Genomic DNA, 112603 nt, shown 5'->3' with positions numbered 1-112603 from the left:
AGCGCGCGCCGGCCTACTGGCGTACGGCTGAGGCGATCGGCGCCGTGATCTGGCTGGCCCTCGCGGTGGGTGCGGTCGTGGCGGCGGTCCTCGTCCCGGAGGGCTTCTGGACCTGGATCCTCTGGCTCGCCGCTGTGGTCTTCGTCCTGGCGCCGGTGCCGGGGCTGACCTTCGTGCCCTCGATCCGGTTCCGGATCCACCGGTGGGAGGTGACCGACATCGCCGTACATGTACGCCACGGGTGGCTCACCGTCGTCGACGAGATCGTGCCGCTCTCCCGGGTGCAGACGGTCGACTCGACCCAGGGGCCGCTGATGCGGCGGTTCGGGCTGCGTACGGTCAAGGTCTCCACCGCCTCCTCGGCGGGCATCGTCCAGATCGCCTGCCTCGACGACGCACTAGCGCTCGAGGTGGTCGCGAAGCTGGTGGCGATCACCGCCGCGACGCCTGAGGACGCGACGTGAGCACACCCGAGGTCCCCGGCGTACCCGAGGTCCCTGACGTTCCTGAGATCCCTGCAGTCCCGGACGCGGAGTGGCAGCGGCTGGCCGGCTGGACCGCGGTCGTCAGCCCGCTCTCGACGCTGCGCCAGGCGATCATCCCGGCCGCTGTCGGTGCCTTCGGTGCCGGCCAGGCGAACGTGTTCATCGGTCTGCTGGTCGCGGCCGGCATCGCGGTGGTCGCAGCTCTGGCCGGTCTGGTCCCGTGGCTGACCACGACCTATCGGGTCACACCGACACACCTGGAGGTGCGCAAGGGTCTGCTCAACCGCACCACCCTGACCGCCCGGCTCGACCGGGTGCGCAGCGTCGACCTGAGCTCGACCCTCATCCATCGCGCCCTCGGGGTCACCAAGGTCAACGTCGGCACCGGGGTCGACGAGGGCCAGATCAAGCTCGACTCGCTGACCAAGGACGCGGCCGCCCGGCTGCGGCGCGAGCTCCTGCACGCGGCCCCCGCGCCATCCGCGTCCGACGTGCCCTCGGCTGAAGGCGCCTCGCCAGAGACCGAGCCCGTCACGGCCTCGCCCGAAGGCGAGATCATCGCGAAGCTCGACTGGTCCTGGATCAGGTACGCCCCGCTCAATCTCAGGAACCTCGCGATCGCGCTGGGTGGTCTGGGCGCAGTCTTCGGTGCGTTCTCCGACCTCATCCCATGGGAGTCCTTCGGCGTCCGGGTCACCAACGGCGAGGTCAACGGCGTCCCGGTCGACGAGTTCGTACGCATGCTGTTCTTCGCCGTGCCGATCGCGATCGTCGGGGCGGCCGCGGTGTGGGCGATCGGGTCGTGCGTGGGCTATGCGGTGCGCTGGTGGGACCTCCAGGTCGTGCGCGAGCAGGGCCGGGAAGGCACCACGCTGCGACGCAGCTTCGGCCTGACCAGCACTCGCGCGACGACGGTGGAAGAGGCGAAGGTACGCGGCGCCACCTCCACCGTCGGCCCGCTGATCGGGCTGGCCGGCGGCGCCGACCTCAACCTGCTGACGACCGGGCTCGACGACAATTTCCCCGCGGTCCTGCCGACGGCCCCGGAGCAGGTCGTCTCCGAGGTCGGCACCGACATCCTCGGCGAGGACGCGTTCTCGGCGGCGCTCACCGGCCACGGGCCGCGGCCGCGCCGGCGCTACTGGTTCCGGGCGGCCGTCGCCACCCTCGTGTGGACGCTCGTCGCGCTCGTCCCGACCGTGCTGATCGGGGTCTTCGGCGACACCTGGATCTGGTGGATCCCGGTCGCCGTGCTGGTGCTCGCCCTCGTCCTCGGGCTGCTCGGTGCCGAGCTGCGCCACCGCCACCTCGGCCACGCGCTCACCGACCGCTATCTGGTGGTCCGCTCGGGCTCCTACACCGCCGTACGCACCGCCCTGCAGACCGACGGCATCATCGGCTGGCGGGTCAGGCAGACCTTCTTCGACCGCCGCATCGGCCTGGCCCAGGTCACCGCGATGACCGCGGCCGGCCACGAGCACGTCGACATCCCGGACGTGCCGCTCGAGACGGCCGTCGCCCTGGCGGCGGCGGCCACGCCGCGTACGGTCACGGAGTTCGTCGAATAACCCGTTCCACTTCGGACGGGCTTCGGTGGATGATCCGGCCATGACTATCCAGATCCGCCATCTGACGTTCGACTGTGCCGACCCTCGCAAGCTCGGGGAGTTCTGGTCGGCGGTGACCGGCTGGCACCTCTTCTACGACGAGGACCCCGAGGTGATCGTCGCCCGCAGCTTCCCGTCGAAGGAGCTGATGTTCCTCTTCATCCCGGTGCCCGAGACGAAATCGGCGAAGAACCGGGTCCACATCGACATCAAGCCGGAGGACACCACTCGCGACGAGCTCGTCGAGCGGGCGCTCTCGCTCGGCGCCACCGTCTTCGGCGACCACCGCAAGGAGGACGGGACCGGCTTCGTCGCGCTCCGCGATCCCGAGGGCAACGAGTTCTGCATCGAGCGCGGCGAGCACGAGATGGCCTCGAGCGGTCCGATGACGATCGGGCTCAAGATCTGAGCTCAGCGGGCGAGCACCCCGACACGCCCGCCCGCACCGGCGGCCCAGCAGGTGCCCTTGGCGCAGTCGACGGTGTGGAAGCGGGTCTGGGCGGCGCCGAACGGCTTCCAGGAGCGGCCGTTGTCGTGGCTGATGTCGCTGCCGTTGGGGCCGACGGCGATCGCGGTGCGGCCGCCGACCCAGGCGACCGCCTCGCGGTATCCGCCCAGGTCAGAGTCGGAGTTGGTCCAGGTGCGGCCACCGTCGGTCGAGTAGGCGGCGCGGTCGACGCCGTCGTCCTCGAGGCCGAAGTCGCCACCGACCGCGATCCCCTGGCGGGGATTGCGGAAGCCGAGCCCGAAGACGCCGGCGGCCTCGCCGGTCGCGATCGTGGAGTCGGCAGCGGACCAGGAGCGGCCACCGTCGTGGGTGGCGTAGATCTTCGCGGCGGCGCCGCCACCACCGATCCAGGCGTCGCGCGCCCCCGCAGTGACCAGGCAGCTCCCGCTGGCCGAGTAGCCGAACTCGCCCGGCGCTTCCAGTCCCTGCGTGTCCGCGATCGTCCAGGTGTCGCCGCCGTCGGAGGTCGTGATGATGCGCCACTCGCCGTCGACCGGGTCGCTCATCGCGATCCCGCGCTTGCCGCCCGGCCAGAAGTCGACGCAGTTGTAGAAGGCGGTCGGCTCCGCGGACCGGAACGTCTCGGTCCAGGTCGCTCCGCCGTCGACGGTCTTGTAGATCCGGCTCGCCTCGCCCTCGCCGATGGAGAGCACCACCGCCTCGCTCGCCGAGCGTGCCTCGACGTCGCGGAAGAGCAGCTCGTCGGCTCCCGGCGGCGAGACCTCGTCCCAGGTCTGGCCGCCATCGGACGTACGGAACACTCCCCCGCCGTCGCCGCCGACCCAGGCGGTCTTCGCGTCGACGGCGTCCAGCGCCCGGAACCCCTGTGTCGTATCGACGTTCACAGACGTCCAGTCGTACGCACCCCCTGACTGCACTGCCTGCGCCGACGGCGCGAGGGTGAGGGTGGTGAGGACGAGAGTGGCCGCCGCTGCGGCTCCGACAACGATGCGCACGAAGGATCACCCTGGCCCTGTGAGGCCGTTCTGTCCACCGATCCCGCAAAACTCGTCCGCCGAATCGGTGGCAATGGCAGGCGAATCTGCAGTTGTGGGCACCGAAAGTCGAGTTTCGTCCTCCACAAGTGCAGATTCGGGGGGCCAGATGTGCGGACTCGGAAATTTTCTTCCGTGACCGGTTGGTAGCGCCTAAAGTGAATCGCCGTGCCGCACACCAGCGGTGCAGATGGGGAGGTTGTCATGAGCAGAACGACACTGACCAGACGCGGAAGGTTCGCGGCTGCGGGACTCGCGGCCGCGGTGGCCGTTGCGATGCCGTACGCAGCAACGCACGCCGCTGAGCCGGATCCGCCCGCGACGACCGCCACCAAGACACCGACGCAGCACCACCAGATCCTCTCGCTGATGCAACGCATGTCGCTGCAGCAGAAGGTCGGCCAGCTCTTCGTGATCGAGGTCTACGGACGCGACGCCAACAACGTCAGCGACACGGCGAAGGCCGGCAACCAGCGGCTCTACGGGGTGGACACCCCGGCGCAAGCGATCGCGAAGTACCAGCCCGGCGGGGTCATCTACTTCACCACCCGCGGCCCCGACAACATCGGCGATGCGACCCAGGTGGCGACGCTCTCCAACGGTCTCCAGCGCGCCGCGCTCCAGCAGCGGCCCAAGATCCCGCTCAACATCGCGGTCGACCAGGAGGGCGGCGCGCTCGTGGCCCGCTTCGGTCCGGCCAGCGGCGCGACCCAGATGCCCGGCCAGATGGCGCTGGGCGCAGGCGGCTCGACCGAGGACGCGGCCCGCTCCGCCGAGGTGATCGGCACCGAGCTGGCCGCCGTCGGGGTCACCCAGGACTACGCGCCCGTCGCCGACGTCAACCTCAACCCCAACAACCCGGTGATCGGAATCCGCTCGGCCGGGGCCGACTCGGCCGCGGTCTCCGACATCGTCGAGGCCGAGGTCGGTGGCTTCGACGACGGTGACCTCTCCTCGATCGCCAAGCACTTCCCGGGCCACGGCGACACCGGCACCGACAGCCACTACGGCCTGCCCGAGGTGACCCACAGCCGCGAGGAGCTCGAGGCGATCGACCTGCCTCCGTTCAAGGCGGCGATCGACGCCGGGATCGACGCGATCATGACGGCCCACGTGACCGTGCCCGCGATCGACCCGAGCGGCGAGCCGGCCACCATGTCCGAGCCGATCCTCACCGGCCTGCTCCGCGAGGAGATGGGCTTCGACGGCCTGATCGTCACCGACGCCCTGGACATGCAGGGCGCGAGCGCGACGTACCCGCCCGACGTCGCCCCGGTCGAGGCCTTCCTCGCCGGCGCCGACCAGCTGCTCATCCCGCCGCAGATGGACACGGCGTACGCCGCGGTCTTCGACGCCGTCAAGGACGGCACCATCTCGCGCCAGCGGCTCGACGAGTCGGTCTACCGGATCCTGGAGCACAAGCTCGAGAACAAGATCTTCGAGAGTCCGTACGTCGATGTGGCCGCCGCTCCGGCGGTCTTCAGCAACCCGGCCCACAAGGCCGACGCCCAAGCGATCTCTGACCGCACCACCACGTTGGTGAAGAACGACGACGACCTGCTGCCGCTGGCACCCGGGGCGAAGAACGTCCTGGTCGCGGGCTGGGGCGTGGACACGACGGCAGGCATCGCGGCCGGGCTCCAGAAGCGCGGAGCGACGACGCAGGTGCTGCAGTCGGGCACCACCCCGACCGATGCCCAGATCAACGCCGCCGTCGAGGCCGCCGCGGGCAAGGATCTGGTGGTCGTGCCGACCAACAACGCCTGGCAGATCAACCCGGCGACCGGCCAGCCGACCCCGGCGTCCGTGGCTCAGACCAAGCTGGTCAAGGCGCTGCTCGCCACCGACGTCCCGGTGATCGTGACCGCGATGCGTAACCCCTACGACGTCACGTCCTTCCCCGAGGCCGCGACTGTGCTCGACACCTACGGCTACACCTCCCACCAGCTCGAGTCGCTGGTGCGGGTGCTCTACGGCGAGGTGAACCCGAGCGGCAAGCTCCCGGTGGAGATCCCGGATCTCTTCCCGCTCGGGCACGGGCTGTCCTACTAGGAACCCCATGAGAGCGGCCCTCCCGGAAACCGGGAGGGCCGCTCTCGTGCTCTGGAGGATCAGGAGCCGTAGAGCGCCCGGATCCCGGCCGCGTCGGAGGCCTGGAACTCCAGGTCCTCCGAGCCACCGTTGCACTGCGGGTAGTGCATGATCGAGGAGGAGTCGTACGGGGTCAGCGCACGCCAGTTGTTGTCCTCGAAGCAGGTCGCCGCCTCCGGGCGGGTGTGCTCATGGCGGAACCCGAGGGCGTGACCGAGCTCGTGCGCGAGGATGTCACCCGGCTCCCAGTTGCCCGACGAGAAGATCGAGTCGTCGATGAGCACGTTGCGCGAGCGCTTCGAGGTCGAGGGGAAGAACGCCCGCGCGATGTACTGCGAGGTGCTGACCGGCTCGACCGAGAAGAGCACGTTGGAGTTACGGGTGTTGCACGAGCCGTCCTGGGCGGGGACGTAGGTGAACTCGACCGCCGAGCTCGCCGCCTCCCACAGGCCTGCACCCTGCTCCATCGCGGTGACGATGCCAGCCTTGTTGGTGCCGAACTTGTTCGAGACACAGTAGGTCAGGTTGAGCGCCTGGGAGGCCGACCACTTGTCGTCCCGGCCGCTGACGGTGTTGACGATGAGGCCGTCCTCCGGGACGTGCTTCGGCGTCGAGACCATCGACTCGTAGAACTTGTGCAGGTCGCCCTGGTTGGACACGACCTCGTCGCCGTTGACGATGTACTGCCCGTCGACGTCGACGTACGTGGACGCCTCGAACTCCTGGTAGCTCGGTGCCTCCTCGGCGAATGCGGGAACCATCGACGCAGTCAGCGCCGCGGCACCCGCAGCCGCGGCGATCATCATGGGAATACGAACTCGCATAGCTCTTCCTCCTGGATTCGTGAACGACCGCCGGCGATTCACGCCGGCGGCCACAGGAGATTCAAGCGTTGCGACTAGGGATGGGCTATAGAAACTTCGGTGAAATAACCATTGAACAGGCAAAACTTTCGAGACGAATTCCTGCGTTTGCCATCGAAAGCGTCACGGAGCGGGCCAGATCACCTTGTCGTTGTCGTCGACGACGGCCTCGGCGAAGGTCGTGTCGAACCAGGAGGCGGCCTGCTCGGGCGTGACCTTCTGACCTGCGTACGCCGTCACGACCCCGGCCAGCGCCGCGACGTTGTCGGGGTCGACCGAGCCGAACCTGCCCGGGAGCGGGTTGTCGGCCGCGACCGCGACCTCGGTGCGCCAGATGGCCGTCTCGTGCTTCTCGTCGGACTCGGCGCCGGCCAGGTCGTTCTGGTAGCCGATGCACTCCTCGACGTGGTCGGCGGCGGCGCAGTAGGTGTAGGCCTTGAAGACGGCCCGCAGGAAGTCCTCGACTGCGGTCGGGTGCTTCTCGGCCCAGGCGGGGTTGACGGAGTAGGCGCCGAGGGAACCGGGCACCTCGAAGTCGGTCGGCTCCCAGACGGTGACGTCCTCGCCGGCCTCCTTGAGCTGGTTGGGCTCGTTGGAGACGAACCCGACCAGCGCGTCGACCTGGCCGCGCGGCAGCACGCCGGGGTCGTAGCCGACCTTGACCTGCTTCACCTTCGCCATGTCGACGCCGGCCTCGGCGAGCATTGCCTGCACGCCGACCGGCACCCAGCCCTTGTGGCCGAGCGTCTTGCCCTCGAGCTGCTTCAGGTCGGTGATCGAGGTGCCGGTCATCAGCACGTCGAGACCCGCGTTGGAGTAGGACGAGACGCCGAGCACCTTCAGGCCGCTGGCGTTGGAGGTCATGATGTCCTGCTCGGAGAGCGGCCCGACCTGCACCTTCCCGGCCGCGATCAGCTTGGCGTTCTGGGAGACGTCGCCCGAGCCCGGCTGGAGCTCGACGTCGAGGCAGAGATCTTTGAAGTAGCCCAGCTGATCTGCGGCGATGGCCTCCATGATCGAAGCCGAGGCCTGCCAGTAGTAGCCCGACATGTAGGTGATCTTGCCGGCCTTCTCGTTCTGTTCGCAGCGCTCGGCCGAGACCGCGCTGCCCTGCGGGTCGGCGGAGTTCTGCGAGGACCCGCAGGCGGTCAGCGCACCGAGCAGGACGACCGCCGACGTGAGGGCAGCGGCGAACGGGCGTACGCGAGACATGAAGGGCTCCTTCAACTGAGGTCAGGACTCGTGCCAGTGGAGCACTCGACGCTCGGCGAGCGTCACGAGCCAGAACAGCAACGACCCGAGCGCCGCGAGGACGAAGATCGCTGCCCACACCGTAGCCAGTCTGTTCTGCGAGCTGGCCACCTGTATCACGCTGCCGAGGCCGTCGGCCGACCCCGCGGCGGAGAGCTCGGCTACGACGGCGCCGATCATCGACAGCGGGAAGACGATCCGCAGGGACGCGAAGACGTACGGCAGCGAGGCCGGCACCCGCAGGTGGCGCAGCACCTCCAGCCGGCTCGCGGCGACCGTGCGGTAGACCTGCAGCACCGGCGCCGGCACCGCGCGGAGCCCGGTCGCCACGTTGATCAGGATCGGGAAGAAGCAGACCAGCGCGGTCAGGACGACCTTCGGCCCCATCCCGAACCCGAGCGCGACCACGAGCAGCGGCGCGATCGCCACCAGCGGCGTCACCGAGAGCACCACGGCCACCGGCATCACCGCACGCCGCACCACTGCGATCTCGCTCACCACGACGGCGAGCGCGAAGGCGGCCACGAACCCGATCCCGAGCCCCACCAGCGCCTCGCTGAGCGTGACCAGGGTGTTGCTCAGGAAGTAGCCAGGGTCCTCGCTCAGCACGCTCGCGATGTCGCCGAGCGGTGCGAAGAGGTAGGGCATCCGCCGCGCGCCCAGCTCCCAGGCGAACCCGAGCACCACGACGAGGAGTACGAACGGGAGCCAGTAGACCGGGCGGAGCAGCCGGGTGCGGCGGCGCAGGCGGCGCGCGGCGAGCTGCTCGGGCGTGGGGACGACCAGATGTGGCCGCTGCCGAGGGGCCGGCTGCGTACCTGAGTCCAGGGTCACGAGACGACCTCTCCGTGGCTGAAGGCGTCTCGCAGGCTGTCCCGGAGAGCGAGCTCGTGGGCGTGGAACTCGGGCGAGGTGAGGAGCTCTTGGTGACGGGGGCGAGGCAGGTCGATGTCGATGACGTCGGTGATCCGGCCCGGTCGCGGAGCCATCACCACGACCTTGTCGGACAGCCTGACCGCCTCGGAGATCGAGTGGGTCACAAAGACGACCGTCGCGCGGGTCTGCTCCCACAGCTCCAGCAGCTGCTCCTGAAGCGCCTCACGGGTGAACTCGTCGAGCGCACCGAAGGGCTCGTCGAGAAGGAGTACGTCGGGGCGCAGCCCGAAGGCGCGTACGATCGCGGTCCGCTGCTTCATGCCGCCCGACAGCTCAGCGGGGAGCTTGTGGAGCGACTCCCCCAGGCCGACCTCGCGCAGCATCGCCTCGAGGTCGGGGCGGCCACGGTCGCTGCGGCGATTCACCTTGTGGGGCAAAGTGACGTTGCCGAGCACGCTCAGCCACGGCAGCAGCGCCGGAGACTGCGGCACGAACCCGAAGGCCTTCGCCTCGGCCGCCTCCCGCGGGGTCAGACCACACACCGTGATCTTCCCGGCGTCGGCCGACTCCTGCCCGCTGATCAGCCGCAACAGCGTCGACTTGCCGCAGCCCGAGGGCCCGATGATGCTCACGAACGTGCCCGGCTCGATGGTCAGATCGATGTCGTCGAGGGCGATCAGCTCGGCGAGATCAGCCTGCTCATAGAGACGACGGACCCCGTGCATCTCGATCGTCGCGCTGCCCACGCCTCAAACGGTAGTCCAATACGTCTTCTGGATAGTCTGACGGGCGTGCGTATCGCCACCTGGAACATCAACTCCATCCGCTCCCGCATCGACCGCGTCGAGGCCTTCGTCGAGCGACACTCGATCGACGTGCTCGCCCTGCAGGAGACCAAGGCCAAGCCCGACCAGATCCCGACGATGGGGCTGGAGGCCCGTGGCTACGAGGTCGCCTCGGTGGGCTACGACCAGTGGAACGGCGTCGCGCTGCTCTCCCGCGTCGGGCTGACCGACATCCAGGTCGGGTTCGAGGGGATGCCGTCTTTCAAGGACATCGCCGAGGCGCGTGCGCTCACCGCGACGTGCGGCGACGTACGGGTGACCTCGGTCTACGTCCCCAACGGCCGCAAGCCGGACGACCCCCACTACGCCTACAAGCTGGAGTGGCTCGCGGCGCTGCAGAAGGCCTCGCAGGCCTGGCACGACGGGCCCTCGGCCATGGTCGGCGACTGGAACGTCTGCCCCTTCGACGAGGACTGCTTCGACCCCAAGCAGTTCGTCGGCAAGACCCACCTCACCCCCGCCGAGCGCGATGCCTTCTTCGCCATCGAGAAGGACTTCAAGGACGTCGTACGCCCCTTCGTGCCCGGTCCGGAGGCCTACACCTACTTCGACTACTACCGGCAGCGCTTCGAGCGCAACCGCGGCCTGCGCATCGACTTCGTCCTCGGCTCCCCCTCGTTCGCGTCGCGGGTGACGGGCGCGTTCGTCGATCTCGACGAGCGCAACCCCGCCATCGGCACTGGCTCCCCCTCCGACCACGCGCCGGTGATCGTCGATCTCGCCGACTGACCCCGATGCCGTGAAACGGGAGGACCGGAGCACGGTCTGGTCCCGTGGAACGGTGTGCGCGATCCTGCTTCTCGCCATCAGCGCCGCGATCGTCTTCCACGCCCACCTTCCGTCGGCGTTCGGCATCGGCAGCCTCGTGGAGACATTCCTGCCCTGGCTCGGTGCCGTGGCAGTGCTGGTCCTGCTCGTCGGGCTGGCGCGACGGTCGGCCGCCGCGGTCATCGCGTTCATCGTGCCCGCCGTGGCCTGGGGCTGGATGTTTCATTCCAAGCTCTCCGACGCTCCCGCCTCGAACCACGATCTGGTCGTCGTCCAGCACAACGTGAGCGACACCAACACGGACATCACCGGGACCGTCCGCGAGATCCTCTCTGCCTCGCCCGACGTCGTGACACTGAACGAGGTGGTTCCCGAGCGGGTCGACGACTACAGCCGGGCGTTCGGAGACGTCCTCCCGCACCACGAGACGTACGGCACCGTCGGGGTCTGGTCAGCACAACCGTTGGAGAACGCGACACCTCTCGATCTGCGCCCGGCGGGCGTGGACGCGTCGTGGAGACGCGGACTGCGGGTGGAGACCAGGCCGGCCGCCGACGCCCCGGTCGTCGCTGTCTATGCCGTGCACCTGCCCTCGATCCGGCTGGGCGTGCGCGGCCTGGACGTCACGGCCCGCAACGGGAGCATCGAGCTTCTTGCCAAGGCCTTGCGAGCCGACGACGCCGATGTCGTGATCGTCGCCGGCGACTTCAACGCGGTCGCGGCTGACCGCGCGCTACGTCCGGTCATCTCCCAGGTCAGCGAACCGCAGGACCGCTTCGGTTTCACCTTCCCGGCAGCCCTCCCGGCCATCCGCATCGACCACGTCTTCGCCCGTGGTGTCGAGGTCGAGGACGTACGACCGCTGGACCGGACCGAGAGCGATCACCTGCCCGTGGTCGCGCTACTTCGGTGGCAGTGACTCGGCCGTGGCGACGCCGCGGCTGACCCAGGCGGCGAGCGCGTCGCCAGCGAGTAGGTCGGCGGCGACGTTGACGTAGCCGGACATCGTCCGGGCGCCCATGATCATCGGCTCGGCGCCTGCCGCGAGGGCGGCCTCGTAGGCCGACTTGCCGGTGCGTACGAGCATGTCGTCGGCGCCGACCGCGCAGGCCATGTTGCCGTTGACCATGAACGCCAGCCCACCGAACATCTTCACCTCGGTGGTGCCGGCGGGCATCAGGTCCCGCACTCGTTCGGCCAGTTCGACGTTGTGGGCCATACCTCCATGGAACCACGAACCGACCGTGCTCATCCGAACAAATTGTCGGTGGTCCCTGCGAGGATCGATGTCATGGAGATCTGGATCCTCGTGCTCGGACTGGTGATCGGTCTTGCCCTGGGTGTCGTGGTCGGCGTGCTGTGGGCGCGGGCGCGGAGCGTGGGGACGGTCGCGGCGGGGATGGTGGACCAGGCCGAGGTGATGCAGGGGCTCGACCGGCTCAGCGACCAGATGCAGCATCTCGACCGGGAACGGGCCCGCTGGCAGGGGCAGTTCGAAACCGAGGTCGGGCGGCTCCAGACCGAGACCCGGTCGCTGTCGACGGCGCTGCGGAAGCCCCAGGTCAGAGGCCGCTGGGGCGAGATGCACCTGCGCCGCGCGGTCGAGCTCGCCGGCCTGGTGGACAAGTGCGACTTCTCCGAGCAGGTCCATCTCGAGGACGGGCGGCTGCGCCCCGACCTGGTGGTGCACCTGTCCGGCAACAAGGAGCTGGTCGTCGACTCCAAGGTCCCCCTGGACGCCTACCTCGACGCGGCCTCCGCGGACAACGAGGACGACTACCGCGCTCACCTGCGCAGACACACCGCCCAGCTGCGTACGCATGTGGACCAGCTCGCCTCGAAGTCCTACTGGCGCTTCCTGGAGGAGTCGCCCGAGTTCGTCGTCCTCTTCGTGCCGGCGGAGTCGTTCCTCTCGGCGGCGCTGGAGACCGAGCCCGGCCTGATCGAGTACGCCGCGGAGCGCCGGGTCGTGCTGGCCTCACCGACGACGCTGATCGCGTTGCTGCGCACGGTGGCGCACGGATGGTCCCACGAGGCGCTCGCCGAGCAGGCCCGGGAGATCCACCGGCTCGGCCGTGACCTGCACCAGCGTCTGTCCACGATGTCGGGCCATCTGGACGGGATCGGGCGCTCCCTCAACACCGCGGTGACCCGCTACAACCAGGCGATCGGATCCCTCGACAATCGGGTCCTGGTCGCCGCCCGTCGTTTCAATGAATTATCGGTAACCGACGATGAACTCGAGACGCCGCGTCCGGTGGAGATACGCGCTGTGGAAAGGCTGAGCAGCGTAAGGGAGGATGATCGGCGCGCCGCCGAAAATGACGGTGTGCCGGGCCCTACCGTGGGTTCGGATACACAGGCTGCATACGAGAGATCGTGACCCCATGAGTCAGCGCACCATCTGGGAGGAAGGACGCGAGTCCGGCCGCCATGTTGTCGCGCTCGGATCCGCCACCTCGCTGACGGTCACCTTCGTCGATCTGCTCATCGACGACCAGATCGGCCTGCTCTTCGACTTCACCTTCGTGGCCATCGCGCTGACGCTCGCGCTGATCGTCAGACCCAGCGACTTCTTCGTGGTCGGCGTGCTTCCGCCGCTGATCATGCTCGGCATCTTCATCCTGCTGGCCGCGACCCAACCCGGGTCGATCGCCGACGCCGGGGACGGCTTCATCCAGGCCGTGGTCAGCGGCCTCGGACATCACGCGATCAGCCTGTTCATCGGCTACGCCCTCTGCCTGGGCTGCCTGGTGATGCGCCGCCGGGTCCTGAAACAACGCATCGAGACCCGCGACGAGGTCGAGCGCGAACGCGCGCTGGCCTCCTGATCAGTCCAGGGCCAGGAACCCGGAAACGTCGCCGGCACCCTCACGGATGACCTCGGGCTCGCCGTCGGACCAGTCGATGACCGTGGTCGGCTCGGCCGGGGTCTCACCGGCCTCGATGACGATGTCGACCTGGTGGTCGAGCGCCTCCTTGACGTTCCACCCGAAGACCTCCGGCTCGGTCTCGCCGGGCAGGATCAGCGTGGAGGAGAGCAGCGGCTCACCGAGCTCCTCGAGCAGCGCCTGCACGACGGCGTGCTCGGGGATGCGTACGCCGACTGTCTTCTTCTTCGGGTGCATCAGCCGTCGCGGGACCTCGGGGGTCGCCGGGAGGATGAACGTGTAGGGCCCCGGGGTCGCGTGCTTGATCGCCCGGAAGGCGCTGTTGTCGATGTGGACCATCGTGCCGAGCTGCGCGAAGTCCTTGCAGATCAACGTGAAGTGGTGGCGGTCGTCTAGACCACGGATCTTGAGGATCCGGTCGCGACCGTCCTTGTTGCCGATTCGCGAGCCGAGCGCGTAGCCGGAGTCGGTCGGGTACGCGATCAGCTGGTCGTCACGCAGGGCATCGACGACCTGGCTGATCAGACGGGACTGCGGGTTGTCAGGGTGTACGTCGAGAAATCGGGCCACCCCTCGACCCTAACGCCCATCACGGGGCGGGGATCAACCCCTTGCGGCAGCCGCCTTGAGATCCTTGCGGAGTTCGGTGGGCAGCGCGAAGATCAGCGACTCCTCGGCGCTCTTGTGCGCCAGGGCGTCGGGGAAGCCACGCTCCTTGAGGAACTCGACGACACCCTCGACCAGCTTCTCGGGAACGCTGGCTCCGGAGGTGACCGAGACGCTGCGTACGCCGTCGAGCCAGGACTCGTCGATCTCGCTGGCGTCGTCGACGCGGTAGGCGGCCTTGGCGCCGGCCTCGAGGGCGACCTCGACCAGGCGGACCGAGTTGGAGGAGTTGCCGGAGCCGACGACGATGACCAGGTCGCTGGCCCCGCCGATCTCCTTGACCGCCTGCTGACGGTTCTGGGTGGCGTAGCAGATGTCGTCACTGGGCGGGTCGAGCAGCTCGGGGAACTTCACCCGGAGCGCGGCGACCGTCTCCATGGTCTCATCGACCGAGAGGGTGGTCTGGGAGAGCCAGACGACCTTGGAGGGGTCGGCGACCTCGATGCTGGGTACGTCGCCGGGGCCCTCGACGAGCGTGGTCGCCTCCGGCGCCTCGCCCATGGTGCCCTCGACCTCCTCGTGACCGGCGTGGCCGATCAGCAGGATGCTGTAGCCTTCGCGCGCGAATCGCTTGGCCTCCAGGTGGACCTTGGTGACCAGGGGGCAGGTCGCGTCGATCGTCTTCAGCTCACGCACGGCGGCGTCGGCGTGGACCGCCGGGGAGACGCCGTGGGCGGAGAAGACGACGGTCGCACCCGAGGGCACCTCGTCGAGCTCGTTGACGAAGATCGCGCCACGGTTGCGCAGGTCATCGACGACGTGCTTGTTGTGCACGATCTCCTTGCGCACGTAGACCGGCGCACCGTAGAGGTCCAGCGCCTCCTCGACGGTGATCACGGCCCGGTCCACACCGGCGCAGTAACCGCGCGGCTCCGCGAGGAGGACAGCCTTCTCGTCGTCGGAGATCAGGCGTGGGGTGCCGAGGTCGATGCTCATGCCCTCAGTCTAGAGACCGTGGCGTGACGATCCGATTTGGCTGGGTCTCGACCCGCAGTCGCGGGTTCGCAAGCTCACCCGCGCGCTCGCTCGACCTCCCTTCGACAAGCTCAGGACATCGCCTCGCGTTTCCCGACGCAAGCGCCGGCAAGGCTCGGATGTCGGTGGCTCTCACTAAGGTGGCTGCCATGGCGTTGGACACCTCCCCCGAGTCGCCCGCTCCGGTGCGGCAGATCGCGAACGCGATCGGCGGCTGGATCGACAAGCTCGGTGCGGTCTGGGTGGAGGGGCAGGTGGCCCAGATGAGCCGGCGGCCTGGGATGCAGACCGTCTTCCTGACCCTGCGGGACTCTGTGGCCGACATCTCGGTGCCGGTGACGTGCACCCGTTTCCTGCTCGACAGCCTCAATCCGCCGCTGGTCGAGGGCGCCTCGGTGATCATCCACGCGAAGCCGTCCTACTACGCCAACCGCGGCACCCTGTCGCTCCAGGCTCGCGACATCCGTCCGGTCGGGCTCGGTGAGCTGCTCGCCCGGCTCGAGCAGCGCCGGCAACTGCTGGCCGCCGAGGGGCTCTTCGCTGCCGAGCTCAAGCGGCCGCTCCCCTTCCTGCCGACCAAGGTCGGGCTGCTCACCGCCGCCAACTCCGCCGCCGAGCGGGATGTGCTCGAGAACGCGAAGCGGCGGTGGCCGCAGGTGCGGTTCGAGGTGGCGTACGCCGCGATGCAGGGGGCGCGCAGCGCAGCCGACGTCGTCGAGAAGCTGCAGCGGCTCGACCGCGACCCCGAGGTCGACGTGATCGTCATCGCCCGCGGCGGCGGTTCGGTCGAGGACCTGCTGCCGTTCTCCGACGAGCACCTGATCCGTGCGGTGCACGCCGCTCGCACCCCGATCGTCTCCGCGATCGGCCACGAGCCCGACTCGCCACTGCTGGACCTGGCCGCCGACGTACGCGCCTCGACGCCGACCGACGCCGCCAAGCTCGTCGTACCCGACGTGGTCGAGGAGCAGCGGATCGTCGCGACCGGACGCGACCGGCTCCGCGGCGGGATCGCCGCCCTGATCCACCGCGAGCAGACGCTCCTGGACGCGTTGCGCTCGCGGCCGGTGCTGGCCGACCCACGCTCGCTGATCGACGCCCGGCGCGACGAGGTCACCTCGCTGCGCGACCGTGCCCGGCGCACCGTCGGGCACGCCCTCGACCGGGCCGCCGACGACATCGGCCACCATCGCGCCCGCGCTCGCGCACTATCGCCCCTGGAGACGCTGAGACGGGGGTACGCCGTCGCCCAGGATGCCGACGGACACGTCCTCACCAGCGTCGCCGACGCCGCCGAGGGCGAGGCGGTCAGCATCCGCCTCGCCGACGGCCGCCTGACAACGACCATCACCTCGATCGAGAAGACTGAGCCCACTAAGGACGTAGCCGATGACTGACGACGACAAGAACCTGTCCTACGAGCAGGCCCGCGAGGAGCTGGTCGAGGTCGTCCGCAAGCTCGAGGCCGGCGGCATCACCCTCGAGGAGTCGCTGGCCCTGTGGGAGCGTGGCGAGAAGCTGGCCACGCTGTGCCAGGAGTGGCTCGACGGCGCCCGGAAGAAGATCGACGCCGCCATCCAGGACTGACGAGACGTCGCTCCCGCCGCCCGAGACGTCACTCAGGTCGGCCGAGAAGTCACTGCGTTGCCACTTCGGCCGACGTAGGTGACGCCTCGACCGACGCGGGCGACGTCTCGCTACTTCAGGGGCTCGGTGGTGATGAGGGCGAGGTAGTCGCGTACGTCGCCGTCCTTGGGGCCCCAGAGCATCAGCGTCTGGCCGTCGACCTCGGCCGAGTAGCCGGTGTCGCCGTCGGAGTCGGACCATTCGGTCCAGGTGTCGGCGACGTCGGTGTCGATGGTGACCTCGTCGCCCTCCTTGGCCTGGGTGTCGACGTTCTTCTGGGCCAGGGCCTGCGCCGAGCGGGCCGAGAGCTCCAGGCCGACGTAAGAGGTCTCGCCCTTGACGAACGACATGGTCCAGGCCGGCTCCTCGCCGCCCTTGTAGGACGGGTCGGTGTTGGCGTACCAGCCCGAGGGCAGCTCGCGCGGGTAGACGACGTCGAGGTCGGCGGCCTCGGCACTGCGTACGGCCTCGGCCCAGTCGGCCTTGTAGGTCTCGTTGGCACCGCTGACCTCGCGCTCGAGGTTGCCACGCCACTGCACGATCAGCACGATCGGGACGACGAGGACGAGCAGGAAGATCATCGACCCGATCAGGGCGCCGAACGTACGCGGGTAGCTGCGCGCCGGGGTCTCCGGCTGCTCGCTTCCCGACTGGTTCGACGGTTGGGCGGGCTGCTGCTGATCGGTGTCGCTCACGCCCTCCATGGTCCCACTCGACCGCGAACGCCGCGAAACCTGGACCAGTCGTTCCGCAGATGAGGACATATAGCGCGAGATTTTTCCGCAGATGCGATACTCCTCCGGTGACCACCTACCGTATCGCCGAAGCCGCCGACCTGCTCGGCGTCAGCGACGACACGGTGCGCCGCTGGATCGACGCGGGACGGATCGAGGCGAGCACGGAGAACGGCCGGGCTGTCATCGACGGCGTCGTCCTGGCCGCGCTGGCCTCCGAGCTGGCCGATGCCCCCAACCCGGACCGGGCGAAGGCGGTCAGCGCCCGCAACCGGATGCTCGGGATCGTCACCAAGACCACCTTGGACACCGTGATGGCCCAGGTGGAGATGGTCTGCGGGCCCTACCGGATCGTCTCGCTGATGAGCGCCGAGGCCGCCATCGAGCTGGGCCTCGAGCCCGGCGTCAGCGCGGTCGCATCCATCAAGTCAACCAACGTCATCGTGGAGCGCCCATGATCATGAACCGTGGAATCGGTGCCGTCGTCGCGGTGGCGGCCGCTCTCGCGCTCGCCGGCTGCGGGAACTCGAGCGCTGGGTCGGAGGACCGGGAGCTGACCGTCTTCGCGGCGGCCTCGCTGACCGACACGTTCACCGAGCTCGCCGAAGAGTTCGAGAAGGACCACCCCGGCGTGAAGGTCACCACCAGCTTCGGCGGCTCCTCAGACCTGGTGGCCCAGATCGAGGACGGCGCCCCGGCGGACGTCTTCGCCTCGGCCGACACCAAGAACATGGACAAGCTGGGCGACCTGGCCGCCGACCCGCAGGACTTCGCCGCCAACACGCTCGAGATCGCCACGCCGCCGGGGAACCCGGCCGGGATCACCGGTTTCCAGGATCTCGCCAAGGCCGGGACAAAGGTCGTGGTCTGCGCGGCCGAGGTCCCCTGCGGCAATGCGACCGCCCAGATGGAGGAGGAGACCGGCGTCGACATCGAGCCGGTCAGCGAGGAGCAGTCGGTCAACGACGTACTCGCCAAGGTCACCTCCGGTGACGCCGACGCCGGGATCGTGTACGTCACCGACGTGACCGCCGCCGGCGACACCGTGACCGGCGTCGAGTTCGAGGAGTCCGACCAGGTCGTGAACACCTACCCGATCAGCGCCCTCGACGGCTCCGACGACGCCGACCTCGCTCAGGAGTTCGTCGACCTGGTGCTGAGCGAGACCGGGCAGAAGGTACTGACCGATGCCGGCTTCAGCCAGCCCTGATCTTCTCGGAACCGCCAGGCGGACGGACCGGCAGAGGGGGGCCGGTCCGTCCGTCGGTATGCCTCGCTGGCTGTGGTTCCCGGCGGCCCTCGCCGCGGCGTTCATCATCGTTCCGCTCGTCGCGATCATCCTCCGCGTCGACCTGGCGAGCTTCCCGGCGCTGATCACCTCGCCGTCCGCGCTGGAGGCGCTCTGGCTCAGCCTGCGCACCGCGGTGGCAAGCACCGCGCTGTGCATCCTCCTCGGCGTACCTCTCTCCACCGTCCTCGCCCGCGCCAGCTTCCGAGGCCAGGGGCTGGTGCGCTCGCTGGTGCTCCTTCCGCTCGTGCTGCCCCCGGTCGTCAGCGGGCTGGCACTGCTCTACACCTTCGGCCGCCGCGGGCTGCTGGGACAGTCGCTGGACCTGGTCGGCATCCAGATCCCGTTCACGACGCTCGCCGTGGTGATGGCGCAGACGTTCGTCGCGCTGCCGTTCCTGGTGATCAGCCTCGAGGGCGCGCTGCGCACCAGCGGCACCCGCTACGAGGCGGTCGCGGCCACGCTCGGCGCCCGCCCGACCACCGTCTTCCGGCGCGTCACCCTCCCCCTGGTCGGCCCTGGCCTGCTCTCTGGGTCGGTCCTGGCCTTCGCTCGCTGCCTGGGCGAGTTCGGCGCCACGATCACCTTCGCCGGCAACCTCCCCGGCGTGACCAGCACGATGCCGCTGCAGGTCTACCTGCTCCGCGTCGACAACCCCGACGCGGCGGTCGCGCTCTCGCTGGTGCTGGTCGTCGTCGCGGTCGCCGTGATCGGCTTCGCCCGCCACGGGAGAGCACTATGAGCTCTCTCCATCTGCGTGCTGTCATCCCCCAGCGCGGCATCGACGTCACCCTCGACGTGGCCGCCGGCGAGACGGTAGCGCTCACCGGCCCCAACGGCGCCGGCAAGTCGAGCATGCTCGGCGTGATCGCCGGACTGCTTCGTCCCGACGAAGGAGAGGTACGCCTCGGCGACCGCATCCTCGACCACACTCCCCCGCACGCCCGCGGGATCGCGCTCCTCGCCCAGGACCCGCTGCTCTTCCCCCACCTTTCGGTGCTGGCCAACGTCGCCTTCGCACCCCGCGCCCGCGGCGTACACCGCCGCCAGGCCAACGAGCTCGCCACCCGCCACCTCACCGAGGTGGGCGCCGAGATGCTCGCCGGGCGCAGACCCACGGAGATCTCCGGCGGCCAGGCCCAGCGCGTGGCGGTGGCCCGGGCCCTGGCCGCGGACCCCGAGCTGCTCCTGCTCGATGAGCCGATGGCATCGCTCGATGTCGACGTACGTCCCGCACTGAGGCAGACGCTGCGCACCGCCCTAGAGGACAGGACCGCCATCATCGTCACCCACGACGCGGCCGACGCCCGTGCGCTCGCCGACCGGGTGGTGGTGATCGAGCATGGTCACATCGTCGAGGACGGCCCCACCGAGCAGGTTCTGAACGACCCGCAGTCGGGTTTCGCTGTGAGGCTTGTCTCTGGATCGATCAAGTGACACCGTGGCCGCTCCACCGCGCCCGGCCGATAGATTGACCCCTATGAACGACACCCAGCCGCTCGGCGTCGCCCCCACCGCTCCTGACCGCAACCTGGCCCTGGAGCTCGTGCGCGTGACGGAGGCAGCGGCGATGGCCGCCGCCCGCTGGGTGGGGCGTGGCGACAAGAACGGCGCCGACGGTGTCGCGGTCAACGCGATGCGAACGATGATCTCCACGGTCGCCATGAACGGCACCGTCGTGATCGGCGAGGGCGAGAAGGACAACGCCCCGATGCTCTACAACGGCGAGAGCGTCGGCGACGGCACCGGCCCCGAGTGCGACGTAGCGGTCGACCCGATCGACGGCACCACCCTGACTGCCAAGGGCATGAGCAACGCCGTCGCGGTGATGGCGGTCGCCCCGCGCGGCAGCATGTATGACCCCAGCGCCGTCTTCTACATGGAGAAGCTGGTCACCGGTCCCGAGGCCGCCGACGTCGTCGACATCCGCCTCCCCGTCGCCGAGAACATCGCCGCGGTCGCCAAGGCGAAGGACACCAAGGCCTCCGACATCACCGTGATCGTGCTCGACCGGCCGCGCCACGACAAGCTGGTCGAGGAGATCCGCGAGACCGGTGCTCGGATCAAGTTCATCGTCGACGGCGACGTCGCCGGCGCCATCTCGGCCGCCCGCGCCGGCTCCGGCGCCGACCTGCTGATGGGCATCGGCGGCACTCCCGAGGGCATCGTCGCCGCGTGCGCGATGAAGGCGCTCGGCGGCACCATCCAGGGCCGGCTGTGGCCCAAGGACGACGAGGAGCGCCAGCGCGCCCTCGACGCCGGCCACAACCTCGACCCCGACTTCGTGCTCCACACCGACGACCTGGTCACCGGCGACGACTGCTTCTTCGTCGCCACCGGCATCACCGACGGCGACCTGATGCGGGGCGTGCAGTACCTCCCCCACGGCGCCATCGTCACCGACTCCCTGGTGATGCGCAGCCGCTCGGGCACGATCCGCAAGGTCACCTCGGAGCACCAGCTCGCCAAGCTCCAGGCGTACAGCGCAATCGACTTCTGATCCTCGCCCGGCGCTTGCGCCGGACCACATGCGCGGCAAGGACCTCCTGGTCCTTGCCGCGCTTCTCGTTGTGCTTCTCGTCGCCGAAGCGACCGTCGGCGGTGCCATTTTGTTGCTATCTTGTGGTGCGACACGAGCATCAATGAGCGTCTCAGGTGTATGTCACTCGGGGAGGCATCAACGTGACGGACCCATTCTTCGCTGCGCTGCACGAGCGTCGCCCGGACGTCGACATCGTGATCCTGCCCCCGGAAGATCCTCCCGAGCCGCTGCCCGAGGCGACGGCTGCTGAGCTGAGCCGCTCGGTGCAGGTGGTCGACGCGACCTTCGCAGCCATCGCCGCACGTGTGCCGGAGCCGACCTCGGACGGGCCGAGGTGGGAGGCGTACAACAGCGAGAACGTACGTCGCTGGGCCCAGCTCGAGGCTCGAGCCGCCGACGGCGACGCGATCCTGGCCGGCCTCGATCAGGCGTTCCGGGACGCGAGGTGGCACTCGACAGTCGCAGTGAAGGCGTTCCATCGATGGACTGCTTCACGAGCGGACGTCCAGGTCGTCGGCACCTGGTCCGAGAGCCATCACGGGCTCGTGGTGACCGTGACCGGCCGGACCCTCCGGCCCCCTGCGAACGTGCGGGAGGCGCTGGTATGACGCTGCACGTCGAACCCGCCAAGGTCCAGTCCACGGCTGCCGCGTGGGATACAGAGAATCTCCATCTCACCGCTGCGGCGAAGCAGATCCACGGTGTCGGTGCAGCTGGTTTCACGCCGAGCGTGGCCAGCCTGGTCGGACAGTTCATCGAGGCGTGGCAGGCGATCGCCACGAAGTCCGCCCGCTCCGCCGAGTCCCAGGCCGACGGGCTGAGGAGCACCGCGATCGGCATCCTCGAGACCGACGCGAAGACCGACATCAACGCATCCTTGGTGCTGAGCACCATCAAGGAGATCCGGTGACCATCACCGTCTCCCTGCCCCCGAGGCCGAGCGAGACGCCCGAGTTCACCGCGGACGGCCAGAAGGTGCAGGAGATCGGGTCCACGCTGCGTACCTCGTCGTCGATCTTCGACGACCACGGCTCGTTCGTCGGCGGAAAGGCCAAGGACTCCGGCCTCCTCGACGGGCAGGCGGCCGCCGCGTACGCACAGGCGCTCAGCCCCATCGGCACGCACGCCGATGCCTGCTCGCTGGCGCTGCGCGCCGCGGCCAACGCCGTCCTCGGCCATGGCGACGACCTGGTCGAACTCAAGAAACGTCATCAGGATCTGAAGGGCGAACGAGAGCGCCTGGCCCGCCAGGTCGACGAGCTCACCGCTCGAGCGAACCCGCTGCCCACCGACGAGGCCGAACTACGGATCCTCAAGTCGGACTGCGACCGCTGCACCGACCAGGTCGAGACGTACGAGTCCGATCTGGTGAAGTGGGCCGAGGACCTCGAGTCCAGCGAGGAGAAGGTCGCGGCCGCACTCCGCGGTGCGATGACCGAGCGGCAGGTCGATCAGAAGTACGCCGGGGCCACCGATCCCGCTGACGCCGCCAGGGACTCGATGCCGTCCGGCAAGGACCCTCAGGCGATCAAGGCCTGGTGGGACGGCCTCACCGACGAGCAACGAGCGGGCATGACCGCCGCGTACCCCGAGATCGTGGGGAACACCGACGGCATCCCGGCGGCTGACCGCAGTGACGCGAACACGATCTCGCTCGACCGTGACCTTGCCGAGCTCGGCGCCATCCCGGAGGACCAGCGCACCGAGGACGAACAGACCCGCTACGACAACGCGAAGGCCGCAGATGTCGCGCGCGACAAGATCGAGAGGTCCAAGGACCCGATGACGGGCGAGAACTACGACGCCCAGGTCTACATCTATGACCCGATGGCGTTTGACGGCGACGGGCGTGTCGCGATGGCAGTCGGCGACCTCGACACGGCGCGCAATGTATCGGTCAGTGTGCCGGGCTTGACCACCGACATGGAGTCGTCCCAGTCGAATGCCGAGGATGTGATCAACCTCCATCAGGCAGCTTCGTTCGAAGGCGGCACCAGCACAGCCACCATGTTCTGGATCGGCTATGACGCGCCCAGCGGAGCCGACTCGGCCGGTGTTGCGGGTGAGGGCATGGCCACCGCCGGCGGAGAGCGGCTCGCCGACACCCTCGACGGCCTCAACGCCATGCGTTCCGACGACTTCCATCTCACCGCCATCGGCCACAGCTACGGCTCGACGACCGTCGCGCACGCGATGACCGACGGCCGCCCTGACGTCGACGACGTCGTCCTGCTGGGCAGCCCCGGAGCCGGCGACGACGCCGACTCCGCCGACGACCTGGGCGTCGGCTCGGGACATGTCTTCGTCGGCACGAACAGCGAAGACCTCGTGGGCCGGCTGGGGCAGACGGGTTGGGTCAGCCCGGCTGCTCTGGGCGCGGGTGTGCTCACCGGCCCCCTCGGTGGCGCCGTCGCCCAGCTGGCCGGTGCCGGCCTCGGCCACAACCCGGCCGAGGACGACTTCGGTGCCGTACGCTTTCAGGCCGAGAGCACCAGCAGGGGGTCGATCCCCAACATCGACGACCACGTCAAGTACTACGACCACGACTCGGAGTCACTCGCCAACATGGCCCACATCGTCAACGGGCAGTACGACGACGTGGTGCGCGCCGGGCAGGTGTACGACCCGTGGTACCGCGACCCGGTCGACCCCGAGAGCGACCGCAGCCCGACCAGCCCGGACACGGACGGCCGATGAGGGCGCGGACCCTGGCCGCCGTGATGGCGACACTGACGATCCTGCTCACCGGAGGATGTGGCGGAGTGAGCGACAAGACCTACTCCGAGCTCGAACAACAGCGAGACGATGTACTCACGTGGGCACGTGAACTGTCGGCCGTTGCCTCGACAACACTTGCCACGTCACCCGAGGACGCAACGGAGGCGTACGACGGCGTGGAGCAGAAGGGGGTTTCGGACAAGTACAAGTCGTACAAGTACGACGTCCAGGCCGACTTCGTCACGGAGCAACAGGACCCGCTCAACGCGCTGCGCGACGAGCTCGAGGAGTTCAGCCCGACGTTCAGCGGGAACTCGCTGCGGCTCTCGCACGGTGACCTGACCGCCCACTTCCAGACCTACCCGAATGCCCCCGGGGCGGTCGGCCTCGTCGTTGAGGGACCCCCGATCGAGATCGACCAGGAAGACATGAGCGACTGGGACGGCTTCGTCGTCGGTGAACCGGTCGACCTGCAATGACGACCCGGTAAAGTTTGCACATGACCACCGCCGCCGAGCCGACCGAGTCCACCGCCTTCCTCCCCGGAGGGGTCGAGCTGGCGTACGACACGTTCGGCAGTCCCAGCGCTGATCCGCTGCTGCTGATCATGGGGCTCGGCGGTCCGATGACCTGGTGGAACACCGAGCTGTGCGAGCAGCTGGCCCGGGCCGGGTTCTACGTGGTCCGCTACGACAACCGCGACATCGGCCACTCCTCGCCGCACCCGTCCGACGAGCGGATCACGCTCGCGAAGCTGGCTCGGGCGTTCGCGGGGCTGCCGACGCAGGCGCCGTACGCGATGGACGACCTCGCCGACGACGCGGCCGCGCTGCTGACCCATCTCGGCATCGACTCCGCGCACGTGTGGGGCGTGTCGATGGGCGGGATGATCGCCCAGACCCTCGCGATCCGCCACCCCGACCGGGTGCGCTCGGTCTGCTCGACGATGTCCACGACCGGCCGTCGCGGCGTCGGCTTCCAGCACCCTACCCTGCTGCCCGCGCTGGTCATCAAGAAGCCCGGCCTGGAGGGCTATATCGAGCGTCAGATCAAGGGCGGCCTCCAGATCGGCTCCCCCGGCTTCCCCGAGCCCGAGGACGAGGTACGCCGGCGGGCGATCGACACCTGGAACCGAGGCGTCAACGGGCCGGCGGTCGCGCGGCAGATGCTCGCCGTCCTCACCCAGCCCGACCGCACCGCGGACCTCGGGCGCATCCAGGTCCCGTTCAGCGTGATCCACGGCCTGACCGACAAGATGGTCCACGTCTCCGGTGGCCGGGCGACCGCCGCGGCCGTCCCCGGCTCGGAGATCACCCTGTTCAAGGGCATGGGCCACGACCTGCCCCGTGCGCTGTGGCCGGCCTTCATCAAGGTCGTACGCCGCACGGCTGACCGAGCCGCCGACCGCACCGTCACCGCGTAGCGGATGCGCGCCACGGTCCCCGAGGGCGAGTCGGGCTCGATGCTCGCGAGGGCGCTCGCGGACGTCGCCGAGCCCATCGAGGACGAGGCGGTGACCGCGAAGCTGCTCGACGCCGCCGCGGAGCAGTTCCGCCAGATCGGGATCAGGCGGACCACCATGGAGGAGGTCGCGAACCGCGCCGGGGTCGCCCGGATCACCGTCTACCGCCGCTTCGCCAACAAGGACGCACTGGTCGAGCAGGTCGTACGCCGCGAGTTCCGGCGCTACTTCGACCAGTTCGTGCTCGACATCGCCGATGCCGCCGACGCCGCTGAGCGGGTGGAGATCGGCTTCGCCAGCGCGATGCGGGCGATCCGAGGCAACCCGCTGATCGGTGGCCTGCTCACCGTCGAGACCGACTCGCTGGTGCACTCGATCGTCGGCGACGGCGGCCGCACGGTGGCCACGATCGCGCGCTTCGTCGCGGGCCAGCTGCGTCGTGAACAGCGGGCCGGCAACGTACCTGCCGACGTCGAGGTCGACCTCGTCGCCGAGCTGATGGTCCGCACCTCGACCTCGTTCCTGGTCACCCCGAGCGAGGTCGTCGACATCGACGACGAGGCGCAGCTGCGCGCGCTCGCCCGGCTCTTCCTGGTCCCCCTGATCGACCCCACGAGCCGCCCGAAATAGCCCCAGATCGCGGCCCGGAGATACCGTGAGCACCATGCACGACCACGGCTCGCTGCCCGCGCTCGGCTGGTCCGAGTTCTTCACCACCTGGAGTCTCCAGCCCGGCTGGCTGCTCGCCGTGGTCATCCTCGCCGCGGGCTATCTCACGCTCCGCAACGCCGCCGGTCCGGCCTCGACGGTCAAGGGCTGGCGGGTGGCGTCGTTCCTGACCGGGCTCGCCCTGATGTACGTCGTGGTCGCCTCGGCCATCAACGGCTACGCGATGGCGCTGGCCTGGATGCACATGGTGCTCCACCTGACGCTGATCATGGTCGTGCCCACGCTCCTGGTGCTCGGGCACCCGCTCACCGTCATCGCCGAGACCGGCCCACGGGCCGAGCGGGCGATGCGCTCGCTCCCGGTCACCATCCTGATCCACCCGGTCACCGGCACCCTGCTCTACTCGGTGGTCATCATCGGCACCCACCTGTCCGGGTTCATGGACTCGATGGCGGAGAGCACGCCGCTGATGGTCGGCGAGCAGGTGCTCTACGTCGTCGCCGGCTTCCTCTTCCTCACCGGCGCGATCGGCGAGGAGAAGGTACGCCCCGACCTGCCCTACCTGGGCCGGATCGCGCTCCTCGTCGTCGGCATGGTGCCGGACACGATCGTGGGGATCGTGATGCTGCAGACCGAGCGCGACCTCTACCCGGTCTACTCCGGCGCCCGGCCCGAGTGGGCGCTCGACGCGGTGAGCGACATCCAGACCGCCGGCGGCCTGATGTGGGCCGGCGGCGACGGCGGCATGATGCTGCTCGCCATCGGCCTGGTCATCGCCGTCGTCTCCTCACCCGAGCGCCGGGCCAAGATGACCGGCCGCTTCCTCGATGGCGTACGCAGCAGCCGGCTCGCCGAGGAGAGCGCCCGCGGAACGACTGAGGGCCCCGCCGAGCCGGGATCCGTGGATCCCGACAGCGACGAGGCCCTCGATGCCTACAACGCGATGCTGGCCAGAATGAACCAGCACCACTGAGTCAGTTGACGCGCAGGCCCGACTCAGTGTCGAAGACGTGGACGTCCTCGGGGTCGGTGGTGACGTAGATCGTGTCGCCCTTGCCGACGTGGTCCTTGGAGGAGACCCGGACGATCAGGGTCGACGGGACACCTTCGACGTCGCTGGTGCCGTAGACGTAGGAGTCGGAGCCCAGCTCCTCGACGACGGTCACCTGCACCGGCAGCCCGCCCTCGCCCTCACCGACGATCCGGAAGCTCTCCGGGCGCACGCCGATGGTGATCTCCTTGGGAAGGTCGGTGGCGCCGACCGGGACGACGTACTCCTCGATCTTGGCGCCGCCGTCGGCGGCGGTGGCCTTGATGAGGTTCATCTGCGGAGAGCCGATGAAGCCGGCGACGAAGAGGTTGACCGGCTTGCGGTAGAGCTCGAGCGGGGTGGCTACCTGCTGCAGCTCACCGTTGTTCATCACCGCGACGCGGTCGCCCATCGTCATGGCCTCGACCTGGTCGTGGGTGACGTAGACGGTGGTGATGCCGAGGTCGGCCTGGAGCTTGGCGATGTCGGTGCGGGTCTGCACGCGCATCTTGGCGTCGAGGTTGGACAGCGGCTCGTCCATGCAGAAGACCTGCGGCTGGCGGACGATCGCGCGGCCCATGGCAACACGCTGGCGCTGACCGCCGGAGAGCGCCTTCGGCTTGCGGTCGAGGTAGTCGGTCAGGCCCAGGGTCTTGGCGGCGTCGGCGACGAGCTTGTCACGCTCGGCCTTCGGGACCTTGGCCATCTTCAGCGAGAACGCCATGTTCTCGGCGACGCTCATGTGCGGGTAGAGCGCGTAGTTCTGGAAGACCATCGCGATGTCGCGGTCCTTGGGGGCCACGTTGGTGACCTCGCGGTCGCCGATCTTGATGGCGCCCGAGTTGACCTCCTCCAGCCCGGCGAGCATGCGCAGGGTGGTGGTCTTACCGCATCCGGACGGGCCGACGAGCACCATGAACTCGCCGTCCTGGATCTCGAGGTCGATGCCCTTGACCGCGGGCTCGTTCGCGCCCGCGTACCAACGCTGCGCCTTCTCAAACGTAACTGTTGCCATGATTCCGTTGTCTCCTTCACCGGCAGGTACGTGCCGGACGATCCGTTGTGAAGTGACCGAGGACACATTTCCTCGGCGGAGACACCATAGCCCAGATCAGTTATCAGCGGGTCAAAGCCCGGCACACAGCTGGTGCGCAACCCTCGTAGGCGTTCAACCTGCGCATCAGGTCGCGGGCGTACGGCTTCGCGTGATCCTCGGCGAAGACGTTGCGGTCCTCCCACGGCCGGTCGTAGCGGTAGAGCTCGTAGGCGTAGTCGGTGCCCTTCCACGACTTGTCCAGGTCGAACCGGACCAGCAGCCCCTGCGAGCCGCGCACCGCGATGTAGGACGGGATGATGTCGATGGTGCCGCCCGAGCCCTTGTCGAGGTCGACCTCGCCGGGATGCGACCTGGCGTAGGTGTGCTCGAAGAAGGCGTACCGCCCACCCGGCAGCCGCGGCCGGCTCAGGGTCTCCGCGAACGAGCTCCCGGAGACGTACGACGGGGTCGGGACGCCCGCGATGTCGAGGAACGTCGGCGCGAGGTCGATGTTGTTGACGAACTGGCTGCGCTTGCCGGGCACCACGTCGGGGCCGACGACGACCAGCGGGACGCGGGTGTCGGAGTCGTACGGAGCACCCTTGCCGCCGTTGAGCTGGTGCTGGCCCAGGTGAAATCCGTTGTCGGAGGTCAGCACGATGTAGGTGTCCTCACCGGCGGCCTCCCGCACCTGGGCGATCATCCGGTCGATCGACTGCACCATCCGGGCGCGGTCGCGGTACTGGCTCAGCGCGGTCTCGTCGCTCAGCGTGACCTTGTTGGTGCGCCAGGCAGGAGCTTGCAACGTACGTCCCCCACGGCCGAGGTAGGTCGGCGCGTTGTCCCAGCGGTCGTCGCCGTAGCCAGCCAGGTCCGTCAGCGTCAGGTCGGCGCACTCGACCCGGCCGCAGTTGCCGCCCGCGGGGTCGCCGGCGGGCGCCTGGTCGGCGAACGCGGGCGGGAACCAGGTGTCCAGGCCCGGGTAGTGGTGGCCGAGGCGTGAGTGGGGCCCGTAGGCGGCGATCTCGAGGAAGTAGGGCTCCTCGTCGTCGCGGTGTTCGTGGATGAAGTCGAGGGCGTAGTCGCGGGTGACGTTGCCGGCGTACCCGGCGTCCTTCACGGCCGTGCTGGCCGAGGTCGGCGGTCGCGGATGGTTGCGCAGCTGCACCGCGCCGTTGCCGTCGAGGAAGGTGCTCTGGTAGCCCCAGCCGCCGTACGCGCCGCCGAGGAGCGCGTTCCAGGAGTCCCAGCCGGGCACCTTGGGCGGCGGGACGCGCTTGCCGTCGGCGCCGAGGGTGGCCTCGTAGGCGTTGATGTACTTGCCCACGAACCCGGTCGTGTAGCCGGCCTCCTGGAGCCCGATGCTGAACTGCTTCTCGAGGTTGCCGTAGCGCTGGAACGCCGCCCAGCCGCCGACCGGGTGCTCCGGGTCGTTCTGGGTGTTGGTGAGCACCTTGGTGTGGTGCGGCGTCTGCCCGGTCAACAGCGCCGCGCGCGAGGGGCAACACAGCGAGTCGATGACGAAGGAGTTCTGGTACGTCGCGCCCTCGGCCGCCATCCTGGTCGCCTCCGGCATCGTGCGGAGCAGCTCCAGGGAGAAGTCGTCCATCAGGATCAGCACCATGTTGGGGCGCTCGTCGGTGGTCGCGGCCAGCTCCGCGGCGTCCTCGACCGGCGCGGCCGACGGGTCGGCCGCGGCAGAGCCGGCGGCGACCGTCTTCGGTCCGAGGACCAGGAGCCCGGCGATCAGGGCCACGACGGCCAGGAGTGCGGCGCCCAGCAGTGCGCTCCACTTCGGCTTCATCCCGAGACTCCTTTGTCTATTATGTAACTACACAATATCTTGTTCAGGTGAGGTTAGTGCCTGAGTTCCAGGCACGACAAAATCGGTCCGCGGAGCGGACCATCCCCCGAGATGTGTTGCTCAGTGCAGCTCGTGCGGCGGCGGCATCCTCAGCTGCCGCGAGCCCTTCGCTTCCTTCAACGGCTTGCGGATGACGGTGACGCCACCCATCAGCGCCAGGCCCTTCACCCGCAGCACCGGACCGCCGGTCGGCTCGATGCCGCGCGGACCGACGTAGCCCCCCATGATCCCGACTCCCTGCATCACGACCTGGACATTGGGGCCGACGGTGATGTTGACCCCGCCCATGATCGCGTTGGCATAGATCACGGTCTCCTGCGCGGAGAACTGCGCCTGACGCATGTCGAGCTCGGCGCCGCCCATCAGGGCGATCACGTTGCCGGTCGCCGGCACCGTCCAGACCCCGCGCCGGTCGACGCCGCTCATGATCGCGACGTAGAGCTGGCTCTCGATCGGGTTGGCGGCGAAGACCGCCGGGCTGTTCCCGGTGGCGGGCTTGGACACCGGGACCGGCGGCGCCGGGGTGCCCACCGCCGGCAGATCGACGGTGATCGGGATCAGGTCGGCGTACGTCTTGGCCTTGAAGGTCGCCTCGAGGCGGTCGTCGAGCTCGTCGATCTCCAGGCGGCCCTCGCCCGCGGCCTCGCGCAGGATGTCGGCCACCTTGTGGCGGTCGGCATCGCTGATCCGGAGGTTCGGATCAGGATTCTGGCCGCGAAATGGCTCGGGGGTCGTTCCCATGGGGCGAATGGTAGTGGGGGTATGGCAGGCGTGCCTCAACACGGTGAAATTTGTTGGCCCCGATGGCATTCACTCGAGACCGAGGTGTTGCCTCAGCGTGCGCTTCGGGGGGCGCGGACCCCGGCGTTTGACGGTCACGTCGCCCAGCACCGCGAGGCCGCGCACCCGCACCACCGGGGAGTCCGCGGTGAGCGCCTCGGGCACCTTCGCGGACGGCTCGTTGAACTCCCCGAGGACGCCGTTGCCCTCGACGATCACGTGCACGTTCGGCGGGACGGTGACCTTCACGCTGCCCAGGACGGAGGTCGCGTTGATGACCACCTCACGAGCTGAGTAGTGCGCCTCGCGCAGATCGATGTTGGCGTCGCCCAGCACCGCGTGGACCGAGAACTGCTGAGGAACCACCCACACGCCCTTGCGCTCGACGTTGCTGAGGAACGCGCTGGCGCTGTCGCTCGCATCGCCCTCGCTGTAGACGACGGGCACCGCGCCGGCGGCCGGCGCAGCAGCGGGCATCACCGGTGCCTGCCCGGCGACCGGCAGGTCCTGCGTGATCGGTTCCAGGTCGGCGTACGTCTTGGCCTTGTAGGTCTCCTCGAGCCGCTCCTCGAGCTCGTCGATCTCCAGGCGACCCTCGCCCGCTGCCTCGCGCAGGATGTCGGCCACCGCGTGGCGGTCGGCATCGCTGACGCGCAGGTCGGCTCGGCGTGGCTGGCCGGGGTGCGGTTCAGGGAGTCCCATGATCCTGAATGCTATCGGCGTAGGTGTCGCGCGTCTCTCAGGTTCAACCCTGAGACCGGGCACTGACCGATTGGTGCGTACCCCAGTAAATAGTGCGTACTCCCGCAGCGCGACGACGTCCTCCAGCATGGATGACGTGTCAGAAACCGATAGAAACTCGACCCCCTCGACCGACATCAGCGTCCTCGGCCTCGGCGCGATGGGCAGCGCCCTGGCGACCGCGTTGCTCGACGCCGACCGTTCCGTGACCGTCTGGAACCGCACGCCTGGCCGTGCCAAGGACGTGGTGGCCCGCGGCGCCGGTGCCGCGGACTCGATCCCCGCGGCGGTGCTGGCCAGCCCCGTCGTCATCGCCTGCCTGCTCGATCACTCCTCCGTCGAGGAGACTCTCGGGCTGGCCGCCGCTGAACTGCGCGGCCGCACCCTGGTCAACGTCACGACCACGACACCGAACGAGGCTCGTGCGCTCGCTGCCTGGGCGGCCGAGCACGGCATCGACTACCTCGACGGCGCCATCATGGCCGTGCCCGCCATGATCGGATCCCGCGCGGGTCAGATCTTCTACAGCGGCTCGCGGGAGGCGTACGACGCCCTCCTGCCGACGCTCGACGTCTGGGCCACGAGCGAGTTCCACGGCGAGGACGCCGGTCGGGCATCGCTGGTGGATCTGGCGATGCTGTCGGGGATGTACCAGATGTTCACGGGCTTCTTCCACGGAGCCGCGATGGTCGCCACCATGGGGATGAGCGCGTCGGACTTCGCCGCCCGGCAGGCCGCGTTCCTCGCCGCCATGACCGAGGAGCTCGCCGGCTACGCAAAGGTCATCGACGGCGGCGACTACACCGTCGCGGGCCAGCAGAGCCTGGAGTTCTCCGACCTCTCGCACATCGTGCGGGCCAGCGAGGAGCAGGGCATCGATCCCGCCCCGATCGCTGCCGTCCAGGCGCTGATCAGCAGGCAGGTCGATGCGGGGTACGGCTCGGAGGGGCTCCCCCGGGTCGTCGAGAGCCTGCGCGCCGAGGGGTAGCCGACGGGTAGTTGCCGCGACAGTGCCCTGGCCGTCGGTTGGCCAGGGCACTGTCGAGTCGGATCAGTCGGCGAGCGGGAGATACACGCGGCTCCCCGCCGCCGCGAACTCCTTCGACTTCTCCAGCATCCCCGCCTCGATCTCCTCGGCGGACGCGCCGTCCTTTCCGCCGAAGCGGTCGCGTACGTCCTGGCTGATCTTCATCGAGCAGAACTTCGGGCCGCACATGGAGCAGAAGTGGGCGGTCTTGGCGTTCTCGGCCGGCAGGGTCTCGTCGTGGAAGCTCTCCGCGGTGACCGGGTCCAGCGAGAGGGCGAACTGGTCACGCCAGCGGAACTCGAACCGAGCCTTGGAGAGCGCGTCGTCGTGGTCGCGGGCGCCGGGGTGACCCTTGGCGATGTCGGCGGCGTGAGCGGCGAGCTTGTAGGTGATCACGCCGGTCTTCACGTCGTCCCTGTCCGGCAGGCCGAGGTGCTCCTTGGGGGTGACGTAGCAGAGCATCGCGGTGCCGTGCATCGCGATCGTGGCCGCGCCGATGGCGCTGGTGATGTGGTCGTAGCCGGGCGCGATGTCGGTCGCGAGCGGGCCCAGCGTGTAGAACGGCGCGCCGTGGCACCACTCCTGCTGCAGGCGTACGTTCTCCTCCACGAGGTTGAGCGGGACGTGGCCGGGGCCCTCGACCATGACCTGTACGTCGTGCTCCCAGGCCCTCTCGGTGAGCTCGGCGAGGGTCCGCAGCTCGGAGAGCTGAGCCTCGTCGTTGGCGTCGGCGGTGGAGCCCGGGCGGAGGCCGTCGCCGAGGGAGAAGGCGACGTCGTACTGCTTGAAGATCTCGCAGAGCTCGTCGAAGTGGGTGTAGAGGAAGCTCTCCTGGTGGTGCGCGAGGCACCAGCCGGCCATGATCGAGCCGCCCCGGCTGACGATGCCGGTGACGCGGTTGGCGGTGAGCGGGACGTAGCGGAGGAGTACGCCGGCGTGGATCGTCATGTAGTCGACGCCCTGCTCGGCCTGCTCGATGACGGTGTCCCGGAACACCTCCCAGGTCAGCTTGTCGGCCTCGCCGTTGACCTTCTCCAGGGCCTGGTAGATCGGGACGGTGCCGATCGGGACGGGTGAGTTGCGCAGGATCCACTCGCGGGTGGTGTGGATGTCGTCGCCGGTGCTCAGGTCCATCACCGTGTCGGCACCCCAGGTGATCGCGTGGGTGAGCTTGTCGACCTCCTCCGCGATGCTGCTGGTGACCGCGGAGTTGCCGATGTTGGCGTTGATCTTCACCAGGAACCGCTTGCCGATGATCATCGGCTCGGACTCGGGGTGGTTGACGTTGTTCGGGATGATCGCCCGGCCCGCCGCGACCTCCTCGCGGACCAGCTCGGGGTCGCAGCTCTCGCGCACCGCGACGTAGGCCATCTCCTTGGTGATGATGCCCTGGCGCGCGTAGTGCATCTGGGTCACGTTCTCGCCCTTGCGCGGCGCTCGGCGCTCGCCCTGCCACTCCTGGCGGGCCTCGCCGCGGCGTACGGCTGCCTTGCCGTTGTCCAGCAGCTCGGTCCGGCGGCCCTCGTAGGTCTCGGTGTCCCCTCGTTCGGTGATCCACTCGTCGCGACGCGGCGGGAGGCCCTGCTCCGGGCTGGAGCCGGGGCCCTCGGTGCAGTAGCGGTCGAAGGTCTCGCCGTTGGTGAGCGCGACCCGGGTCACCGGGACCTTCAGGTCGCCGAGCTCGAGGCGGGTGTGGGCGGGGTGGACGGTCATGCGGTCTCCTTGATGTGGGCGATCGGTCCTCGGCCGCGGCCGAGAGTCCAGTGCTGGCTTCTGGTGAGCTGTCGGGTGACGTACGCAGCCGCTTGCTCCGCCGCTTCGCGCAGCGAGGCGCCGTGGGCGAGGTGGGCCGCCAGGGCCGAGCTGTAGGTGCAGCCGGTGCCGTGGTCGTTGCTCGTGGGGACGGCGGGATGGGTGAGTGGGATCGGCGATTTCCCCGGCTCGGCGAGCCAGTCCGTGCATGTCCCGGTTGCATCCGGGTCGCCTCCGGTGACGATCACGGCCGCCCCGCTGGTCGAGCCGCGAGCGCCAGCGAGCGTGTCGAGACCAACACGGTCCTGTCTGCGCTCGTCAGCGACCGTGTTGGTCTCGACACGCCTCCGCCTAGCGGCTCCGGCGGCTCGACCGGCGAGGTCGGCGGCGAGGTCGGCGGCGAGGTCGGCGGCGAGGTCGGCGGCGAGGTCGGCGGCGACCTCGGCTGGCGAACGGTCGCGGCCGAGCAACGCCCGGGCCTCGTCGAGGTTGGGGGTGACGACGGTGGCGACGGGGAGCAGGTGGTCGAGGTAGGCGCGGCGTACGTCCTCTCCGCCGAGCACCGCGCCGGAGGTGGCGACCAGGACGGGGTCGACGACGAGCGGCCGGTCGGCGCTGAGACGCGCGACGAGCTCGACCGCCGCGGCGCTGCCGAGCATGCCGGTCTTGACCGCCGCGACGGGGAGGTCGTCGAAGACGGCGTGGAGCTGAGCCTCGACGGTGGCGATCGGGATGGCGTGGATGTCGCTGACCCCGGTGGTGTCCTGGGCAGTGACGGCGGTGATCACGCAGGCTCCGTGGACCCCGAGCGCGGCGAAGGTGGCCAGATCGGCCGCCGTACCCGCCGCTCCCCCGGAGTCGGTGCCCGCGACGGTGAGCGCGACCGGCGGGTTCATGACGTCACCGCCGTCGTGCCGAGGGCGGCCAGCAGGTCACGTACGACCTCGGCCGGCTCCTCCGCCCGCATCACCGCGCCCATCACGGCCACCCCATGGGCCCCGGCCGCCACCGCCGCGGCGGCGTTGTCCGGGGTGATCCCGCCCAGGGCGTACGTCGGGAGCGGCAGGTCGCCGAACGCCTCCGGCCCGAGCGGCGGCCCGTAGCCGGGCTTGGACTCGGTCAGCGCGTAGGGACTCAGCATCGCGTAGTCGAACCCCTCCTCGGCGGCGGTGGCGACATCGGTGGCGCTGTGGCAGCTGCGGCCGCGGGGTAGTCCTACGGACGACGTGTTACAGCTCGCGGAGGCGGGCAGGTGCAGGCCCACTGCGGCGGGTAGAGGCGTGTGGGCGGCGATCACGTTCAGGCCGATTCCGGTGAGCAGCTCGGCCAGCTTTGCTCGATGCTCCAGGGGCTCGTCGAGCTCCCGGAGTACGACGTGGGTCAGGCCCGCTTCGGCGCACGCTGCCATCGTCGCGAACAGGCTGCGGCCGAGCGGCAGCTGGGAGCGGTCGGTGAGGACGAGCAGTCGCGGTAGCGCGCTCATGCGATCCGGCCCTCCATCGGCGAGGAGGCCCGGGCGACCGCCTGCCGTGGGATCCGGCCGGCACCGCGGGCGGTGAGCCCGGCCTCGACCGCCAACCGCAGCGCGCGAGCCATCCCGACCGGGTCGTCGGCGCGGGTCACCGCCGTGGCGGCGAGGACCGCGGAGCAGCCGAGCTCCATCGCCAGCGCCGCGTCCGAGGCCGTCCCGACACCGGCATCGAGCACGACCGGCACGGACACCGCGGCGACGACCGCCTCGATCGCGTACGGGTTCAGCAGTCCCAGCCCCGACCCGATCGGCGAGCCGAGCGGCATCACCGCCGCGCAGCCGGCGTCCTCGAGCCGGCGGGCGAGGACGGGGTCGTCGGTGGCGTACGGAAGGACCGTGAAGCCCTTGCGCACGAGCTGCTCGGCCGCCTCGACGAGCTCGACGGCGTCGGGCATCAACGAGGTCTCGTCACCGATCACCTCCAGCTTGACCCAATCCGTCTCCAGCGCCTCGCGGGCGAGCTCGGCGGTCAATACCGCCTCGCGTGCCGAGAGGCAGCCCGCGGTGTTGGGCAGGATCGGCACCTCCGCCGCGCGCAACGTCTCCAGGAGGCCCCCGGACGCCGTCGAGGACGTACGCCGCATCGAGACCGTCACCAGACCGGGCTCGGCAGCGTCGATGACGCCAGGGAGCAGGGCCAGGTTGGGCAGGCCGCCGGTGCCGAGGAAGAGGCGCGAGGAGAGCTCCCGCCCGGCGATCCTGAGCCCATTTTCGGGGATGCTGCTCATCCGCCCTGCACCGCCGTCACGATCTCGACGACGTGACCGTCCTGGAGCTGCCAGCGCGCCCAGTCGTCGCGCGGCACGATCTCCTCGTCCACGGCGACGGCGATGCCGCTCGGCCGCCGGTCGCCGGTACGTGCCTCGAGCAGGTCGGCAACGGTGCCGCTGACCTCCGCCGGCTCGCTGTTCACGGTGATCTTCATCCGTCCTCCTTCATCCGGAACCGGCGCGGATCGACCGCGGGCTCCACTGACCCTGTCTCGATGTGATCGGCCACCAGCTGCGCGATGAGCGGCGCCAGCAGGACCCCGTTGCGGTAGGCACCCGCGGCCAGAACGACCCCCGGCTCGTGGGTCGGACCGACCAGCGGGAGGTTGTCGGCGGTGCCCGGGCGGTCCCGCGACGTCACCTCCACCACGCTTGCGCGGTCGAGCGCCGGCACGACCCGGCGGGCGGAGTCGAGCATCCGCCACACGCCCTCGACGGTCGGCAGCAGCGGACCGTCACGCTCCTCGGTGGTGGCCCCGATGACCACCTCGTCGCTGTCTATCCGCGGCACCACGTAGATCTGCTCGCCGTGCGCCCAGGCCCGCACCGTCCGCTCCACGGGCTCCTGCGTCCGCACGCGCACCACGTCCCCGCGCACCGGGCGGATGAGGGAGGAGTACGGAGCGGGCAGTTGGGCTCCGGTCGCGATGACGGTGACCGTGTTGGTATCGACACCGGCTCGACCAGCGGATTCGTCGAGACCAACACGGTCCCCGACACGTTCGAGCAGGGCCACGACGACCGCACGCGGATCGACCGAATGGTCCTCGGCGAGGAAGGCCCCGCCGGCAATGCGGCCGAGCCCGGGTTCGCGGGCGAGCAGCTCGCGGCGTACGAGCCTCTCGTAGGAGACCCCGGCGAGGTCGAGCACCGCGAGCTGCCGCTCGACCTGCTGGACGTCCCCGGCGTCGACGCCGACCAGCAGGGTCCCGCGGGTGTGCACGGGCACCCCGAGCCGAGCGGCGAAGTCGGGCCAGAGCGCCAGGGACGTCAGGCAGCGCCGGGTCAGCTCCTCCTCGCCGTACCAGGCCTCACCGGCCGGGCTGAGCATGCCGGCCGCGGCGTACGACGCCCCTGAGCCCGGCGCCGGATCGACCACCGTGACCTCGTGCCCACGACGGATCAGCTCGTCGGCAACAGAGAGCCCGACGATCCCGGCACCGAGGATCCGCACCCGCATCAGCCGACGGCTTCCACGAGCTCCTTCGCTGCCTGAAGTGGGTCGGGTTGTCGCCAGAGTCCGCCGATCACGGCGACCCCGTGAGCGCCGGCGGCGCGTACGGCCCCGGCGGACGCCGTCGAGATCCCGCCGATCGCGATCAGCGGGAGGACACCGGCAGCGTCGGAGACCGCGGAGACGCCCAGCGGGTCGGGAAGCCCGGCCTTGGAGGTGGTGGCGAAGACCGGCCCGAAGCCGGCGTAGTCCGCGCCCGCGGCGGCAGCCGCCTCGACGGCGGCACGGTTTCGGCAGGTCGCGCCGACGATCAGCCCCGGAGCGACGGCGTCGGCGATCCGCCGGGCCTCGGCCAGCGGGAGGTCGGAGGCACCGAGGTGGACACCGTGCGCACCGGCCGCGAGCGCCACGTCGAGCCGGTCGTCGACGACCACACAGGCGTCGTACGCCCCCACCCGCTCGATCACGGCCGCCGTCAGCGCGAGCAGCTCCCGGGTGGTCGCGGCCTTGTCGCGGACCTGGAAGCCGGCGACACCGGCCTCGGCGAAGGCGGGCAGCAGGGCGAGGTCATCGCTCGCCGAGACGAGGCAGAAAATACGTGGAAGAAGCACAACCAATCACTTCCTTCGCCGGCATGATCCGGATCAGGTGTAACGGTCGGAGCGGCTCCAGCTCCCTCTCAGCCCGCTGCCGCGGACTCCCGTGTGGACGTCTCCGACCATAGCGCGCATCCCCGAGCGCGCACAGCCCGAGGGCCCGCACAGCGGGATACTTCTAGTAGGTCGAGATCCGCAGCGCCCGCATCTTGGCGTACAGCGTGGTGCGCGAGATCCCGAGCTCGCGGGCGACCGCGGCCTTGTTGCCGTCGTGCTTGATCAGCTCGTGCAGGATGACGTCGCGCTCGGCCTGGTCGAGCGGCCGAACCGTCGCCCGCGGCCCCGGCACGGAGCCGAGCTTCGGCGGCAGGTCGGCGGCGACGATCGCGCCGAACCGGCGCCGGGCGGCGGCATGGGCGAGCACGGCCCGCAGCTCGCGTACGTTGCCCGGCCAGCGGTGCTCGACCAGCATCCGCTCGGCGCCGGGGGTCAGGAAGGCGTCCGGGTTGATCGCGGAGAGCAGCTCGCGGGCCAGGCCGGGGATCTCGTCGCGCCGCGCCGCCAGCGGCAGCTTCTCCTCGACGCGGGAGGCCAGCGCGGCCACCGCCGCGGTGTGCTCGGACAGCTCGGCCAACGGCGCCGAGACCATCACCACGTGAGCACGCGTCGGGCTCTCCAGCGCATCGGCGACGACGCCGAGCAATGCGTCGGAGAGCAGCTCGAGGCCGTCGATGATGACCGTGCCCACTCCGGCCGCCATCCGGCGGCGGAACTGCTTGGCCCAGTTGCCGTCGCCCTCCAGGACCGTCGTGGCGCCGGTGAGCAGCGTGATCGGCGACGACGGCGCGAGCTCCCTGGCCAGAGACGTACGCCCCGACCCCGGAGGTCCAGCCACCAGGATCGTCCCCGGCTCCCGTGCCGCCTCGGTCAGGGCGCTGACCGAGAGCCCGCGTCGTGGCTCGCGGGGCTCGATGCGTACCAGCGCGGCAAGCCGGCGGGTGTCGAGCACCTCGGCATGCACGTGGACCGACTCCCCCGACTCCAGGTTCATGTCCATGACCGTCGCCCCCGGAAGATGTACGTCCTGAAGCAGGATCCGCAGCACGGCGATGTCCGCCCCGGTCAGGCTGTCCTGTGCCGTCTGGTTGGCCACGGTCAGGTTCTCGCCGACCGCGACCAGCGCACCCCGGCACGCCACCACGGCCTCATGGAAGGCCAGGAGCAGCTGCTTGTCGGTGGTGCGGCTGCCGTCCTGGAGACGCCGCTGGATGTCGGTCACCGCGCGCTGCACCACCGGCCGCAGGAGCGGGTTGGCGTCGCTGGCGAGGGAGGTGATGTCGAGGACGCCCTCGATCCGGTGGGTCACCGGGTGCCGGATCGGCATCGCGAAGCAGCTGAAGTCGCGCAGCATCTCGGCGAAGTGCTCCGGGCCGTGCACCAGCACAGGAAGCCTGGTCTCGAGCGCGGTGCCCGGCGCGTTGGTGCCGAGCCGCTCCTCGAGCAGGCTGGCCCCAAGGTCCACCCCGAGGCCGTCGAACGCCCTCGCCACCTGCGCCCGGCCGCACCAGCGGTGCACGATCCGGCAGTCCCGGTCGACCAGCAAGGTGGCGTACGTCGTGCCGTCGAGGTTCTCGGCCAGCTCGTTCAGGACCGGGTCGGCTGCCGCGTAGAGGGATCCGTGCGGGTCGATGTCGACCGGCGAGAGCGAGCCGTGGGCGCGCACCGGGTCGACCCCGGCGAGCCGCGAGCGGTGCCACGACGCGGCGATCCGCTCCGGCGCTGACGGTTCGGGCGTCGACGGGTCATGCGATGACGTCGTGGTCGGCACAGCATCCCCCCATCGAATGTGGCTTACGTCACATTAACCGGCGGTCCTGTCGACCGGAAGCGAACTGTTCAGGTTCTGAACACCCGGCGGCCGGCCGCGCTGGGACTGTGGCAAGGATCCCCCGCTCCCATCCCGGAACACGCTAGGAGTCAGCATGAAGACCAAGGCTGCAGTCGTCTACGAACCCGGCAAGCCGATCGTGATCGAGGAGCTCGACCTCGACAAGCCCCAGGCGGGCGAGGTGCTGATCCGCTACACGCATGCCGGACTGTGCCACTCCGACGTGCACATCGCCCACGGCGACCTCGAGGCCCGGCTGCCGATGGTCCTCGGTCACGAGGGCGCCGGCGTCATCGAGGAGGTCGGCCCCGGCGTCACCCGGGTCAAGGCCGGCGACCGCGTGGTGTGCTCCTTCATCCCCAACTGCGGCACCTGTCGCTACTGCTCCAACGGCCAGCAGTCGATCTGCGACATGGGCGCGACCATCCTCGAGGGCTACCTACCGGGTGAGCGGTTCCCGATCACCGGACCCGCCGGGCAGTACGGCGCGATGTGCATGCTCGGCACCTTCAGCCAGTTCGGCGTCATCCACCAGAACTCGGTGGTCAAGGTCGACGACGACCTCTCGCTCGAGTCCGCCGTGCTGGTCGGCTGCGGCGTACCCACCGGCTTCGGGTCCGCGGTCAACACCGCGGCGGTCAAGGCCGGCGACACCGTCGTGGTCTACGGCATCGGCGGCATCGGCATCAACGCCGTCCAGGGCGCGCGGCTCGCCGGCGCGAAGTACGTCGTCGCCGTCGACCCGCTGGAGAACAAGCGCGAGGCCGCGCTCCAGCTCGGCGCCACCCACGCCTTCGCCGACGCCGCCTCCGCACTGGCCGAGGTCACCAACCTGACCCGCGGCCAGCTCGCCGACTCCGCCATCCTCACCCAGGGCCTGGTCACCGCCGAGAACGTCACCGACGGCTTCGACGCGATCGGCAAGGGCGGGGTCTTGGTCCTCACCGGTCTCAACAAGCTCACCGAGCCGACGATCCAGCTCTCCGGCGCGGTCACCACCCTGTTCCGCAAGACGATCAAGGGCAGCCTGTTCGGCGACTGCAACCCGACGTACGACATCCCGCGGATCCTCGGGCTCTACCAGAAGGGTGACATCAAGCTCGACGAGCTGATCACGCGCACCTACACGCTCGAGCAGGTCAACGAGGGGTACGACGACCTGCTCAACGGCGCCAACATCCGCGGCGTGGTCGTCCACGACCACTCCTGAGGTTGTCGCTTCCCCTGGTCCCGGTCCTGGCATCGGTCCCGGTCTCGGCTCCGGAGCCGACGCCGGGACCGGGGCCCTGGCGGCGTACGATTCTCTTCCGTGGCTGACGTTGAGTTCCGATACTCCGACCTCCTCCCGACCGGCAAGGACGACACTCCTTACCGCTTGATCACGAGCGAGGGGGTGGAAGAGATCGAGGTCGACGGGCGCAAGTTCCTCAAGGTCGACCCCGAGGCGATCCGCCGGCTGACCGCCGAGGCGATGAAGGACATCAACCAGTACCTTCGCCCGGCCCACCTCAAGCAGCTCCGCAAGATCATCGACGACCCCGAGGCCTCGGGCAACGACCGCTTCGTCGCGCTCGACCTGCTCAAGAACGTCAACATCTCCGCCGGCGGGATCCTCCCGATGTGCCAGGACACCGGCACCGCGATCGTGATGGGCAAGAAGTCCGAGGGTGTGCTGACCGGCGCCGACGACGCCGAGACCGTCAGCCGCGGTGTCTTCGACGCCTACACCAAGCTCAACCTGCGCTACTCCCAGCTGGCGCCGCTGACCACGTACGAGGAGAAGAACACCGGCTCCAACCTGCCCGCGCAGGTCGAGATCTACTCGACCACCGAAGGTGAGAACGGCCCGGAGTACAAGTTCCTCTTCATGGCGAAGGGCGGCGGCTCGGCCAACAAGTCGTTCCTGTTCCAGGAGACCAAGGCGATCCTCAACCCCGACCGGATCCTGACCTTCCTCGACGAGAAGATCCGCTCGCTCGGCACGGCCGCCTGCCCGCCGTACCACCTCGCCGTCGTCATCGGCGGGACCTCCGCGGAGTTCGCGCTCAAGACGGCCAAGTACGCCTCCGCCCACTACCTCGACAACCTCCCGACCGAGGGCTCGATGAGCGCCCACGGCTTCCGCGACACGGAGCTGGAGGAGAAGGTCTTCGAGCTGACCCAGTCCTTCGGGATCGGGGCCCAGTTCGGTGGCAAGTACTTCTGCCATGACGTACGCGTCGTCCGGCTCCCCCGCCACGGCGCCTCGTGCCCCGTGGCGATCGCGGTCTCCTGCTCCGCCGACCGCCAGGCGCTGGGCAAGATCACGCGCGACGGGGTGTTCCTCGAGCAGCTCGAGACCGACCCCGCGCAGTACATGCCCGACGCCGGCATGGCCGAGGAGATCGCGGCCGGCGAGGTCGTGGACATCGACCTGAACCAGCCGATGTCGGAGATCCTGGCGACACTGTCGCAGCACCCGGTCAAGACCCGCCTGTCGCTGTCCGGCCCGATGGTCGTGGCGCGCGACATCGCGCACGCCAAGATCAAGGAGCGCCTCGACGCCGGCGAGGAGATGCCGGACTACCTGAAGAACCACCCGGTCTACTACGCCGGGCCCGCCAAGACGCCCGAGGGGATGGCGTCGGGCTCCTTCGGCCCGACCACCGCCGGGCGGATGGACTCCTACGTCGAGCAGTTCCAGGCCGCGGGCGGCTCGATGGTCATGCTCGCCAAGGGCAACCGCTCCAAGGTCGTGGCCGAGGCCTGCGGGACCTACGGCGGCTTCTACCTCGGCTCCATCGGCGGCCCGGCCGCTCGGCTCGCACAGGACTGCATCAAGTCCGTCGAGGTGCTCGAGTACCCCGAGCTCGGCATGGAGGCGGTCTGGAAGATCGAGGTCGAGAACTTCCCGGCCTTCATCGTCGTCGACGGCGAGGGCAACGACTTCTTCACCGATCCTTCCGGCACCACCACCGTCCCCCTCTCCGGGATCAGGGTGCGGTCGAAGGAGCGCTGAGCGGGGGGCCACATCCAATTCGCTGTCGCACTTCGTCTATCGGTCGTAGTATTCCTGCTATGCCCGATAGCGAGAGCACAACAGCGCTCACCGACCTAGCGCTCGACGTACGCGACCTGCGGGTGCGCTACGGCAGCAACGAGGTGCTCAAGGGCGTGACCTTCTCCGCCCGTCGCGGCGAGGTCGTCGCCCTGCTCGGCCCCAACGGCGCCGGCAAGACCACGACCATCGAGGTCCTCGAAGGATTCCGGATGCCGACCTCAGGCGACGTCTCGGTGTTGGGCTCCGACCCGGCACGGGGCGACGAGCGGTGGCGTGCGCGGGTCGGCGTGGTGCTCCAGTCATGGCGGGACCACAGCCGCTGGCGGGTGCGCGACCTGCTCGACTACCACGCGCGGTTCTACGCGCCGTACGCCACCGCTGAGGTTCCTCGCCCGTGGGACGTCGACGAGCTCCTCGCCGTCGTCGGCCTCACCGCCCACGCAGACCAGAGGGTGATGCGACTCTCCGGCGGCCAGCGCCGCCGGGTCGACGTCGCGATCGGCATCGTCGGCCGTCCTGAGCTGGTGTTCCTCGACGAGCCGACGGCCGGCTTCGACCCGCACGCGCGACGAGAGTTCCACGAACTCGTGCACCGGCTCTCCGACTTCGAGAACACGACCGTGCTGCTGACCACCCACGACCTGGCCGAGGCGGAGAAGCTCGCCGACCGGATCCTCGTGCTCGACCGCGGCACGATCATCGCCGACGGCAGTCCCGACAAGCTGGCCCTCGACCTCGCGACCAAGGCGGAGGTCCGCTGGACCGCCGGAGGCGAGCGGCACGTGCACGCGGTCGAGGACCGCGACCCGACCGAGTTCGTACGCCGCCTGCTCGCGACCGACCCCGACGTGACTGAGCTCGAGGTGAAACGGGCCAACCTCGAGGACACCTACCTGGCGCTCGTCCAGCGGGTCGAGAGCGGCCAGGCCGAGGAGCACGAGAAACTGGAGGCGCTGTCATGATCACCACCGGGACGAAAGGTACGCGCGGCGTCGCCGTACGCGCCGGGCTGCACCGCGGGTGGCTGGAGACCAAGTATTCGCTGACCGACGTCGGCGACATCTTCTGGATGCTCCTGTTCCCGGTCGGCTTCACGGTGACGCTGCTGTTCATGCGCGGCAACACCGTGCCCGGCACCGACCTCGCACTGGGTGCGATGGTGCTGCCGAGCCTGATCGGGATGTCGATCGCCTTCGGCGGCCTCGCGGGCCCGGCGATGCAGATCGCCACCGACCGTGAGGACGGCACGCTGCTGCGGGCCAAAGCGACGCCCGACGGGATGCTCGGCTACCTGATCGGCAAGATCTGGTTCTTCGGGCTGACCACGCTGGCCAGCCTGGTGCTGCTCGCGATTCCCGCGCTGACGGTGATCGGCGACCTCCGGATCGACGGCCGCACGGCGCTGCTGCTCCCAGTCATCTTCGTCGTCGGCATGGTCGCGACCGTTCCGATCGGGTCGGCGCTCGGCTCGATCTTCAAGTCGAGCGCCCAATCGATGCTGATCATGCTGGCCTCGATGCTGTTGATCGCGATCTCCGGCATCTTCTACCCGATCACCGCGATGCCCACCTGGCTGCAGTGGGTCGGGCAGATCTTCCCCTTCTACTGGCTCGGGCTCGGCACGCGGTCCGCGATGATGCCTGCGGGGGCGGAGGCCGCGGAGATCGGAGACTCCTGGCGCACGGTCGAGATGTTCGGCGTCCTCGGCGTCTGGGCCGTGGTCGGCCTCGTGCTGGCACCGATCGTGCTCCGCCGGATGGCTCGCCGCCAGACCGGCTCCGCGATCGCTGCCGCGCGCGACAAGGTCATGACCAGGGGCTACTGACCTGTGGCCAACGAATCGGACACCGTCTACAACCGGATCGCGATGCTACGCGCCGAGCGCGGCATCTCCCGTCGGGAGCTCGCCGACGCCCTCGGCGTCCACTACCAGACCGTGGGCTACCTGGAGCGGGGCGAATACAGCCCCTCGTTGCATCTTGCTCTGCGGATCGCCGCCTACTTCGACGTCGCCGTCGACGTCGTCTTCGCCATCGAGCCGTTCAAGCGTCTCGGCGACTGATCCCATTCCTTCCGGAGCAGCCGAAGACCGGACGTCCGCCGACGCTGAGCCTCGGCGATGCGGGGCGACCGGATAGGTTGATGGGCGCCGATCCCCGACGACGAGGAGACCCCCATGCAGTGCCCCATCGACGGTGCCACCCTGGTGATGAGCGAGCGCCAAGGCATCGAGATCGACTACTGCCCGCAGTGCCGTGGTGTGTGGCTGGACCGCGGCGAGATCGACAAGATCATCGAGCGGTCCGTCGGCGCCCCGCAGCCCGGCGGCTACCAGCAGCAGCCCCGCCAGGAGCAGCGCGACGAGCGACGCTATGAGAAGCGGGACTACGAGAAGAAAGAGTACGAGCGGCGCGACTACGACGACGACCGGCGCCACGACAAGCGCCACAGCCACCACCGCGAGTCCTGGCTGGGTGACCTCTTCGGCTGATCCTGCTGGAGGCCACGAACGCGCCTGCACGTCGGATCGGGGGTTCCGCGAGCTCAGCGAGTTCAGCGGGCACCCAGCCTAGGAACCGCTAGACGTCGTTGTCGCGCCGGTTCTCGGGCGGCGCCTCGCTCGGTCCGGACCCCTGCGTGTCCGGGTCGCCGGACTCGGAGTCGGGATAGCCCGCCGTCGAGTCCGCGGGCGCGATCGGCGTGCCGGCCTCGTCCTCGTCGAGATTCTCGGCCTCGGAGACCTGACCGGTCTCCTCGGTGTACTCGGGGTCGTCGGGCCCCTCTGCTGGTAGCGGTTGCTGGCTCATGTCCGGTGCGGTACCCCGTTACCGGGAGAACCACTCCCGCCGGAGCAGCCCGAACACCCACGAGTCCGAGACGTCGCCGTTCACCACGCAGTCCTCGCGCAGCGTCCCCTCCAGCGTGAACCCGAGCTTCTCCAGCACGCGGGCGGAGGCGGCGTTGCGGGTGTCGGCCTCCGCCTGGACCCGGTTCAGGTCGAGGGTGTCGAACGCCCACCCCAGCACTGCGCCCACGGCTTCGGTCGCGAAGCCCTGGCCCCACCCGGCCCGGGCGAGGCAGTAGCCCAGCGACGCGCTGCGGAACTCGGGGTTCCAGGAGTTCAGGGTGCACCAGCCGACGAAGGTGGAGTCGCTCTCGATGACCAGCCGCGCTCCGCTCCCCTCCTCCGCCATCTCACGGCTCCTAGCGATGAACTGCTCGGCACGCGCGCGCTCCGTCCACGGCGGCGAGTCCCAGTAGCGCAAGACGTACGCGTCGCTCTGGAGGGCGAACAGCGGCTCGGCATCGGTGTCGGCGAACGGCCGCAGCCGCAACCGCTCGGTCTTCAGCGTCGGGGTGGGCAGCGGCACCCGGCCATCCTGTCAGCGGCCGGGTGCCCCTAGGAAACGGGTTTCTGCCACCTCCCGCGGCGTCACCCGATGATGCGATCGGCCCGGGCCGACTCCTCCTGGGCCGCCTCGACCGCCTTGGCCGCCTCGCTCTCCGCCTGCTCGATGGCGTCGCGGGGCGAAGGAACCGGCGGCGTACGTCCTGCCTCGTGGCCGTTGTCCGAGACCTTCGCCGACCGCATAGAGGAGGCGTTGTCGGCGAAGGCGCCGGTGACCGTACGCATCGCCTCGGTGAGCTCGCCGGGGATGACCCAGAACGAGTTGCCGTGCGAGGCGAGCGACGGCAGCATCTCGAGGTACTTGTAGGCCAAGACCTTGGCGTCGGCGTCGTTCGCGTGGACCGCCTGGAAGACCCGCTCGAGCGCCGTGGCCTCACCGTCGGCCTCGAGCACCCGAGCCTGCTGGTTGCCCTCCGCCTCCAGGATGGACTTCTGCCGGGTGCCCTCGGCCTCGAGGATCAGCGAGGCCCGCTTGCCCTCCGCGTGCAGGATGGCGGCGCGCTTGTCACGCTCGGCGCGCATCTGCTTCTCCATCGCCTCCTTGATCGAGGCCGGCGGGTCGATCGCCTTGATCTCGACCCGGTTGACCCGGATCCCCCACTTCCCGGTGGCGTCGTCGAGCACCTCACGCAGCCGCGCGTTGATCGTCTCGCGCGAGGTCAGGGTGCTCTCCAGGTCCATCGAGCCGATCAGGTTTCGCAGCGTGGTGACGGTGAGCTGGTCGATCGCCTGCAGGTAGTTGGCGACCTCGTAGGCGGCCGACCGCGGGTCGGTGATCTGGTAGTAGAGCACCGTGTCGATGTTGACCACCAGGTTGTCCTCGGTGATCACCGGCCGGGGGTTGGAGGAGTAGACGGTCTCGCGCACGTCCAGCTTGGTGTTGACCCGGTCCACCAGCGGGATCACGAAGTTGAGCCCCGGCTGCAGGGTGATCCGGTAGCGCCCGAAGCGCTCGATGTTGTAGCGCCTGGCCTGCGGCACGATCCGCACCGTCGAGGCGACCGCCCCCACCACCAGCGCGACCATGACCAGAACGATCAGCAGAAGTTCCATCTCGTACGCCCTCCTCTAGGGGGACAGCGACAGCGGGTCGCGCGGGTGCACGAGCGCAGTCGCGCCTTCGATCTCGAGCACGTCGACCCGGCATCCGACCGGGATGACCAGGTCCTCGTCATAGGGCCGGGCGGTCCATTCCTCGCCCGCGAGCCGGACCAGCCCGTGCGCGTAGCTCACCTCCGCGAGGACGACCGCTTGCCGGCCGACCAGGGCGTCGGTGCCGTCACGCGAGGGCGGCGGCACGGCCAGGTGCCGTCGCGCCACCGGCCGCACCAGCAGCACGCTGCCACCGCCCGCGAGGACGAAGACGAGCAGCTGCACCAGCACCGGCGCGCCGAGGGCCGCGCTGCCCGCGGCAAGCAGCGCCCCGCCGGCGACGAACGCGAACGCCAGCGTCATCGTGAACGCCTCGGCCACTCCGAGCAGCACCGCGACGAGGATCCAGAAGATCGACCACATAAGCCCACCAAGACTCGGTTTCTCCCCAGCGTACTCCCGCTGTGGTGGTCATCACACGGGATCAGTGGGAGTTGTTTTTCCCGTTCATCAGCGGCAGTCCCGCCCACAGCGAGACGAACAGGACCAGCACGGCGATGGCGGCGACGACCCCGGCTCCGAAGGAGAGGACGACGTCGAAGACGAGCAGCACGACCAGCGCCGAGGTGATTGCGAAGCCGGCCAGTCCGGCCCGTGCACAGCCGTGCGAGGCCTTGACCAGCCACGGCCGCTGGCGGCGCCGGAACAGGATCCGGTGGAAGGAGACCGGAGCGATGATGAGGGACGTGGTGATGACCGAGCCGACCAGCACCACGAGGTAGATCGTCTGCTGATGATCGGCCAGATCCGTGAAGCGGGGCGAGAACGGGACCGTCAGCAGGAAACCGGTGAGGATCTGCACACCCGTCTGCAGCACCCGCAGCTCCTGGAGGAGCTCGTTCCAGTTACGGGTGATCCGTTCCTCCGGCCGCTCGTCCGGACCGCCGCCCTCGATCTTTTCGTCGTGAAAGCTGCTCGCGGCCATCAGAACACCGGCCGTCCCCCAGTCACCCCGAGAACGGTGCCGGAGACGTAGGACGCCTCGGCCGGTGATGCCAGGAAGACGAACGCCGGCGCGACCTCGGCCGGCTGGCCGGCGCGCCCCAGCGGCGTGTTGGCCCCGAACTTCTCCACCTTCTCCGGCGCCTGCGTCGCCGGCTGCAGCGGGGTCCAGATCGGCCCAGGCGCCACCGCGTTCACCCGGACACCGTCCGGGCCGAGCTCGGCGGCGAGGTTGACGGTGAAGTTGTTGATGGCCGCCTTGGTGGCCGCGTAGTCGAGCAGGCTGGTCGAGGGCTCGTACGCCTGGATGGAGGCGTTGTTGATGACGCAGCCGTTGCTCTTCTGCAGGTGCGGGACGGCTGCCCGGGTCAGCCAGAGCAGGGCGTACAGGTTGGTCTTGAACGTCCGGTCGATCCGCTCGTCATCCATGTCCATCAGCCCCTTGTCGCGGGCGAACTGGTAGCCGGCGTTGTTGACCAGGATGTCGAGGCCGCCGAGCTCCTGCACGGTGCGTTCGACGACCTCGTCGCACGCCTCACGCTCGCGCAGGTCGATCGGGATGGCCAGCGGCGTACGTCCGGCCTCCTCGACCAGCTTCGAGGTCTCCTGCGCGTCCGGCTCCTCCTCCGGGAGGTAGGTGAAGGCCACGTCGGCCCCCTCACGGGCGTACGCGATGGCGACCGCGCGGCCGATGCCGGAGTCGGCACCGGTGATGAGCGCGACCTTGCCATCGAGGCGGCCGTGGCCCTGGTAGCTGGACTCGCCGTGGTCGGGCAGCGGGTCCATCTCGCCGGTGAGCCCGGGAGGCTCCTGCTGCTGCGCTGGGAACTGGGTGTTGTCATCGCTCATGAAGAGCCCGGTACCCACATCGGACACAATGGAGCCGTGAGCGGGACTGAATCGGTGATCGTCGACGGTGGACTGGCGCTACGGCATCGAGCGGACGGCCACCTGGAGCTGCGGGCCAACGGGATCTTCGTGATGGACACCCGGGAGACATCGACCGAGAAGGCGCTGGCGACGCGTGCCCTCGAGCTGCACCCGGAGCCGAGGCACGTGCTCATCGGCGGCCTCGGGCTCGGCTTCACCCTCGAGGCCGTGCTGACCGACCCGCGGGTCGAGGCGGTCACGGTCGTCGAGATCGAGCCGCGCCTGGTCGAGTGGATGCGGACCGGCCGGATCCCCCACGGCCCCGACCTGCTGAAGGACGAGCGCGTCCACATCGAGGTCGCCGACGTGGCCGTGATCCTGCGGGAGAGCCGGGCCGAGGCGTACGACGTCGTGCTGCTGGACGTCGACAACGGCCCCGGCTACCTGGTCCACGACGCCAACGGAGCGCTCTACGAGGCGCCGGCGTTGGCGGATGCCCGGCGGGCGACGGCCCCGGGTGGCACCGTGGTGGTGTGGTCGGCCGCGAAGGCTCCGGCGCTGCTGGAGGTGATGGCGCAGGTCTTCGACGAGGCCGAGGCGCTCTCCTACCCGGTCGACCTGCAGGGGCACTCCGAGACCTACTGGCTCTATGTGGGCCGGCTCTCTGCCGGCGGGGTCTCGCGAGGGAATGGCACCAACTAGTCAAAGGTTGAATCAGACATGGACGACATGAGCTTTCGCATCGAGCACGACTCCATGGGAGAGGTCCGGGTCCCGAAGGATGCGCTGTGGCGCGCCCAGACCCAGCGGGCCGTGGAGAACTTCCCCATCTCGGGCACGCCCATCGAGCCCGCGCTGATCCATGCGATCGGTCATGTGAAGGCGGCCGCCGCCAAGGCCAACTTCGATCTCGGCGTCCTGCCCGGCGACAAGGCCGAGGCGATCATCGCCGCCGCCGGCGAGGTCTCCGAGGGCCGGCACGACGACGCGTTCCCGATCGACGTCTTCCAGACCGGGTCCGGCACGTCCTCCAACATGAACGCCAACGAGGTGATCGCCTCCCTGACGGCTCGGGCCGGCAGGGACGTACATCCCAACGACCACGTCAACGCCTCCCAGTCCTCCAATGACACCTTCCCGACCGCGATCCACGTCGCGGCCGCCGTCGCCGTCACCGAGCAACTGCTGCCCGCGATCGACGTGCTGGCCGGCTCGCTCGAGGCGAAGGCCGAGGAGTTCTCCGGGCTGGTGAAGTCAGGGCGTACGCACCTGATGGACGCCACGCCGGTCACCCTGGGCCAGGAGTTCGGAGGGTACGCAGCCACCGTCCGCTACGCGGCCGAGCGGCTCGAGTCGGTGCTCCCGCGGGTGCGCGAGCTGGCGCTGGGCGGCACCGCGGTCGGGACCGGCATCAACACACCCGCCGGGTTCCCGCAGGCCGTGATCGCCGACCTCTCCAACCGCACCGGCCAGCCGTTCACCGAGGCCCGCAACCACTTCGAGGCCCAGGGCACCCGTGACTCGCTGGTCGAGCTCTCCGGCGTACTGAAGACGATCGCGGTCGGCCTGATCAAGATCAACAACGACCTGCGCTGGATGTCGTCGGGCCCCACCACCGGCCTGGCCGAGATCCACCTGCCCGACCTCCAGCCGGGCTCCTCGATCATGCCCGGCAAGGTCAACCCGGTCGTGCCGGAGGCCACCTTGATGGTCGCCTTCCAGGTGATCGGTAACGACGCCGCGGTGACCGCCGCCGGCGCCTCGGGCGCCTTCGAGCTCAACGTCGCGATGCCGGTGATGGCCCGCAACGTCCTGGAGTCGATCCGTCTGCTCGCCACCTCGATGACCGTCCTGGCCGAGCGCACCGTCGACGGGATCGTCCCCGTCCCCGAGCGCCTCCGTGCCTACGCCGAGTCCTCCCCCTCGATCGTCACCCCGCTCAACAAGTACATCGGCTACGAGGCCGCCGCCAAGGTCGCCAAGCAGGCCCTCGCCGAGGGCGCCACGATCCGGGAGACCGTCATCGAGCTCGGCTATGTCGCCGACGGCGCGCTCACCGAGGCCCAGCTGGACGAGGCCCTGGACGTCGAGTCGATGACCCACCCCTGAAAGCGCCGAGTCGGCTCGAACTGACCAAAAACCACGCCGAGTCGGCGCGTTCTAACGCGCCGACTCGGCAGTTGCTCAGTACCAGCCGACGGACTGGGAGTGGCTCCAGGCGCCGCAGGGGGAGCCGTAGCGGTCGTTGATGTAGCCGAGGCCCCACTCGATCTGGGTGGCCGGGTTCGTCTCCCAGTCGTCGCCTGCGCTGGCCATCTTGGAGCCCGGCAGGGCCTGCGGGATGCCGTAGGCGCTGGAGGAGGGGTTGGCTGCGGTGTGGTTCCAGCCGGACTCCTTCTCCCAGAGCGGCTCCAGGCAGGAGAACTGGTCCATCCCCCAGCCGAAGTCGCCGAGCATAGACTTGGCGATGTCCTTGGGGTTGCGCAGATCGATCTCGATCTCTTCGACGCCGGCGATGGCCCGTACGTCGTTGCTGGCCGACAATGCGGCCTGCTTGCCGGGGTCGGCGACTTCACGGCGGTCACCGGCCGAACGCGACAGGGAGGTCTCGCCGCCGCGGGCGGCGGACTCGGCCTCGATCGCGGCGCGCTGGGCGTCGCTCAGCTCGGGGATGTCGGCGGCTGCCGACTCGCCCGCGCTGAGCGTCGGGTCGTCGGTGGCGGGGCCGGTGTAGGCCACCCCGCCTGCAACTGCGGCGCCGGTCCCGCCTAGGGCGAGGACGGAGAGGAGGAGGGTTGTCTTGGCGGTCGTACGCGCAGCCTTGTGCGGAACGTCGACAAGCGGATTCGCTGGCGCACCGCGATGTCGCGGGGCACGATGAACTGGCTTGGTCACGGGCTCTCATTCGGGGGCTGAGGCATTGCAGACCCGCAAACAATGCATGAGCGCCAACCCCGTATCAAACCGGACGCACCGTTTGTAGGTCAGAAATGACCGTCCTGAGCATCACTTCCGTAACATGAGTCACAGAAATCACAACGGCCCCAGACCTTACAGGTCTGGGGCCGTTGACGTGACAATGATTACGGAACGACGTTCTCCAGCATCTCGGTGACGAGCGCGGCGATCGGCGAGCGCTCGGAGCGGGTCAGGGTCACGTGGGAGAAGAGCGGGTGGCCCTTCAGCTTCTCGATCACCGCAACCACCCCGTCGTGGCGTCCGACCCGGAGGTTGTCGCGCTGGGCGACGTCGTGGGTGAGCACGACCTTCGAGTTGGCGCCGATGCGGGAGAGCACCGTCAGGAGCACGTTGCGCTCCAGCGACTGCGCCTCGTCGACGATCACGAACGAGTCGTGGAGCGAGCGGCCGCGGATGTGGGTCAGCGGCAACACCTCCAGCATGCCCCGGTCGATGATCTCGTCGATCACGTCCTGCGTGGTCACCGCGGAGAGGGTGTCGAAGACCGCCTGGCCCCACGGCGACATCTTCTCGCCCTCGGTGCCGGGCAGGTAGCCGAGCTCCTGGCCGCCGACGGCGAAGAGCGGGCGGAAGATGAGCACCTTCTTGTGCTGGTTGCGCTCCATGACCGCCTCCAGGCCGGCGCACAGCGCCAGCGCGGACTTCCCGGTGCCGGCCCGGCCACCGAGGGAGACGATGCCGACCTCGGGGTCGAGCAGCATCTCGAGCGCGATCCGCTGCTCCGCGGAGCGGCCGTGGATCCCGAAGACCTCCCGGTCGCCGCGGACGAGGTGCACCTGCTTGTCCGGGCCGACCCGGCCGAGCGCGGTGCCGCGGTCCGACATCAGCACCAGACCGGTGTGGCAGGGCAGGTCGCGGGCCGTGTCGAGGTCGAGGACGCCGTCGTCGTAGAGCTCGTCGAGGTCCGCAGCGGCGACGTCCAGCTCGGCCATTCCGGAGTAGCCCGGGTCGGAGTCGTTGATCCGCTCACCGCGGTAGTCCTCGGCCTTCAGCCCGACCGCGGACGCCTTGATCCGCATCGGCAGGTCCTTGGAGACCAGGGTGACGTCGAGCCCGTCGCCCTTCAGGTTGCGCGCGACCGCGAGGATCCGAGTGTCGTTGTCCCCGAGCCGGAATCCGCTCGGCAGCGAGGACGGGTCGGTGTGGTTGAGCTCGACGCGGATGGTGCCGCCCGTCTCTCCGACCGGGACCGCGGTGTCCAGGCGGCCGTGGGTGATCCGCAGCTCGTCGAGCTGCCGGAGTGCGGAGCGGGCGAAGTAGCCCAGCTCCGGATGGTGCCGCTTTCCCTCCAGCTCGGTGATCACCACCACCGGGAGCACGACCTCGTGCTCGGCGAAGCGCGTCATTGCCTTCGGGTCCGAGAGCAGGACGCTGGTGTCGAGAACGAACGTACGCACTGAAGGCGACTCGCTCTCCGAGGGGGAAGACTCCGACGCCGGTGTCGGAGCGGCCGACGTATCGGCCTCGGTGACATGCTCGTTCGTGGTTCGGTTGGCCACGCGGATCACCTCTCGCGACCGGCTCATACACCCATGAGTCCGGTCATTTCATCACTAATCAGATGGACCGGACGGTGGACCGTCAGTCGGGGTGCCGACCGCCTCACACCCGTCGGGATCGATGAGATCCTGACGCAGGTTCGGTTCGTGACTACTCACGTAACGGGCCTCCAGGTGCGACGGGAATTTGTTCCCCGTCGTTGGTACAACGCTACGACGCCGGACCAACGGTCTGTGGCAACACGAACGATTTTTCTTTGTGAACACCTGGTGACACCACCGAAATGTTCCGTCCAGTGGTCAGGACGGCGGTCACCTTCCGAGGCGACGCTCGCGGTGGGCGTAGGCCCGTAGCGCACGCAGGAAGTCGGTGCGCCGGAAGTCGGGCCAGTAGGCCTCGCAGAAGTAGAACTCCGACTTCGCGCTCTGCCACAGCAGGAACCCGCCCAGGCGCTGCTCCCCCGACGTACGGATCACCAGGTCGGGGTCGGGCTGGCCCTTGGTGTAGAGGTGGTCGGCGATGTGCTCGACGTCGATGATCTGGGCGAGCTCCTCCAGCGAGGTGCCGCGGGTGGCGTGCTCGTTGAGCAGGGCGCGTACGGCATCCGCGATCTCGCGACGGCCGCCGTAGCCGACGGCGACGTTGACCAGCATCCCGTCGACGTCCCGGGTCGCCTCCTCGGCGGCCTTGAGGCGCTGGGACAGCCAGTCGGGCAGGAGGTCGAGCGCGCCGACCGGGTGCAGGCGCCAGCGGCGTACGTCTGCCAGCGAGTCGACCGCGTCGGCGATGATCTCGAGGAGCGGCGCCAGCTCGTCGGCAGGGCGGTTGAGGTTGTCGGTGGAGAGCAGCCACAGAGTGACCACCTCGATGCCGATCTCGTCGCACCAGGTGAGCAGCGGCTCGATGTTGGCCGCGCCGGCGCGGTGGCCGTGGGCGGTCGACTGGCCGACCTCCTTGGCCCAGCGACGGTTGCCGTCGAGCATCACCCCGACGTGCTTGGGCAGCTTGGACGTGTCGAGCTTGCGGAGCATCCGCGCCTCGTAGGCTGGGTACAGAACCCGACGTACGCCTTCCTTCCAGTCTGCCACGTGCAGAAGGGTATCGGCGCCGCGCCCACATCTCCCAGCGGGACGGGGTTCACCTGATCTTCAGGGTGGACCGATAGCCTTGGCCCTTATGAGTGAGATGACGGACGCGATGCGCCTCAAGGTCGGCACGATCACCGACTCGGTCTCCTCGACCGTTCACGAGGCCCTCCCGAAGCTGCGCGGCTGGATCCACCTGGCCAGCGCCCCGCTCACCCTGGCGGCCGGGATCGTGCTGATCGTGCTCGCCCCCGCGGGCGCGCCACGGATCGGCGCGGCGGTGTTCACGATGGCCGCGCTGCTGCTCTTCACCGTCTCCGCGATCTATCACCGCAGCAACGCGATGGGGAAGCTGAGCCCGCGCTCCCACACCATCCTGAAGCGCTGGGACCACGCCAACATCATGCTGATGATCGCGGGCTCCTACACCCCGTTCTCGCTGCTGCTCCTCGACGGCGTCACCCAGGTCGTGCTGCTCTCGGTGGTCTGGACCGGGGCCATCCTGGGCGTCTTCTTCCGGGTCTTCTGGCCCGAGGCGCCGCGCTGGCTGTACGTCCCGAACTACATCGCGCTCGGCTGGGCGGCGATCTTCTTCATCCCGTCCTTCTTCTCCGGCGCCGTCGCCCTGGGCGTCGGGATCGGGATCGCCACCTTCACGATGATCTGTGTCGGCGGCGCGCTCTACACCGCCGGCGGTGTCATCTACGGCTTCAAGCGGCCCAACCCGTGGCCGCAGTGGTTCGGCTTCCACGAGGTCTTCCACACCTTCACCATCCTCGCGTTCATCGTGCACTACACCGGCGTCTCGCTGGCGACGTACTCGCTGCGCTGAGCCTGATCCTGGGCGCGCGCCGCGGCGGCGTGCCGGGCGAGCACCGCGGTGAGGATGCCAGTGACGGCGAAGAGCCCGCCCAGCACCATCCAGCCGCCGGTGCCGTGGTCGATCGCGGTCGCCGTCACCACCAGCGGCGCGAGCATGTGGGCCAGTGCGTAGCCCATCTGGCTCACACCCTGGTAGGCGCCGGCCCGCTGCTGGTCGGCGAGCTCGAAGGCCAGCCCCCAGCTGCCCGCCTCGCCACGCGTCTCGGCGGCCGAGGCCGCCAGCGCGGCGATCAGCAACAGGCACGTGGCGAACACCGGGCCCGCATAGGCCGCCCCCGCGAAGAGGAGGCAGGCGGCGAGCAGCAGGAACCCGGCACCTCGTACGGCCCGGCCCGCCGTGGCGATGTCGTGGGTGCCGCGCGAGGCCCGGACCTGGAAGAGCGCGACGTAGACGGTGTTCACCACCAGGAGCAGCGAGACCAGGACCGTCGGCGCATCGGTGTGGTCGGCCACCCACAGCGGCACGCCGATCGAGGTGACCCCGAAGTGGATCGCCATCACGCCGCTGAGCACGGTCGCGGTCACATAGGTGCGGTCGCGCAGCGGTGAAGGCCCTGGGGTCACCGTTGGTCCGGAGCCGGCGTCCATGCACTCGGACAGGCCGGCGACCCGGCGTCTGAGCCCGATGAGCGGCACCGCCGCGAGCGTGGTGAGCACCCCGACGACCACCATCGTGGTGCGATAGGCAGCCCCGGTGTCGACCACCAGTGCCAGTGCGGCGAGCAGGGTGCCCGCGCCGATCATCACGTTCATGACCACGCGCAGCCGGGCACGTACTGCGACCCGCTCGGGGCCGGTGAACCAGCGCGCGACCAGCGTCGACTGGGCGCTCGACTGGAAGCCTCGCGAGGCCGAGACCCACGTCGCGACCAGCACGAAGGCGACCACGTCGCGGGCCAGGGCGTAGGCGAGCAGGGCGATGCCGTAGCTCGCCATCGCCCACAGCTGCACCCGGTCGGCGCCCCACCTGTCGCTGAGCCGCCCGCCTGCGTACGTCGCCACGACGCCGACCGCTCCGGCGACGGTCAGGCCGATGCCGACGGTCACCGCCGAGAGGCCGACCGTGCGGGTGAAGTAGAGCGCGCTGACGGCGAAGAACATGCCGCGGGCGAGCGAGAGGGCGGCGACCGCGCCGACGAGCGGGCGCTCGACCGGGTCGCTGGGAAGGCGGATCATGGGCCCAGTTGTCGCACCCCGCGCCTGCGCGCGCTAACGATGTAGCGTATTGCTTCATGATCAGGTACGAGCTGGCCGGTCCCGACCTGAGCGAGGTCCGGTTCGCCATCTCGCCGCTCAACGAGCTCACGCTCTCGCTGCGGGCGCTGCGCGACCCCGGCCGGTTCCCGCTCCATCTCCCCTGGCTCCGCACGGTCGCCACCGCGGACCTGGACCGCGAGACCCTGCTGGCGCTGACCAACGAGCGACTCTGGACACCCGACTTCCTCAACCCGCGCCCGCGCAACCCGCTCGCTCGGCTCGAGGACGAGCTCGAGGTGATCGCGGCGACCTCGCCGCAGCGCGTACGTGCCGACCTCGACGCGGTCCACTTCGACGGCGGACCACCGGAGATCCTGAGCGGACGCCCGCAGGTGGTACTGCGCCGCGTCCTCACCGCGCTGCGCGACTACTGGGACGCCTGCTTCGAACCGCACTGGCAGCGGATGCGAGCGGTGCTGGAGGCCGACATCGTCCATCGCGGACGGACGATCGTCCACTCCGGCATGGCGTCGATGTTCGCCGGCATCTCGCCGCGAGTCACCCTCGCCGACGACCTCCTCACGATCCGGCTCACCACGTCGAAGGTCGACTACCGGCGTACGACCGCCGGTGACGGGCTCACCCTGGTGCCCACTCTGTTCAGCCGCAACCCGTCGACGCCGATCTCGCCCGAGGAGCCGCCGGTCATGTTCTACCCGGCGCGCGGCCTCGGCACCCTCTGGACCAGCGACCGGCCGCAGGCGCCGCGGGCGCTGCGCGACCTCATCGGCGAGACCCGCTCCGGCCTCCTCACCCTGCTGGCGGCTCCGGCGTCCTCGACCGAGCTGGCCGTACGTCTCGGGGTGACCCCCACGGCCGTCAACCAGCACCTGCGGGCGATGCGCGCCGCCGGGCTGCTGACCTCGGCCCGCCACGGCCGATCGGTCCTCTACCTCCGCTCCGACCTGGGCGATCGCTTCATCGACGCCGCGAGGTGACCGTCTGGGCCCAAGACAAGGAAGGGGCGCGCGGCCATCCCGGCCACGCGCCCCTTCTCGTCTACGAGAGCCTCACATGTGCAGCGGCTCGACGACCTTGTCGTCGCCGCCCTTGCCGACCCGCGAGTTGCGGTAGCCGTAGAGGAAGTAGATGGCGAAGCCGATCGCCATCCACACCAGGAACCGCAGCCAGGTCTCGACACTCAGGTTGAGCGTCAGGTAGATGCAGATCAACGCGGCCACGATCGGCAGCACCGGGCTGAACGGCACCTTGAAGGAGCGCGGCAGGTCGGGGCGACGCTTGCGCAGGATCGGCACGGCGATGGAGACCAGCGCGAACGCGGTCAGGGTGCCGATGTTGACCATCTCCTCGAGCTGGCCGACCGGGGTGAACGTGGCCACGATCGCGACGAAGACGCCGATGGTGAGGGTGATCCGGACCGGAGTGCCGGTCTTCGGGTTGACGTGGGCGAACTTCACCGGGAACAGACCGTCGCGGCTCATCGCGAAGACGACCCGGATGGCGCCGATCATCAGCGTCATCACGACGGTGGTCAGACCGGCGACGGCGCCTGCCGAGATCAGGGTCGCGAAACCGCCGCGGCCGACGTCGCGGAACGCGGTGGCGAGCGCGGCCTCGGAATCGATCTGGTCGTACTTCACCATGCCGGTGATGACCAGGGCGACGGCGACGTAGAGGATCGTGCAGATCACCAGCGAGCCGATGATGCCGCGGGGCAGGTCGCGCTGGGGGTTGTTGGCCTCCTCCGCGGTCGTGGCGACCACGTCGAAGCCGATGTAGGCGAAGAAGACAACGGATGCGGCCGAGATGATGCCGAGGACGCCGAAGGTCTGCGGCTCGAGGCCGAAGGCCCACTGGATCAGCGGCTGGTGGATGCCCTCACCGCTGATGGATCCGGCGCGCTCGGGGATGAACGGGTCGTAGTTGGAGCCGGAGATGTAGAACATGCCGGCGACGATGACGAACAGGACGATGAAGAGCTTGACCGCGACGAGTGCGAGGTTGACCCGCAGCGACTCCTTGATGCCGATCGTGATGAGGCCGACCAGGACGATCACGAGCAGCAGCGCGGCCAGGTTGGGCTGACCGAAGTCGGCGTTGGCGTCCGGCCCGAACTCCTTGGGCCAGCCGAGGCCGATCTCCTCGAGGAACGTCACCAGGTAGCTGCTCCAGCCCTGCGCGACCACGGACGCACCGAGCACCATCTCCAGGATCAGGTCCCAGCCGATGATCCAGGCGAGCATCTCGCCGAGGGTGGCGTAGGAGAAGGTGTACGCCGACCCCGACACCGGCACGGTCGAGGCGAACTCGGCGTAGCACAGCGCCGCCAGGCCACAGCAGATCGCGGCGATGATGAACGAGAAGACGACACCCGGTCCCGCGTACTCGGCCGCGGCTCTACCGGTCAGCGTGAAGATTCCCGCTCCGATGATGACGCCGATCCCGAAGACGGTCAGGTCGACGGAGGTGAGCCGCCGTTTGAGCTTGAAATCCGGGTGGTCGGCATCGGCGAGGGACTGCTCGATGGACTTTGTTCGCCAAACAGACATGAGGGATAGCAAACCATCTCGATCGGTGGACTCGATAGGTCGGGGGGCAACCCCTATCGGTCACACCTGAAGCTGCTCGCCACCGAGGCGGGACCACCGACGTACGCCGGCCAGGCCGGCCATTCGCACAGCGGCCGCGTGCGGGCGGCCCCTGCATTTCCGTCGGCGACCACCTGGTTCGCGCCCGGCGCGACACCGCGCTCGGCCCACTTCTCCAGGGCCGTGAGCGAGTCGTACGAGGCGGAGTAGGCGACCGGGGCGAAGTTGGCGTGGTTGGCTCCGGGCACCAGGTAGAACCGGGAGGAACCGTCGGTCGCCCGCTTGCCCATCACCCGCTGGACGCGCTGGTAGTAGTCGATCGTGGAGCGGTGGCTGACCAGCTCGTCGGCGGCACCGTGGACCATGATCAGCCTGCCACCGGAGCGGGCGAATGGGCGCAGGTCAGCGTCGTTGACGTCCTGGAGCGCGGTCAGCTCGCTGATCCGGCGCTGCCACTCCCCCGGGTCGGCCGGGTCGATCGCGAAGGGGCTGATCTGCGGGTCGCGAGCGACGAAGTACTTGACCCACTGGTTCCAGAACTGCATGCCGTAGCCGGCGGTCACCGGCATCGGGTCGGCCGGCGCGGTGGTGCCGAAGCCGAGGACCGGCGTCGACATCCGTGCCCCGGACAGCACCGGGAACCCCGGGTAACCCCACTCCCCGCTCGCGACCCGGTAGGGAAGCCGCCAGCTGCTGTCGGCTGCGACGATCGCATCCACCTGCTCGCGGGAGAGGCAGGTGGCGCCGGGCGTCTCGCCGTCGCCGCACAGCAGCGTCTCCGGGTCGAAGTCGCAGCCGGCCTCGTCGGAGATCACTCCGTCCTCGATCCCATCGCCGCCGTCGCAGGCGGCGAGGACCCGCTGCGCGACGAGGTCCTGCTGGGCCTTCGACGGGAACGCGCCGGGCTTGCCGAACTCGTGGGTGATCCGGCCGAAGAAGAGGTCGAGGGTGGCGGCGTTCCAGGCGGGGTAGGCGGAGATGACCCCGTCGAAGTCGCGCGGCCAGCGCTGCGCGACCGCCAGCGCCTCCCGGCCACCGGTCGAGCCGCCGGCGAAGTAGGCCGTGCCGGGCGCGCGCCCGAGGGCCTTCGTGATCACGTACGTGGCGGTGTCGTGCACCTTCTTGAGCGCGTCACCGGAGAAGTTGCGCACCGCCTCGTCGTTCTGACCGAACCATCCGTCCAGGCTGGCGATCGGGTGGCGCGTGGTGTCGGCCTGGTGGCCGGAGTCGCTGGCGTAGGTGGCGTAGCCGCGGCCGAGCGGGGTGCGCTGGTCGACCGGCCCGAAGGGCACGTTCTGGGCGAGGTTGGGGACGGTGCCGTTGTAGCCACCACCGCCGAACATCATCGTCCGCCCGTTCCACCCCTGCGGCAGTGCCAGGCCCATCCGGATGTCCGGGGCGGCGGGGTCGACCGGGTGGATCGCGATGTCGGCGCGGCAGTAGGCCGGGAGAGCGGTCGGACCGGTCCCGGAGGCCGGCATCGACGTCGTCGCGGTGACCTCGGCACCGGTGGTCGGCAGGCCGATGCGGTGGGCGGGGATCCTCAGCCCGACCAGCGACGAGCAGTCGGCGGTGCCCGTCGACGGCGCGGCGCTCGCGGGCACCTGGCCGACGACCAGGGCCGCGGCGGCGAGGGCGAGCGACGAGCCGGCGGTCAGGAATCTGCGTACGAGACGGGTGGGGGGCATTCCCCAAGGATCGCGAGACGGTGTGACGCGCGCCATGTGGTCGCCGCACACAACTCCGGCGCTGGAAATGTGGGCGGTCGCGAGCCGGGCGCTGGCGGGCCAGCATGGGGATGAGCCACACAGTGAGCGGGCTCAGTGTGTCCCGAACCCCTATGGCGTACGTCTCACCACTTCCCTAGCGTCGCCCCTGTGACGAGCACCACACCGACCCCGAGGTGCGCACTACGGACCGAGGGTCTCACCAAGGACTTCCGCGGCTTCCGCGCGGTCAGCTCCGTCGACCTGGAGGTCGCCGAGGGCACCGTACACGCGCTCGTCGGCCCCAACGGCGCCGGCAAGACGACCCTGTTCAACCTGCTGACCGGGTTCCTCAAGCCCACCAGTGGGCGGATCACGGTCTTCGGTGACGACGTCACCGGGATGGCACCGGAGCGGATCACCCGCCATGGGGTGGCCCGCTCCTTCCAGATCACCAGCCTCTTCGAGAACCTCACCCCGCGCGAGCACGTCGAGATCGCGCTCCAGGGGCTGACCAACCAGGGACTGAAGTTCTGGCGCTCGGAGAAGCTGCTGAGCCGGCGCGGCGAGGAGGTCGACCGGCTGCTGGCCGAGGTCGGCCTGACCGAGCTGGCCGACAAGCCCACCGGGCTGATGGCGTACGGACAGAAGCGGGCGCTCGAGCTCGCTCTCGTCCTCGCCGTCGAGCCCCGGCTGCTGCTGCTCGACGAGCCGACGGCGGGGATGGGCATCGAGGATGTCGACCGCACCATCGAGCTCGTCCGGCGCATCGCCGAGGGCCGCACGGTCGTCTTCGTCGACCACAACATGCACGTCGTCGCCCACCTCGCCGACCGGGTCACGGTTCTGCAGCAGGGCTCGGTTCTCGCTGAGGGGCCTTACGACGAGGTGCGCGCCGACCCCCGCGTCATCACCGCCTACCTCGGAGAGGCCCACAGTGCTTGAGATCGAGAACCTGAGCGCGTGGTACGGCGAGGCCCAGGCCCTGCGCGAGGCCACCCTGAGCGTCGCAGAGGGCGAGGTCGTCACCCTCGTGGGCCGCAACGGCGCCGGCAAGACCACGCTCGTACGCTGCCTGATGGGCCTCCACAAGCACCTGACCGGATCGATCCGGCTCGACGGCCGCGAGATCACCTCGCTGCCCGCGCACAAGCGGGCCCGCGCCGGGCTCGGCTGGGTGCAGGACGACCGCGGCATCTTCGCCAACCTGAGCGTCGAGGAGAACCTCCTGCTGCCTCCGAAGGTCTCCGAGTCCGCCTGGACGTTGGAGCAGGTCTACGACGCCTTCCCGGCTCTCGGCAGCCGCCGGCGAGCGGGCGGGACGACGCTCTCGGGCGGTGAGCAGCAGATGCTCGCCGTCGCCCGGGTGCTCCGCACCGGCGCCCGCCTGCTCCTGCTCGACGAGCCCTCCGAAGGGCTCGCCCCGGTCATCGTCGCCCAGATCGGCGACATCGTGCGGACCGCGAAGCAGTCCGGGATCGGCGTACTCCTGATCGAGCAGAACGTACGTTTCGCCGCCACCGTCGCCGACCGCCACTACCTGCTCGCCCAGGGCCGCCTGGTCGAGAGCCTCGACAACGCCGAGTTCGTCGAACGTCAGGACGAGCTCCTCGAACACCTCGGGATCTGACCCCAAGCAGATATCGCAGTCCCCCAACCCCACGAGGAGAGACACGATGAACAAGCAACGCTTTGTTGCCAGCGCGTCCGTGCTGATGTCCGGTGTCCTGGTCACCGCAGGCTGCGGAGCCGGCGGGCCGAGCGCGAGCGGAGGCGACTTCACCGACGACAAGGTGGTCCTCGCCCTGCTCAACGACGCCTCCGGTGTCTACAAGGACGTCTCCGGCCCCAACTCGAAGATCGCGATCCAGATGGCGATCGACGACTACCAGGAGAAGTACGGCGAGGAAGCCGTCGTCGAGGACATCGAGGTGACCTCGGCCGACCACCAGAACGAGCCGGACATCGCCAACACCAAGGCCCAGGAGCTCTACGACCGCGAGGGCGCCGACGTGATCCTGGACGTGCCGACCTCGTCGGCGGCGCTGGCCGTCGCGACCCAGGCGAAGAACAAGAAGAAGCTCTACATGAACATCGGCGCCGGGACCACCGAGCTCACCGGCGCGCAGTGCAACAAGTACACCTTCCACTACGCCTACGACACCTGGATGTTGGCCAACGGCACCGGCACCGTCGTGACCGAGGAGGGCGACAAGAACTGGCAGCTGATCTACCCCGACTACGCCTTCGGCCAGGACATGGTGAAGTCGTTCACCGGCGCCATCGAGGCCGGCGGAGGTGAGGTCGCGGGCACGATCGCGACGCCGTTCCCGAACGACAACTTCGCGACGTACATCACCAAGGCGGGAGCCGCGAAACCGCAGGTCATCGGCACCATGCACGCCGGTGGCGACCTGATCAACCTGGTCAAGCAGTACAACGAGTCCGGGCTCAAGGACCAGGGCATCGACCTGGCTGTCGGGCTGATGTTCATCTCCGACATCCACTCGCTCGGCGTGGAGGCGTTCGAGGGCACGATCTTCACCGACGCCTGGTACTGGAACCTCGACGACGAGTCCCGCGAGTGGGCCGACCGCTTCATGGAGGAGACCGGCGACCGGCCGACGTACGCCCACGCGGGCAACTACTCGGCAGCGCTGCAGTATCTCGAGGCGGTCCAGGCGGCCGGCACCGACGACGCCGACAAGGTCGTCGAGGAGCTCGAGGGCAAGAAGGTCGAGGACATGTTCCTGCGCAACGGCGAGATCCGCGCCGAGGACCACCGGGTCATCCACGACGTCTACCTGGCTCGGGTCAAGGGGCCGGACGACGTCAAGGAGGACTGGGACTACGAGGAGATCATCAAGACCATCCCGGCCGAGGAGGCGTTCCGCCCGGCAGCCGAGTCCGGCTGCTCGATGTAGGCCCGAGGTCTAGAGGGATAGGTATGAACGCGGTTCTGCAGTACACCGTCCAAGGGCTCGCGGCCGGCAGCTTCTACGCGCTGGCCGCGCTCGGCCTGGCGGTCATCTTCGGGGTGCTGGGCGTGGTCAACTTCGCCCACGGCGCCTTCTACATGCTGGGGGCGGTCGCCGCCGCGGTGCTCCTGGACACCGTCGGGATGAGCCTGTGGCTGGCGCTGATCGTGGTGCCGCTGCTGATGCTGGTCTTCGGGATGCTGGTCGAGCGGCTGCTCGTGCAGTGGCTGCTGCCGCTCGACCCGCTCTACAACCTGCTGCTCACCTTCGGGCTGACCCTGCTGCTGGTCGACCTCGTCAAGCGCCGCTACGGCGTGAGCGGCCTGCCCTACGAACGCCCCGAGGTGCTGTCCGGCCGGGTGCAGGTGGGTGGCGTCGGGCTGCCGGTCTACCAGCTCTTCGTGATCGGTGTCGCGCTGCTCGTCTGCCTCGGCGTCTGGCTGCTGATGACGCGTACGCGGGTGGGCATGATCGTCCGGGCCGCGACCGAGCGGCCCGAGCTCGCCGGCGCGCTCGGGATCAACGTCGGACGCTGGGTGACGCCGGTGTTCGGCTTCGGGGTCGCGCTCGCCGGTCTCGCCGGGGTGCTGGCGGCACCGTTCCGGGCGATCACCGCCGAGATGGGCAGCGACTTCATCATCATCCTGTTCGCGGTCGTGGTGATCGGCGGGCTCGGCTCGATCGTGGGCGCCGTCGTCGGCGGGTTCCTGGTCGGGCTCGTGGAGGCCTTCGGGCAGGCGTACGCACCGACGTTCGCGCAGGTGCTCATCTTCGTGCTGATGGCCGTGGTCGTCCTGGCCCGGCCTGCCGGGCTCTTCGGCCGAGAGGAGGCGACGGCATGACCTCGATCGCGACAGCCGGTGCGAGCGTCACCGAGCAGCATGCGGCGATCGCGGGCGCACGCCCGTGGCAGCGACTGGTCCTGCTGGCGGTGGGGCTGGTGGTAGCGCTGGCGCTGCCGTGGTTCGTCTATCCGCCGGTGGCGATGGACATCGCCGCGTGGGCGCTCTTCGCGGTGGCCCTCGACCTGCTGCTGGGCTACTGCGGGCTGCTCTCGTTCGGGCACGCCGCGTTCTGGGGCGGATCCGCCTATGCCACGGGACTGATCGCCATCCACCTCGGCGTGCCGTTCCCGGTGGCGGTCCTCGGCGGCGCCCTCTTCGCGATGCTCTTGGCGGTGCCGATCGGCTACCTGTCGGTGAAGCGGTCGGGGATCTACTTCGCGATGGTCACCCTCGCCTTCGCGCAGATGCTCTTCTTCATCGCCAACCAGGCCTCCTCGCTCACCGGTGGGGAGAACGGGCTCCAAGGCGTGCCGCGGTCGTTCTTCGGGATCGAGGCCGTCGAGACCGACTCGTTCTTCTTCTACTACGCGGCGCTGCCGATCATCCTGCTCGGGATGTGGGCGGCCTGGCGGATCGTCCACTCCCCCTTCGGGCGGGTGCTGGTCGCGATCCGCGACAACGCGCCGCGGGCTCGGGCGCTGGGCTACGACGTCGAGCGCTACAAGTTGATCGTCTTCGTGCTCTCGGCCGGGCTCTCCGGGCTGGCCGGCGGCGTCTTCGCCGTCTCGCACGGCTTCGTCGCCCTGCCCGAGCTGCACTGGGCGACCTCCGGCGAGGTCGTCCTGATGACCGTGCTCGGCGGGATCGGGACGCTGTGGGGCGGCGTCATCGGCGCCGGCCTGATCGTGATGCTCGCCGACTATCTCGCTTCGTCCGGGTTCGACGGGATCGGGATCGTCACCGGCGGCGTGTTCGTGACCGTGGTGCTGCTCTTCCGGCGTGGGATCTGGGGCACCGCCCGTCATCTCTGGCTGACCAGGCGGCGTTCCTAGGCCGTTCTAGGCGACGAGCTGATGGAGCCGGAGCGCCAGCTGCACCTCGAGCTGGCGCTCCGGCTCCTGCCAGCCCTTGCCCAGCAGCCGGGTGACCCGCTCCAGCCGCTGGGTGACGGTGTTGACGTGCACGTGCAGCGCGCCGGCGGTGCGGGTGAGGTTGCGGTCGGCGGCGAAGTAGGCCCGCAGGGTCTCGACCAGCTTCGACCCCTTCGCGGTGTCGTAGTCGATCACCGGCCCGAGCCGCGAGGTGACGTACGCCGCCGGGTGGCCGTCGGAGCCGAGCAGCAGCCCCACGAAGCCGAGGTCGTCGGCGGTGACCACCTGGCCCTCGCGCCCGAGGGTCATCGCGGCGGCCAGGCAGCGGCGGGCCTCGTCGTAGCCCCGCACCACGGCGTCGGGACTGCTCAGCGGTCCGGGCACCGGTCCGGCGGCGCCGACCGTCACCGGGGCGCCGGCGGACAGCCGCAGCCCCTCGACCACCAGTTCGCCCGCGGCGCGGGCGTCGCAGTCGGGAAAGATCAGCACGACCTGACCCTGCCGCACCGCCGCGAACCCGTCGTGGGTGGCAGCGACGAACGTCGCCGCCTGACCGACCCGGGCCCGGTCGCCGGGGACGTTCGCGACGACCACGGCATAGGAACGGGACAGGTCGGCCTGCAGCAATCGGCCGCGCTCGCGCAGCGTCTCCGGGTCAGGAGTGGTACCGGAGAGGAGCTCGTCGAGGAGCTCTCCGCGTACGCGTCCCTCGGCCTCGGCGACGCTACGGCGGAAGAGCAGCAGCAGTGCGGTCACCAGCGCCGCGCGCTCCAGGATCCGCTGGTCGCCGTCCTCCAGATCACCGTCCTCGCGGTCGGCCTCGCGTGGGCCGAGGAGCATCGAGCCGAGCTGCTCGGCGCCGGCGAGGACCGGGGTGGCATAGATGTCGCCGCTGCCGGCGGTGCGGCTCAGGTCGAGGCTGCGCCTGGTCACGGCCGCCTCGTAGTCGGAAACGGGCTGGTCGGGGGCGCTGGTGGCGATGGTCTCGCCGCTCAGGTCCAGCACCACGACCCGGGCGCCGAGGACCTCGGCGACGCTGCGTACGACATCGTCGACTCCGCCGCCCTCGACGACGATCCGGGTGAGCCGGTCGTGGGCGTCGGCGGCCCGCTCGACCGTCTCGTTGCGCGTCTGCAGCTTGCGGGTGGTCACCTCGAGCTCGGCGACCGCGGCGCGGGTCTCCTCCAGCAGCCGGGCCTTGTCCACCGCGATCGCGGCATGGGCCGCCAGGGAGACGAGCAGCGCGCTCGCCTCGGCCCCGAAAGGACGTACGGTCCTGTTGGCGGCGAAGAGGACGCCGATGACCTGGGTGCCGAGCAGGAGAGGTACGCCGATGATCGCGCGGATGCCCTCGCCGCTGACCGCGCCGTCGATGTCGGGGGCGTGCCGGAACCGCTCGTCGGGGATGTAGTCGGCGGTCGAGTAGGGCTTCATGGTCTGGGCGACGAGGCCACCGAGCCCGATGCCGTAGGGGATCCGGGTCGAGCGGAAGGCCGCGGTCAGGATCCCCTCGGTGACCCGCATGTACTCGCCACGACGCTCGTCGTTGAGGGTCAGGTAGGCGACGTCACTGTTCAGCAGCTGCCTCGCCCGGGTCACGATCGCCTGCAGCACCGCCTCCAGGTTGGTCAGCATCGCCAGGTCGTTGGCCGACTCGAACAGCGCCCCCAGCTCGCCCTCGCGCCGGCGACGCGCCTCCAGGGTCGCCCTGACCTGCAGCGCGAGCCTCTTGGCGTAGTCGATCCGCTCCTGCTCCTCGGGGCTCGCCCCAGCCGCCCGCGCGGCCTGCGACGGTCCCTCGAAGTCGGCCTCCGCGGCATCCCCGGCCAGCAGCTCCAGGAACGCGACCACATCGACCGTCATGTGACCGAAGTTACACTTCTACGCGCGCACCGACATAGGGGATCGCCACATAGTTGCCCCGGATCAGGTATGGGACTTCGCCAGGTCCACCACGGAGGTGACGGGGCGCTCGCAGACGAACCCCCGACAGACGTACGCCGCCGCCTTCCCGTCCACGGGAGTGCGGCTGCTAAGCAGCGGGATGTCGTCGCGGGCCTCGTCGGCGACGACCACGACCGCTCCCGGCTTGCGCCGCGCGGCGTCCTCGAGGGCGTCGCGGTCGGGACCCGGCGGACCGACGACCGCGATCTCGAGTGGGCCCTCAGCCATCGTCGCCGCGGCCGCCAGCGACCAGCCGGCGAACCGGGGCGCCTTGGTCATCAGGTTGCTCGTGGCCGCAAGCGCCTCTTCGGCGGCAGTGCGATAGCGGCCCTCTCCGGTGAGCGCGTGGGCGGTGACGAGCGCATGGACCATCGCGCTGGTGCCGCTGGGGCTGGCGTTGTCGGAGGGGTCCCGGGGCCGGGTGACCAGCGCCTCCGCGTCGTCGGCGGTGTCGTAGAAGCCGCCGTCCTCGGCGCGGAAGTGGGTCAGTGCGGTGTCGAGCAGCGCTGTCGCCCGGTCGAGCCAGGTGCTGTCGCCGGTCGCCTGGGTCAGCGCCAGGAATCCCGATGCGACGCAGCCGTAGTCCTCCAGCACTCCCGCGTGCGCGCCGGCCGCGCCGTCGCGGCTGACGCGGAGGAGGCGGACGTCCTGAGTGTGAACCCGCCACAGCAGCTCCGCCGCGGTGACCGCCGCGTCGAGATACCGCCGCTCCCCCAGCAGCAGACCGGCGTCGACCAGCCCACCGATCGCCAGCCCGTTCCAGGCCGCGACAACCTTGTCGTCGCGCGCCGGGCGTACCCGCTCCGCACGCGCCGCCAGGAGGCGGGTCTTGACCGACTCGAGCCGCTCGGTGTCGTCGGGCCGATGCCGCAGCTGCAGGGTCGAGGCACCTTCCTCGAAGGTGCCGGCCTCGGTCACCTCGAAGACCTCCGCGGCCCAGGCCCCGTCCTCGGCGCCGAGGACATCGACGAGCTCGCCCGGGGTCCAGACGTAGAACTTCCCCTCGACCCCTTCGCTGTCGGCGTCGAGCGCGGAGGCGAACCCACCCTCGGCGGTGCCGAGCTCGCGGATCATCCAGTCGGCGCTCTCCCGGGCGACCCGGTCGCCGAGCTCGGTGCCGAGGCGGGCGTAGAGGCCGATCAGCTGCGCGTTGTCGTAGAGCATCTTCTCGAAGTGCGGAACGACCCAGCCGCGGTCGACGGCATAGCGTGCGAACCCGCCCCCGACCTGGTCGTAGATCCCGCCGCCGGCCATCGCTGCCACGGTCCGGGAAAGCATGTGCGAGACCCGTGAGTCCGCCCCGAGCGACCCGGCCGCCCGCCGCAGGAACTCCAGCACCATCGACGGCGGGAACTTCGGGGCACCCCCGAACCCGCCCGCCATCGGATCGAACTCCTTGGCCAGCGTCTCCACCGCGGCATCGACGTCGACCTGCCAGTCGCCGGCAGCCCCGGCTGTCCCGGAGATGTTGGCCAGATGCTGACGTACGTTCTCCGCCACCGCCCCGATCTCCGAGCGCCGCTGCGTCCACGCCTCCGAGAGCGCCTGCAGCACCTGCGTGAACGCCGGCTGCCCATGGCGCGGCATGTCCGGGAAGTAGGTGCCGGCGAAGAACGGGTTGCCGTCGTGGTCGAGCACCACCGTCATCGGCCACCCGCCCGACCCCGTCATCGCCGTCGTCGCCGCCATGTAGACCGCATCCACATCCGGCCGCTCCTCCCTGTCGACCTTGACGTTGACGAAGTGCTCGTTCATGTACGCAGCCGTCGTCTCGTCCTCGAACGACTCGTGCGCCATCACGTGGCACCAATGACACGCGGCGTAGCCGACCGACAGCAGCACCGGCACGTCGCGCTCGCGCGCTACGGCGAATGCCTCGGGCGACCACTCCCACCAGTCGACGGGATTGTCCTTGTGCTGCTGGAGATACGGGCTCGTCGCGGCGCCAAGTCGGTTCATGCCTCCATGATCCCGCAGGCCCAAGCGGGACTCAGTCTTCGAGCGGGCCCAGGGAGGGCCCGGCGACGAACCGGGCCGACGGATCGGCGAGCACCTCCAGCTCCAGTACGACCAGCTCGTTGCGGTCCGGCCGAAGCACTGGGCCCGGCACGAAAAGGGTGTGCTGCGGCCCGCGCCGCCAATAGCGCCCCAGGCAGAAGCCGTTGACCCAGGCGATGCCCTTGCCCCAGGCAATGGTGTCGAGGAAGAGGTCGACGTGGGGCTCGGCCGAGAAGTCTGCGCGCCACGCGGTGGGCCCGACCCCGGAGCCACCGCCGTCTGGTGGGCTGGTCTCCCACAGGCGCGGCACTCGGTCGAGGTCGATGGCCAGGACCTCCCAGTTCGTGAGCGGCACCCCGTCGAGCAGAGCCGGCCCGACCAAGCCCTTGTGCTCACCGATGCGGGCGCCGTAGTTGACCCGGCCCTGGTCCTCGACGACCAACTCCAGTCCGCCGCGCCCGCGCGGCAGCGCGATCGCCCGCTCGCTGTGCTCCCGCTCGAGGATGCCGACCGGAGCGCCGTCGAGGAAGACGGCGGCTCGGTCACGGACCTCGCCGAGGGTGAGGACGCCCGGGCTGTCGCCCGGCAGCTCGGTCCGGTAGACGGCCAGGCGAGTGTCTGTCTCCAGCTCGTCCAGCACCGGCGGCGACTCCCAGCTGCTCCAGGAGCCCCAGCGCGCGGGGTCGTCGAGCAGCCGGACCGGCTCGCCCAACGCCACCGTCTGCTCGGGGGCGAGACCGGCTGCGCCGGGGATCTCAGCCGGCACCGGGGCATAGCGGGCGATGACGTCGCGGAACGCGAAGTACTTCGCGGTCGGGTTCCCGGCCTCGTCCAGGGGAGCGTCGTAGTCGTACGAGGTCACCGTCGGCCGGTAGATCCCCTTGTCGTTGGCCCCGCTGGTGAGGCCGAAGTTCGTGCCGCCGTGGAACATGTACACGTTGACCGAGGCTCCTGCGGCGAGGAGGGCATCGAGCTCCTCGGCGGCCTGCTCGACGGGGGTGGTGTGGTGCCGGCCTCCCCAGTGGTCGAACCAGCCGTCCCAGAACTCCATGCACATCAACGGCCCGGTCGGCTGGTGGTCGCGGAGGGTGCGCAAGCGGTTCACGCTGTCCGAGCCGAAGGAGCTGGTACGCAGCACCCCGTCGATTCCGCCGGCGGTGAGCATGGCATCGACAGGCTGGTCCACGGTGACCAGCGGCACATCGATGCCAGCTCCACGGGTCATCTCCACGAGTGCCCGCAGGTAGCTCCGGTCGTCACCGTAGGCGCCGTACTCGTTCTCCACCTGGACCAGCAGCACGGGTCCGCCCAGGTCGACCTGGTGCGGGCGCACGAGCGCCAGGACCTGCTGGAGGTACTTCTCGACCTCGTCGAGGAAGCGCGGCTCGTGGCGGCGGATCCCGACGCCCGGCTCCCGGAACAGCCAGGGCGGCAGCCCGCCGTTGTCCCACTCCGCACAGATGAACGGCCCCGGACGCACGATCGCGTGCAGGCCAGCCTCCCCCACCAGGCGCAGGAACCGCGGCAGGTCGAGGATGCCGTCGGTGTCGAAGACGCCCGGGCGGGGGCTGTGGGCGTTCCATGGCACGTACGTCTCGATGGTGTTGAGGCCCATCAGCCTGGCCTTCTCGATCCGGTCCGCCCAGTGGTCGGGGTGGACCCGGAAGTAGTGCAGCGCGCCGGAGAGGATCCGGAACGGCTCACCGTCGAGGAGGAAGTCGGACTCGCCGATCGTGAACTCGGGCATGCCTACCTCTCGCGAGGACCGACAGCCGCCGCTCCGCGAGGTGCGGCGGCTGTCGGTCCTGTCAGTCGTGGGTCAGTTGACGCTGAAGCCCTGCTCGTCGCCGTACTTCACGAGCGCCTCCTGCCAGGCTCCCAGGCCGTCCTCGAGGGCGGAGTGGGTCTGGTAGGACTTGCCGACGGTGTCGCCGTAGATCGTGTCGGCGTACAGCTGGTACGGCAGGTACTCCCAGCCCTCGACCACCTGGGTGGCCGCTTCTGTGAGCACCTGGTTGACCTGCTGGCCACCGAAGTACTCGAGCTCCTTGTCGACGAACGCCGGGTCCTGCAGGTCCGCGACCGTGGCCGGGAAGCCACCGCTCTCCAGGAACGGCTCGACGCCCTCCTCGTGGTTGAGCCAGCGCACGAACGCCGCCGCCAGCGCGGGGTTCTCACTCTGGTCCAGCACCGACTGGGTGCTGCCGCCGTTCTCGGAGGTCACCGGCTGCCCGTCGTACGTCGGCATCGGCGCGGCCCGCCACTTGCCCGCACCGTCGGGTACGGACTGCTCGAACACGCCGGGCGCCCAGGCGCCGAGACCGATGGACGCGATGGTCCCGTCACCCAGCGCCTTGTACCACTCCTCGGTCCAGCCGGGGATGGTGCAGACCAGCTCGTCCTCGATGAGCTGGTTCCACACGCCCGTCCACTTCTGCGTGCCCTCGTCCTGCAGATCGATCGTGACGCTCTCGCCGTCGGACTGGAACGGTGTGCCACCGGCCTGCCAGATCATGCTCGTCGTGAACCCGGCGTCACCGCTGTCGTTGGTGATGCACTGCGACGGGTTCGCCTTCTTGATGGTCCGGGCGGCCTCGACGTACTCGTCCCACGTGGTCGGCACCTCGAGCTTGTGCTCGTCGAAGACCTGCTGGTTGTAGAAGAGCGCCATCGGGCCGGAGTCCTGCGGCAGCCCGTAGAGGCCCTCGCCGGCATGCACAGAGGCCCAGGTCGACGGCGTGTAGTCCGACTCGAACTCGTCGAAGCCGTACTGGCCCAGATCGACCAGGTCGCCGGGCAACGCGAACTGCGGCAGCGCCTTGTACTCGACCTGCGCCACGTCGGGGCCGCCGGAGCCGGCCTTGATCGCATTCTGCAGCTTCGTGTAGTGGTCGTTGCCGGTGCCGGCGTTGACCAGCTTCACGTCGACCTTCGGGTACTGGTCCTCGAATGCCGCCACCTGGGCCTCGGCGGACGGGGTCCACGTCCAGTAGGTGATGGTGCCACCTTCCTCGAGGGCGGCGTCGAGGTCTGCGGCCGTGGCTTCGCCTCCGCCTCCGCCGCCGCCCCCGTCGCCCGAGCCGCAGCCGGCGAGCACGGAGGCGGCTGTGAGGGCTGCCGCGACGAGGGCGATCCGGCGGGATCTGCGCCCATTGATGATCAACATGGCGTTCCTTTCATTTCACTGTTTGACGCTTCCCGCGCTCAAGCCGGACTGCCAGAACCGCTGGAGGAGGAGGAAGGCGATGACGAGCGGGGCGATGGTCAGCAGGGAGCCTGTGACCACCAGGTTGTAGACAGGCTGGGCGTTCGCGCCCGTCGCCTGAGCGCTCCACTGGGTGAGGCCCACGGTGAGCGGATAGAGCTTCGGCTCGCTGAGCATGATCAGCGGCAGGAAGTAGTTGTTCCACGTCGAGACAACGGCGAACAGCAGCACCGTGACGATGCCGGGAGCGAGCAGGCGCAGAGAGACCGTGAAGAAGATCCGAATCTCGCCGGCGCCGTCGATGCGCGCCGCCTCGAGCAGCTCATCCGGTACGGCGTCCGCGGCGTAGACCCACATCAGGTACAGGCCGAACGGGCTGATCAGCGAGGGGATGATGATCGCCCACACCGTGTTGGTGAGCCCCATGTTCGAGAACATCAGGAACGTCGGCACGGCCAGCGCGGTGCCGGGCACGGCCACCGCGCCGATGATGACGGCGAAGACCGCCCTGCGTCCGGGGAAGCGGTACTTGGCCAGGCCGTAGCCGGCCGCGGTGGCCAGCAGAGTCGCGCCGCCTGCACCCACCACGACGTAGAGAAGGGTGTTCGCCAGCCAGCGCAGGAAGATGCCGTCGCGGTAGGTCAGCGTGTCGCGTACGTTGCTGAAGAACGCGAACTCGTCGCCGACCCACAGCCCCGGGCTCGAGAACAGATCCGCCTGTGTCTTGGTGGCACTCAGGATCAGCCACGCCAGCGGCACCAGCGTGTAGACGAGGAACAGCGCCATCAGCACTGTCAGCAGCGGCGAACGTCGCGGCGCCAGCGGCGACGTGCTCACCCGGCTCGTCATTTCATCGCCTCTCGTGAGCCGCGGAGCTGGACGGCGTACGCGATCACCGCGGTCAGCAGGCCCATCACGATCGCGACCGTCGCCGAGTAGTTGTACTGCTGCCCGCCGAAGGACAGGTTGTAGGCGTAGAGGTTCGGTGTGTAGTAGGTCGTGATGATGTTGGGCTCCAGCGTGCGCAGGATGTTCGGCTCGTTGAAGAGCTGGAAGGTCCCGATGATGGAGAAGATCGTGGCGATCAGGATGGCCCCGCGCAGGGCCGGGATCTTGATCGAGAGCACGGTCCGCAGCGCCCCGGCGCCGTCGAGCGCGGCGGCCTCGTAGATCTCGCCGGGCACGGTGCGCAACGCGGAGTAGAAGATCAGCATGTTGTAGCCCACGAACTCCCAGGTCACGATGTTGGCGATCGAGGCGAGCATCCAGTTCTGGCTGAGCGGCGCGATCGAGGTTCCGAACAGGTCGTTGAAGTCGGCGGCCAGCCCGAAGTTGGTGCCGTACATGAAGCCCCACATCAGAACGGCCACGACGCCGGGAACGGCGTAGGGCAGGAAGATGAAGAGCCGGAAGAAGCTCGTGCCGTAGAGCCGGGCGCTGTCGATGGCCAGCGAGGCCACCAGGGCGAGGCCGAGCATGATCGGTACCTGGACGACGAAGAACAGCAGGACCCGCAACGAGCCGTCCCAGAACTTGTCGTCGGTGAACACGTCGACGTAGTTGTCCAGACCGACGAACTCCGTGGTGCCGAAGAACGCCTGCGCACGGAAGAGGCTGAGGTAGGCGGCGTAGGCGATCGGCGCCAGGAAGGTCAGCGCGAAGACCGCCAGGAACGGGCCGACGAAGATCCACCCCTTCTTATCGGTGCGCGACCACCGGCGACCGGGCACGGGCGGTCGCCCACCACCGCGGATCTCCCGGCTTCTCTCCAGCTGGGTCACGGTCCCACCTCCCTTCACCGCCTTTCGGTGGCGGCCTGTTAACGTCAACAGGTACAGTGACGCACGACACATGTTGACGTCAACAGGTTGGCGGAAGGATTATTCGGTCCATGGGGACAGACAGCACCGCCGGAGCACCAGTTCCACGGCGAGGGGCCTCACAGGCCGACGTTGCCCGGATCGCCGGAGTCTCGGGGCAGACGGTCTCGCGAGTCGCGAACGGCGCCCGCTATGTAGACGCGGCCACCCGGGAGCGGGTGCTGTCCGCGATGCGCGAGGTCGGCTATCGGCCCAACCGGGCCGCCCGGGCGCTGCGCAGCGGACGGTTCCAGAGCATCGGTGTGATCGCGTTCGAGCTCTCCAGCGTCGGCACCACCCACACCCTCGACGCGGTCGCGACCGCCGCCACCGAGACCGGGTACGCCATCAACCTGCTGCCGGTGCTGGACGCCACCCAGGACGCCGTACGAGCGGCCTTCGACCAGCTCGGCGAGCAGGCGGTGGACGGCATCATCATCCTGGTCGAGACGCACCGGCTCGACGGCGTCGCCGTGCCGGATGGACTGCCGGTCGTGGTGGTCGACTCCAGCGCGGAGTACGACTACCCGATCGTCGACAACGACCAGACCCACGGAGCACGGTTGGCCACCGAGCACCTGCTCGACCTCGGGCACGAGACCGTCTGGCACGTCGCCGGGCCCGAGCTGTCCTACTCCGCGCGGCGCCGCCGGGCGTCGTGGCAGGCGACGCTCGAGACCCACGGCCGAGTGGTGCCGCCGGTGGTGTCGGGCGACTGGTCGACCGGCGCCGGCTACGAGGCCGGCCTCCGGCTGGCCGACAACGAGGAGGTGACCGCGGTGTTCACCGCGAACGACCAGATGGCCCTGGGACTCCTGAGAGCCCTGCACGAGCGCGGTCGCCGGGTCCCCGACGACGTCAGCGTCGTCGGCTTCGACGACATGGAGGAGGCGGCGTACTTCTGGCCGCCACTGACCACCGTCCACCAGTCGTTCGACGAGGTCGGCCGGGGCGCAGTCGATGCCCTGATCCGGGAGATCCAGTCCGGCGAGCACGAGCACCAGGAGGTCCTCGTGCCGGCCCGGCTGGTGGTCCGGGCCAGCACAGCCCCGCCCCGCAGGACGACCGGATGAGCCGGCGACGCCACCGGTGGGTGCGGTGGCCCGAGTCGCTCGCGGTCGAGAGCGCTCGCGGACCGCTCGGCTTCGGGGCCGACTACAACCCCGACCAGTGGAGCCGGGAGGTGTGGGACGAGGACGTCCGGCTGATGCGTCAGGCCGGGGTGAACATCGTCTCCCTCGGGATCTTCTCCTGGGCGCGCCTGCAGCCGACCCAGAACACCTGGGACTTCGCGTGGCTCGACGAGGTCATGGATCTCCTGCACGCCCACGGCATCGCCGTGGACCTCGCCACCGCGACCGCCTCGCCGCCGCCCTGGTTGGCCGCCCGGCACCCGGAGATCCTTCCTGTCACGCGCGCCGGCGAGACCATGTGGCCGGGCGCTCGGCAGCACTGGCGGCCGACGTCACCGGTGTTCCGACAGCACGCCCTGGCGGTCGTCGAGGCGATGGCGAGCCGGTACGCCGACCACCCGGCGCTCGCCGCTTGGCACGTCTCCAACGAGCTCGGTTGCCACAACCTCTACGACTACTCCGACGACGCCGCGGCGGCGTTCCGCACCTGGCTGTCGCAGAGGTACGGCGACCTCGACGGGCTCAACCACGCCTGGGGCACCGCGTTCTGGTCGCAGCGCTACAGCGACTGGCGCGAGGTGCTGCCGCCGCGGCTGGCGCCCACCATCCCCAACCCGACACACCAGCTCGACTTCAAGAGATTCTCCTCCGACGCCCTCAAGGGCTACCTGCGCGCCGAGCGGGAGATCCTCGACCGGCTGACCCCCGACGTACCGGTGACCACGAACTTCATGGTGATGGGCCACTTCAACGGCATCGACTACGCCGACTGGGCGTCCGAGGTCGACTTCGTCTCCAACGACCACTACACGCTCGTCGACGACAGCGCCCGCGACGAGCTGTCGTTCTCGGCCAACCTGACCGGCGGCATCGCCGGCGGTGAGCCGTGGTTCCTGATGGAGCACTCGACCAGCGCGGTCAACTGGCGCGCGATCAACCCGCCCAAGGCGGAGGGCGCGCTGGTGCGGGACTCGCTCACCCACGTGGCACACGGTGCGGACGCCGTCTGCTTCTTCCAGTGGCGGCAGTCCCTGGCCGGCGCGGAGAAGTACCACTCGGCGATGGTGCCCCATGCCGGTGAGGACAGCGAGGTCTACCGGACGGTGGTCCGACTGGGCGGTCACCTCGAGCGGCTCGCCTCCGTCGTCGGGTCGCGACGCCTGCAGGCCCGGGCCGCGATCCTCTTCGACATCGAGTCGTCGTGGACCCTCGACCTGGAAGCCAACCCGAGCTCCTCGGTGAGCCATCGGGCGGAGGCGCTCGACTGGTACGTCGCGTTCCTCGCGCTCGGTGTCCGGGCTGACGTCCTGCCCGTCGGCGCGCCGCTCGACGGATACGACGTGGTGGTGGCGCCGGTGTTGCACGTGATGCCGGCCGCGACGGCCGACCTGCTGAGGGAGTTCGTCGACCGCGGTGGCCACCTGGTCACGACGTACTTCTCCGGCGTCGTGGACGAGAACAACCACGTGTGGCCGGGCGGCTACCCGGGTGCACTGCGCGACCTGCTCGGCATCCGCATCGAGGAGTTCGGGCCGCTCCTGGACGGCGTCGAGGTCGTTCTCGACGACGGCAGCACCGGGACCCGGTGGACCGACCGGATCACCGCGACGGCTCCCAGCACGCAGGTGCTCGCGACGTACAAGACCGGCCTGCAGGCGGGCCGCCCGGCAGTGACCCGGCGGGCCCTGGCTCGCGGATCGGCCACGTACGTCTCCACCCGGTTGGGTGCGGATGGTCTCGAGCCGCTGCTGGCCCGACTGCTCGAGGCCGCCGGGGTGGACAGCGAGGTGCCCGAGGGGCTTCGCGGCCGGGTGGAGCTCGCCATCCGCGCAGACGGCGAGAGGGAGTACTGGTTCCTGGTCAACCGGACCGACGACGTGGTCGACCTCGGCGAGCTGGGCGATCTCGGCGATCTCGGCGAGCCGATGTTCTCCTCGGGTGCCGATCGCGGCGTCGCCGAGCTGGCGGGCTCCGGGGTGGCCGTGTTCACCCGTACCGCCCGATGACCAGCGAGACCCGCGCCGCACGCGGCGTGCACCTCCGGCGCGGCGACACGAGCCTGGTTCTCCGACTGGATCCGACCGAGCTCCCGTGCATCCTCCACTGGGGACCGGACCTCGGCGAGACCGCGGTCGAGCACCTTCCCGACCTTCTCCGCTCGCTGGAGATGCCGAGCCTCGACGGGGCGATCTACCAGCACTCGTGGGCATCCGTACTGCCGCAGCAGACCAGCGGCTGGGTGGGTCGTCCGGGGCTGCTGGGCAGCCGCGCCGGCCAGGCCTGGGCGCTCACCTTCGACGTGGTGGACCACACGGTCACCGAGTCAACCGACTGCACCCGGCTCACCAGCGTCGCGCTGGACAGGCCGGCCGGTGTGGAGGTGACCACCGAGATCGAGCTGTTCGGGAACGGTCTGCTGCGCCTGCGTGCCTGCGTGCGGAACCTGGCGGCGACGCCGTACGAGGTGACGCTGCTCGAGCCGGCTCTGCCGGTGCCGGCCGAGGCCGACGAGCTCCTGGACATGGCAGGGCGGCACGCCCACGAGCGCACCCCGCAGCGCCACGCGTACACCCAGGGACAGCACGTCCGCGAGGCCTGGGGCGGTCGTCCCGGCCACGACTCGGCCACCGTGCTGTGTGCCGGCCGGTCCGGGTTCGGCTTCCGTGCCGGTCGGGTCTGGGGTGTTCACCTCGGCTGGAGCGGCAACCAGGTGCTGTGCGCCGAGAACTCCTTCACCGGCTGGAAGCTGCTGCGCGGAGGCGAGCTGCTCATGCCCGGCGAGATCGTGCTGGGCCACGACGAGACCTATGCCTCGCCCTGGCTCTACGCCTCCTGGGGCGAGGGGCTCGATGCCTTCTCTGGCCGCTTCCACGAGCACCTGAGGGCGCGGGACTCGCACCCACGGCGCGCGCGACCCGTACTCCTCAACACCTGGGAGGCGGTCTACTTCGACATGGACCCGCAGAAGCTCGTCGAGCTCGCCGAGCGTGCTGCCGACCTGGGCGTCGAGCGGTACGTCCTCGATGACGGCTGGTTCAAGGGGCGGCGCGACGCCACCAGCTCCCTGGGTGACTGGGTCGTGGACGAGGACGTGTTCCCCGACGGGCTCACCCAGCTGGTGAAGACCGTGCACAACCTGGGCATGGAGTTCGGCCTGTGGTTCGAGCCCGAGATGGTCAACCTCGACTCCGACGTGGCACGGGAGCATCCCGAGTGGATCCTCGGCACCCACGCTGGTCCTGGCATCAGTTCGCGCGACCAGCATGTCCTCGACCTCACCAATGAGGACGCCTGGGACCACGTGTTCGGTCAGATCTCGGCGCTGGTGGAGCGCTACGGCATCGCCTACATCAAGTGGGACCACAACCGTGCCCTGACCGGCGCGGGTCGCGGCCGGGACCGCCACCCCGGCGTCCACCTGCAGACCCTTGCTGCCTACCGCATGATGGACGCACTCCGTACGCGGCACCCCGGGCTCGAGATCGAGTCCTGCTGCGGCGGCGGCGGGCGCCTCGACCTGGGAGTCCTCGAGCGGACAGACCGAGCCTGGGTGTCCGACTGCATCGACGCGCACGAAGGGCACCGTCTGGTCCGGTGGACCGGGCTGACCCTCCCGCCCGAGCTGATGGGCACCCACGTGGGATCGAGCACCGACCACACCACCGGACGCCAGCACACCCTGCGCTTCCGCGCCGGCACCGCGGTGTGGGGACACCTCGGCATCGAGTGGGACCTCACCACCATGACGGACGAGGAGCGCGAGGAGCTTCGGGCCTGGATCGCCCTGCACAAGCGGTTCCGTGGACTGCTCCACTCTGGCCGCGTCGTGCGGGCGGACACCGTGCACGACGGCCTCCAGCTGGACGGCGTGGTGGCTCCTGACGGGCGCGAGGCGCTGTTCCGTCTGTCGGCGCTCGACCTCACCCTGGGCCAGCCGGCCGGCCGCATCCGGTTCCCCGGCCTGACCCCGGAGACGGCGTACCGGGTGACACCGGTGCCTCTTGCGGTGTCACCCAAGAACCGCCCACGACCCGCGTGGTACGACGGCGGCGCGGTGATGAGCGGCCGACTGCTCGACGAGGTCGGCATCGTCGCGCCCCTGCTGGAGGCCGACGACCTGGTCATCGTGCACCTGGTCGCGGAGGTGGCAACCCCTCTGCCGCGACGGGGCTGATCCCCGGCCGCGACACCCGGGATTCGTCGCTCGTTCGCGCCCTGTTGGTCTGGCCAAGCTCCACATGACGTACGGGTCCGATTGGCTGACTCACGCCTTACCGCTCGGGCTGGCATGCCAGCCATCGCCAGCAACAGGACCCCCACATGAACCAGATCAAGTTGGTCGTCGCCGGCGCAGTGGCCACCCTGGGCGCGATCGCCTTCAGCGGACACTTCGCGGACCCCGCACCGTCCGCCACCGACAAGGCGACCGCCGCGGCCGGCAGCAACAACACCCTTCGGATCGGTGTCGACAGCACCGAACCCGTCTACTACCAGAGCGGCGGCGCGACCAAGGGCTTCGACTACGAGATGGCGCACAGTGTCGCCGAAGGCATGGGCGTCGAGCCTGAGTTCGTGGCGATGGACTTCAACGAGCTCTTCCCGGCCCTGCGAGCGGGAAAGATCGACATGATCGGGGCCCAGGTCACGAGCACCTCAGAGCTCGAGAGGGAGTTCGACTTCAGCGCGCCGTACTTCTCGACGTACGTTGCCTTCCTCACCCCCAAGGGATCGACCATCCAGACGCGCGGTGACGTCAACGGGAAGAAGATCGCGGTCGTCGACGGAGCCATCCAAGGGTCCTACCTCGAAGAGAAGTACCAGGACGTCGAGATCGTCAGGGCCCCCAACGTGGGCGCTGCCATCGGGTTGATCGAGCGAGGCGAAGCGGACGCGTTGTTCCATGGAGCTCCGTACGCTCAGTCGATCATCAAAGGCGCACCCATCACCCTGGAAGAGCCGATCGTCTACCCGGTCAAGGACGCCCCGATCGGATTCGTGATGCGCTCCGGCGACCAACGTAAGGGACAGATCGACGAGGTCCTGAAGGACATGGTCCTCGACGGCGAGTGGCTGAGGATCAAGACCGCCTACTTCGAGGCAGACCCGCTCTCCGACGTGTTCCGCAACAAGGGATCCTGAACCCTGACCTCGGCGATCTCCGACCGCCGCTGCGTCCACGCCTCTGAGAGCGCCTGCAGCACCCACGTGAACGTTCACTCTCAACAGACACGGTCGCGCGAATCCGGTCGGCACTACGGGCTTCACGGGCGATATGTTCAGTAACCATTTACTCCTGCGTTAAGTGTTGCTACTTTCTGGGGAATCGGTGGCGGAGCGCCGCCCCGCCAGAGAGGGGAACTACCGCGATGAGGCTTCACCCAGATGCAGAGAGGTTCCTTGAACTAACGGCCGAGGCTCCTCCGCTCGACACCCTGACCGTCGAGCAGAACCGTGAGGACCTCGAGAAGGCGGTCGAGCTGACCGGCGATGCCGTGCCGATGGAGCGCGTCGAGGACGCGGAGATCAACGGCGTGCCGGTCCGCGTGTACGTGCCGTTCGACGCTGCGGAACCTCAGCCGTGCGTGGTCTACTTCCATGGTGGCGGCTGGACGATCGGCACGCTGGACCTTGCCGACACCACGGTGCGGGAGATCGCGGCCGAAGCTGGCGCCATCGGCATCAGCGTGGACTACCGACTCGCGCCCGAGCACCCCTTCCCCGCGGCTATCGAGGACGCCCTCGCCGTCGTGACCGCTGTCCTTCGAGGGGAGACCGACTTCAACATCGACCCCGAGAAGGTCGCAGTAGCTGGTGACAGCGCCGGCGGAAACATCAGTGCAGTGGTGGCACAAGAACTCCGCGGCCACACGCCCGCGCTGGTTCACCAGGGTCTGATCTATCCCGTCACCGATCTGTCAGAGATGGACACTGCCAGCTATCGCGAGTTCAGCGAGGGGTACTTCCTTCGCGCCAGGGACCTTGTGTGGTTCTTCGACCAGTACATCAGCCCCGACCAGCGTGAGGATGTCCGTGCGTCACCGGCCCGCAACGGGGATCTCACCGGGCTGCCGACGACGACCCTGATCGTCGCCGAATGCGATCCGCTACGGGATGAGGGAGAGGCGTACGGTCGCGCCCTGGCGGAACAAGGAAACGAGGTGTCGACAGTGAGGTTCCTCGGCCAGACGCATCCTTTCGTCTACCTCGGCGGTGTCGTCAACGACGCCCACGTAGCGCGCCGATTCCTAGGTCAACAATTGGGGGCGTCGTTCACGCGGTAAAGCCCATCGATTGCTGACTCGGCGGCAGGACCTCGTCAGATGCTTGGCTGCGGTTCCGATAGATCTTTGGGGCGCTTAGGACGCATCATCGAGTGCGACGTCAGCCGGCCGCATCCGCAATCGGTCGAGCAACGTGTCGAGCAAGGCGACCTCGGCCTGCGTGAAGTCGCGGAACAAGTGGTTGACGTTGGATTGCTGGTGCAGCACGGCTTCGTCCAGCTTGACCCGACCCGCCTTCGTCACCTCGGCCAAGGTCACCCTACGGTCCCGGGGGGACGGAACTCTGGTGACGTAGCCGGCCGCGTCCATGCGGTCGATGAGTTTGGTGATGCCTCCGGTCGTGAGGGCGGTCTGGGTTGCCAGATCGCCCATCGTCAGCTGCCCACCGTCAGAGCGGGCGAGGCGGAGCAGCACCTCGAACCAGGTGTGCGGGAGCCCGCACTGCGCCTGCAGCTGCCGGCCCATCCACCGCTCTGACCGACTGCTCGCCTCGATGAGCCGTCCAAAGGTCGTCAGCAAGGGGTCGTCGATGGGAGAAGCGGCGTCTGACGTCCGGGGCGGCATAGATCAACCATACCCGAATGACTGGACCGGAAGACTCTTCCATCCATATATCTTCCTTGTCATTAATTGACTAGCAAGATATTTCCTCTACGCTGGAGACAGGCCAGCCACCACAGAGGCGGGCGCCCACATCAAGGAGTGAACCCATGCGAGTTGCGATCATCGGTAGCGGCAACGTCGGCCGGGCGATGAGCCAGGCAGTTGTCAAGGCAGGACACCAGGTGGCACTGAGTGCTGCCGACCGCGAGAACGCGGCGGCCGCCGCAGCCGAGGTAGGGGCCGACGCGGCCGAGAACAACGTGGCCGCAGTGGCCGGTGCGGACGTGGTCATCCTCGCCGTGCCAGGCAACGTGGCGGCAGAGGTCGCCCAGGAGATTGCCTCCGCTGCTGCAGGCAAGACCGTGATCGACTCGACAAACCCTCTGAACGAGACCTTCACCGACCTGGATATCGAAGAGACATCAGCGGCCCAGGAACTCCAGCGCCACCTGCCTGATGCTTCCGTGGTCAAGGCGTTCAACACGATCTTCGCCGGACGGCACGGCGATCCGCAGGAGGAAGGCGTGCCTCTCGATGCGTACTACGCCGGTGACGATGTTGGCGCGAAGCAGGTCGTGGCACAGCTGGCCGAGTCCCTGGGTTACCGGCCGGTCGACGTCGGAGGGCTGCGAATGGCAAGGTCGCTCGAGGAGATGGCCTTCCTGAACATCACACTGAACGCGACCAACAGCCTGCCATGGCAGAGCGGCTGGAAGCTGCTAGGACCCGTAGAGGCCTGACTGGCGACCCACATCGGCTCGAGTACCTCACGACCCGGCAGGCTGCGGCAACAGGCAGCCGAGTGCCGGGTCGTGAGGCGGTCCGTCTCGAAGTTTCGTCAGGAGTGCCGGCAGGTACAACGGTCCGCCACCACTCCCCCGTAGCTTGGGTCGTGGCTAGATCTCCCGCGGATCCACCGCTGAGGCCAACGGCACGAGCGCTTCCGCACAATGACGATATGCGAGGCACAGCGGCACCCGCAGCACGGCATTGTTGGACGACTGCGCCTTCACCTTCTCGACCAGCTCCGGCATTTCTCCGAGCGCCTGCAGAGCCGGCTCCAGCGGCAGTTCGGCCATGACGACGGCCAAGGAACGCCGCGCCTCCGCCGGGTCGAGAACCGCCTTGGGTCCGTCTCCGGCTGCGGCCTGAAGGATCGACCGCGTGTTGGTGACGGCGCCCAGGATCGCTTGAGACTGCACGACGACGTCTTCCACGTCGTCAGCGCCGTGGGAGGTCGTGGACAGCGAGTCGAGAATGGTGTCGAGATCCTGGAGGTGCTGCAACAGGTGCTTCGAGCACGCTCTGATGTCGCTCATCGATGCCATTAGGTGCTCCTGGGTCTAGAGATGAGTGGGTGTGGAGTTCTCGAAGAACGACAGGTAATCGACCATGTCGATGTCATCGCGGGAAAGACTCGCGGCGTTCTCAGAGAAGAGAGCAGCCGCGGCGTCCATCGACCACGCCGCCAGCAGAAGCAGCCTTCCCGACTCGGCGCGGTTGCTGCGGATCGCTGCCGGCGTGAAGTCCACTCGCTCCAGATAGTCGAGCGCAACGAGCAGGAGCTTGCCAGCCATCAATCGCTGCTTCGCGCCTCTCAACGTGACAGACAGCACCGAGATCCACGGCCACGCATCAGGAGTGGCCGGGTCGAGCAACACCTTGTCGGCGTTCCAGGTCAGCTTCATCACGTCAACGAGCCACTGCCCCTTGTTTGCGAATCGCTCGCCTTCGGACTTGAGCTTCTCCTTGAGCATCCGGATCTCTTCCGGCTGACCCTGGCCCTCCATGAACAAGATGCCGGCACTCGCAACGGCGCTCAGCGGGTTGAGGTCCGGGCATCCAGCCGCGCCGAAGCGCCGGTCGGAGGTATCGAAGGGAGGAGTACGTGCCGGCTCCTCCGCCCGCTGCCAGTAGTCTCCGAAAACCTTCAACCTGTTCGCCTCCCGACTCATGTCGGCTGCGACCTCGAGGATCAGCGTGGCGTTGAAGCGCATGTGCTCACGGTGATACAGAGCGATGTTGTGCCGGGCATTGTGCGCCGAAGCCTCCGGGGTCATGAGGCTGTGGTCGTGCGGTTCCATGACGAACTCCTTACGACATTGATTGATGGGACGCAGCGCGAAGGCGCTCAGCCCCGCTTCGAGCTGACGATCGCGGTGACCTCGATCTCCACGAGCATCTCGGGAACAGCGAGGGATGAGACCTCGATGAACGTGTGAGGCGGGCGCGGAGCGCCCTCCAGCTCTTCACCTTGGACCTCGAAGTAGGTCCAGATATTCGAGCGGTCGGTGACATAGGCCGTCATCCGAACTACGTCGGCCAGGGTTGCGTCGTGCGCGGCGAGCACAGACTTGATCTTCTGGAAGGCCACGTGGGTCTGTGCGCGGAAGTCCCCGTCGCCCAGGATCGTCACCGTCTGCGGGTCGGTCGCCTCCGGATCCTCCGAAGAGACGCCGGAGAGGAAGAGGAACGTGGTTCCGGCGCTTTCCACGACGGCGACGTCGCTGAACAGGTCACGCGCCCAGCCTGCGTTGTGATTGACGTTCGTCTTCGAGACAGCGACTGCGTTCATGACGGGTTGTCCTCTCGGGGTGGTCATCGGATCTCCGACGTTAACTGCAATCGATTGCAGCGTCAAGGGTGATGATTGGGCCGCATTCCATGCGCGAACCGGGTGAGTCGCCCGGCAGGTCGGACTCAAGCAGAGGCATCTGACTGCAATCGGTTTCTACCGAACGCGCGCAACCGGCCATGTCGTACGTCTAGTACGGATTGGCCACGAACAGCTCTTGGGCGGGGAAGCGTGTCAGGACCTCGACTCCGTAGTCGGTGACAACCACTTCCTCTTCGATCCGCGCGGCCGATATTCCGTCCGACGCCGGACAATAGGTTTCCAACGCAAACACCATGCCCGCCTGCAGCTCGACAGGGTCACGCATCGAGTTCAAGCGCGAGATGATCGGGCGCTCGTGGAGCCCCAGCCCGAGACCATGCGCAAATTGCAGGCCAAAGGCCGCCAGCTCGTTCTCGAAGCCGAACTCCTCAGCCTTCGGTAGCACCGCAGCCACCTCGTCGGAACCCACACCCGGACGGATCACATCCAACGTGCGGTCCATCCACTCGCGCGCCCGCGCATACGCGTCGCGCTGACTCGGCGTTGCCCAACCGACTCCGAAGGTGCGGTAGTAGCAGGTCCGGTATCCGTTGAAGGAGTGGATGATGTCGAAGAACGCCTGGTCCCCCGGACGGATGATGCGGTCGGTGAAGTTGTGAGGATGCGGGTTGCAGCGCTCGCCGGAGATCGCGTTCACCGCCTCGACCTGGTCACTGCCGTACTCGTAGAGCCGCTTGTTTGCCAGGGCCACGATCTCGTTCTCCCGAACACCCGGCTTGAGGACATCGACAATGTCTTGGTAGACCCCGTCGACCATGGCGGCCGCTTGGTTCAGCAGCATGATCTCGTCCGGACTCTTGATGACTCGCGCGTCGAGCATGCGCTGTTGAGCATCCACGACAGCAAGCCCCTGACGCTGGAGCTCGAACATGAAAGGCGGCTCGACGATATCGACGCCCAGCGGAGCATCCGCGACGCCGGCTGCGCGCAACAGCGAAACGATCTCGCTGACCGCCTCGCGCATGAGGCCGCCACCCTCAGGGTCGACCGCTCCTCGGAAACCGAGGAAGCCTGCACGATAGTTCTGCTCCGGCAGCCAGTCCGAGTGGAGCTTGTGGTGCCGTACGGCTGAGCCGAAGTCCCACAGGATCGGGTCCTGGTCTCGGATGAGCAGAGCGTAGCGGATCATCTTGTCGCCCAAGGCACCACCGATCCAGGTCTGGGTGGTGTAGCGGATGTTGTAGAAGTCGAACAGCAAGAAGGCGCCACACTCGCTTTCCTCGAGTGCTGCCTTTGCCCGACCCAGGCGGTAACGACGCAGCCGGTCGAAGTCGACTCGGTGCTCGTAGTCCACCGCGGTCTGGCCCGGGGCGCCGATCGGCTGCTGGCCCAGGGGACGCTGGCTCGGCCGTTCGAAGCCGCGCTCGGCGCTGGTGCGGCGATCGTCAGGCTTCATCTGCTACAGCCCGTCGCTCACGTCAGCGTTCTCGGACTCGAGAACGAGCCCAGAGCCGCGCGCAGCCGTGAGGATCAGCGAAGCAAAGTCCTGCTCGACGTTTCCTCCCCCGGCTTCCTGCGCTACGAGGTTGCGCACCACAGAGGCAACCGGCATCACGACACCCAGATCCTGGGCCGCGTCCAGGCCCAGGTCGAAGTCCTTTTGCAGAAGGACGTTCGTGAAGGTGGGCGTGAAGTCGAGATTGACCAGAGCTGGAGTCTTGTACTGCGTGAACACCGAGCCCATGACCGAGTCGTTCATGAACTCCAGGAAGTCCTGGCGCCGTACTCCCGCCTTCTCGGCAAGGACCGTGATCTCCGACAGCGACTGGATCACAACGCCGAGAAGGACGTTGTGCGCGATCTTGACGATCCGGGCGACCTCTCCGTCGCCGACGTACGTCACGCGACGACCCCACGTTTCCAGAAGCGGACGTGCGGCCTCGAAGACATCGCGCGGGCCTGATGCGACTACCGTCAGCTTGCCCGCCGCGATCACCTTCGGGTTACCCGACACGGGCGTCGCCAGGAATCCTGTTCCCCGGCCCTCCGAGGCCGCCCGGACTTCCTCGCTGACCTCCACGGACACGGTGGAAGCATCGGCGATGATCTTGGGCGCATGAGCGCCGGCGGTCAGCAAGCCATCGTCCTCAAGCATCACGTGCCGCAGATCATCGGGTCCGGACACCATGCTGAAGACGATCTCCCGGTCGGCCAGGTCGACCGGCCGATCCACCACCTTCGCCCCGAACTCGGTCAGCGGATCCGCCTTCGCGCGAGTGCGGTTGTAGACGGCAACGTCATAGCCGGCTTCCAGCAGCCGCTTGGCCAACTGGTAGCCCATGCGTCCAGTGCCGATCCAGCCAACCGTGGGTTTCATGGTCATTCGAGTTACCTCCATGTGGATTGTGCAATCGATTGCAATCGTAAGCACCAGACGAGACCGATAGCAAGGCCCTGGTTTCGCTCCCACGCCGGTCCAATGTGGCAGCGACCGTCGACTCGTGCCAACAATCGATTGCAACAGGTGCCGCATTCGACTAGCGTGCCCAGCTAGTTGCCGGTGCCTCGCATGGGGGCCTGAAGCCAAGGAGACGACATGGGATCCAAGCAGTTGCTGCGTGGCGCGACCGTCCTGACGATGGATGAGACGCTCGGGGAGATAGACGCGGACGTCTTGATCGAGGGCGACACGATTCTGGAGGTCGGCCGTCACCTCGAGGCGTGTGACGCCGTCACGCGCGATCTCCACGGATCAGTCATCCTTCCCGGCCTGGTCGACGCGCACGCCCACCTATGGCAAGGCGCCGTGCGCGGCGTGGCGGCCGGGTGCTGGGGTCGCGAGTACTTCGGCCTCGTGCACCCGTTGTCCGGCAGGCTTCGTCCCGAGGACATGTACGCGGCCACGCTCGGCAGCACCGTCGAGATGCTGCTCTCAGGCACGACCACCGTCTTCGACTTCTGCCATGCCACGAACTCCGAGGATCACGCGCGCTCCTCGCTGCAAGGGCTCGATGAGTCGGGCATTCGCGGCATCTTCGGGTTCTGCTTCCGGCACCGGCCGGAGGCGAATGTCGAGGGCTTCGTAACGCTCGAGGAACGCCGCGGGGTTCTGCAAGCCCTCGCGTCCGAGTGGAAAGACCACTCTCGTGTATCGCTCGGCGTCGCTCTGAACAACATCGACCATGTCTCGCTCGACGTGCACGTCGCCGAGGTCGCTGCCGCTCGCGATCTCGGACTGGTCTCCTCCCTGCACTCGAACCTGCCGGGCCAGATCTCCGATTCCGCCCATCGGCAACTCCTCGGGGAGGACATGCTGTGGGTTCACGCCGGTTGCGCGACGACCGAGGAGCTGCGCCTTCTCCACGAGCACGGCGGGTCCATCATCGTCACCCCCGAGGTGGAGGCCGCAGCCATGGGAATCACCTCGGTCATGGGTCGGGCAGCCCGCGAAAGCGTAAACCTTGCCCTCGGCACCGACGTCCCCGCGATGATGAACGGCAACCTGTTCGAGCAGATGCGAATCGGGCGGGCACTGTCACGCGTCGACGATGTCTCCTTCGAGAGGTCGCAGAACCGGACCGGCGCCCGCACACCTACCTGTCCTTCCTTCGACTCTCGCGAGATCCTCCAGATGGCAACGATCGACGGGGCGCGCGCAGTGGGGCTGGCAGACCAGATCGGGAGCATCACGCCCGGCAAGAAGGCAGACCTGCTGGTCGTATCCACGGAGCCTTTCGGACTGGGCGCCGGAACTGCCGCAGACCACGTCGTACTGCAGGCGACGGCCCGCCATCTGACCGATGTCTACGTCGGGGGCAGACTTGTCGTGCAGAACGGGCGCCACCAGTGGGTCGAGACCCCAGGGCTCAGGCGCGGCCTCGACGAGGCTCGGGATTGGGTGCTCGGTCGATCTCCCGAGTCCGACTGGCCCGAGATCGACATGGATACCCGTGCGCGTTACGAAGCCGGCCAGGGCAAGGCAGACTGACCCGGCCTCAGGCTCAGGAGCGGGGCGGCGCGGTGGATTCGCGGTCGACCAAGGACACCGGCAGCACCACTGTCTGTTGGTCCAGCGAACCGCCGTCGATCCATTCCAGAATGAGCTGTGCGGCTCGTCTACCCATCAGCTCGGTCGGCACACGGACCGTTGTCAGCGGCGGCGAGAAGTCCTCTGCGAAGGGCATGTCGTTGAAGCCGACGATGGATACATCCGCGGGGCAGCGAAGGCCCCGTGCGCGCAGGGCGCGGAGGGCGCCGAGTGCAATCAAGTCGTTGCCAGCGAGCACCGCGGTTGGTGGCGTCCCGCGCCCGAGGACGACGTTCATCCCCTCTTCGCCGGCACGAGCCGTGAGTGACTCCACCCGCTCGACGGTGGCGTCGAGCTCAGGGTGCCTGAGGCAGGCTGCTGCGAAGGCATCAGCCCGCTTCGAGGTCGTCGAGAAGTTCGCCGGCCCAGCGAGGTGCAGGATGTGCCGGTGTCCTAGCCCGACAAGGTGTTCAACAGCTAGATCGATCCCGGCCCCGTCGTCCCCCCTGACGAGGGGGTAAGGCACCGCCCCGGCGTCACGGTTGAGGAGGACGACCTTGGTCCCGGCCTTGTGAAGCTCCGAGAGGACGGTTTCGTCTCTCTGCCCAGAAGCCACGATCAAGCCGTCGACCCGGCGGTCGATCAGGTGGCTGAGAGCCGTACGCTCCATCGCCTTGTCGCCGTCGGTGTTGACGAGAAGAGAGGTGTACCCCCTGGGGCTCACGACATTCTCGATGCCACGCACCATCGGCGGAAAGAAGGGGTTGGTGATGTCCGGGAGGACGACACCGATCGTCATCGAGCTGTTCGTCCGGAGACCGCGCGCAAGGGCGTTCGGCGCATAGCCGACCTGTCGGGCTGCCCGCTCCACCTTGTCGATGGTCGCGGGGCTGACCTGGTGCTTCTTCCGCTCGTTCAGGGCACGCGAGACGGTCGCCTTGTGAACCTTCGCGAGCTTGGCGACGTCATCGATCGTGGCGCGGCGTAGCGGCTCGACCTCGTTTGACCTGTCTGAATACTTCATCCGGCCGACGCTCCCAGTTGTGACTCGGCGCACCGAGTGTCCTGACATCGTGCAATCGTTCCGCACTTGTTGCGGGGACCCCGCCATAGTAGGTACTGGCTCCGTCAGCGACCAAGACCACAGCAATTGACCGGCGGTTCGCCCCAGCCGATCGTGATCGTTGTTCGTTGACGGCCCAGTGCCATCACGATAGCGTGCAATCGATTGCACTTGCCGACGAATCGAGGCTCGATGTATTTGAAGCGCCATCTTGATGTCAAAGCACGAGTGACAGGCGCGGCCGTACTGGTCGCCGTCACGCTAGCTATCACTGCGGTCCTGATCCCTCAGAGCGCGCGAGCGAACGAAGCAGCCGAATCCCCAGCCGAATCCGCAGCCGACTCCCCGGGACGCTGCTCGTTGCCGTTGCGGCCAGGGGTCAATCGGATTCCTCTCGTCTCGGGTGGGATTGCCCGGCCGTTCGAGCTGTACGTCCCCAAGGCGTACGACGGGCACACGCGCATTCCAGTGGTGATCGACGGACACGGCAGCACGAGCAACGGCCTCGAGCACTTCGCGGTGAGCGGGATGCCGGCTATCGCCGAAGAAGAGGGGTTCGCTGTCGCTGCGCCAACTGCCGCCGTTCCGTTCCCGGACCGTCCAGGCGGGTACATCTGGAACTTCCCTGGCGTGCCGCTCTTCGGCAGCAATCAACCTGCGCCGCCCGGTACACCTGACGACGACCTCATGGTCCTCGACATGATCGCCCAGGTGAAGCGGGTGCTCTGCACCGACTCACGACGCGTGTACGCGACCGGCTTCTCCGCCGGTGGTCGGATGGCCTCTCGTCTGGCTTGTGATCACGCGGACACGGTTGCCGCCATCGGTGCGGTCAGCGGTCTACGTGCAGGCTCCGAGCCCGATGTCACGGACTGTCACCCGTCCCGGCCGGTCCCGATCATCACCTTTCACGGCACCGACGATCCCATCTGGAGCTACCGGGCCACACCTAGTCGTTACGGCATCCCGGCAGCGGTGAGCCAATGGGCGGCCATCGACAGATGTCACCAGCCGCCCACGGTCACATCTGTGACACCTACGGTCGATCTCCAGAGCTACGCCCACTGCGCCAAGGGAAGCGAGATCGCCTTCTACACGCTCAAGGGCGCCGGCCACCGCTGGCCGGGTAGCAGTTTCCCTCTGCCCGACTCACAGTTCGGCCCCGCGGACAACTCGGTCGACGCCAGCAGACTGACCTGGGAGTTCTTCTCACGTCACGCACTGCCGGCATCGTGTGTGGTCCAAGACGGATGTCCGCCGCGCGGGAACGGCTCGCCCTCCGCAACAAGGCCCTGACCCCGGCCTGAGGCCTCGCGGCCGGCTGCAGGACCGTTGGGTCCTGCAGCCGGCCAACGCGCCTCGGCGCGCGGTCAAAGACCTAGGAGCGAGGCGATCCGCTCGGCCGCTGCCATGCCCTGGTCACGGCCCGCGTGCGCTGCCGGCACCCGCGTCGCAGGGTCCAGGGGATTTCCTCCGATCGCCCGGATCGAGGCATCGTCCGGCTCGAGGAGCGCAGTGGCAACGTTCGGCATCGCATCGAGCTCGGCTTCGATGCTTCCGCCTCCCCAAAGTCCACCAGGAAACGGTGCGATCACAAGGCAGGCATCGCAACCTTCGGCGAGCGTCGCATGCGTGGTCGACTCGATTCCTCCATCCATGTAGCGCCGACCTGCGATCGTCACAGGAGGCCACGCCCCAGGCATGGCACAGCTCGCCGCGACAGCATGGCTCAACGGGATCCCGTCCTGCTGTGTCCACGTCTTCAGCCGTCCGCTGTGGATGTCGACAGAGGTGAGAATGAGCTCCTGTTCCGGCCACTCAGATCGCGGAAGACGCGCCTCGATGATCGAGAGCCGCTCGTGCTCGCTCGTGGCCGCGCTGGAAACGGCATAATCTCCGATCCGGCGCATCGCCATGGCCGGGTCGTTCGCCCCCTCGGTGATGCGCGTCCAGTGGTCCTTTTCCTCCTGCAAGGCGTACGGGACGAACTTCTCGGGCACGGTTTCACGTATCTGAGCGTCGAACAGGTCCTCCAGCGGGATGCCGCTGGCGAGCTGGGGGCCGACGACAGAGCCCGCCGAGGTGCCGACGATCCGGTCAGCCGTGGTGACGTCGACTCCCTGCGCGGCTAGTCCCGCCAGGATGCCTGTCTCCCATGCGATGCCGGCAACGCCTCCGCCTCCGAGCACAAGTGCCAGTGTCATGTTCTGTCTCTGCTTTCTACTGTTGACATGCGGTCGTTCGAAAATGGGATGGGTGCCCGCTCCCGGTCACCCGGCGAGATCGCGATCCCGTGTCTCGGTGGTGATGAGGATCAGCGCAGCGCTGACAGCAGCAAGCGCCATGAGGAACAGCGCCATCGGCCAGACACCGCCCTGGTCGCCGCCGTCGAGAGTGGCCAGGATCGTTGGAGCGAAGCCGCCGCCGAGGGCAGCAAGCTGAAAGCTGAGCGAGGCGCCGGTGTATCGGCTCCCGGTGGTGAACTGCTCAGCCAGGAATCCGGCCATCGGACCGAACATCGCGTTCTGACACACGTTGAAGAGCAGGAAGGCCACGAAGACGCTCGTCGCCGAACCAGAGCCCAGGACGATGAACATCGGGTACGCCAGCACGACGATCCCGAGGGCACCGCCGAGCATCACGGGCCGGCGTCCGACCCTGTCGGACAGCTTGGCGTAGGCGAGCACCAGAAAGATCGCGACGAACGAGCCGCCGGCGAGACCGAGCAGCGCATCGGTCCTCGAGGTTCCGTGCTGCACGGCGTACCCGATCCCGAAGGTCGTGATGGTCGCCTGCATCGCGAAGCTGGTGACGCACGCACCGGCAGCGACCAGGACCGTCTGCGGTGTCTTGAGCACCTCGATGATCGGCAGCGCCGCCGCCTTGTCCTTACGATCCTGCTCGACTGCGGCACGGAAGATGGGGCTCTCGGTGATGCGAAGCCTGACGAACAGACCAACGACGAGCATGACGGCGGACAGCAGGAACGGGACCCGCCAACCCCAGGACAGGAACTGGTCATCCGGCAGCTGTGCCGCCACCATCATCGCCAACGTGCCGAGTACGCCACCTGCCGGTGCACCGGCATTGGTGAAGGACGCGTAGAAGCCCCGGCGCCGCGGTTCCGCATGCTCGAGGGCCATCAGGGCCGCTCCACCCCATTCGCCGCCGATCGCGACGCCTTGGCACACCCGAAGAGTGACGAGGATGATCGCTCCCCACGACCCGATCGCCGAGGCCGGCGGGATCAGCCCGATGAGCATCGACCCCAGCCCCATGATGGTCATCGATAGGACGAGCATCTTCTTGCGGCCCAGACGATCACCGAAGTGTCCGAAGACGATCCCTCCGATCGGTCGAGCCAAGTACCCAACAGCGAAGGAGGCCAAGGACGCGATCGTCGCCGCGGCGACCGACAGGTCGGGGAAGAACACAGGCCCGAAGACCAGCGCGGCAGCGGTCCCGTAGAGGAGATAGTCGTAGTACTCGATGGTCGTGCCGAGAAAGCTCGAGACGACCACGCGGCGCGCCTCTCGACTCTTGGCCACCGAGGACGGTGCCGGCTGGTCGGATGGTGTTCGTTTCACATCGGTGTCTCTGGCCATGGGGTTCTCCTCGAAGAAGCTCGGTCGATTGATCTGGATCGGATCGCTTACGCGAAGCGGTCATGGATGAACGGCGGCTGCAGAGGCCGGCGTCCTGCGCCACGCCGTTGTGGACAACCCGATGTCGTCAGCGGCCGAGCCGAGACTGTGACGTACGCCATGCGGGTGAAAACCATGTTCGCTGCCCGATGACCATGAGCACCAATGCCTATTCGTCGCGGCGATATAGCCAACCGGGCATCGCAGAGACGCCGTGTTCGGCCCTTCTCCGCACCGCACCCGGCGCCCCGGGCGACGGCTCGAGCGGACCCCGATCTCTCGCCACTCGCAGCAGCGCCTCGGAGTATGCTCTGGTCATGTCGTCCGGACGTCTGCTCGACGGCAGACTCAAGATCCGCCATCTGATCTTGACGAAGAAGATCGCCGAAGCCGGAAGCGTCGTCGGAGCTGCCGAGCTGCTGCACGTGACGCAGCCGGTTGTGACCCGCGGGCTGCGGGAGATCGAGGAGATTCTCGGCGTCGCGCTGTTCGAGAGACTGCCGCGCGGCGTGCAGCCGACGGTGTACGGCGAGGCGTTCCTCGCGCACGCAGGAGCGATCCTGGCCCAGCTCGGCGCGGCCGAGGACCGGATCGAGCGACTCCGGCGCGGAGATCTGGGGACGATCACCGTCGGTGCTCACTTTGCTGGGTCGAAGCTCCTTCCCCTTGCGGTCGCCGGGTTGAAGAAGGAGCACCCGCAGGTGATGGTGACCGTGAAGGAGGCCATCCCAGAGATCTTGGAACGACAGCTTCTCAGCGGCGAGCTGGACCTGATCGTCGGTCGCCTGCCGCGCAAGTCGTCGGATCGCGTCCGCCGGATCAAGCTCCACGAGGAGCCGTTTCGAATCGTTGCCCGGCACGGACATCCGATTCACGCTCATCCCGATCCACAGCTCGCCGACACCGCGCGGTTCCCGTGGATCCTGCCGCCCGATCAGACAAGGCTGCGCACCGAGCTCGAGCGTGTCTTCGCCGACCAGGGAGTGGCCTTTCCCAGCGACCTGGTGGAGTGCACGTCGATCGTCACGCTGCGCGACCTGCTGCACGCGAGCGACATGATCACGGCCGTCCCGATGTTCGTTGCCAAACAGGACCCGGCCCTTCGGTCTATACCCACGGATCTCAGCAGCATCCGCAGGTCGGTCGGTGTCATGCTCGATGCCGAGCGCCCGCTCGCTCCTGCCGCAGCGCTCCTCATCCGGCACCTGACCGATGAAGCGACTGCGATGGCGGCAGAGTCGGGCGAGCAGGACTGACAGCAGCAGCACCGGGTGCCAGGGCATCAGATTGCAGCCCTGGCACTCGGTGGCTTCCTACGGCATCACAGCAGGATGGACAGCGGGTTCTCGATCCTCTTCACGAAAGCGGCCAACCACTCCGCGGCGAGCGCTCCATCGAGCACGCGGTGGTCCGCCGACAGTGTCACGGTCATCACGCTGCCGACGCCCAGCTCACCGTCGTCCGTGACGATCGGACGCTTCGTCGCCGCACCCACGGCAAGGATTCCTGCGTGGGGCGGGTTGATGATGGCAGCGAACTCCTCGGTGCCGTACATGCCGAGGTTCGAGACCGCGAAGACCCCGCCTTCGAGCTCGTGCTGCTTGACCCGACCCTCTCGTGCACGATCCGCCAGGTCCTTCACCTTCGCACTCAACCCACCGAGCGAGAGGCTGTCGGCCCCGCGCACAACGGGGGTGACCAGGCCGTTCGGCACCGACACTGCGACTGCCAGATCGACCGCTTCGAACCGACGAGTGGCGTCGTCGGTCCAGATCGCGTTCGCTTCCGGCACGTCCTTGAACGCGTACGCGACCGCCTTGAGCACGAAGTCGTTGACCGAGATCTTCACACCCGCGCCGTCGTTGATCTGTGCCCGCAGCGCCAGCAGCTCATCGACGCGCGTGTCTGCGACCAGATAGAAGTGCGGGACGGTCGACTTGCTCTCGGTCAGCCGTCGCGCGATGGCTCGACGCATGCCGGTGTGCGGTAGGTCGGTGAAGGACGCTTCGGGCTCAGCCGGGCGAGGCGTGGACGAGGTGGACGACGCGGATGACACAGCGTCCGGTTCCTGCGTAGCTGCCGTGGCCTCCTTCTCGACGTACACCTCCAAGTCACGGCGGGTGATCCTGCCCCTCGGACCGGTCCCCGGGATCGCTCGCACCTCGATGCCGCGCTCGGCGGCGAGACGCCGGACGAGCGGGGTAGCGAAGATGCGGCCCTCGCGGGGCTCGGCGGCGGCCCGGGTGCGGTCGGTGGCCTGCGCGGCAGGCTCCGCAGTCACCTCGGTCTGAGCCGGCCCCTCGCTCGCCTCGGGCGGGGCGGGCTCAGTCGCCGCCGCAGCAGGAGCGGGCTCTGCGGCCGGTTCGCCACCAGCCTCGCTGAGCGCGACGTCGAGAGCTTCACCCTGCGCAGCGATCACGGCGATGGGTGATCCCACGGCGATCCAGTCGCCCGCGGCGACCAGCGTCCCGGCGAACACACCGGTGACTTCTGACTCGTACTCGACGACGGCCTTCTCGGTCTCGATCTCGACGATCGTCTGGCCGGCGTCGACAGCGTCTCCGGGCTCGACGAGCCAGGCCTGAACAGCAGCCGACTCGCCGCCGGCAGCCAGTTGTGGCATGCGGATCACGGTGGCCATCAGGCGCCTCCCCACTCCGCGCGCATGCGCTCCAGGGCGACGACGACCTCTTCGGTCTTCGCGATTGCGGCGCGCTCGAGCACCTTGGAGATCGACGGCGACGCTTCGCCGCCGGTGACACGCTCGATGGGGTGGTCGAGCCAGTCGAAGAAGCGCCGTTGCAGCTCATCCGCGAGCCAGCCGCCGTACGACGTGCCGCGGGCGCCCTGCTCCACGATCAACACTCGGTTTGTCTTGCGGATGCTATCGCCGACCGTGTCCCAGTCGAACGAGGCACGGTCGAGCCACCGCAGGTCGATCAGGTCTGCATCGATGCCGGTCTGCTCGATCGCCTCGAGCGAGTGCTGAACCATCGTGAGATAGGTGAGCACGGTGACGTCGGAGCCCGTCCGACGCACGGCGGCTGAACCTGGCGGGATGATGTAGTCGGCGTCGTCTTCGGGCAAGCGGTCGGCCTGCCCGTAGAGGTCGACATGCTCGATGACGAGCACCGGATCCTCGAGCGCCAGGGCGGCGTTGAGGAGGCCTCGGTAGTCGGATGCATTCGAGGCGGCGACGATGCGCCAGCCGGCCGCCGTGGCGAAGATGCCCGCCGGATCCATCAGGTGCTGCGATCCGTAGCCGGATCCCATGGCGACCTTGGTGCGCAGCACCAGCGGCATGCGATTGTTGTCGCCGAACATGTGTCGAACCTTGCCGACCTGATTGAACACCTGGTCGGCGGCAACCCACATGAAGTCCGGGTACATGAACTCCACGACCGGGCGGAACCGGCCGTCGAGGGCAACGCCGCCCGCCAGACCGAAGAACCCGTTCTCGCTGATCGGCGTGCCGATCACACGGTCCTCGCCGTACTTCTTCGTGAGTCCCTTGGTCGCGCCGTTGGTGCCACCGTTCAGCCGGTGTACGTCCTCCCCCAGCACGATGATGCGCTCGTCCTGCTCCATCCGACGGTCCAGAGTGCCCGCCACGGCATCAACGAACTTCACCTTCTGCCACGGCCCGTCGTAGCAGGCCGGATCGAGCTCGGTCCAGCCTGCAAGCTCGGAACCGTCGGAGCGGATGCCGTTGTCGACGACCGCCGGGTCAGGCCACAGAGCGGGTTTGATGCGGCGCTTGCCTTGGTCATCAGGGTCGGGTTCCACGAGTTCCCGCACCGCGGCGGCGAGCGCGGCCTGAGCCTGCTCGCGTACGCCGGCGACACTCTTCTCGTCGATCAGGTCGAGCTTGCCGAGCTCGGTCGCCATGCGGTCGAGCGGGTCGCGTGCCCTCCACTCGGCCTCCTCGGCCTTGCTCCGATAGCCGAAGGCGCTACCCGGGAACGGTCCGTTCTGGTGGAAGAAGCGGTACACCTCCGCCTCGATGATCGCGGGCCCCTCACCGGCGCGCATGCCCTCGGCAGCCTCCTGCATCGCCAGGTGCACGGCTAGCGGATCCATACCGTCCACCCGCCACGATGGGATGGCGAAACCTTGGCCTCGCACCGAGAAACGCGAGTCGGCGCTGGCCTCGTCAGCGTGCGTCGAGACCGCGTAGAAGTTGTTCTCGATGAAGTAGGCGACCGGCAGCTTCCACGCCGCGGCGAGGTTGAACGACTCCAGGGCCGAGCCTATCTGGGCAGCACCGTCGCCGAAGTAGTTGATCGTGAGGTCCGTCGTGCCGCTGTGCTTCTGCGCCCAGGCGTTGCCTGTCGCGAAAGGCGTGCCTCCAGCGACGATCGCGTTCGTGCCGAGCGCTCCGGCCTCGAGCCACTGCAGGTGCATCGAGCCGCCGCGGCCACCAGAGAAGCCCTGCGCGAGCCCGAGGATCTCTGCGAGCGTCCGCTGCAGCACGGCCTGCAGCTCGGGCGACACCAGCTCGTCGAGATCGAGCGTGCCTTGGGACACGTGTCCGATCACCTTCGCCAGGAACTGGTGGTGCCCACGGTGCGAGCCGTTCACGGCGTCACTGGAGCGAAGGCCCACGATCGAGCCGACTGCGCCACCCTCCTGACCGATGCTTGAGTGAGCCGGCCCATGCAGCAGACCCTCCCCCGCGAGCTCCAGCGCCGACTCCTCGAAGGCACGAACCAGATGCAGCTGACCCAGCATCGTGCGCAACAGCGATGGATCGGCAGCCTTCCAGTCGGCCGCAGTCGTCTCCAGCTGGATCCAATCGACTCCGGTCTGCAGTCGTTTCCGTCTCGGCACCTGGCCACCTCCGTATCTGGGCTTCTTAGCGAGCGACCCTAAGCCTCAAATCGGATCCAATACAAGCCCTAAGCGCGCTTCATGCCTGGACTTTTCGCCTCAGAACTCACAGAATGGCTCCAATCTGGCTATCTAGTGCATGTGAAGGAGGCAGGCCCAGATGCCCATCCCTGGAATCCGCGGAACCGACCACATCGGGTTCACGGTGCCGGACATTGACGCTGCGGAGCGCTTTCTGGTCGACGTCCTGGGCGCCGTACGGATCTACACGTTGGGCGCCAAACGCGCCGACGACGACTGGATGACGCGGCAGCTCGGTGTCCACCCGCGTTCTGTCATCAGCGAGATCCGGTTCTACCGGCTCGGGAACGGCTCGAACTTCGAGGTGTTCCAGTACGACGCCGCAGACGAACAGGCGGCGCAACCCCGCAACAGCGACATCGGCGGGCACCACCTGGCGTTCTACGTCGAAGACATGGACAGCGCCGTCTCGTACTTGCGTACGCGAGGTGTCGAGGTGATGGGCGAGCCGGTGCAATCAGGCGGCGCGTCGGCGGGCCAACACTGGGTCTACTTCCGCGCGCCCTGGGGGATGCAGTTCGAGTTGGTCAGCTTTCCTACCGGCAAGGCGTACGAGACCACAGCCGCCCTTCAAGACACTTCGGGTGCGATGTTGTGGCATCCGGCCCATCCGGCAGAGTGAATCGCATGACCATCGACCCAACGGGAGCCACGGACGCTCACGCGGCAAGTTCGACGCCCGACACCAATCTCGGTCACGGCGCAGCGGGAGCGCGCGTCGCTGACCGTCTTCGTGAAGCGATCATCGACGGCGCGTTCCCGCCCGGAACCCGGATCCGCCAGGAGGACATCGCCAGCCAGTACGCCGCGAGCCGGGCGCCCGTGCGCGAGGCCCTGCGCATCCTGGAATCCGAGGGGCTCATCACCCGGGTCGCGAACGCCGGAGCCTGGGTCTCGCGGCTCAACCTCGCAGAGTGCGAGGAGCTGTACCGGGTCCGCGAGCGGCTCGAACCGTTGCTGTTGAGCATGAACGTCCCGCTGCTAACCGACGTCGACATCACAAACCTGAGCGACCTCGCCCACCAGATGGAACGTGCCGCCGACGTCGAGGAGTTCCTGGCACTCGACCGCACCTTCCACATGACCACCTACGCAGCGGCCGAGACCACCATGCTGCGAACGACCGTCGTACGGCTATGGAATCGAACCCACCACTATCGACGCGCGTTCACCGGCGCGGTGCGGGCCGATGACGAGGACACCGCAGTGCACCTGGACCACCACATGCTCGTCGCCGCGATCAGGCGGCGCGACACCGACGAAGCCGAAGAGGTGCTCCATCGCCATATCCGCCGTACGCGGATGGGGCTCGAGCGTCACCCCGAGATCTTCGAGAACTGACCACTTTCCACCGGAACAACCGCGGCACCCCTACCAAGGAGAACAGGTATGTCGATATCAACTGTCAATCCCACCACCGGCGAGACCGTGCAGGAGTTCGAGCCACACGGTGCTGACGAGGTCGAGCGGCGCATCGCCGAAACTCACGCCGCGGCACAGGCGCTACGTGGCACCACCTATGCCGAACGCGCGCAGTGGATGCACACCGCGGCGGCCCTGCTCGAAGCCGATGTCGACAATGGCGCCCGAGTTCTGACGCTGGAGATGGGCAAGCCGCTCGCGCAGGCACGCGCCGAGGTTCTCAAGTGTGTGAAGGCCATGCGCTTCTACGCGGACAACGCCGAGCACTTCCTCGCCGATGAACCGCTGGCCGACCCGTCGGTCGTGGGCGCATCGTCGGCGCACACGCGTTACCAGCCACTGGGTGTGGTCCTGGCTGTGATGCCGTGGAACTACCCGTTCTGGCAGGTCATCCGATTCGCGGCGCCTGCCCTGATGGCCGGCAACGCGGGACTGCTCAAGCACGCTTCCAACGTTCCGCAGTCGGCCATGTATCTGGATGACCTTTTCGACAAGGCGGGCTTTCCCACCGGCTCGTTCCGCGCTCTCCTGATCGGTTCACGCGAGGTCGAGCCCGTCATCGTCGACGACCGGATCAAGGCCGTCACGCTGACCGGCTCGGAACCGGCCGGCCGCGCGGTCGCCGCGACGGCAGGCCGAGAGATCAAGAAGGTCGTACTGGAGCTCGGCGGGTCCGACCCGTTCATCGTGATGCCGAGCGCCGACCTGGAGGCGGCTGCCGCGACGGCGGTCAACGCGCGGACACTGAACAACGGTCAGTCGTGCATCGCGGCCAAACGGTTCATCGTGCACGCCGACGTCTACGACGCGTTTGCGCGGATCTTCGTCGAGAAGATGGCCAGCCTGAAGCTGGGCGATCCGTTCGACGAGTCCGTCCAGATCGGCCCGCTCGCCACCTCGAACGGACGCGACGAGATCGCCGAGCTCGTGGACGATGCGGTCGCGCGCGGCGCCCGGGTGCTGACGGGCGGGCGAGCGCCCGAGCGCCCCGGCTGGTTCTACGAGCCCACCGTCATCGACCAGCTGCCCGACGAAGCCCGCCTCGTACGTGAAGAGGCGTTCGGTCCCGTGGCGTCGCTGTACCGCGTCGCCGACCGTGAGGAAGCGGTGCGCATCGCGAACCAGACGACGTTCGGACTTTCGAGCGCCGTGTGGACCGCCGACGCCGCCGAGCAGGACTGGTTCATCGATGCTCTCGAGGCGGGCGCGGTGTTCGTCAATGGCATGACGGTGTCCTACCCCGAGCTGCCATTCGGTGGCATCAAGGACTCGGGCTTCGGTCGCGAGCTCGCGGCGGTCGGCATCCGCGAGTTCACCAACCTCAAGACGGTGTGGAAAGCCTGACCGACCGACCCGCATGACGACGCGCGGATGAGCGCCGGATCCACAAAGCGGATCCGGCGCTCATCGGGTGCCGGTCAATCCAGTTGATCGATCGATCGCAAGACATCCACAGCCGAAGCCGGCGTGCTGCGGACGGAGCGAGGAGAAACAACGGGCGAATGCCCGCTCTCATCATGTCGCTGCGCAACGAACCAGATCCCGCGCGCGGGAACGTCGCCTCGGTTGGCGTACATGTGTGGGCGTTCGGAGTCGAAGCACAGCGAGTCGCCTGCGGAAAGGGTGATCTCGTCGAACTCGAGCTGCAGGACGAGCGCACCCTCGAGGAGGTAGGCGTACTCGATCCCGGCGTGCCGCATCAGCTTGCCCTCGATCGAGCTGCTTCCACCGGGCTCGTAGGTGACCAGGATCGGTTCAGCGGGGCCGCCCGGTTCGGAGGCGAGCCGCTCCCAGCGAACCCCGTTCTCCATCTCGATGGCGGGGTTGTCGGTCGCACGCTGCACCTCCCGACCGAACGAAGACGAGCCGTTGATACCCGGGAGCTGTTCGGCGTTGGTCTCGCGGCCGACCAGCCCGTCGAGGGAGACGCCTAGATGGTTGGCCATGGCGTAGAGAGTGGCGACGGAGGGCTGCGTCTTGCCCATCTCGACCTGCGACACCAGGCTGGCCGATACTCCGACGGCGTTGGCGAGCGAGCGCAGTGATAATCCGCGCTGCTGTCGTGCTTCACGTAGCCGCGTACCGAGACCGTCCGGCATTGCTCCATCCTCTCAGTTTGCGGCGACCATCGGCACACCCTTGGTCGGCGTCGCATTCTATCCGTGGTCCAGTGTGCCGATGGGTCGCCTCGAAGACTCCGCGCGCCTCGGAGTCACACCGCTGCAATGGCGTCGATCTCGATCGTCGCACCGTTGTACAGGGAGTGGACGCCGATGACCGTGCTGGCCGAGGGTTCCGGGATCTGCACGATCGAGTCGCGCGTGCGGCGCCAGACAGCGAGCTTCTCCTGGTCCAGGTGGGTGATGTAGACGTTGACGCGGACCAGGTCCTCGTAGGAGGCACCGCCCGCCTTCAGGGCACGCTCCAGCTCCGCGTAGGTCAGTTCGATCGCCCGCTCGAAACTCTCCGGGACGGACCCGTCCTCCTCGAACCCGACCTGACCGGAGATGAACAGCAGTTCGCCGGCCTTGACCCTGACACTGTCCGAAATACCGGGCACGACCGGGGCGGGTGTGTGAGTGAGTCGCTCATGAGGCATGTTCGTGGATCTCCTTCGATGTTCAGTGTTTTGTCGTGGCCGGCTAAGACAGTTCGTCGTCTTCGATGCGACCGTAGATGGCGTGATAGGGGAAGACCTTCTCTCGCAGCAGCGCCTCATCGTCGATCGCGAACCACCGTCGGCCGTGGTAGACCAACGGCAAGGCGTCTGTTTCCGCAGAGCCGTCGCGTGACGCCGCCTCCAACACCTCGACCACGATGAGCACCGACCCGTGTACGTCGATTCGGTTCACGACGCGTCCGCGAAGCCAAGCGTTGGCACCCGGGTAGTACGGCTCACCGGTCGGAAGCCGGCTCGATCCGACCTCGTCGCCGAACCGCACAGACCCGCTCGTGGCGCAGAGCTTTGCGAGGTCGACGTTGTCCGACGCCACCATGTGCGCCACAACGGTCTCCGCACGCTGGATGGTGGGTGTGCTGGACGCCATGGCTGAGGCGGAGAACACCAGCGTCGGCGGATCGACAGATACCGAGAAAAGGGAACTCACCGTCATCGCGACCGGTCCGTCTCCGGCGTCCGCCGTCACGATGGCGACGCCGGCGGGATGGAGTCTGAACGCGCGCTTGAACTCGTCGGCCGAAACTCTCGGTTCTGATGCCACGGTCATGATCACAACTTCCCCTCATCGATCCGTCACACGACGGGCAGAACGAAACGGGCGTCTTCCTCACGTCCGAAGAGCGCCTTGCCGAATGCCTCGTAGCCGCTGATGCTCAATGTGTGCCCGTGTCGGGCGGCGGTCGCCTGGTTGCGCCACACTCGCTGGATCAGAGCGGTGTCGGCGAAGCCTGCCGATCCGTGTGCGGTGACGAGGTCGTTGATCAGGTTGGTGATGCACTCGACGATCCAGCCGGCCTTTGCGCGCATCTCGATGCGCTCGGCGTACGGCGCGTAGTAGTCCCGCGCCGCCGCGTCATAGATCTCATCGGCCACCTGGGCGGCTACCAGCTCGGCTGCATTGAGCTGCACAGCAGCTTTGGCGATCGCGATCTGGAACGCCGCCGAGTCCGCCTGCTTCTCGTACCCGGTGTAGGCGATGGCCTTGGTCTCCGCCTTGGCGATCACATAGTCGAGCGCGGCACGCCCCATCCCGAGGTGCGGGCCGACGAGCTTCATGAAGAGCGACGGAACGAACACCGTCTGATAGGTCTGTTCGGCGTTGTCCCCCACGTATCCGCCCTCGACGGCGGCAGCCAGGGGAAGAATCCTGTGCTCGGGAACGAAGATGTCCTCGGCGACCTGCATGACGCTGCCCGTCGCCTTCATCCCGGCGACGTACCAGTTGTCCTGCACGCTCAGTTCGGAGGTCGGGACGAGCGCCAGTCCAGCGTCGACGACCTGGCCCTGCTCGTTCTTGAGCGGGATGCCGAGCAGCGACCAGGTCGCATGCTGGCTGCCGGTGCCGTACCCCCAACGTCCGGTCACGCGATATCCGCCGTCGACTCGCTCTGACTCCGAGGTCGTCGCGAGAACGATCGAGATGAACGAGTCGAGCCCGCCCTCGGCGCCCCAGACGTCCTTCTGCGCCCGCTCGTCCATGAGGCTCAGCACCCACGCCCCCGAATCGAGAATCCCGGTGACCCAGGAGATCGCTCCGTCACCGCGGGCAATCGCGCGCGCCACGGCGTGACACTCCCGCGTGTTCGCTGCAAGGCCGCCGAACTTCGTCGGCGCCGAGATACCGAACGCCCCGGTCGCGGCGACTGCTTGGAACACATCCTCGGGGATCCTGCGGAGCTCTTCCCCTTCCTGCGCACGCTCCATGAGCATCGGGCGCAGCTCGTCGATGCGGTCGATGATGGCCGCGATCTCCGGCCGGATGTCTGGCTCTGCCATGTGAAGACTCCTCAAATGCGAGTACGCCGATCCTGCTGTGTTGTGTGCCACAGCGTGACAGAGCAATTCGAAGTCTGTCAAGCATTACTGAACACCGCCATCCCAACATTTACGTTGAACCGCCGAGGACCTGACCTCCGAAACAACGGTTATCACCAGGCCTGAGCGGCTTCCGGCCCGGATGACCCACCCAAATGCCGCGCAGCTCCTTTCACACCTTCAAACGTTTCTGTTAAGTTACACTGCACACTCGGCCGTCATGCATGGCGCCGGCCCACGTCAGGAGGAACCAATGAAGGTGACCGGGACCACCGGGACCAATGCTGTCGATTGGGAAGAGCGGGTCGACATGGCCCGGCTTCGTGATGAGCGGCTGGCTCGGCTGCATGCGGAGCTCGAGCGCTCCTCGCTCGGGGCGGTGCTGGCCTTCGACTTCTCGAACATCCGCTACATGAGCGGGACTCACATCGGAACCTGGGCGATGGACAAGCTGATCCGCTTCGCTCTCGTGACGCGCAGGACCGATCCGATCGTGTGGGACTTCGGCTCCGCGGCCAAGCATCATGCGCTGTACAACCCTTGGCTCGACGTCACCACCGCCGAGGCCGACGCCGATCCCCATGCGCCGCACGAGGGTGCGAAACGACCTCGCATGGAGAGCGGTGCCCGAGCGGGCATCTCGACGCTACGGGGCGCCTTCCCACCCGATGCCGACCTCGCCGGCGACGTGGCGAAGAAGATCAAGCGCGAGCTCGAGAAGTTCGGCCTGGCGAACGAGCCGCTGGGTGTCGACGTCGTCGAACTTCCCATCCTCTTCGCCTTGCAGCGCGAAGGCATCGACGTCGTCGACGGCCAGCAGGTGTTCATGGAGGCGCGCCGGATCAAGACGAACGACGAGATTCGTCTGCTGACCCAGGCCGCGTCCATGGTGGACGCCGCCTACGAAGAGCTCCACCGGTTCCTGCGCCCCGGTATCCGGGAGAACGAGGCTGTCGGCCTGGTGGCGAAGACGCTCTACGACCTCGGCTCCGAGTACGTCGAAGGCGTCAACGCGATCTCCGGTGAACGCTGCGCTCCCCACCCCCACGTGTTCTCCGATCGGCTGATCCGGCCCGGCGATCCGGCGTTCTTCGATATCCTCCACAGCTTCAACGGCTATCGAACGTGCTACTACCGCACCTTCGCCGTCGGGTCGGCATCGCAGGCTCAGCACGACGCCTATGCCCGCGCACGCGAATACATGGATCGAGCGATCGCCCTGGTGAAGCCCGGCGCCACGACCGCCGACGTCGTCTCCGTCTGGCCCAAGGCGGAGGAGTTCGGGTTCCCCGACGAGATGGCCGCCTTCGCGCTCCAGTACGGGCACGGTGTCGGTCTCTCCATCTGGGAGAAGCCGATCTTCTCGCGCCTGACCTCCTTCGACCACCCGGAGATCCTCGAGGAGGGCATGGTCTTCGCACTCGAGACCTACTGGCCATCGGCTGACGGTTGGGGCGCGGCACGCATCGAGGAAGAGGTCGTCGTCACCGCCGACGGCTGCGAGGTCATCACCAAGTTCCCCGCCGAGGAACTGATCGTCGCGGGCCGGCAGTACTTCACGATCGACGGGCCGCTGAACCTGAACCGCGACGCGCAGTCCCACCGCAACACGACCTGGGGACGCGGCGAAGCATGAGCACCATCGGATTCCTGGGCGCAGGGTCCATGGGCTCTGCCATGGTGATGCGCCTCGTCGGCGCCGGCCACGATGTCTTGGTCTGGAACAGATCGAGCGGTCCGCTCGATCCGCTGGCCGAAGCGGGTGCGCGCGTCGTACACGAGCCCGCGGAAGCACTCGCCTGCGACGTCTCCTTCTCCATGTTGGCCAACGACGAAGCCATCGACACCGTGCTCTCCTCCGATCAGGTCGAGGCGGCACGAGGTCGGATCCATGTCTCGATGGCATCGATCAGCCCTGCCATGTCAGATGCTCTTCAGAAGCGCTTCCTGAGCGTCGGCGCGACGTTCGTCGCCGCGCCCGTGCTCGGGCGACCGAACGTCGCGGCGGCCGGGGAGCTGAACATCCTCGCCGCCGGCCCACCTGATGCCCTCGACACGATCGAGCCTCAGCTGCTGGCCATGGGGAAGCGGGTCTGGCGACTCGGGGACCAGCCCTCCGTCGCCAATGCGGTGAAGGTCGTCGTCAACTACAACATCGTTCACGCCCTCCAGGCGATCGCAGAGTCAGTCACGATGACCGAACGTCTGGGCGTGGACCCGGAGCAGATCACCGAACTGCTGGCCAGCACCTTGTTCAGCGGGGTCGTATACGACGGGTACGGCAAGCTCATTGCGCGAAGGGACTACTCACCGCCGGGATTCCGGATGGAGCTGGGCCGAAAGGACCTCGGGCTCGCCCAACGCGTCGCAGAGTCGGTCGGCTTCCGGCCCGCCACCCTGCCCGCACTTGTCGAGGTCTTCGATGAAGCCGTCGCCGACGCAGAGCTCAAGAACTACGACTGGAGTGCGATCGCTGAAGTGAGCAGGCGCAGTCAGGCGTGAACCGCCGTGGCATTCGGAGGGTGAAATGACGCGAGACCGATCAGGTGAGCCGGACGTCGATGACGAGAGCTTTCAGCCGGTCGAAGCGATGGTCGCGATGGCAATGGCATGGGGTGTCTCGGCCGAGGTCTTGTTCGGAGATCCAGACACGTAGTCCCCTCGGCGTCGGCGCGTGCTTGTTCGCCGACTCCTCCTGTTCGGGCAGACCGTCCCGCCAACCTTGGGATCGAGCAGGCGCCCTCAGGGCCTCGAACCGCAGCCCTGACGCCCTCACGTTTCATACAAAGAGAGTGATTCGCCACCGGGTCCGGACGGCCAGATTGAGATCGTCCGTTTTTACTTCCCGGCCGACATCGATCCCACGTGAGCGGCCGGCAGGCCCGAGGAGCGCTCCGTCATGACCGAACAGACCCCACCGACCGAGGAGACCACCTGGCAGGCGCCTGAACCGCCGCCCAGCGGTTTGGCGACCGGCTTCATCGTGTTCGCCGGTGTGATGATGATCGTGGCCGGCGGCTTCCAGGCCTTCGCCGGCCTGGTCGCACTCTTCGAGAACGATTTCTACGTCAAGACCCCCAACTACCTGCTCGAGCTCGACGCCACCGGCTGGGGCTGGATCCACCTGCTGCTGGGACTGCTCGTGGTGTTGGCGGGCTTCGCTGTGCTCAACGGCATGGTCTGGGGTCGAACGATCGGGGTCGTCCTGGCCACGCTGAGTGCCTTCGCCAACTTCGCGTTCATCCCCTACTCCCCGTTCTGGGCGATGCTGATCATCGCGGTCGACGTCTTCGTCATCTGGGCGCTGACGGTGCACGGTCGCGACATCACCCGCTGACCTGGACATCGGTTCGTCCGCTTCGGGTGATGTCTCGGGCCGACCCGCCAGCCAGCCTTGGGCGTGGCCTCGTTCGAAGCCACTCCCACGACCACCGAAGGAATGCCATGTCAGAGATGACCGCATCCGACACCCCCGTCCTCGACCTGCTCGCCAACATGACGGCCGAATCCGTGGAGGCATCGAACCTCGACGTACAGGCCATCGCGCTCGTCCGACTCGCGGCGCTCGTCGCGAGCGACGCTCCGGCCGTCTCGTACGCCTTGAACCTCGCGATCGCAGATGAGGTCGGTCTCGACGCCGAGGATGTCCGCGGTGTGCTCGCGGCGATCGCACCCATCGTCGGTACGTCGCGGGTCGCAGCTGCGACGAGCCGCATCGTCCTGGCGATCGGAGTCGGGATCGAACAGGCATCGGCGCAGATGGCCGACGACGAACTGAGCTGACACACCACCATGTCGAACGAAGCGCCCACCACGCGCGAGCTCCGAGAGCCCACCGACGAACCCGTGGCCACCACCGCGGACCGACCATCACGGGGCCGCTCGATCGCGGCGGTGATCTGCCTGGTTCTGGCCGGGTTGTTGACCACGCCGGCTGCGGTGGCCTACTGGGGGCAGCGCACATTGAACGACGCCGAGCGGTACGTCGAGACCGTCGGTCCTCTGGTCGAGTCGCCCGAGGTGCAGGACGTGATCGCGACCCGGGTCACCGGGGCGATCCAGCAACAGGTCGACGTCGAGGCGATCCTCAACACCGCGTTCGCCGGCGTGATCGACGACAGACCGCGCCTGGAGCAGCTCGTGGGGCCCCTCGCCGCGGCCATCAACAGCCTGGTGGAGCGCGAGGTCCGTGCGTTCATCGCCTCCGACGAGTTCGCCGACATCTGGGTCCTGGCCAACACCAGAGCCCAGCAGACCCTCCAGCGAATCCTGAACGGCGACGACTCCGGTGCCGTGTCGCTCCAGGGCGATGAGGTCGTGCTCGACGTCGACGAGGTCATCGAACGGGTCAAGGAACGACTCGTCGCCCGGGGTCTGACCATCGTCGAGAACGTGCCCATCCCCGAGACCGACCGTCAGATCGTACTGATGGACGCACCCCAGCTCAGGCAGGTGCGCACGATCTACGCGTTCTCGAACCCGGTGGCCCAGTGGCTCCTTCCCGTGGTCGGAGTCCTGTTCCTGGCCGCCTTGGTGCTGGCCCGCCGCCGCCCGAGGATGGCGGTGTGGATCGGGGCGGTCGTGGCGGCCAACGCCCTGCTGCTGGCGTGGGTGCTGTCCATCGGGCAGCAGATGTTCGTCAACGCGCTTTCCGGCACCGATTTCGGGCCGGCGAGCCGGGTCTTCTTCGACACCCTGCTCACCTACCTCGAACGCGGCCAGGAGGTGGTCCTGTGGCTCGGTCTGGTGATCGTGGTCGCCGGCTGGTTCGCCGGCTCCAACAGGTCCGGCACCACCGCACGTACAACCGTTGGCGGGGGTCTCGAGAACCTCGGCGCTCGCTTGGGGGACGGCCCCGTCGGCGGAGCGGGCCGCTGGGTCGCCGCCAACGTGGCCTGGCTGCGAGTCGCCGTGGTGGCGCTGGGTGCCGTGGTCCTGCTCTGGGGCAACAACGTCTCGATGGACCGACTCTGGTGGTCTCTGGCCCTGGTGATCGGCCTGCTGGTCGTTCTCCAGGTTCTGGTCGGAGCCGGCCGGCCCAGGGAGACAACCGCCTCCCCGGGCTCCGCCCCGGTGCGCTCCGCCTCGGTGACCTAGGGCAACGGGTGACCTCGCTCGGTCACCCGTTGCCCAGCGCCCGTTCGATGACGTCGACCACCTTGGGCCGCAGGTCGCTCGCCGCGATCACCTCGTCCACCGAGCCGACCTCGACGGCCCGGTGGATGTCGTGGACGCCGTCGAACTCGGCGGCGACCTCGGCGATCTTGTCCGCCCGCAGCTGAGCACGGAGCTCGGCCAGCTCGACGACGAGCGCCCCGCGTTCACCGTCCTCGGCGTGGTCGATGCGCTCCTCGAGCGCGGCGACCCGTGGGTCCGCCGCCGCCCGCTTGGAGACCTCCGCTGCGAACACGACGGCCGCCGCGGGCGCGCCACCGAGGACCGAGGCGTACGAACCCTCGATGGCGAGCACCGTCATCGACGGGTTCAGGTGCTTGGAGAACACCACGAACGCGCCGCCGTGGTAGCGGGAGATCACGCAGAAGACGATCGGGCCCTGGAAGTTGACGACCGCGCGGCCGATCTCGGCGCCGTACTCGAGCTGCAGGTTGCGCATCGACTCCGGGGAACCGTCGAAGCCGGACAGGTTGGCGAGCACCACCAGCGGCCGGTTGCCCGATGCCGCGTTGATCGCGCGCGCGACCTTCTTCGAGGACCGCGGGAACAGGGTGCCCGCGGTGTAGGTGTCCGGACCGTCGGTGGGAGGGAAGCCGGCGCGCGGCACCGGCTTGGACTCGATGCCGACCAGGCTGACCGGGTAGCCGCCGATCCGGGTGTCGACGACCACGGCGGTGTCGGCGTCGGCCATGCCGGCCCACCGCTCGAGCATCTCGTGGTCGGCGTCGGCCAACGCCCGCATCACCGTGCGGATGTCGAAGGGTCGCTTGCGGTCGGGGTTGTGCTCGGCCGAGAAGATCTCGCCGACGCTTGCGAAGTCACCCGCGTGGGGGAACGACGACACGTCGCGGTCGATCGGGTCGGCTGTTGGTGCGCGGCGCGGCCCGGTCTCGCCGGGAACCACGTAGCTGTGCTCGTAGTGAGCCATGAGTACCCGGAAGGCACCGGCCAGGTCGGGCACCCAGTACTGCGCCTGACCGTTCGGGCCCATGACCCGGTCGTAGCCGCCGATGCCGTGGTTGTCCTCGGCTGATACACCGCCGGAGAAGTCGAGCGACTGCTTTCCGGTGAGCACCATGGCACTGTCCGGGGTCATCACGAGGATGCCCTTGGTGTGCATCAGCATCGTCGCTTCGGCATTCCAGTACGGCTGGGCACCGACGTTGATCCCGGCGACGACGATGTTGATCTCGCCGCCGTCCTGGGTGAAGTGAACGATGCGGCGCAGCGCGGCGGCCACCCAGTCCATGTTCTCGGTGCCGCTCTCCATCGAGATCCGGGCGCCGGCCGACACCGCGAACCACTCGACCGGGATCTGCATCCTCTCGGCGAGATCGATGGCTGCGATCACCCGGGCGCACTCGGGCTCCGAGAGCGCGCCGAGCGACTTGAGCGGGTCACCGCAGAGCACGACTCGGCTGATGCCCTCAGGGTAGAGAGAGCTCGGGGTGGTCACGACAGCGACGATGATGCCGGCGCTGTTGAGCCCGGGATCACGGTCGACGGGTACGAGCACGCCGTCGGCGTCGAGGTCGTGCTCGACGACCGTGCCGCTCCCGGCCAGGGCGCGCTGGAGCTCATAGGGGTAGACGAGGCCGCGGCGTCGGGCGCGCAGCACCTTGGCGGCGTACTCGTCCAGCGGGGCGAGCGGCTCGGTGGGCGGTTCGATGACGTCGGCCACGACGCCCGCGCCTGGTTTGGCGTGGAAGCGGATGGCCAGCGGGGTCGGGGCCTCACCGTCCCGCCCGGCCACGCGGCCCTGCGCGAGCACCTCCTCGATCCCGGCGCCCTCGCTGAGCGGGGTGATCTTGCTCTGGAGCGCGGTGATCTGGTCGAGATCCGCCTCGACCACCGGCCACACCGTCACCCACACGTGGTTGACGTCGAGCTTGGTGCCCTCGCGGCCTCGGGCGGTGCGTACGCGGCGGATCGCCTCGAGGCAGTTCTCCACG

110 protein-coding genes and 1 riboswitch (2 of these 111 only partly in view) are annotated in these 112603 nt (G+C 68.5%); of the genes, 55 read left to right on the top strand and 55 right to left on the bottom strand.

Annotated features, from left to right (window positions below; all coding sequences use genetic code 11):
* The 3 genes in view from ABTW65_RS17920 to ABTW65_RS17910 are tightly spaced (at most 40 nt apart) and all read left to right on the top strand, a layout consistent with a single transcriptional unit that may run on beyond the window.
* A protein-coding gene (locus ABTW65_RS17920) for a PH domain-containing protein (protein WP_350662450.1) crosses the window boundary here: on the top strand, positions 1-464 show its 3' portion. It extends 55 nt beyond the left edge of the window; 464 of the gene's 519 nt are visible here — the last part of the coding sequence; the start codon falls outside the window, past its left edge; it ends in the stop codon at positions 462-464.
* Positions 461-2053: a PH domain-containing protein gene (locus ABTW65_RS17915; protein ID WP_350662448.1), complete on the top strand. Its 1593-nt coding sequence runs from the start codon at positions 461-463 to the stop codon at positions 2051-2053. The genes ABTW65_RS17920 and ABTW65_RS17915 overlap by 4 nt, the downstream gene beginning before the upstream one ends.
* Positions 2054-2093: 40 nt before the next feature.
* Entirely contained in the window at positions 2094-2501 is a 408-nt protein-coding gene (locus tag ABTW65_RS17910; RefSeq protein ID WP_350662446.1) for a VOC family protein, read from the top strand.
* Between the two features lie 2 nt (positions 2502-2503).
* Here ABTW65_RS17910 and ABTW65_RS17905 read toward each other — a convergent pair whose 3' ends face one another.
* On the bottom strand, positions 2504-3556 hold the full coding sequence (locus ABTW65_RS17905; protein WP_350662444.1) for a WD40/YVTN/BNR-like repeat-containing protein: 1053 nt from the start codon (positions 3554-3556) through the stop codon (positions 2504-2506).
* Positions 3557-3799: 243 nt separating this feature from the next.
* On the opposite strand from ABTW65_RS17905, the gene ABTW65_RS17900 reads away from it, so the two are divergent.
* Positions 3800-5647, top strand: coding sequence for a glycoside hydrolase family 3 protein (locus tag ABTW65_RS17900; protein WP_350662442.1), 1848 nt, complete (start codon positions 3800-3802; stop codon positions 5645-5647).
* Positions 5648-5706: 59 nt separating this feature from the next.
* On the opposite strand, the gene ABTW65_RS17895 is transcribed toward ABTW65_RS17900, so the two are convergent.
* From ABTW65_RS17895 to ABTW65_RS17880, 4 genes are all read right to left on the bottom strand, one after another.
* On the bottom strand, positions 5707-6510 hold the full coding sequence (locus ABTW65_RS17895; protein WP_350662439.1) for a M57 family metalloprotease: 804 nt from the start codon (positions 6508-6510) through the stop codon (positions 5707-5709).
* A gap of 162 nt (positions 6511-6672) precedes the next feature.
* A complete protein-coding gene (locus ABTW65_RS17890) occupies positions 6673-7761 on the bottom strand; it encodes an ABC transporter substrate-binding protein (RefSeq protein ID WP_350662437.1) in 1089 nt (362 codons plus the stop codon).
* A gap of 21 nt (positions 7762-7782) precedes the next feature.
* The gene (locus tag ABTW65_RS17885; protein ID WP_350662435.1) at positions 7783-8634 is read right to left on the bottom strand and encodes an ABC transporter permease; all 852 of its coding nucleotides are present in this window, start codon (positions 8632-8634) and stop codon (positions 7783-7785) included.
* Positions 8631-9422, bottom strand: coding sequence for an ABC transporter ATP-binding protein (locus ABTW65_RS17880; protein ID WP_350662433.1), 792 nt, complete (start codon positions 9420-9422; stop codon positions 8631-8633). Before ABTW65_RS17880 ends, ABTW65_RS17885 begins: the two co-directional genes overlap by 4 nt.
* A 45-nt stretch (positions 9423-9467) precedes the next feature.
* Here ABTW65_RS17880 and ABTW65_RS17875 point away from each other — a divergent pair, with 45 nt between their 5' ends.
* Together ABTW65_RS17875 and ABTW65_RS17870 are read left to right on the top strand one after the other, a co-directional pair.
* On the top strand, positions 9468-10250 hold the full coding sequence (locus ABTW65_RS17875; protein WP_350662431.1) for an exodeoxyribonuclease III: 783 nt from the start codon (positions 9468-9470) through the stop codon (positions 10248-10250).
* A gap of 52 nt (positions 10251-10302) precedes the next feature.
* Positions 10303-11208, top strand: coding sequence for an endonuclease/exonuclease/phosphatase family protein (locus ABTW65_RS17870; RefSeq protein ID WP_350662429.1), 906 nt, complete (start codon positions 10303-10305; stop codon positions 11206-11208).
* Here the strand turns inward: ABTW65_RS17870 and ABTW65_RS17865 are convergent.
* Complete coding sequence (locus ABTW65_RS17865; RefSeq protein WP_350662427.1) at positions 11191-11541, bottom strand: TfoX/Sxy family protein; 351 nt, start codon at positions 11539-11541, stop codon at positions 11191-11193. The genes ABTW65_RS17870 and ABTW65_RS17865 overlap by 18 nt on opposite strands.
* Before the next feature lie 39 nt (positions 11542-11580).
* On the opposite strand from ABTW65_RS17865, the gene ABTW65_RS17860 reads away from it, so the two are divergent.
* Both ABTW65_RS17860 and ABTW65_RS17855 read left to right on the top strand, forming a co-directional pair.
* Positions 11581-12672, top strand: a complete 1092-nt coding sequence (locus ABTW65_RS17860) for a DNA recombination protein RmuC (RefSeq protein WP_350662425.1) — start codon at positions 11581-11583, stop codon at positions 12670-12672.
* Positions 12673-12676: 4 nt separating this feature from the next.
* Positions 12677-13120: a DUF6542 domain-containing protein gene (locus ABTW65_RS17855; RefSeq protein WP_350662423.1), complete on the top strand. Its 444-nt coding sequence runs from the start codon at positions 12677-12679 to the stop codon at positions 13118-13120.
* Here ABTW65_RS17855 and ABTW65_RS17850 read toward each other — a convergent pair whose 3' ends face one another.
* Both ABTW65_RS17850 and ABTW65_RS17845 read right to left on the bottom strand, forming a co-directional pair.
* The gene (locus ABTW65_RS17850; RefSeq protein ID WP_350662421.1) at positions 13121-13750 is read right to left on the bottom strand and encodes an L-threonylcarbamoyladenylate synthase; all 630 of its coding nucleotides are present in this window, start codon (positions 13748-13750) and stop codon (positions 13121-13123) included.
* Between the two features lie 33 nt (positions 13751-13783).
* Complete coding sequence (locus ABTW65_RS17845; RefSeq protein WP_350662419.1) at positions 13784-14782, bottom strand: 4-hydroxy-3-methylbut-2-enyl diphosphate reductase; 999 nt, start codon at positions 14780-14782, stop codon at positions 13784-13786.
* Between the two features lie 188 nt (positions 14783-14970).
* Here ABTW65_RS17845 and xseA point away from each other — a divergent pair, with 188 nt between their 5' ends.
* A complete protein-coding gene (gene xseA, locus ABTW65_RS17840) occupies positions 14971-16218 on the top strand; it encodes an exodeoxyribonuclease VII large subunit (RefSeq protein WP_350662417.1) in 1248 nt (415 codons plus the stop codon).
* Entirely contained in the window at positions 16211-16408 is a 198-nt protein-coding gene (locus ABTW65_RS17835) for an exodeoxyribonuclease VII small subunit (RefSeq protein ID WP_350662415.1), read from the top strand. The genes xseA and ABTW65_RS17835 overlap by 8 nt, the downstream gene beginning before the upstream one ends.
* Positions 16409-16518: 110 nt before the next feature.
* Here the strand turns inward: ABTW65_RS17835 and ABTW65_RS17830 are convergent, their stop codons facing one another.
* A complete protein-coding gene (locus ABTW65_RS17830) occupies positions 16519-17142 on the bottom strand; it encodes a DUF4245 family protein (protein WP_350662413.1) in 624 nt (207 codons plus the stop codon).
* Between the two features lie 107 nt (positions 17143-17249).
* On the opposite strand from ABTW65_RS17830, the gene ABTW65_RS17825 reads away from it, so the two are divergent.
* The 12 genes from ABTW65_RS17825 (at position 17250) to ABTW65_RS17770 (ending at position 26833) form a co-directional block, all read left to right on the top strand.
* Positions 17250-17639, top strand: a complete 390-nt coding sequence (locus ABTW65_RS17825; protein WP_350662410.1) for a TOBE domain-containing protein — start codon at positions 17250-17252, stop codon at positions 17637-17639.
* Positions 17640-17641: 2 nt separating this feature from the next.
* Positions 17642-18391 carry a molybdate ABC transporter substrate-binding protein gene (gene modA / locus ABTW65_RS17820; protein WP_350662408.1) on the top strand — a complete coding sequence of 250 codons (750 nt, stop codon included), beginning with the start codon at positions 17642-17644 and terminating at the stop codon, positions 18389-18391.
* Between the two features lie 58 nt (positions 18392-18449).
* Positions 18450-19211: an ABC transporter permease gene (locus tag ABTW65_RS17815; RefSeq protein WP_350662406.1), complete on the top strand. Its 762-nt coding sequence runs from the start codon at positions 18450-18452 to the stop codon at positions 19209-19211.
* On the top strand, positions 19208-19906 hold the full coding sequence (locus tag ABTW65_RS17810; RefSeq protein WP_350662404.1) for an ATP-binding cassette domain-containing protein: 699 nt from the start codon (positions 19208-19210) through the stop codon (positions 19904-19906). Before ABTW65_RS17815 ends, ABTW65_RS17810 begins: the two co-directional genes overlap by 4 nt.
* A gap of 43 nt (positions 19907-19949) precedes the next feature.
* Positions 19950-20969: a class II fructose-bisphosphatase gene (gene glpX / locus ABTW65_RS17805; protein ID WP_350662402.1), complete on the top strand. Its 1020-nt coding sequence runs from the start codon at positions 19950-19952 to the stop codon at positions 20967-20969.
* A 182-nt stretch (positions 20970-21151) separates the two neighbouring features.
* Complete coding sequence (locus tag ABTW65_RS17800; RefSeq protein WP_350662400.1) at positions 21152-21619, top strand: hypothetical protein; 468 nt, start codon at positions 21152-21154, stop codon at positions 21617-21619.
* A complete protein-coding gene (locus ABTW65_RS17795; RefSeq protein ID WP_350662398.1) occupies positions 21616-21921 on the top strand; it encodes a hypothetical protein in 306 nt (101 codons plus the stop codon). Before ABTW65_RS17800 ends, ABTW65_RS17795 begins: the two co-directional genes overlap by 4 nt.
* On the top strand, positions 21918-23708 hold the full coding sequence (locus tag ABTW65_RS17790; protein WP_350662396.1) for an alpha/beta hydrolase: 1791 nt from the start codon (positions 21918-21920) through the stop codon (positions 23706-23708). Before ABTW65_RS17795 ends, ABTW65_RS17790 begins: the two co-directional genes overlap by 4 nt.
* Positions 23705-24208 (top strand): hypothetical protein, encoded by a 504-nt coding sequence (locus ABTW65_RS17785; protein ID WP_350662395.1) that lies wholly within the window; start codon positions 23705-23707, stop codon positions 24206-24208. The genes ABTW65_RS17790 and ABTW65_RS17785 overlap by 4 nt, the downstream gene beginning before the upstream one ends.
* A gap of 20 nt (positions 24209-24228) precedes the next feature.
* Entirely contained in the window at positions 24229-25152 is a 924-nt protein-coding gene (locus ABTW65_RS17780; RefSeq protein ID WP_350662393.1) for an alpha/beta fold hydrolase, read from the top strand.
* A gap of 3 nt (positions 25153-25155) precedes the next feature.
* Positions 25156-25821 (top strand): TetR/AcrR family transcriptional regulator, encoded by a 666-nt coding sequence (locus tag ABTW65_RS17775; protein ID WP_350662391.1) that lies wholly within the window; start codon positions 25156-25158, stop codon positions 25819-25821.
* Positions 25822-25855: 34 nt separating this feature from the next.
* On the top strand, positions 25856-26833 hold the full coding sequence (locus ABTW65_RS17770; protein WP_350662584.1) for a cytochrome c oxidase assembly protein: 978 nt from the start codon (positions 25856-25858) through the stop codon (positions 26831-26833).
* A gap of 1 nt (position 26834) precedes the next feature.
* On the opposite strand, the gene ABTW65_RS17765 is transcribed toward ABTW65_RS17770, so the two are convergent.
* The 4 genes from ABTW65_RS17765 to ABTW65_RS17750 all read right to left on the bottom strand — a co-directional run bounded on the left by ABTW65_RS17765 (position 26835) and on the right by ABTW65_RS17750 (position 31272).
* Positions 26835-27905 (bottom strand): ABC transporter ATP-binding protein, encoded by a 1071-nt coding sequence (locus ABTW65_RS17765; protein ID WP_350662389.1) that lies wholly within the window; start codon positions 27903-27905, stop codon positions 26835-26837.
* A gap of 103 nt (positions 27906-28008) precedes the next feature.
* Complete coding sequence (locus ABTW65_RS17760; protein ID WP_350662387.1) at positions 28009-29730, bottom strand: sulfatase-like hydrolase/transferase; 1722 nt, start codon at positions 29728-29730, stop codon at positions 28009-28011.
* A 120-nt stretch (positions 29731-29850) separates the two neighbouring features.
* A complete protein-coding gene (locus tag ABTW65_RS17755) occupies positions 29851-30531 on the bottom strand; it encodes a DUF1707 SHOCT-like domain-containing protein (protein WP_350662384.1) in 681 nt (226 codons plus the stop codon).
* A 69-nt stretch (positions 30532-30600) separates the two neighbouring features.
* The gene (locus tag ABTW65_RS17750; protein WP_350662382.1) at positions 30601-31272 is read right to left on the bottom strand and encodes a DUF1707 SHOCT-like domain-containing protein; all 672 of its coding nucleotides are present in this window, start codon (positions 31270-31272) and stop codon (positions 30601-30603) included.
* Positions 31273-31399: 127 nt separating this feature from the next.
* Here ABTW65_RS17750 and ABTW65_RS17745 point away from each other — a divergent pair, with 127 nt between their 5' ends.
* A complete protein-coding gene (locus tag ABTW65_RS17745; RefSeq protein ID WP_350662380.1) occupies positions 31400-32299 on the top strand; it encodes an NAD(P)-dependent oxidoreductase in 900 nt (299 codons plus the stop codon).
* A 63-nt stretch (positions 32300-32362) separates the two neighbouring features.
* Here ABTW65_RS17745 and thiC read toward each other — a convergent pair whose 3' ends face one another.
* The 8 genes from thiC to ABTW65_RS17705 all read right to left on the bottom strand — a co-directional run bounded on the left by thiC (position 32363) and on the right by ABTW65_RS17705 (position 39989).
* Positions 32363-34051 carry a phosphomethylpyrimidine synthase ThiC gene (thiC, locus tag ABTW65_RS17740; RefSeq protein WP_350662378.1) on the bottom strand — a complete coding sequence of 563 codons (1689 nt, stop codon included), beginning with the start codon at positions 34049-34051 and terminating at the stop codon, positions 32363-32365.
* Complete coding sequence (gene thiD, locus ABTW65_RS17735; protein WP_350662376.1) at positions 34048-34986, bottom strand: bifunctional hydroxymethylpyrimidine kinase/phosphomethylpyrimidine kinase; 939 nt, start codon at positions 34984-34986, stop codon at positions 34048-34050. The genes thiC and thiD overlap by 4 nt, the downstream gene beginning before the upstream one ends.
* Entirely contained in the window at positions 34983-35573 is a 591-nt protein-coding gene (locus ABTW65_RS17730) for a thiamine phosphate synthase (protein ID WP_350662374.1), read from the bottom strand. The genes thiD and ABTW65_RS17730 overlap by 4 nt, the downstream gene beginning before the upstream one ends.
* Positions 35570-36349 (bottom strand): thiazole synthase, encoded by a 780-nt coding sequence (locus ABTW65_RS17725; protein ID WP_350662372.1) that lies wholly within the window; start codon positions 36347-36349, stop codon positions 35570-35572. The genes ABTW65_RS17730 and ABTW65_RS17725 overlap by 4 nt, the downstream gene beginning before the upstream one ends.
* Positions 36346-36546: a sulfur carrier protein ThiS gene (thiS, locus tag ABTW65_RS17720; protein WP_350662369.1), complete on the bottom strand. Its 201-nt coding sequence runs from the start codon at positions 36544-36546 to the stop codon at positions 36346-36348. Before thiS ends, ABTW65_RS17725 begins: the two co-directional genes overlap by 4 nt.
* Positions 36543-37571 carry an FAD-dependent oxidoreductase gene (locus tag ABTW65_RS17715; RefSeq protein WP_350662367.1) on the bottom strand — a complete coding sequence of 343 codons (1029 nt, stop codon included), beginning with the start codon at positions 37569-37571 and terminating at the stop codon, positions 36543-36545. Before ABTW65_RS17715 ends, thiS begins: the two co-directional genes overlap by 4 nt.
* Positions 37571-38176: a thiamine phosphate synthase gene (thiE, locus tag ABTW65_RS17710; RefSeq protein WP_350662365.1), complete on the bottom strand. Its 606-nt coding sequence runs from the start codon at positions 38174-38176 to the stop codon at positions 37571-37573. Before thiE ends, ABTW65_RS17715 begins: the two co-directional genes overlap by 1 nt.
* Positions 38170-38279, bottom strand: a riboswitch (TPP riboswitch). It overlaps the preceding gene by 7 nt.
* Before the next feature lie 60 nt (positions 38280-38339).
* On the bottom strand, positions 38340-39989 hold the full coding sequence (locus ABTW65_RS17705; protein ID WP_350662363.1) for a sigma-54-dependent Fis family transcriptional regulator: 1650 nt from the start codon (positions 39987-39989) through the stop codon (positions 38340-38342).
* 154 nt (positions 39990-40143) lie between these two features.
* Between ABTW65_RS17705 and ABTW65_RS17700 the strand changes: the two genes are divergently transcribed.
* From ABTW65_RS17700 to ABTW65_RS17675, 6 genes are all read left to right on the top strand, one after another.
* The gene (locus ABTW65_RS17700) at positions 40144-41259 is read left to right on the top strand and encodes a Zn-dependent alcohol dehydrogenase (RefSeq protein ID WP_350662361.1); all 1116 of its coding nucleotides are present in this window, start codon (positions 40144-40146) and stop codon (positions 41257-41259) included.
* A 99-nt stretch (positions 41260-41358) separates the two neighbouring features.
* Positions 41359-43047, top strand: a complete 1689-nt coding sequence (locus ABTW65_RS17695) for a fumarate hydratase (protein WP_350662359.1) — start codon at positions 41359-41361, stop codon at positions 43045-43047.
* 59 nt (positions 43048-43106) lie between these two features.
* Complete coding sequence (locus ABTW65_RS17690; protein ID WP_350662357.1) at positions 43107-44051, top strand: ABC transporter ATP-binding protein; 945 nt, start codon at positions 43107-43109, stop codon at positions 44049-44051.
* A complete protein-coding gene (locus tag ABTW65_RS17685; RefSeq protein ID WP_350662355.1) occupies positions 44048-44914 on the top strand; it encodes an ABC transporter permease in 867 nt (288 codons plus the stop codon). Before ABTW65_RS17690 ends, ABTW65_RS17685 begins: the two co-directional genes overlap by 4 nt.
* 3 nt (positions 44915-44917) lie before the next feature.
* The gene (locus ABTW65_RS17680; RefSeq protein WP_292648302.1) at positions 44918-45151 is read left to right on the top strand and encodes a helix-turn-helix transcriptional regulator; all 234 of its coding nucleotides are present in this window, start codon (positions 44918-44920) and stop codon (positions 45149-45151) included.
* Between the two features lie 114 nt (positions 45152-45265).
* Positions 45266-45580 (top strand): TFIIB-type zinc ribbon-containing protein, encoded by a 315-nt coding sequence (locus ABTW65_RS17675; protein WP_350662353.1) that lies wholly within the window; start codon positions 45266-45268, stop codon positions 45578-45580.
* Positions 45581-45668: 88 nt separating this feature from the next.
* Here the strand turns inward: ABTW65_RS17675 and ABTW65_RS17670 are convergent, their stop codons facing one another.
* The 6 genes from ABTW65_RS17670 to ABTW65_RS17645 form a co-directional block, all read right to left on the bottom strand.
* A complete protein-coding gene (locus ABTW65_RS17670) occupies positions 45669-45896 on the bottom strand; it encodes a hypothetical protein (protein WP_350662351.1) in 228 nt (75 codons plus the stop codon).
* An 18-nt stretch (positions 45897-45914) separates the two neighbouring features.
* Positions 45915-46460, bottom strand: a complete 546-nt coding sequence (locus ABTW65_RS17665; protein WP_350662349.1) for a GNAT family N-acetyltransferase — start codon at positions 46458-46460, stop codon at positions 45915-45917.
* A 62-nt stretch (positions 46461-46522) separates the two neighbouring features.
* On the bottom strand, positions 46523-47551 hold the full coding sequence (locus ABTW65_RS17660; RefSeq protein ID WP_350662346.1) for an SPFH domain-containing protein: 1029 nt from the start codon (positions 47549-47551) through the stop codon (positions 46523-46525).
* 15 nt (positions 47552-47566) lie between these two features.
* A complete protein-coding gene (locus ABTW65_RS17655; RefSeq protein ID WP_350662345.1) occupies positions 47567-48013 on the bottom strand; it encodes an NfeD family protein in 447 nt (148 codons plus the stop codon).
* Positions 48014-48074: 61 nt separating this feature from the next.
* Positions 48075-48575, bottom strand: a complete 501-nt coding sequence (locus ABTW65_RS17650) for a DUF6328 family protein (RefSeq protein WP_350662343.1) — start codon at positions 48573-48575, stop codon at positions 48075-48077.
* Positions 48575-49441 carry a glucose 1-dehydrogenase gene (locus tag ABTW65_RS17645; RefSeq protein ID WP_350662341.1) on the bottom strand — a complete coding sequence of 289 codons (867 nt, stop codon included), beginning with the start codon at positions 49439-49441 and terminating at the stop codon, positions 48575-48577. The genes ABTW65_RS17650 and ABTW65_RS17645 overlap by 1 nt, the downstream gene beginning before the upstream one ends.
* Before the next feature lie 36 nt (positions 49442-49477).
* Here ABTW65_RS17645 and ABTW65_RS17640 point away from each other — a divergent pair, with 36 nt between their 5' ends.
* Together ABTW65_RS17640 and ABTW65_RS17635 are read left to right on the top strand one after the other, a co-directional pair.
* The gene (locus ABTW65_RS17640; RefSeq protein ID WP_350662339.1) at positions 49478-50164 is read left to right on the top strand and encodes a spermidine synthase; all 687 of its coding nucleotides are present in this window, start codon (positions 49478-49480) and stop codon (positions 50162-50164) included.
* An 18-nt stretch (positions 50165-50182) separates the two neighbouring features.
* Entirely contained in the window at positions 50183-51571 is a 1389-nt protein-coding gene (locus ABTW65_RS17635) for a class II fumarate hydratase (protein ID WP_350662337.1), read from the top strand.
* 75 nt (positions 51572-51646) lie between these two features.
* Here ABTW65_RS17635 and ABTW65_RS17630 read toward each other — a convergent pair whose 3' ends face one another.
* The 3 genes from ABTW65_RS17630 to ABTW65_RS17620 all read right to left on the bottom strand — a co-directional run bounded on the left by ABTW65_RS17630 (position 51647) and on the right by ABTW65_RS17620 (position 55029).
* Positions 51647-52357 carry an aggregation-promoting factor C-terminal-like domain-containing protein gene (locus ABTW65_RS17630; RefSeq protein ID WP_350662335.1) on the bottom strand — a complete coding sequence of 237 codons (711 nt, stop codon included), beginning with the start codon at positions 52355-52357 and terminating at the stop codon, positions 51647-51649.
* Positions 52358-52545: 188 nt separating this feature from the next.
* Positions 52546-53967, bottom strand: coding sequence for an RNA 5'-3' helicase PhoH2 (gene phoH2, locus ABTW65_RS17625; protein WP_502890609.1), 1422 nt, complete (start codon positions 53965-53967; stop codon positions 52546-52548).
* Between the two features lie 285 nt (positions 53968-54252).
* Positions 54253-55029 carry an isoprenyl transferase gene (locus ABTW65_RS17620; protein WP_141803327.1) on the bottom strand — a complete coding sequence of 259 codons (777 nt, stop codon included), beginning with the start codon at positions 55027-55029 and terminating at the stop codon, positions 54253-54255.
* An 88-nt stretch (positions 55030-55117) separates the two neighbouring features.
* Here ABTW65_RS17620 and trhA point away from each other — a divergent pair, with 88 nt between their 5' ends.
* Positions 55118-55858: a PAQR family membrane homeostasis protein TrhA gene (gene trhA, locus ABTW65_RS17615; protein ID WP_350662331.1), complete on the top strand. Its 741-nt coding sequence runs from the start codon at positions 55118-55120 to the stop codon at positions 55856-55858.
* On the opposite strand, the gene ABTW65_RS17610 is transcribed toward trhA, so the two are convergent.
* The gene (locus ABTW65_RS17610) at positions 55819-57084 is read right to left on the bottom strand and encodes an MFS transporter (protein WP_350662329.1); all 1266 of its coding nucleotides are present in this window, start codon (positions 57082-57084) and stop codon (positions 55819-55821) included. The genes trhA and ABTW65_RS17610 overlap by 40 nt on opposite strands.
* Before the next feature lie 56 nt (positions 57085-57140).
* Between ABTW65_RS17610 and ABTW65_RS17605 the strand changes: the two genes are divergently transcribed.
* Positions 57141-58103, top strand: a complete 963-nt coding sequence (locus ABTW65_RS17605) for an ArsR/SmtB family transcription factor (RefSeq protein WP_350662327.1) — start codon at positions 57141-57143, stop codon at positions 58101-58103.
* 72 nt (positions 58104-58175) lie between these two features.
* Here ABTW65_RS17605 and ABTW65_RS17600 read toward each other — a convergent pair whose 3' ends face one another.
* Together ABTW65_RS17600 and ABTW65_RS17595 are read right to left on the bottom strand one after the other, a co-directional pair.
* Positions 58176-59675 (bottom strand): amino acid permease, encoded by a 1500-nt coding sequence (locus ABTW65_RS17600; protein WP_350662325.1) that lies wholly within the window; start codon positions 59673-59675, stop codon positions 58176-58178.
* Positions 59676-59728: 53 nt separating this feature from the next.
* Complete coding sequence (locus tag ABTW65_RS17595) at positions 59729-61402, bottom strand: tannase/feruloyl esterase family alpha/beta hydrolase (RefSeq protein WP_350662323.1); 1674 nt, start codon at positions 61400-61402, stop codon at positions 59729-59731.
* Between the two features lie 189 nt (positions 61403-61591).
* On the opposite strand from ABTW65_RS17595, the gene ABTW65_RS17590 reads away from it, so the two are divergent.
* Genes ABTW65_RS17590 through ABTW65_RS17570 form a run of 5 tightly spaced genes read left to right on the top strand, consistent with a single transcriptional unit; the run spans position 61592 to position 66235 of the window.
* On the top strand, positions 61592-62365 hold the full coding sequence (locus tag ABTW65_RS17590; protein ID WP_350662321.1) for an ABC transporter ATP-binding protein: 774 nt from the start codon (positions 61592-61594) through the stop codon (positions 62363-62365).
* Positions 62358-63050 (top strand): ABC transporter ATP-binding protein, encoded by a 693-nt coding sequence (locus ABTW65_RS17585; RefSeq protein ID WP_350662319.1) that lies wholly within the window; start codon positions 62358-62360, stop codon positions 63048-63050. Before ABTW65_RS17590 ends, ABTW65_RS17585 begins: the two co-directional genes overlap by 8 nt.
* A 46-nt stretch (positions 63051-63096) precedes the next feature.
* Entirely contained in the window at positions 63097-64344 is a 1248-nt protein-coding gene (locus ABTW65_RS17580; RefSeq protein WP_350662317.1) for an ABC transporter substrate-binding protein, read from the top strand.
* Between the two features lie 23 nt (positions 64345-64367).
* The gene (locus ABTW65_RS17575; protein WP_350662315.1) at positions 64368-65240 is read left to right on the top strand and encodes a branched-chain amino acid ABC transporter permease; all 873 of its coding nucleotides are present in this window, start codon (positions 64368-64370) and stop codon (positions 65238-65240) included.
* Complete coding sequence (locus ABTW65_RS17570) at positions 65237-66235, top strand: branched-chain amino acid ABC transporter permease (protein WP_350662314.1); 999 nt, start codon at positions 65237-65239, stop codon at positions 66233-66235. Before ABTW65_RS17575 ends, ABTW65_RS17570 begins: the two co-directional genes overlap by 4 nt.
* A 6-nt stretch (positions 66236-66241) precedes the next feature.
* Here the strand turns inward: ABTW65_RS17570 and ABTW65_RS17565 are convergent, their stop codons facing one another.
* The 6 genes from ABTW65_RS17565 to ABTW65_RS17540 all read right to left on the bottom strand — a co-directional run bounded on the left by ABTW65_RS17565 (position 66242) and on the right by ABTW65_RS17540 (position 75202).
* Positions 66242-68137, bottom strand: coding sequence for a helix-turn-helix domain-containing protein (locus ABTW65_RS17565; RefSeq protein WP_350662311.1), 1896 nt, complete (start codon positions 68135-68137; stop codon positions 66242-66244).
* 63 nt (positions 68138-68200) lie between these two features.
* On the bottom strand, positions 68201-70177 hold the full coding sequence (locus tag ABTW65_RS17560) for a thioredoxin domain-containing protein (protein WP_350662309.1): 1977 nt from the start codon (positions 70175-70177) through the stop codon (positions 68201-68203).
* A gap of 31 nt (positions 70178-70208) precedes the next feature.
* The gene (locus ABTW65_RS17555; protein WP_350662307.1) at positions 70209-71963 is read right to left on the bottom strand and encodes a glycoside hydrolase family 35 protein; all 1755 of its coding nucleotides are present in this window, start codon (positions 71961-71963) and stop codon (positions 70209-70211) included.
* 72 nt (positions 71964-72035) lie between these two features.
* A complete protein-coding gene (locus ABTW65_RS17550; protein ID WP_350662305.1) occupies positions 72036-73382 on the bottom strand; it encodes an ABC transporter substrate-binding protein in 1347 nt (448 codons plus the stop codon).
* A gap of 15 nt (positions 73383-73397) precedes the next feature.
* Positions 73398-74270, bottom strand: a complete 873-nt coding sequence (locus ABTW65_RS17545) for a carbohydrate ABC transporter permease (protein WP_350662303.1) — start codon at positions 74268-74270, stop codon at positions 73398-73400.
* A complete protein-coding gene (locus ABTW65_RS17540) occupies positions 74267-75202 on the bottom strand; it encodes a carbohydrate ABC transporter permease (RefSeq protein WP_350662301.1) in 936 nt (311 codons plus the stop codon). Before ABTW65_RS17540 ends, ABTW65_RS17545 begins: the two co-directional genes overlap by 4 nt.
* 110 nt (positions 75203-75312) lie before the next feature.
* Between ABTW65_RS17540 and ABTW65_RS17535 the strand changes: the two genes are divergently transcribed.
* The 5 genes from ABTW65_RS17535 (at position 75313) to ABTW65_RS17515 (ending at position 82694) form a co-directional block, all read left to right on the top strand.
* A complete protein-coding gene (locus tag ABTW65_RS17535) occupies positions 75313-76353 on the top strand; it encodes a LacI family DNA-binding transcriptional regulator (RefSeq protein WP_350662299.1) in 1041 nt (346 codons plus the stop codon).
* Positions 76350-78419: a beta-galactosidase gene (locus tag ABTW65_RS17530; RefSeq protein WP_350662297.1), complete on the top strand. Its 2070-nt coding sequence runs from the start codon at positions 76350-76352 to the stop codon at positions 78417-78419. The genes ABTW65_RS17535 and ABTW65_RS17530 overlap by 4 nt, the downstream gene beginning before the upstream one ends.
* The gene (locus ABTW65_RS17525) at positions 78416-80587 is read left to right on the top strand and encodes an alpha-galactosidase (protein WP_350662295.1); all 2172 of its coding nucleotides are present in this window, start codon (positions 78416-78418) and stop codon (positions 80585-80587) included. Before ABTW65_RS17530 ends, ABTW65_RS17525 begins: the two co-directional genes overlap by 4 nt.
* 146 nt (positions 80588-80733) lie before the next feature.
* Positions 80734-81552 carry a substrate-binding periplasmic protein gene (locus ABTW65_RS17520; protein ID WP_350662292.1) on the top strand — a complete coding sequence of 273 codons (819 nt, stop codon included), beginning with the start codon at positions 80734-80736 and terminating at the stop codon, positions 81550-81552.
* Between the two features lie 227 nt (positions 81553-81779).
* Positions 81780-82694 carry an alpha/beta hydrolase gene (locus ABTW65_RS17515; protein WP_350662290.1) on the top strand — a complete coding sequence of 305 codons (915 nt, stop codon included), beginning with the start codon at positions 81780-81782 and terminating at the stop codon, positions 82692-82694.
* A gap of 75 nt (positions 82695-82769) precedes the next feature.
* On the opposite strand, the gene ABTW65_RS17510 is transcribed toward ABTW65_RS17515, so the two are convergent.
* Positions 82770-83258 carry a MarR family winged helix-turn-helix transcriptional regulator gene (locus ABTW65_RS17510; protein ID WP_350662288.1) on the bottom strand — a complete coding sequence of 163 codons (489 nt, stop codon included), beginning with the start codon at positions 83256-83258 and terminating at the stop codon, positions 82770-82772.
* Positions 83259-83404: 146 nt separating this feature from the next.
* Between ABTW65_RS17510 and ABTW65_RS17505 the strand changes: the two genes are divergently transcribed.
* Entirely contained in the window at positions 83405-84037 is a 633-nt protein-coding gene (locus tag ABTW65_RS17505) for an NADPH-dependent F420 reductase (protein WP_502890605.1), read from the top strand.
* Between the two features lie 156 nt (positions 84038-84193).
* Here the strand turns inward: ABTW65_RS17505 and ABTW65_RS17500 are convergent, their stop codons facing one another.
* From ABTW65_RS17500 to ABTW65_RS17480, 5 genes are all read right to left on the bottom strand, one after another.
* Entirely contained in the window at positions 84194-84625 is a 432-nt protein-coding gene (locus ABTW65_RS17500; RefSeq protein ID WP_350662286.1) for a hypothetical protein, read from the bottom strand.
* Between the two features lie 15 nt (positions 84626-84640).
* A complete protein-coding gene (locus ABTW65_RS17495; RefSeq protein WP_350662284.1) occupies positions 84641-85381 on the bottom strand; it encodes a hypothetical protein in 741 nt (246 codons plus the stop codon).
* Between the two features lie 47 nt (positions 85382-85428).
* Positions 85429-85872 carry a RidA family protein gene (locus ABTW65_RS17490; protein WP_350662281.1) on the bottom strand — a complete coding sequence of 148 codons (444 nt, stop codon included), beginning with the start codon at positions 85870-85872 and terminating at the stop codon, positions 85429-85431.
* Between the two features lie 190 nt (positions 85873-86062).
* Entirely contained in the window at positions 86063-87370 is a 1308-nt protein-coding gene (locus ABTW65_RS17485; protein ID WP_350662279.1) for a M24 family metallopeptidase, read from the bottom strand.
* Between the two features lie 3 nt (positions 87371-87373).
* Positions 87374-88297: an NAD(P)-dependent oxidoreductase gene (locus ABTW65_RS17480; protein ID WP_350662277.1), complete on the bottom strand. Its 924-nt coding sequence runs from the start codon at positions 88295-88297 to the stop codon at positions 87374-87376.
* 213 nt (positions 88298-88510) lie between these two features.
* Between ABTW65_RS17480 and ABTW65_RS17475 the strand changes: the two genes are divergently transcribed.
* The gene (locus ABTW65_RS17475; protein WP_350662275.1) at positions 88511-89902 is read left to right on the top strand and encodes an amidohydrolase family protein; all 1392 of its coding nucleotides are present in this window, start codon (positions 88511-88513) and stop codon (positions 89900-89902) included.
* Between the two features lie 13 nt (positions 89903-89915).
* On the opposite strand, the gene ABTW65_RS17470 is transcribed toward ABTW65_RS17475, so the two are convergent.
* Positions 89916-90965, bottom strand: a complete 1050-nt coding sequence (locus ABTW65_RS17470; RefSeq protein ID WP_350662273.1) for a LacI family DNA-binding transcriptional regulator — start codon at positions 90963-90965, stop codon at positions 89916-89918.
* A 231-nt stretch (positions 90966-91196) separates the two neighbouring features.
* Between ABTW65_RS17470 and ABTW65_RS17465 the strand changes: the two genes are divergently transcribed.
* The gene (locus ABTW65_RS17465) at positions 91197-92300 is read left to right on the top strand and encodes a CE1 family esterase (RefSeq protein WP_350662271.1); all 1104 of its coding nucleotides are present in this window, start codon (positions 91197-91199) and stop codon (positions 92298-92300) included.
* Between the two features lie 74 nt (positions 92301-92374).
* Here the strand turns inward: ABTW65_RS17465 and ABTW65_RS17460 are convergent, their stop codons facing one another.
* Together ABTW65_RS17460 and ABTW65_RS17455 are read right to left on the bottom strand one after the other, a co-directional pair.
* A complete protein-coding gene (locus tag ABTW65_RS17460) occupies positions 92375-93208 on the bottom strand; it encodes a patatin-like phospholipase family protein (protein ID WP_350662270.1) in 834 nt (277 codons plus the stop codon).
* Between the two features lie 66 nt (positions 93209-93274).
* Positions 93275-94609, bottom strand: coding sequence for an MFS transporter (locus ABTW65_RS17455; protein ID WP_350662268.1), 1335 nt, complete (start codon positions 94607-94609; stop codon positions 93275-93277).
* Between the two features lie 188 nt (positions 94610-94797).
* Between ABTW65_RS17455 and ABTW65_RS17450 the strand changes: the two genes are divergently transcribed.
* Positions 94798-95904 carry a LysR substrate-binding domain-containing protein gene (locus ABTW65_RS17450; RefSeq protein ID WP_350662266.1) on the top strand — a complete coding sequence of 369 codons (1107 nt, stop codon included), beginning with the start codon at positions 94798-94800 and terminating at the stop codon, positions 95902-95904.
* Positions 95905-95969: 65 nt separating this feature from the next.
* On the opposite strand, the gene ABTW65_RS17445 is transcribed toward ABTW65_RS17450, so the two are convergent.
* Together ABTW65_RS17445 and ABTW65_RS17440 are read right to left on the bottom strand one after the other, a co-directional pair.
* Positions 95970-97289: a pyruvate dehydrogenase complex dihydrolipoamide acetyltransferase gene (locus tag ABTW65_RS17445; RefSeq protein WP_350662263.1), complete on the bottom strand. Its 1320-nt coding sequence runs from the start codon at positions 97287-97289 to the stop codon at positions 95970-95972.
* Positions 97289-99478, bottom strand: a complete 2190-nt coding sequence (locus ABTW65_RS17440) for an alpha-ketoacid dehydrogenase subunit alpha/beta (RefSeq protein WP_350662261.1) — start codon at positions 99476-99478, stop codon at positions 97289-97291. Before ABTW65_RS17440 ends, ABTW65_RS17445 begins: the two co-directional genes overlap by 1 nt.
* A gap of 160 nt (positions 99479-99638) precedes the next feature.
* Here ABTW65_RS17440 and ABTW65_RS17435 point away from each other — a divergent pair, with 160 nt between their 5' ends.
* The 3 genes from ABTW65_RS17435 to ABTW65_RS17425 are packed head-to-tail and all read left to right on the top strand — an operon-like array spanning position 99639 to position 102325.
* Positions 99639-100181, top strand: a complete 543-nt coding sequence (locus ABTW65_RS17435) for a VOC family protein (RefSeq protein ID WP_350662259.1) — start codon at positions 99639-99641, stop codon at positions 100179-100181.
* 5 nt (positions 100182-100186) lie between these two features.
* Entirely contained in the window at positions 100187-100900 is a 714-nt protein-coding gene (locus ABTW65_RS17430) for a GntR family transcriptional regulator (protein WP_350662258.1), read from the top strand.
* 48 nt (positions 100901-100948) lie between these two features.
* Entirely contained in the window at positions 100949-102325 is a 1377-nt protein-coding gene (locus ABTW65_RS17425; protein ID WP_350662257.1) for an NADP-dependent succinic semialdehyde dehydrogenase, read from the top strand.
* A gap of 74 nt (positions 102326-102399) precedes the next feature.
* Here ABTW65_RS17425 and ABTW65_RS17420 read toward each other — a convergent pair whose 3' ends face one another.
* The 4 genes from ABTW65_RS17420 to ABTW65_RS17405 all read right to left on the bottom strand — a co-directional run bounded on the left by ABTW65_RS17420 (position 102400) and on the right by ABTW65_RS17405 (position 105437).
* Positions 102400-103080, bottom strand: a complete 681-nt coding sequence (locus ABTW65_RS17420; RefSeq protein ID WP_350662256.1) for a helix-turn-helix domain-containing protein — start codon at positions 103078-103080, stop codon at positions 102400-102402.
* A gap of 113 nt (positions 103081-103193) precedes the next feature.
* Complete coding sequence (locus ABTW65_RS17415; RefSeq protein WP_350662255.1) at positions 103194-103580, bottom strand: RidA family protein; 387 nt, start codon at positions 103578-103580, stop codon at positions 103194-103196.
* A gap of 43 nt (positions 103581-103623) precedes the next feature.
* Positions 103624-104208, bottom strand: a complete 585-nt coding sequence (locus tag ABTW65_RS17410; RefSeq protein ID WP_350662580.1) for a flavin reductase family protein — start codon at positions 104206-104208, stop codon at positions 103624-103626.
* Between the two features lie 26 nt (positions 104209-104234).
* The gene (locus ABTW65_RS17405; RefSeq protein ID WP_350662254.1) at positions 104235-105437 is read right to left on the bottom strand and encodes an acyl-CoA dehydrogenase family protein; all 1203 of its coding nucleotides are present in this window, start codon (positions 105435-105437) and stop codon (positions 104235-104237) included.
* 292 nt (positions 105438-105729) lie between these two features.
* Between ABTW65_RS17405 and ABTW65_RS17400 the strand changes: the two genes are divergently transcribed.
* The 5 genes from ABTW65_RS17400 to ABTW65_RS17380 all read left to right on the top strand — a co-directional run bounded on the left by ABTW65_RS17400 (position 105730) and on the right by ABTW65_RS17380 (position 110573).
* Complete coding sequence (locus tag ABTW65_RS17400) at positions 105730-107112, top strand: M24 family metallopeptidase (RefSeq protein ID WP_350662253.1); 1383 nt, start codon at positions 105730-105732, stop codon at positions 107110-107112.
* The gene (locus ABTW65_RS17395) at positions 107109-107978 is read left to right on the top strand and encodes an NAD(P)-dependent oxidoreductase (RefSeq protein ID WP_350662251.1); all 870 of its coding nucleotides are present in this window, start codon (positions 107109-107111) and stop codon (positions 107976-107978) included. The genes ABTW65_RS17400 and ABTW65_RS17395 overlap by 4 nt, the downstream gene beginning before the upstream one ends.
* Before the next feature lie 397 nt (positions 107979-108375).
* On the top strand, positions 108376-108813 hold the full coding sequence (locus tag ABTW65_RS17390; protein WP_350662249.1) for a DUF7144 family membrane protein: 438 nt from the start codon (positions 108376-108378) through the stop codon (positions 108811-108813).
* 107 nt (positions 108814-108920) lie between these two features.
* The gene (locus tag ABTW65_RS17385) at positions 108921-109259 is read left to right on the top strand and encodes a carboxymuconolactone decarboxylase family protein (protein ID WP_350662247.1); all 339 of its coding nucleotides are present in this window, start codon (positions 108921-108923) and stop codon (positions 109257-109259) included.
* 9 nt (positions 109260-109268) lie between these two features.
* Positions 109269-110573 carry a hypothetical protein gene (locus ABTW65_RS17380; RefSeq protein ID WP_350662245.1) on the top strand — a complete coding sequence of 435 codons (1305 nt, stop codon included), beginning with the start codon at positions 109269-109271 and terminating at the stop codon, positions 110571-110573.
* Positions 110574-110595: 22 nt separating this feature from the next.
* Here ABTW65_RS17380 and ABTW65_RS17375 read toward each other — a convergent pair whose 3' ends face one another.
* Positions 110596-112603: the end of an ATP-binding protein gene (locus ABTW65_RS17375; RefSeq protein WP_350662243.1), read on the bottom strand. 3512 nt of this gene lie beyond the right edge of the window; only the last 2008 of its 5520 coding nucleotides appear in the window; the start codon falls outside the window, past its right edge; the stop codon is at positions 110596-110598.

The organism is Nocardioides sp. NPDC127503 (genome assembly GCF_040302165.1).
Classification (GTDB): Bacteria; Actinomycetota; Actinomycetes; order Propionibacteriales; family Nocardioidaceae; genus Nocardioides.
Note: the sequence above shows the minus strand (reverse complement) of the source record. Positions and strands in the feature narration are given on the sequence as shown.

Coding starts and splice junctions, on each gene's coding strand:
- ABTW65_RS17745 (WP_350662380.1), top strand. CDS start 31,400: ATGGATGACGTGTCAGAAACCGATAGAAACTCGACCCCCTCGACCGAC.
- ABTW65_RS17430 (WP_350662258.1), top strand. CDS start 100,187: ATGACCATCGACCCAACGGGAGCCACGGACGCTCACGCGGCAAGTTCG.
- ABTW65_RS17895 (WP_350662439.1), bottom strand. CDS start 6,510: ATGCGAGTTCGTATTCCCATGATGATCGCCGCGGCTGCGGGTGCCGCG.
- ABTW65_RS17470 (WP_350662273.1), bottom strand. CDS start 90,965: ATGAAGTATTCAGACAGGTCAAACGAGGTCGAGCCGCTACGCCGCGCC.
- ABTW65_RS17715 (WP_350662367.1), bottom strand. CDS start 37,571: ATGCGGGTGCGGATCCTCGGTGCCGGGATCGTCGGGCTCTCTGTTGCC.
- ABTW65_RS17600 (WP_350662325.1), bottom strand. CDS start 59,675: ATGTCTGTTTGGCGAACAAAGTCCATCGAGCAGTCCCTCGCCGATGCC.
- ABTW65_RS17650 (WP_350662343.1), bottom strand. CDS start 48,575: ATGGCCGCGAGCAGCTTTCACGACGAAAAGATCGAGGGCGGCGGTCCG.
- ABTW65_RS17395 (WP_350662251.1), top strand. CDS start 107,109: ATGAGCACCATCGGATTCCTGGGCGCAGGGTCCATGGGCTCTGCCATG.
- ABTW65_RS17560 (WP_350662309.1), bottom strand. CDS start 70,177: ATGAACCGACTTGGCGCCGCGACGAGCCCGTATCTCCAGCAGCACAAG.
- thiC (WP_350662378.1), bottom strand. CDS start 34,051: ATGACCGTCCACCCCGCCCACACCCGCCTCGAGCTCGGCGACCTGAAG.
- ABTW65_RS17495 (WP_350662284.1), bottom strand. CDS start 85,381: ATGGAACCGCACGACCACAGCCTCATGACCCCGGAGGCTTCGGCGCAC.
- ABTW65_RS17865 (WP_350662427.1), bottom strand. CDS start 11,541: ATGAGCACGGTCGGTTCGTGGTTCCATGGAGGTATGGCCCACAACGTC.
- ABTW65_RS17385 (WP_350662247.1), top strand. CDS start 108,921: ATGTCAGAGATGACCGCATCCGACACCCCCGTCCTCGACCTGCTCGCC.
- ABTW65_RS17755 (WP_350662384.1), bottom strand. CDS start 30,531: ATGGGAACGACCCCCGAGCCATTTCGCGGCCAGAATCCTGATCCGAAC.
- ABTW65_RS17405 (WP_350662254.1), bottom strand. CDS start 105,437: ATGGCAGAGCCAGACATCCGGCCGGAGATCGCGGCCATCATCGACCGC.
- ABTW65_RS17775 (WP_350662391.1), top strand. CDS start 25,156: ATGCGCGCCACGGTCCCCGAGGGCGAGTCGGGCTCGATGCTCGCGAGG.
- ABTW65_RS17605 (WP_350662327.1), top strand. CDS start 57,141: ATGATCAGGTACGAGCTGGCCGGTCCCGACCTGAGCGAGGTCCGGTTC.
- ABTW65_RS17785 (WP_350662395.1), top strand. CDS start 23,705: ATGAGGGCGCGGACCCTGGCCGCCGTGATGGCGACACTGACGATCCTG.
- phoH2 (WP_502890609.1), bottom strand. CDS start 53,967: ATGAGCCGGTCGCGAGAGGTGATCCGCGTGGCCAACCGAACCACGAAC.
- ABTW65_RS17505 (WP_502890605.1), top strand. CDS start 83,405: ATGCGAGTTGCGATCATCGGTAGCGGCAACGTCGGCCGGGCGATGAGC.
- thiD (WP_350662376.1), bottom strand. CDS start 34,986: ATGAACCCGCCGGTCGCGCTCACCGTCGCGGGCACCGACTCCGGGGGA.
- ABTW65_RS17645 (WP_350662341.1), bottom strand. CDS start 49,441: ATGAGCGATGACAACACCCAGTTCCCAGCGCAGCAGCAGGAGCCTCCC.
- ABTW65_RS17575 (WP_350662315.1), top strand. CDS start 64,368: ATGAACGCGGTTCTGCAGTACACCGTCCAAGGGCTCGCGGCCGGCAGC.
- ABTW65_RS17845 (WP_350662419.1), bottom strand. CDS start 14,782: ATGAGCATCGACCTCGGCACCCCACGCCTGATCTCCGACGACGAGAAG.
- ABTW65_RS17550 (WP_350662305.1), bottom strand. CDS start 73,382: ATGTTGATCATCAATGGGCGCAGATCCCGCCGGATCGCCCTCGTCGCG.
- ABTW65_RS17855 (WP_350662423.1), top strand. CDS start 12,677: ATGAGTCAGCGCACCATCTGGGAGGAAGGACGCGAGTCCGGCCGCCAT.
- ABTW65_RS17700 (WP_350662361.1), top strand. CDS start 40,144: ATGAAGACCAAGGCTGCAGTCGTCTACGAACCCGGCAAGCCGATCGTG.
- ABTW65_RS17460 (WP_350662270.1), bottom strand. CDS start 93,208: ATGACACTGGCACTTGTGCTCGGAGGCGGAGGCGTTGCCGGCATCGCA.
- ABTW65_RS17760 (WP_350662387.1), bottom strand. CDS start 29,730: ATGAAGCCGAAGTGGAGCGCACTGCTGGGCGCCGCACTCCTGGCCGTC.
- ABTW65_RS17510 (WP_350662288.1), bottom strand. CDS start 83,258: ATGCCGCCCCGGACGTCAGACGCCGCTTCTCCCATCGACGACCCCTTG.
- ABTW65_RS17750 (WP_350662382.1), bottom strand. CDS start 31,272: ATGGGACTCCCTGAACCGCACCCCGGCCAGCCACGCCGAGCCGACCTG.
- ABTW65_RS17475 (WP_350662275.1), top strand. CDS start 88,511: ATGGGATCCAAGCAGTTGCTGCGTGGCGCGACCGTCCTGACGATGGAT.
- trhA (WP_350662331.1), top strand. CDS start 55,118: ATGAGTGAGATGACGGACGCGATGCGCCTCAAGGTCGGCACGATCACC.
- thiS (WP_350662369.1), bottom strand. CDS start 36,546: ATGAAGATCACCGTGAACAGCGAGCCGGCGGAGGTCAGCGGCACCGTT.
- ABTW65_RS17555 (WP_350662307.1), bottom strand. CDS start 71,963: ATGCCCGAGTTCACGATCGGCGAGTCCGACTTCCTCCTCGACGGTGAG.
- ABTW65_RS17380 (WP_350662245.1), top strand. CDS start 109,269: ATGTCGAACGAAGCGCCCACCACGCGCGAGCTCCGAGAGCCCACCGAC.
- ABTW65_RS17480 (WP_350662277.1), bottom strand. CDS start 88,297: ATGACCATGAAACCCACGGTTGGCTGGATCGGCACTGGACGCATGGGC.
- ABTW65_RS17520 (WP_350662292.1), top strand. CDS start 80,734: ATGAACCAGATCAAGTTGGTCGTCGCCGGCGCAGTGGCCACCCTGGGC.
- ABTW65_RS17515 (WP_350662290.1), top strand. CDS start 81,780: ATGAGGCTTCACCCAGATGCAGAGAGGTTCCTTGAACTAACGGCCGAG.
- ABTW65_RS17565 (WP_350662311.1), bottom strand. CDS start 68,137: ATGACGGTCGATGTGGTCGCGTTCCTGGAGCTGCTGGCCGGGGATGCC.
- ABTW65_RS17390 (WP_350662249.1), top strand. CDS start 108,376: ATGACCGAACAGACCCCACCGACCGAGGAGACCACCTGGCAGGCGCCT.
- ABTW65_RS17410 (WP_350662580.1), bottom strand. CDS start 104,208: ATGACCGTGGCATCAGAACCGAGAGTTTCGGCCGACGAGTTCAAGCGC.
- ABTW65_RS17685 (WP_350662355.1), top strand. CDS start 44,048: ATGATCACCACCGGGACGAAAGGTACGCGCGGCGTCGCCGTACGCGCC.
- ABTW65_RS17795 (WP_350662398.1), top strand. CDS start 21,616: ATGACGCTGCACGTCGAACCCGCCAAGGTCCAGTCCACGGCTGCCGCG.
- ABTW65_RS17670 (WP_350662351.1), bottom strand. CDS start 45,896: ATGAGCCAGCAACCGCTACCAGCAGAGGGGCCCGACGACCCCGAGTAC.
- ABTW65_RS17910 (WP_350662446.1), top strand. CDS start 2,094: ATGACTATCCAGATCCGCCATCTGACGTTCGACTGTGCCGACCCTCGC.
- ABTW65_RS17530 (WP_350662297.1), top strand. CDS start 76,350: ATGAGCCGGCGACGCCACCGGTGGGTGCGGTGGCCCGAGTCGCTCGCG.
- ABTW65_RS17445 (WP_350662263.1), bottom strand. CDS start 97,289: ATGGCCACCGTGATCCGCATGCCACAACTGGCTGCCGGCGGCGAGTCG.
- ABTW65_RS17690 (WP_350662357.1), top strand. CDS start 43,107: ATGCCCGATAGCGAGAGCACAACAGCGCTCACCGACCTAGCGCTCGAC.
- modA (WP_350662408.1), top strand. CDS start 17,642: ATGAACCGTGGAATCGGTGCCGTCGTCGCGGTGGCGGCCGCTCTCGCG.
- ABTW65_RS17730 (WP_350662374.1), bottom strand. CDS start 35,573: ATGAGCGCGCTACCGCGACTGCTCGTCCTCACCGACCGCTCCCAGCTG.
- ABTW65_RS17525 (WP_350662295.1), top strand. CDS start 78,416: ATGACCAGCGAGACCCGCGCCGCACGCGGCGTGCACCTCCGGCGCGGC.
- ABTW65_RS17675 (WP_350662353.1), top strand. CDS start 45,266: ATGCAGTGCCCCATCGACGGTGCCACCCTGGTGATGAGCGAGCGCCAA.
- ABTW65_RS17770 (WP_350662584.1), top strand. CDS start 25,856: ATGCACGACCACGGCTCGCTGCCCGCGCTCGGCTGGTCCGAGTTCTTC.
- ABTW65_RS17610 (WP_350662329.1), bottom strand. CDS start 57,084: ATGATCCGCCTTCCCAGCGACCCGGTCGAGCGCCCGCTCGTCGGCGCG.
- ABTW65_RS17545 (WP_350662303.1), bottom strand. CDS start 74,270: ATGACGAGCCGGGTGAGCACGTCGCCGCTGGCGCCGCGACGTTCGCCG.
- ABTW65_RS17635 (WP_350662337.1), top strand. CDS start 50,183: ATGGACGACATGAGCTTTCGCATCGAGCACGACTCCATGGGAGAGGTC.
- ABTW65_RS17660 (WP_350662346.1), bottom strand. CDS start 47,551: ATGGAACTTCTGCTGATCGTTCTGGTCATGGTCGCGCTGGTGGTGGGG.
- ABTW65_RS17595 (WP_350662323.1), bottom strand. CDS start 61,402: ATGCCCCCCACCCGTCTCGTACGCAGATTCCTGACCGCCGGCTCGTCG.
- ABTW65_RS17655 (WP_350662345.1), bottom strand. CDS start 48,013: ATGTGGTCGATCTTCTGGATCCTCGTCGCGGTGCTGCTCGGAGTGGCC.
- ABTW65_RS17860 (WP_350662425.1), top strand. CDS start 11,581: ATGGAGATCTGGATCCTCGTGCTCGGACTGGTGATCGGTCTTGCCCTG.
- ABTW65_RS17420 (WP_350662256.1), bottom strand. CDS start 103,080: ATGCCGGACGGTCTCGGTACGCGGCTACGTGAAGCACGACAGCAGCGC.
- ABTW65_RS17455 (WP_350662268.1), bottom strand. CDS start 94,609: ATGGCCAGAGACACCGATGTGAAACGAACACCATCCGACCAGCCGGCA.
- ABTW65_RS17765 (WP_350662389.1), bottom strand. CDS start 27,905: ATGGCAACAGTTACGTTTGAGAAGGCGCAGCGTTGGTACGCGGGCGCG.
- ABTW65_RS17890 (WP_350662437.1), bottom strand. CDS start 7,761: ATGTCTCGCGTACGCCCGTTCGCCGCTGCCCTCACGTCGGCGGTCGTC.
- ABTW65_RS17500 (WP_350662286.1), bottom strand. CDS start 84,625: ATGGCATCGATGAGCGACATCAGAGCGTGCTCGAAGCACCTGTTGCAG.
- ABTW65_RS17780 (WP_350662393.1), top strand. CDS start 24,229: ATGACCACCGCCGCCGAGCCGACCGAGTCCACCGCCTTCCTCCCCGGA.
- ABTW65_RS17580 (WP_350662317.1), top strand. CDS start 63,097: ATGAACAAGCAACGCTTTGTTGCCAGCGCGTCCGTGCTGATGTCCGGT.
- ABTW65_RS17725 (WP_350662372.1), bottom strand. CDS start 36,349: ATGAGCAGCATCCCCGAAAATGGGCTCAGGATCGCCGGGCGGGAGCTC.
- ABTW65_RS17835 (WP_350662415.1), top strand. CDS start 16,211: ATGACTGACGACGACAAGAACCTGTCCTACGAGCAGGCCCGCGAGGAG.
- ABTW65_RS17485 (WP_350662279.1), bottom strand. CDS start 87,370: ATGAAGCCTGACGATCGCCGCACCAGCGCCGAGCGCGGCTTCGAACGG.
- ABTW65_RS17900 (WP_350662442.1), top strand. CDS start 3,800: ATGAGCAGAACGACACTGACCAGACGCGGAAGGTTCGCGGCTGCGGGA.
- ABTW65_RS17535 (WP_350662299.1), top strand. CDS start 75,313: ATGGGGACAGACAGCACCGCCGGAGCACCAGTTCCACGGCGAGGGGCC.
- xseA (WP_350662417.1), top strand. CDS start 14,971: ATGGCGTTGGACACCTCCCCCGAGTCGCCCGCTCCGGTGCGGCAGATC.
- ABTW65_RS17425 (WP_350662257.1), top strand. CDS start 100,949: ATGTCGATATCAACTGTCAATCCCACCACCGGCGAGACCGTGCAGGAG.
- ABTW65_RS17450 (WP_350662266.1), top strand. CDS start 94,798: ATGACCATGAGCACCAATGCCTATTCGTCGCGGCGATATAGCCAACCG.
- ABTW65_RS17415 (WP_350662255.1), bottom strand. CDS start 103,580: ATGCCTCATGAGCGACTCACTCACACACCCGCCCCGGTCGTGCCCGGT.
- ABTW65_RS17815 (WP_350662406.1), top strand. CDS start 18,450: ATGCCTCGCTGGCTGTGGTTCCCGGCGGCCCTCGCCGCGGCGTTCATC.
- ABTW65_RS17400 (WP_350662253.1), top strand. CDS start 105,730: ATGAAGGTGACCGGGACCACCGGGACCAATGCTGTCGATTGGGAAGAG.
- ABTW65_RS17465 (WP_350662271.1), top strand. CDS start 91,197: ATGTATTTGAAGCGCCATCTTGATGTCAAAGCACGAGTGACAGGCGCG.
- ABTW65_RS17490 (WP_350662281.1), bottom strand. CDS start 85,872: ATGAACGCAGTCGCTGTCTCGAAGACGAACGTCAATCACAACGCAGGC.
- ABTW65_RS17435 (WP_350662259.1), top strand. CDS start 99,639: ATGCCCATCCCTGGAATCCGCGGAACCGACCACATCGGGTTCACGGTG.
- glpX (WP_350662402.1), top strand. CDS start 19,950: ATGAACGACACCCAGCCGCTCGGCGTCGCCCCCACCGCTCCTGACCGC.
- ABTW65_RS17810 (WP_350662404.1), top strand. CDS start 19,208: ATGAGCTCTCTCCATCTGCGTGCTGTCATCCCCCAGCGCGGCATCGAC.
- ABTW65_RS17570 (WP_350662314.1), top strand. CDS start 65,237: ATGACCTCGATCGCGACAGCCGGTGCGAGCGTCACCGAGCAGCATGCG.